General features: G+C 69.9%; 93 protein-coding genes (2 of these 93 running past the window's edge). 55 read left to right on the plus strand and 38 right to left on the minus strand.

Annotation, left to right across the window (positions count from 1 at the left end; genetic code table 11):
• On the minus strand, nt 1–84 hold the 5' end (the start) of the coding sequence (locus BM175_RS09680) for a sulfite exporter TauE/SafE family protein (RefSeq protein ID WP_090962474.1). The gene continues 687 nt to the left of window position 1, outside the view; only the first 84 of its 771 coding nucleotides appear in the window; the start codon lies at nt 82–84; the stop codon falls past the left edge of the window.
• A gap of 128 nt (nt 85–212) precedes the next feature.
• On the opposite strand from BM175_RS09680, the gene BM175_RS09685 reads away from it, so the two are divergent.
• Nucleotides 213–677: a DUF29 domain-containing protein gene (locus BM175_RS09685; RefSeq protein ID WP_090962477.1), complete on the plus strand. Its 465-nt coding sequence runs from the start codon at nt 213–215 to the stop codon at nt 675–677.
• A 201-nt stretch (nt 678–878) separates the two neighbouring features.
• Here the strand turns inward: BM175_RS09685 and groL are convergent, their stop codons facing one another.
• Both groL and groES read right to left on the minus strand, forming a co-directional pair.
• Nucleotides 879–2,531: a chaperonin GroEL gene (gene groL / locus BM175_RS09690; RefSeq protein ID WP_090962480.1), complete on the minus strand. Its 1,653-nt coding sequence runs from the start codon at nt 2,529–2,531 to the stop codon at nt 879–881.
• A 73-nt stretch (nt 2,532–2,604) separates the two neighbouring features.
• Nucleotides 2,605–2,901 (minus strand): co-chaperone GroES, encoded by a 297-nt coding sequence (groES, locus tag BM175_RS09695; RefSeq protein WP_019996686.1) that lies wholly within the window; start codon nt 2,899–2,901, stop codon nt 2,605–2,607.
• 241 nt (nt 2,902–3,142) lie between these two features.
• Between groES and BM175_RS09700 the strand changes: the two genes are divergently transcribed.
• The 4 genes from BM175_RS09700 (at nt 3,143) to BM175_RS09715 (ending at nt 9,140) form a co-directional block, all read left to right on the plus strand.
• Nucleotides 3,143–3,982, plus strand: coding sequence for a TIGR01459 family HAD-type hydrolase (locus BM175_RS09700; RefSeq protein WP_090962482.1), 840 nt, complete (start codon nt 3,143–3,145; stop codon nt 3,980–3,982).
• The gene (locus BM175_RS09705; protein ID WP_090962485.1) at nt 3,979–4,959 is read left to right on the plus strand and encodes a bifunctional riboflavin kinase/FAD synthetase; all 981 of its coding nucleotides are present in this window, start codon (nt 3,979–3,981) and stop codon (nt 4,957–4,959) included. The genes BM175_RS09700 and BM175_RS09705 overlap by 4 nt, the downstream gene beginning before the upstream one ends.
• 290 nt (nt 4,960–5,249) lie before the next feature.
• Nucleotides 5,250–8,288 carry an isoleucine--tRNA ligase gene (ileS, locus tag BM175_RS09710; RefSeq protein ID WP_090962487.1) on the plus strand — a complete coding sequence of 1,013 codons (3,039 nt, stop codon included), beginning with the start codon at nt 5,250–5,252 and terminating at the stop codon, nt 8,286–8,288.
• Between the two features lie 180 nt (nt 8,289–8,468).
• A complete protein-coding gene (locus BM175_RS09715; RefSeq protein WP_090962491.1) occupies nt 8,469–9,140 on the plus strand; it encodes a hypothetical protein in 672 nt (223 codons plus the stop codon).
• A gap of 7 nt (nt 9,141–9,147) precedes the next feature.
• Here the strand turns inward: BM175_RS09715 and BM175_RS09720 are convergent, their stop codons facing one another.
• Nucleotides 9,148–9,597: a nucleoside deaminase gene (locus tag BM175_RS09720; protein ID WP_244545948.1), complete on the minus strand. Its 450-nt coding sequence runs from the start codon at nt 9,595–9,597 to the stop codon at nt 9,148–9,150.
• A 68-nt stretch (nt 9,598–9,665) separates the two neighbouring features.
• Between BM175_RS09720 and BM175_RS09725 the strand changes: the two genes are divergently transcribed.
• From BM175_RS09725 to BM175_RS09745, 5 genes are all read left to right on the plus strand, one after another.
• The gene (locus BM175_RS09725; RefSeq protein ID WP_090962493.1) at nt 9,666–12,026 is read left to right on the plus strand and encodes a pseudouridine synthase; all 2,361 of its coding nucleotides are present in this window, start codon (nt 9,666–9,668) and stop codon (nt 12,024–12,026) included.
• Between the two features lie 12 nt (nt 12,027–12,038).
• On the plus strand, nt 12,039–12,596 hold the full coding sequence (locus BM175_RS09730) for an RsmD family RNA methyltransferase (protein WP_090962496.1): 558 nt from the start codon (nt 12,039–12,041) through the stop codon (nt 12,594–12,596).
• A 143-nt stretch (nt 12,597–12,739) separates the two neighbouring features.
• Nucleotides 12,740–14,266: a M16 family metallopeptidase gene (locus BM175_RS09735; protein ID WP_090962498.1), complete on the plus strand. Its 1,527-nt coding sequence runs from the start codon at nt 12,740–12,742 to the stop codon at nt 14,264–14,266.
• Nucleotides 14,267–14,292: 26 nt separating this feature from the next.
• Nucleotides 14,293–15,624, plus strand: coding sequence for a M16 family metallopeptidase (locus tag BM175_RS09740; RefSeq protein WP_090962500.1), 1,332 nt, complete (start codon nt 14,293–14,295; stop codon nt 15,622–15,624).
• An 8-nt stretch (nt 15,625–15,632) separates the two neighbouring features.
• The gene (locus BM175_RS09745) at nt 15,633–16,550 is read left to right on the plus strand and encodes a patatin-like phospholipase family protein (protein ID WP_244545949.1); all 918 of its coding nucleotides are present in this window, start codon (nt 15,633–15,635) and stop codon (nt 16,548–16,550) included.
• On the opposite strand, the gene BM175_RS09750 is transcribed toward BM175_RS09745, so the two are convergent.
• Nucleotides 16,516–17,559, minus strand: a complete 1,044-nt coding sequence (locus BM175_RS09750) for a DNA topoisomerase IB (protein WP_090962503.1) — start codon at nt 17,557–17,559, stop codon at nt 16,516–16,518. The genes BM175_RS09745 and BM175_RS09750 overlap by 35 nt on opposite strands.
• A gap of 170 nt (nt 17,560–17,729) precedes the next feature.
• Between BM175_RS09750 and BM175_RS09755 the strand changes: the two genes are divergently transcribed.
• Nucleotides 17,730–17,954: a hypervirulence associated TUDOR domain-containing protein gene (locus BM175_RS09755; protein ID WP_090962506.1), complete on the plus strand. Its 225-nt coding sequence runs from the start codon at nt 17,730–17,732 to the stop codon at nt 17,952–17,954.
• A 41-nt stretch (nt 17,955–17,995) separates the two neighbouring features.
• On the opposite strand, the gene BM175_RS09760 is transcribed toward BM175_RS09755, so the two are convergent.
• Nucleotides 17,996–19,834 (minus strand): monovalent cation:proton antiporter-2 (CPA2) family protein, encoded by a 1,839-nt coding sequence (locus BM175_RS09760; RefSeq protein ID WP_090962509.1) that lies wholly within the window; start codon nt 19,832–19,834, stop codon nt 17,996–17,998.
• Nucleotides 19,835–19,951: 117 nt separating this feature from the next.
• On the opposite strand from BM175_RS09760, the gene BM175_RS09765 reads away from it, so the two are divergent.
• Genes BM175_RS09765 through lpxK form a run of 6 tightly spaced genes read left to right on the plus strand, consistent with a single transcriptional unit; the run spans nt 19,952 to nt 25,556 of the window.
• Complete coding sequence (locus BM175_RS09765) at nt 19,952–21,289, plus strand: TldD/PmbA family protein (RefSeq protein WP_090962511.1); 1,338 nt, start codon at nt 19,952–19,954, stop codon at nt 21,287–21,289.
• Between the two features lie 2 nt (nt 21,290–21,291).
• Nucleotides 21,292–22,077 carry a 3'(2'),5'-bisphosphate nucleotidase CysQ gene (locus tag BM175_RS09770; protein ID WP_090962514.1) on the plus strand — a complete coding sequence of 262 codons (786 nt, stop codon included), beginning with the start codon at nt 21,292–21,294 and terminating at the stop codon, nt 22,075–22,077.
• 50 nt (nt 22,078–22,127) lie between these two features.
• Complete coding sequence (locus BM175_RS09775; RefSeq protein WP_055890567.1) at nt 22,128–22,364, plus strand: DUF4170 domain-containing protein; 237 nt, start codon at nt 22,128–22,130, stop codon at nt 22,362–22,364.
• 20 nt (nt 22,365–22,384) lie between these two features.
• Nucleotides 22,385–23,155: a lysophospholipid acyltransferase family protein gene (locus BM175_RS09780; RefSeq protein WP_090962517.1), complete on the plus strand. Its 771-nt coding sequence runs from the start codon at nt 22,385–22,387 to the stop codon at nt 23,153–23,155.
• Nucleotides 23,152–24,474 carry a 3-deoxy-D-manno-octulosonic acid transferase gene (locus BM175_RS09785; RefSeq protein WP_090962520.1) on the plus strand — a complete coding sequence of 441 codons (1,323 nt, stop codon included), beginning with the start codon at nt 23,152–23,154 and terminating at the stop codon, nt 24,472–24,474. The genes BM175_RS09780 and BM175_RS09785 overlap by 4 nt, the downstream gene beginning before the upstream one ends.
• Nucleotides 24,471–25,556, plus strand: coding sequence for a tetraacyldisaccharide 4'-kinase (gene lpxK, locus BM175_RS09790; protein WP_210284078.1), 1,086 nt, complete (start codon nt 24,471–24,473; stop codon nt 25,554–25,556). The genes BM175_RS09785 and lpxK overlap by 4 nt, the downstream gene beginning before the upstream one ends.
• Here lpxK and BM175_RS09795 read toward each other — a convergent pair.
• From BM175_RS09795 to BM175_RS09850, 12 genes are all read right to left on the minus strand, one after another.
• Nucleotides 25,499–25,714 (minus strand): DUF2093 domain-containing protein, encoded by a 216-nt coding sequence (locus BM175_RS09795; RefSeq protein ID WP_090962524.1) that lies wholly within the window; start codon nt 25,712–25,714, stop codon nt 25,499–25,501. The genes lpxK and BM175_RS09795 overlap by 58 nt on opposite strands.
• Nucleotides 25,715–25,774: 60 nt before the next feature.
• Nucleotides 25,775–27,604 (minus strand): DNA mismatch repair endonuclease MutL, encoded by a 1,830-nt coding sequence (gene mutL / locus BM175_RS09800; protein ID WP_090962527.1) that lies wholly within the window; start codon nt 27,602–27,604, stop codon nt 25,775–25,777.
• Between the two features lie 72 nt (nt 27,605–27,676).
• Complete coding sequence (gene glgX, locus BM175_RS09805; RefSeq protein ID WP_090962530.1) at nt 27,677–29,695, minus strand: glycogen debranching protein GlgX; 2,019 nt, start codon at nt 29,693–29,695, stop codon at nt 27,677–27,679.
• 15 nt (nt 29,696–29,710) lie between these two features.
• Nucleotides 29,711–30,301 (minus strand): DUF2585 domain-containing protein, encoded by a 591-nt coding sequence (locus BM175_RS09810; protein ID WP_175526822.1) that lies wholly within the window; start codon nt 30,299–30,301, stop codon nt 29,711–29,713.
• Nucleotides 30,298–31,926 (minus strand): alpha-D-glucose phosphate-specific phosphoglucomutase, encoded by a 1,629-nt coding sequence (locus BM175_RS09815; RefSeq protein ID WP_090962532.1) that lies wholly within the window; start codon nt 31,924–31,926, stop codon nt 30,298–30,300. Before BM175_RS09815 ends, BM175_RS09810 begins: the two co-directional genes overlap by 4 nt.
• Nucleotides 31,926–33,371, minus strand: a complete 1,446-nt coding sequence (glgA, locus tag BM175_RS09820; RefSeq protein ID WP_090962534.1) for a glycogen synthase GlgA — start codon at nt 33,369–33,371, stop codon at nt 31,926–31,928. The genes BM175_RS09815 and glgA overlap by 1 nt, the downstream gene beginning before the upstream one ends.
• Nucleotides 33,368–34,636 carry a glucose-1-phosphate adenylyltransferase gene (gene glgC, locus BM175_RS09825; protein ID WP_090962537.1) on the minus strand — a complete coding sequence of 423 codons (1,269 nt, stop codon included), beginning with the start codon at nt 34,634–34,636 and terminating at the stop codon, nt 33,368–33,370. Before glgC ends, glgA begins: the two co-directional genes overlap by 4 nt.
• Before the next feature lie 232 nt (nt 34,637–34,868).
• The gene (locus BM175_RS09830; RefSeq protein WP_090962539.1) at nt 34,869–37,361 is read right to left on the minus strand and encodes a glycogen/starch/alpha-glucan phosphorylase; all 2,493 of its coding nucleotides are present in this window, start codon (nt 37,359–37,361) and stop codon (nt 34,869–34,871) included.
• 8 nt (nt 37,362–37,369) lie between these two features.
• Nucleotides 37,370–39,019 (minus strand): glucose-6-phosphate isomerase, encoded by a 1,650-nt coding sequence (pgi, locus tag BM175_RS09835; RefSeq protein ID WP_090962541.1) that lies wholly within the window; start codon nt 39,017–39,019, stop codon nt 37,370–37,372.
• A 199-nt stretch (nt 39,020–39,218) separates the two neighbouring features.
• Nucleotides 39,219–39,446: a hypothetical protein gene (locus tag BM175_RS09840; protein ID WP_090962544.1), complete on the minus strand. Its 228-nt coding sequence runs from the start codon at nt 39,444–39,446 to the stop codon at nt 39,219–39,221.
• A gap of 75 nt (nt 39,447–39,521) precedes the next feature.
• Nucleotides 39,522–44,894: a translocation/assembly module TamB domain-containing protein gene (locus BM175_RS09845; RefSeq protein ID WP_090962545.1), complete on the minus strand. Its 5,373-nt coding sequence runs from the start codon at nt 44,892–44,894 to the stop codon at nt 39,522–39,524.
• Nucleotides 44,895–46,856, minus strand: coding sequence for an autotransporter assembly complex protein TamA (locus BM175_RS09850; protein ID WP_244545950.1), 1,962 nt, complete (start codon nt 46,854–46,856; stop codon nt 44,895–44,897).
• A 489-nt stretch (nt 46,857–47,345) separates the two neighbouring features.
• Between BM175_RS09850 and BM175_RS09855 the strand changes: the two genes are divergently transcribed.
• From BM175_RS09855 to BM175_RS09865, 3 genes are all read left to right on the plus strand, one after another.
• Complete coding sequence (locus BM175_RS09855) at nt 47,346–47,846, plus strand: (2Fe-2S)-binding protein (RefSeq protein WP_090962552.1); 501 nt, start codon at nt 47,346–47,348, stop codon at nt 47,844–47,846.
• 75 nt (nt 47,847–47,921) lie between these two features.
• The gene (locus BM175_RS09860) at nt 47,922–50,276 is read left to right on the plus strand and encodes a xanthine dehydrogenase family protein molybdopterin-binding subunit (RefSeq protein ID WP_090962556.1); all 2,355 of its coding nucleotides are present in this window, start codon (nt 47,922–47,924) and stop codon (nt 50,274–50,276) included.
• 10 nt (nt 50,277–50,286) lie between these two features.
• Entirely contained in the window at nt 50,287–51,090 is an 804-nt protein-coding gene (locus BM175_RS09865) for an FAD binding domain-containing protein (RefSeq protein WP_090962559.1), read from the plus strand.
• Between the two features lie 72 nt (nt 51,091–51,162).
• Here BM175_RS09865 and BM175_RS09870 read toward each other — a convergent pair whose 3' ends face one another.
• A complete protein-coding gene (locus tag BM175_RS09870) occupies nt 51,163–51,606 on the minus strand; it encodes a BA14K family protein (RefSeq protein WP_090962562.1) in 444 nt (147 codons plus the stop codon).
• Nucleotides 51,607–51,810: 204 nt separating this feature from the next.
• Complete coding sequence (locus BM175_RS09875) at nt 51,811–52,260, minus strand: BA14K family protein (RefSeq protein WP_090962564.1); 450 nt, start codon at nt 52,258–52,260, stop codon at nt 51,811–51,813.
• Between the two features lie 223 nt (nt 52,261–52,483).
• Here BM175_RS09875 and BM175_RS09880 point away from each other — a divergent pair, with 223 nt between their 5' ends.
• The 5 genes from BM175_RS09880 (at nt 52,484) to BM175_RS09900 (ending at nt 58,409) form a co-directional block, all read left to right on the plus strand.
• The gene (locus BM175_RS09880) at nt 52,484–53,722 is read left to right on the plus strand and encodes a putative DNA modification/repair radical SAM protein (RefSeq protein WP_090962567.1); all 1,239 of its coding nucleotides are present in this window, start codon (nt 52,484–52,486) and stop codon (nt 53,720–53,722) included.
• A complete protein-coding gene (locus BM175_RS09885; RefSeq protein ID WP_090962570.1) occupies nt 53,722–55,200 on the plus strand; it encodes a UdgX family uracil-DNA binding protein in 1,479 nt (492 codons plus the stop codon). Before BM175_RS09880 ends, BM175_RS09885 begins: the two co-directional genes overlap by 1 nt.
• A 277-nt stretch (nt 55,201–55,477) precedes the next feature.
• On the plus strand, nt 55,478–56,176 hold the full coding sequence (locus BM175_RS09890; RefSeq protein ID WP_090962572.1) for a D-lyxose/D-mannose family sugar isomerase: 699 nt from the start codon (nt 55,478–55,480) through the stop codon (nt 56,174–56,176).
• 133 nt (nt 56,177–56,309) lie between these two features.
• Nucleotides 56,310–57,830 (plus strand): helicase HerA domain-containing protein, encoded by a 1,521-nt coding sequence (locus BM175_RS09895; RefSeq protein WP_090962577.1) that lies wholly within the window; start codon nt 56,310–56,312, stop codon nt 57,828–57,830.
• A 54-nt stretch (nt 57,831–57,884) separates the two neighbouring features.
• Complete coding sequence (locus BM175_RS09900; protein WP_090962580.1) at nt 57,885–58,409, plus strand: GNAT family N-acetyltransferase; 525 nt, start codon at nt 57,885–57,887, stop codon at nt 58,407–58,409.
• A 3-nt stretch (nt 58,410–58,412) separates the two neighbouring features.
• Here the strand turns inward: BM175_RS09900 and BM175_RS09905 are convergent, their stop codons facing one another.
• Entirely contained in the window at nt 58,413–58,994 is a 582-nt protein-coding gene (locus tag BM175_RS09905; RefSeq protein ID WP_175526816.1) for a DUF2585 family protein, read from the minus strand.
• Nucleotides 58,995–59,133: 139 nt separating this feature from the next.
• On the opposite strand from BM175_RS09905, the gene BM175_RS09910 reads away from it, so the two are divergent.
• Genes BM175_RS09910 through BM175_RS09925 form a run of 4 tightly spaced genes read left to right on the plus strand, consistent with a single transcriptional unit; the run spans nt 59,134 to nt 63,971 of the window.
• Nucleotides 59,134–60,399, plus strand: a complete 1,266-nt coding sequence (locus BM175_RS09910) for a nucleotide disphospho-sugar-binding domain-containing protein (protein WP_090962585.1) — start codon at nt 59,134–59,136, stop codon at nt 60,397–60,399.
• Nucleotides 60,396–61,559, plus strand: coding sequence for a lycopene beta-cyclase CrtY (gene crtY / locus BM175_RS09915; RefSeq protein WP_090962588.1), 1,164 nt, complete (start codon nt 60,396–60,398; stop codon nt 61,557–61,559). The genes BM175_RS09910 and crtY overlap by 4 nt, the downstream gene beginning before the upstream one ends.
• Nucleotides 61,556–63,058: a phytoene desaturase gene (locus tag BM175_RS09920; protein ID WP_090962591.1), complete on the plus strand. Its 1,503-nt coding sequence runs from the start codon at nt 61,556–61,558 to the stop codon at nt 63,056–63,058. The genes crtY and BM175_RS09920 overlap by 4 nt, the downstream gene beginning before the upstream one ends.
• Complete coding sequence (locus BM175_RS09925) at nt 63,045–63,971, plus strand: phytoene/squalene synthase family protein (protein WP_090962593.1); 927 nt, start codon at nt 63,045–63,047, stop codon at nt 63,969–63,971. Before BM175_RS09920 ends, BM175_RS09925 begins: the two co-directional genes overlap by 14 nt.
• 10 nt (nt 63,972–63,981) lie before the next feature.
• Here the strand turns inward: BM175_RS09925 and BM175_RS09930 are convergent, their stop codons facing one another.
• Nucleotides 63,982–65,985 carry a putative bifunctional diguanylate cyclase/phosphodiesterase gene (locus tag BM175_RS09930; RefSeq protein WP_090962595.1) on the minus strand — a complete coding sequence of 668 codons (2,004 nt, stop codon included), beginning with the start codon at nt 65,983–65,985 and terminating at the stop codon, nt 63,982–63,984.
• Between the two features lie 120 nt (nt 65,986–66,105).
• Nucleotides 66,106–67,041 carry a polyprenyl synthetase family protein gene (locus tag BM175_RS09935; RefSeq protein ID WP_090962598.1) on the minus strand — a complete coding sequence of 312 codons (936 nt, stop codon included), beginning with the start codon at nt 67,039–67,041 and terminating at the stop codon, nt 66,106–66,108.
• Nucleotides 67,042–67,245: 204 nt separating this feature from the next.
• On the opposite strand from BM175_RS09935, the gene fni reads away from it, so the two are divergent.
• The 9 genes from fni to BM175_RS09980 all read left to right on the plus strand — a co-directional run bounded on the left by fni (nt 67,246) and on the right by BM175_RS09980 (nt 77,295).
• A complete protein-coding gene (gene fni, locus BM175_RS09940; RefSeq protein WP_090962599.1) occupies nt 67,246–68,289 on the plus strand; it encodes a type 2 isopentenyl-diphosphate Delta-isomerase in 1,044 nt (347 codons plus the stop codon).
• A gap of 73 nt (nt 68,290–68,362) precedes the next feature.
• Nucleotides 68,363–69,406 carry a class 1 fructose-bisphosphatase gene (locus BM175_RS09945; protein WP_090962602.1) on the plus strand — a complete coding sequence of 348 codons (1,044 nt, stop codon included), beginning with the start codon at nt 68,363–68,365 and terminating at the stop codon, nt 69,404–69,406.
• A 1-nt stretch (nt 69,407) separates the two neighbouring features.
• Complete coding sequence (gene rpe, locus BM175_RS09950) at nt 69,408–70,079, plus strand: ribulose-phosphate 3-epimerase (protein ID WP_090962605.1); 672 nt, start codon at nt 69,408–69,410, stop codon at nt 70,077–70,079.
• A gap of 281 nt (nt 70,080–70,360) precedes the next feature.
• Nucleotides 70,361–71,419 carry a TerC family protein gene (locus BM175_RS09955; protein WP_210284080.1) on the plus strand — a complete coding sequence of 353 codons (1,059 nt, stop codon included), beginning with the start codon at nt 70,361–70,363 and terminating at the stop codon, nt 71,417–71,419.
• A gap of 363 nt (nt 71,420–71,782) precedes the next feature.
• On the plus strand, nt 71,783–72,808 hold the full coding sequence (locus BM175_RS09960; RefSeq protein WP_416358536.1) for an ABC transporter substrate-binding protein: 1,026 nt from the start codon (nt 71,783–71,785) through the stop codon (nt 72,806–72,808).
• A 123-nt stretch (nt 72,809–72,931) separates the two neighbouring features.
• Nucleotides 72,932–73,822: an ABC transporter permease gene (locus BM175_RS09965; protein ID WP_090962765.1), complete on the plus strand. Its 891-nt coding sequence runs from the start codon at nt 72,932–72,934 to the stop codon at nt 73,820–73,822.
• Nucleotides 73,819–74,634 (plus strand): ABC transporter permease, encoded by an 816-nt coding sequence (locus BM175_RS09970; RefSeq protein ID WP_090962613.1) that lies wholly within the window; start codon nt 73,819–73,821, stop codon nt 74,632–74,634. The genes BM175_RS09965 and BM175_RS09970 overlap by 4 nt, the downstream gene beginning before the upstream one ends.
• A complete protein-coding gene (locus tag BM175_RS09975; RefSeq protein WP_090962615.1) occupies nt 74,631–75,752 on the plus strand; it encodes an ABC transporter ATP-binding protein in 1,122 nt (373 codons plus the stop codon). Before BM175_RS09970 ends, BM175_RS09975 begins: the two co-directional genes overlap by 4 nt.
• A gap of 88 nt (nt 75,753–75,840) precedes the next feature.
• Nucleotides 75,841–77,295 carry an alkaline phosphatase D family protein gene (locus tag BM175_RS09980; RefSeq protein WP_244545951.1) on the plus strand — a complete coding sequence of 485 codons (1,455 nt, stop codon included), beginning with the start codon at nt 75,841–75,843 and terminating at the stop codon, nt 77,293–77,295.
• A gap of 4 nt (nt 77,296–77,299) precedes the next feature.
• Here the strand turns inward: BM175_RS09980 and BM175_RS09985 are convergent, their stop codons facing one another.
• Nucleotides 77,300–79,069 (minus strand): SLC13 family permease, encoded by a 1,770-nt coding sequence (locus tag BM175_RS09985; protein ID WP_090962621.1) that lies wholly within the window; start codon nt 79,067–79,069, stop codon nt 77,300–77,302.
• Nucleotides 79,070–79,209: 140 nt separating this feature from the next.
• Here BM175_RS09985 and BM175_RS09990 point away from each other — a divergent pair, with 140 nt between their 5' ends.
• From BM175_RS09990 to BM175_RS10000, 3 genes are read left to right on the plus strand one after another with little or no spacing between them, the layout of a single operon-like run.
• Nucleotides 79,210–82,590: a response regulator gene (locus tag BM175_RS09990; protein ID WP_090962624.1), complete on the plus strand. Its 3,381-nt coding sequence runs from the start codon at nt 79,210–79,212 to the stop codon at nt 82,588–82,590.
• Entirely contained in the window at nt 82,587–82,970 is a 384-nt protein-coding gene (locus BM175_RS09995) for a response regulator (RefSeq protein WP_090962627.1), read from the plus strand. Before BM175_RS09990 ends, BM175_RS09995 begins: the two co-directional genes overlap by 4 nt.
• Nucleotides 82,967–83,554, plus strand: a complete 588-nt coding sequence (locus tag BM175_RS10000; protein WP_090962630.1) for a DUF533 domain-containing protein — start codon at nt 82,967–82,969, stop codon at nt 83,552–83,554. Before BM175_RS09995 ends, BM175_RS10000 begins: the two co-directional genes overlap by 4 nt.
• Here BM175_RS10000 and BM175_RS10005 read toward each other — a convergent pair.
• The gene (locus BM175_RS10005; protein ID WP_090962633.1) at nt 83,532–83,960 is read right to left on the minus strand and encodes a CBS domain-containing protein; all 429 of its coding nucleotides are present in this window, start codon (nt 83,958–83,960) and stop codon (nt 83,532–83,534) included. The genes BM175_RS10000 and BM175_RS10005 overlap by 23 nt on opposite strands.
• Before the next feature lie 144 nt (nt 83,961–84,104).
• Here BM175_RS10005 and glgX (BM175_RS10010) point away from each other — a divergent pair, with 144 nt between their 5' ends.
• Nucleotides 84,105–86,375 carry a glycogen debranching protein GlgX gene (gene glgX / locus BM175_RS10010; protein WP_090962767.1) on the plus strand — a complete coding sequence of 757 codons (2,271 nt, stop codon included), beginning with the start codon at nt 84,105–84,107 and terminating at the stop codon, nt 86,373–86,375.
• Between the two features lie 254 nt (nt 86,376–86,629).
• On the opposite strand, the gene BM175_RS10015 is transcribed toward glgX (BM175_RS10010), so the two are convergent.
• A complete protein-coding gene (locus BM175_RS10015; RefSeq protein WP_244545952.1) occupies nt 86,630–88,630 on the minus strand; it encodes an AI-2E family transporter in 2,001 nt (666 codons plus the stop codon).
• A gap of 227 nt (nt 88,631–88,857) precedes the next feature.
• Here BM175_RS10015 and BM175_RS10020 point away from each other — a divergent pair, with 227 nt between their 5' ends.
• Entirely contained in the window at nt 88,858–89,037 is a 180-nt protein-coding gene (locus BM175_RS10020) for a hypothetical protein (protein ID WP_055890487.1), read from the plus strand.
• Nucleotides 89,038–89,123: 86 nt separating this feature from the next.
• Here the strand turns inward: BM175_RS10020 and BM175_RS10025 are convergent, their stop codons facing one another.
• The 5 genes from BM175_RS10025 to BM175_RS10045 form a co-directional block, all read right to left on the minus strand.
• Nucleotides 89,124–90,734, minus strand: coding sequence for a tripartite tricarboxylate transporter permease (locus tag BM175_RS10025; RefSeq protein ID WP_090962635.1), 1,611 nt, complete (start codon nt 90,732–90,734; stop codon nt 89,124–89,126).
• A gap of 98 nt (nt 90,735–90,832) precedes the next feature.
• Nucleotides 90,833–91,321 (minus strand): tripartite tricarboxylate transporter TctB family protein, encoded by a 489-nt coding sequence (locus tag BM175_RS10030; protein ID WP_090962638.1) that lies wholly within the window; start codon nt 91,319–91,321, stop codon nt 90,833–90,835.
• A complete protein-coding gene (locus BM175_RS10035; protein WP_090962641.1) occupies nt 91,321–92,271 on the minus strand; it encodes a Bug family tripartite tricarboxylate transporter substrate binding protein in 951 nt (316 codons plus the stop codon). The genes BM175_RS10030 and BM175_RS10035 overlap by 1 nt, the downstream gene beginning before the upstream one ends.
• Nucleotides 92,272–92,515: 244 nt before the next feature.
• Nucleotides 92,516–94,969, minus strand: a complete 2,454-nt coding sequence (locus tag BM175_RS10040; protein ID WP_090962771.1) for a sensor histidine kinase — start codon at nt 94,967–94,969, stop codon at nt 92,516–92,518.
• Nucleotides 94,959–95,633, minus strand: a complete 675-nt coding sequence (locus BM175_RS10045; RefSeq protein ID WP_090962644.1) for a response regulator transcription factor — start codon at nt 95,631–95,633, stop codon at nt 94,959–94,961. The genes BM175_RS10040 and BM175_RS10045 overlap by 11 nt, the downstream gene beginning before the upstream one ends.
• 180 nt (nt 95,634–95,813) lie before the next feature.
• Between BM175_RS10045 and BM175_RS10050 the strand changes: the two genes are divergently transcribed.
• Together BM175_RS10050 and BM175_RS10055 are read left to right on the plus strand one after the other, a co-directional pair.
• On the plus strand, nt 95,814–97,145 hold the full coding sequence (locus BM175_RS10050; protein ID WP_090962647.1) for an NAD(P)H-dependent oxidoreductase: 1,332 nt from the start codon (nt 95,814–95,816) through the stop codon (nt 97,143–97,145).
• A gap of 22 nt (nt 97,146–97,167) precedes the next feature.
• Nucleotides 97,168–97,668, plus strand: a complete 501-nt coding sequence (locus BM175_RS10055; RefSeq protein ID WP_090962650.1) for a lysozyme inhibitor LprI family protein — start codon at nt 97,168–97,170, stop codon at nt 97,666–97,668.
• A 60-nt stretch (nt 97,669–97,728) separates the two neighbouring features.
• Here the strand turns inward: BM175_RS10055 and BM175_RS22380 are convergent, their stop codons facing one another.
• The 3 genes from BM175_RS22380 to exbB are packed head-to-tail and all read right to left on the minus strand — an operon-like array spanning nt 97,729 to nt 100,164.
• Nucleotides 97,729–98,676, minus strand: a complete 948-nt coding sequence (locus BM175_RS22380; protein ID WP_139224602.1) for an energy transducer TonB family protein — start codon at nt 98,674–98,676, stop codon at nt 97,729–97,731.
• Nucleotides 98,673–99,128 carry a TonB system transport protein ExbD gene (gene exbD, locus BM175_RS10065; protein WP_090962654.1) on the minus strand — a complete coding sequence of 152 codons (456 nt, stop codon included), beginning with the start codon at nt 99,126–99,128 and terminating at the stop codon, nt 98,673–98,675. The genes BM175_RS22380 and exbD overlap by 4 nt, the downstream gene beginning before the upstream one ends.
• A 4-nt stretch (nt 99,129–99,132) precedes the next feature.
• On the minus strand, nt 99,133–100,164 hold the full coding sequence (exbB, locus tag BM175_RS10070) for a tonB-system energizer ExbB (protein WP_175526817.1): 1,032 nt from the start codon (nt 100,162–100,164) through the stop codon (nt 99,133–99,135).
• A gap of 352 nt (nt 100,165–100,516) precedes the next feature.
• Between exbB and tkt the strand changes: the two genes are divergently transcribed.
• The 3 genes from tkt to BM175_RS10085 are packed head-to-tail and all read left to right on the plus strand — an operon-like array spanning nt 100,517 to nt 104,478.
• Nucleotides 100,517–102,613 (plus strand): transketolase, encoded by a 2,097-nt coding sequence (tkt, locus tag BM175_RS10075; RefSeq protein ID WP_090962657.1) that lies wholly within the window; start codon nt 100,517–100,519, stop codon nt 102,611–102,613.
• A gap of 49 nt (nt 102,614–102,662) precedes the next feature.
• On the plus strand, nt 102,663–103,640 hold the full coding sequence (gene gnd, locus BM175_RS10080; RefSeq protein ID WP_090962659.1) for a phosphogluconate dehydrogenase (NAD(+)-dependent, decarboxylating): 978 nt from the start codon (nt 102,663–102,665) through the stop codon (nt 103,638–103,640).
• A 1-nt stretch (nt 103,641) separates the two neighbouring features.
• Nucleotides 103,642–104,478: a Cof-type HAD-IIB family hydrolase gene (locus BM175_RS10085; protein WP_090962662.1), complete on the plus strand. Its 837-nt coding sequence runs from the start codon at nt 103,642–103,644 to the stop codon at nt 104,476–104,478.
• Here the strand turns inward: BM175_RS10085 and BM175_RS10090 are convergent.
• On the minus strand, nt 104,475–105,371 hold the full coding sequence (locus BM175_RS10090) for a LysR family transcriptional regulator (protein ID WP_090962663.1): 897 nt from the start codon (nt 105,369–105,371) through the stop codon (nt 104,475–104,477). The two genes, BM175_RS10085 and BM175_RS10090, sit on opposite strands and share 4 nt — an antisense overlap.
• Nucleotides 105,372–105,510: 139 nt before the next feature.
• On the opposite strand from BM175_RS10090, the gene BM175_RS10095 reads away from it, so the two are divergent.
• From BM175_RS10095 to BM175_RS10125, 7 genes are read left to right on the plus strand one after another with little or no spacing between them, the layout of a single operon-like run.
• Nucleotides 105,511–106,347: an ABC transporter ATP-binding protein gene (locus tag BM175_RS10095; RefSeq protein WP_090962665.1), complete on the plus strand. Its 837-nt coding sequence runs from the start codon at nt 105,511–105,513 to the stop codon at nt 106,345–106,347.
• Nucleotides 106,337–108,304 (plus strand): AMP-dependent synthetase/ligase, encoded by a 1,968-nt coding sequence (locus tag BM175_RS10100; protein WP_090962667.1) that lies wholly within the window; start codon nt 106,337–106,339, stop codon nt 108,302–108,304. Before BM175_RS10095 ends, BM175_RS10100 begins: the two co-directional genes overlap by 11 nt.
• Nucleotides 108,301–109,179, plus strand: a complete 879-nt coding sequence (locus BM175_RS10105; RefSeq protein ID WP_090962669.1) for a branched-chain amino acid ABC transporter permease — start codon at nt 108,301–108,303, stop codon at nt 109,177–109,179. Before BM175_RS10100 ends, BM175_RS10105 begins: the two co-directional genes overlap by 4 nt.
• Before the next feature lie 3 nt (nt 109,180–109,182).
• Nucleotides 109,183–110,256 carry a branched-chain amino acid ABC transporter permease gene (locus tag BM175_RS10110; protein ID WP_090962670.1) on the plus strand — a complete coding sequence of 358 codons (1,074 nt, stop codon included), beginning with the start codon at nt 109,183–109,185 and terminating at the stop codon, nt 110,254–110,256.
• Nucleotides 110,257–110,293: 37 nt separating this feature from the next.
• Entirely contained in the window at nt 110,294–111,538 is a 1,245-nt protein-coding gene (locus tag BM175_RS10115) for an ABC transporter substrate-binding protein (protein WP_090962672.1), read from the plus strand.
• A 4-nt stretch (nt 111,539–111,542) separates the two neighbouring features.
• Nucleotides 111,543–112,334: an ABC transporter ATP-binding protein gene (locus BM175_RS10120; RefSeq protein ID WP_090962674.1), complete on the plus strand. Its 792-nt coding sequence runs from the start codon at nt 111,543–111,545 to the stop codon at nt 112,332–112,334.
• A gap of 23 nt (nt 112,335–112,357) precedes the next feature.
• Nucleotides 112,358–113,590 carry a phenylacetate--CoA ligase family protein gene (locus tag BM175_RS10125; protein WP_090962676.1) on the plus strand — a complete coding sequence of 411 codons (1,233 nt, stop codon included), beginning with the start codon at nt 112,358–112,360 and terminating at the stop codon, nt 113,588–113,590.
• An 8-nt stretch (nt 113,591–113,598) separates the two neighbouring features.
• Here BM175_RS10125 and BM175_RS10130 read toward each other — a convergent pair whose 3' ends face one another.
• The 3 genes in view from BM175_RS10130 to BM175_RS10140 are tightly spaced (each overlapping or abutting the next) and all read right to left on the minus strand, a layout consistent with a single transcriptional unit that may run on beyond the window.
• Nucleotides 113,599–114,390: a thioesterase family protein gene (locus BM175_RS10130; RefSeq protein WP_090962677.1), complete on the minus strand. Its 792-nt coding sequence runs from the start codon at nt 114,388–114,390 to the stop codon at nt 113,599–113,601.
• Nucleotides 114,387–115,238 (minus strand): HpcH/HpaI aldolase/citrate lyase family protein, encoded by an 852-nt coding sequence (locus tag BM175_RS10135; protein ID WP_090962678.1) that lies wholly within the window; start codon nt 115,236–115,238, stop codon nt 114,387–114,389. Before BM175_RS10135 ends, BM175_RS10130 begins: the two co-directional genes overlap by 4 nt.
• Nucleotides 115,235–115,343: the final stretch of a MaoC family dehydratase gene (locus tag BM175_RS10140; RefSeq protein WP_090962680.1), read on the minus strand. 347 nt of this gene lie beyond the right edge of the window; 109 of the gene's 456 nt are visible here — the last part of the coding sequence; its start codon lies beyond the right edge, outside the window; it ends in the stop codon at nt 115,235–115,237. The genes BM175_RS10135 and BM175_RS10140 overlap by 4 nt, the downstream gene beginning before the upstream one ends.

A 115,343-nucleotide genomic window follows, 5' to 3' on the forward strand; every position in this document is an offset into this window, starting at 1 on the left:
GATGACGCCGTAGGCCATGCCGAGGGCGCCGTCGACGAGCTGCGCCAGCGCGCCGACGAAGAAGAAGATGAAGAACTCGCTCAAATGCCCGCCCCCGCGATCCGATCCGAGGGCTTATGGGAGCGGAGGAAGGCGGTGACAATGCACGCCCGCGTGCAAATCCGTCGTCGGAACGCTAGTTTCCTTTTCGACGGTCACCGGAAAGGCCTGCGATGAGCCTCGCCAAAGAGAAGCCCTACTTCGCCTCGCCCACCGACTACGAGGACGACTTCCACGCCTGGGCCTTCGAACAGGCCGAGCTCCTGCGCCTCAAGCGCTTCGGGGAACTTGATCTGGCGAATCTGGTGGAGGAGGTGGAGAGCATGGGAAGCGAGCAGAGGCACGCGCTGGAATCCAGCTACCGCCTCCTGATCTTCCATCTTCTCAAATGGCAGTTCCAGGCGGAGCGGCGCTCTCGATCCTGGCAGCTGACCATCCTCAGGGAGCGGGGCAACATCGCGCGTCGTGAGAAGCGCAATCCAAGTCTTGCGGCGAAGGTCAGCGAGATCGTCGCCGACATCTATCGTGACGCGCGTAAGGAAGCATCCGTGGAGACGGGTCTCGACCGGAACATGTTCCCGCACGTCTGCCCTTATTCGCTCGATCAGCTTCGCGACCAGGACTTCCTGCCGGAGTGAATTTCCCCGGTGGAACGGGTCGGTGCCTTCCCTCTCACAAACCGAAAAGGCCCGGCGGATCGCTCCGCCGGGCCTTTCCTTTGTTCAGCTTGGCCGAAGCGTCGGACTTGGAAGTCCATGCCGCCACCCGAAACCGGGCCTGCCCGGTTTCGGTACTTTTCGGGATGGGCGGCTTTACGGGCCTTCCGAGTCCTGCCGGACTTAGAAGTCCATGCCGCCCATGCCGCCCATGCCGCCGCCCATGCCGCCCGGCATGCCGCCGGCGCCCGAGTCCTTCTTGGGGGCCTCGGAGATCATGGCTTCGGTGGTGACGAGGAGACCGGCGACCGAGGCCGCGTCCTGCAGCGCCGAACGCACGACCTTGACCGGGTCGACGATGCCGGCCTGGATCATGTCGCCGTACTCGCTGGTCTGGGCGTTGTAGCCGTAGGTCAGCGACGAGTTGTCGAGGATCTTGCCGACCACGATCGAGCCCTCGCCACCGGCGTTCTGGACGATCTGACGGATCGGGGCCTGGAGCGCCTTGCGGACGATGGCGATGCCGGCGTCCTGGTCGGCGTTCTCGCCCTTGAGGTCCACGGCGTTCGAAGCGCGCAGGAGCGCCACGCCGCCGCCCGGAACGATGCCCTCTTCCACGGCCGCGCGGGTCGCGTTGAGCGCGTCGTCGACGCGGTCCTTCTTCTCCTTGACCTCGACCTCGGTCGAGCCGCCGACGCGGATCACCGCAACGCCGCCCGCGAGCTTGGCCAGGCGCTCCTGGAGCTTCTCGCGGTCGTAGTCCGACGTGGTCTCCTCGATCTGCTGCTTGATCTGCGAGACGCGGGCCTTGATGCCGTCGGCTTCACCGTTGCCGTCGACGATCGTGGTGTTCTCCTTGGTGATGGAGACCTTCTTGGCGCGGCCGAGCATGTCGAGCGTGACGTTCTCGAGCTTGATGCCGAGGTCTTCGGAGATGACCTGACCGCCGGTGAGGATCGCGATGTCCTCGAGCATCGCCTTGCGGCGATCGCCGAAGCCCGGCGCCTTGACGGCGGCGATCTTCAGGCCGCCACGCAGCTTGTTGACGACGAGCGTGGCCAGAGCCTCGCCCTCGACGTCCTCGGCGATGATGACGAGCGGACGCGACGACTGCACCACGGCCTCGAGGACCGGGAGCATCGCCTGGAGGTTGGAGAGCTTCTTCTCGTGTAGGAGGATGTAGGCGTCCTCGAGGTCGGCCACCATCTTCTCGGCGTTGGTCACGAAGTACGGCGAAAGGTAGCCGCGGTCGAACTGCATGCCCTCGACGACCTCGAGCTCGGTCTCGGCGGTCTTGGCTTCCTCGACGGTGATGACACCCTCGTTGCCGACCTTCTGCATCGCCGAGGCGATCATCTGGCCGATTTCCTTCTCGCCGTTGGCCGAGATGGTGCCGACCTGGGCGACCTCGTCGGAGGTCTCGATCTTGCGGGCCGAGGAGACGAGCGTCTCGACGACCTTGGCGACGGCCTGGTCGATGCCGCGCTTGACGTCCATCGGGTTCATGCCGGCGGCCACCGCCTTGGCGCCCTCGCGAACGATCGCCTGGGCGAGAACCGTCGCGGTGGTGGTGCCGTCACCAGCCTTGTCGTTGGTCTTCGAGGCCACTTCGCGCACCATCTGGGCGCCCATGTTCTCGAACTTGTCCTCCAGCTCGATCTCCTTGGCGACGGACACGCCGTCCTTGGTGATCCGCGGAGCGCCGAACGACTTGTCGATCACGACGTTGCGGCCCTTGGGGCCGAGCGTGACCTTCACCGCATCGGCGAGAATGTCGACGCCGCGCAGCATGCGCTCGCGGGCATCACGACCGAACTTTACGTCCTTGGCTGCCATGGTCTTGTCTCCTCGGCGCGGCTCATGAAGCCTCGCGCCGTTTCAAAAGAAAGGATGTGTTGGGGCGACGAGGTCAGCCGACGATCCCGAGGATGTCGGATTCCTTCATGATCAGGAGGTCCTCGCCGCCGAGCTTGATCTCGGTGCCCGACCACTTGCCGAACAGGATGCGGTCGCCGGCCTTGACCTCGAGCGGGTTGACCTTGCCGGTCTCGTCGCGTGCGCCGGCGCCGACCGCCACGATCTCGCCTTCCTGCGGCTTCTCCTTGGCGGTGTCCGGAATGATGATCCCGCCGGCGGTCTTCGATTCGGACTCGACGCGCCGCACGACGACGCGGTCATGCAAGGGGCGGAAGTTCACATTGGCCATCTCAGTCGAACCTTCTCAAAAGGCTTGATACAAGAAACGGGCCGCCGGGGCGCACCCGTTCCGATCTCTGGCACTCGACGTGGGTGAGTGCTAACGAGCGGGGAGATAGGAGATCGGCCCCGTCCATGTCAAGGGTGCCGCCAGCCTGGCGCAAGGTCGAAGCGACCGGCCGCTTGCTTGACCCCGCCCCCCGCGCTCCGATATCGCGGGGCCTTCGATGGACATGAGCCGGAGCCACCCGATGACCGAGGGCGCGATGCGCGCGATCGAAAGCCTCGACGAGGTGCTGGCGGGCTACGACGCCCTGTTCTGCGACGTCTGGGGCGTCGTCCACGACGGGGTGGCGAGCCACGCGGCGGCGGTCTCGGCGCTGACAGGCGCGCGCCGCGCCGGAAAGAGGGTCGTGCTCCTCACCAACTCGCCGCGTCTTGCCGGCGGCGTCGAGCGCCAGATCGCGGCGCTCGGCGTCACGCGCGACAGCTTCGATGCGATCGTCACCTCGGGCGATGCGACGCGGGCGCTGATCGAGGCGGGTTCGCGCCGCGTGCTCCATATCGGCCCCGAGCGCGATCTCGACATCTTCGATGGGCTGGGGCTGCAACTGGAGGACGAGACGGGCGCCGAGGCGATCGTCTGCACCGGCCTCTTCGACGACCGCACGGAAGACCCCGAGACCTATCGCCCGCTCCTGGAGCGCTGCGCCGGCCGCGGCCTGCCGATGATCTGCGCCAACCCGGACCTCGTGGTCCATATCGGCGACCAGCTGATCCCCTGCGCCGGGGCCGTCGCGGCCGTCTACGCCTCGATCGGCGGCACGGTGCACCTCGCCGGCAAGCCGCATGCCCCGATCTATGACGTCGCCCGCCGCGTCGTGGGGGAGGGGGCCCGCGTCCTGTGCATCGGCGACGGGCTGATGACCGATGTCCTCGGCGCGGTGAACCACGGCGCCGACTGCCTCTTCATCTCGCACGGCATCCACCGCGACGAGCTGGTCGAGGTGATCGGCGATCCCATTCTCCTGTCGGCCGAGCTTCTGGCGCGGGGCGTCCATGCCCGCTACGTGATGCCCGCGCTCCGATGACGGGGCCGGCCCAGCGCATTCCGGGTGCGGCGGCACTGCCGCGCGAGCTTCGCGGCGGGGTCGTCGCGATCGGCAACTTCGACGGCGTCCATCGCGGACACCAGGCGGTGGTCGAGACGCTCGCGGCCCTCGCCGCCGAGACCGGCGCGCCGCGCCTCGCGCTCACCTTCGAGCCGCATCCGCGCACCGTGTTCCGGCCGCAGCATCCGGTGCAGCGCCTGACCCCCGCGCCCTTGAAGGCTCGGCTCTTCGGCCTCCTCGGCGTCGAGGCGGTGGTCGAGCAGCCCTTCGATCTCGACTATGCCGCCCATCCCGCCGAAGCCTTCGTCGCCGAGACGCTGCATCGCGATCTCGGCGCGCGCCACGTCGTCGTCGGCTATGATTTCCGTTTCGGCGCACGCCGGCAGGGCGACCTCGATTTCCTGCGCGCGCGCGGGGCCGAACTCGGCATCGGCGTCACCTCGATCGCGCCCTTCGTCGACGAGGGCGCCAACACGGTCTCCTCGAGCCGCATCCGCGAAGACCTGATGAACGGCGATGCGGCCGCCGCCGCCGGGCTCCTCGGCTATCGCTGGACGATCGAGGGCACGGTCAGCCACGGGGCGAAGCTCGGGCGCACGCTCGGCTATCCCACCGCCAACATGGTTCTGCCGGACGACGGACTGCTCGCCCACGGCATCTATGCCGTGCGCCTGCGCCGCGCCGACGGCTCGCTCCACGACGGGGTGGCGAGCTACGGCCGCCGCCCGACCTTTGACAACGGCGCGGCGCTGTTCGAGACCTTTCTGTTCGACTTTTCCGGCGATCTCTACGGCGAGGCGGTCTCGGTCTCGCTGTTCGGCTTCATCCGCGGCGAGGAACGCTTCGACTCGGCCGAGGCGCTGATCGCGCGCATGGACATCGATGCGGCGGAAGCGCGCGCGCTTCTCGCCGGCGCCCGCCCCCTGTCGCCGCTGGACGCCGCGCTCACCTTCTGATCCGAGAAAAGTCCTTGGAACCGGGCCACTCCCTTTGATAGGAAGCGGCAATGGACAGAACGGCCGCCCTGCCGCCCGGCGCCCCCGCGCATGCCGGATCGCGAATTAGCCGCCCGGTTCCGCGCCGGCGCTGACAGGTGCCGCCGGAGCCGGGACGACGTGCCGCGCCCGGACCGCAAGTCTTCCGGGCCTTCCCCATGCCCCATCCCATGCCCTGATGCGTCGCCGCCCCGAAGCCATGAGGCTTCCCGTGTCCGCGCCGCGATGCAGCCCTGAACGAGTTTGCCGCCATGACCGAGCGTCCCGAGACCGACTATTCCAAGACCCTGTTCCTGCCGGAGACCGAGTTTCCGATGCGGGCGGGCCTGCCCCAGGCCGAGCCGCAGTGGATCGCCAAGTGGGACGAGATGGACCTCTACGGCACGCTGCGCCGCGAATCCGCCGGTCGTCCGAAATACGTCCTCCACGACGGCCCCCCTTACGCCAATGGCCATCTCCACATCGGGCATGCGCTGAACAAGGTGCTGAAGGACGTCATCACCCGCTCCTTCCAGATGCGGGGCTATGACTCCAACTACGTGCCCGGCTGGGACTGCCACGGCCTGCCGATCGAGTGGAAGATCGAGGAGGAGAACTACCGCGCCAAGGGTCGGCAGAAGCCGGACCTGACCGACTCGTCCGCCATGATCGCCTTCCGCCGCGAGTGCCGCGCCTATGCCGAACACTGGGTCGGCGTGCAATCGGACGAGTTCCGCCGCCTCGGCGTCGAGGGCGATTTCAAGAACCCCTACCTCACCATGAACTACGGGGCCGAGGCGGTGATCGCCGGCGAGCTCCTGAAGTTCGCCATGTCGGGCCAGCTCTACCGCGGCTCGAAGCCGGTGATGTGGTCGGTGGTCGAGAAGACCGCGCTCGCCGAGGCCGAGGTCGAGTACCAGGACTACGAGTCCGACACGATCTGGGTGAAGTTCGCTGTCCGCCCCGCCTCGAACGGCTTCACGCCGGCCTTCAACGGCGGCGTGTCGAGCTTCCCGAAGGCGGGCTCGCCCGATGTCGGCCCGCTCGACGGCGCGAGCGTCGTGATCTGGACGACGACTCCCTGGACCATCCCCGGCAACCGCGCCATCGCCTATTCGCCCCGCATCGCCTACGGCCTCTACGAAGTCACCGCACCGGACGATGCGGACAATCCGCGCTGGGCCGCGCACGGCGAGCGTCTCGTGCTCGCCGACGCGCTGGCCGCCGACGTCTTCGCCAAGGCCCGGCTGCCGGACGGCGGCGTCCGGCGTCTGCGCGACGTGTCCGCTGCCGACCTCGCCGCCCTTCTGTGCTACCATCCGCTGAAAGGCCTTGGCGGCGGCTACGGGTTCGCCGTGCCGCTGCTGGCTGGCGACCACGTGACCGACGACGCCGGCACGGGCTTCGTGCACACGGCGCCGAGCCACGGCCGCGAGGACTTCGAGGCCTGGACCTCGGCACGCCGCGAGATCGAGGCGCGCGGCATCGACGCATCGATCCCCTTCCCGGTGGACGACGACGGCTTCTACACCAAGGACGCACCGGGCTTCGGGCCGGATGCCGAGGGCGGAGCCGGCCGCGTCATCGACGACAAGGGCAAGAAGGGCGACGCCAACAAGCGGGTAATCGACGCGCTGGTGGCGGCCGGCCGGCTGCTCGCGCGCGGACGCCTCAAGCATTCCTATCCGCATTCCTGGCGCTCCAAGAAGCCGGTGATCTTCCGCAACACGCCGCAATGGTTCGTCCACATGGACAAGGACCTCGCCGGCTACGGGCTCGACGGAGCCAAGCCGTCGGGCGGGGACACGCTGCGCGGACGCGCCCTCAGCGCCATCGACGACACGCGCTTCGTGCCCGCCAGCGGGCAGAACCGTCTGCGCGGCATGATCGCCGACCGGCCGGACTGGGTCCTGTCGCGCCAGCGCGCCTGGGGCGTGCCGATCTGCGTCTTCGTCGACGAGGACGGGGAGGTCCTGAAGGACGAGGCGGTCAACGCACGCATCCGTGACGCCTTCGAGAAGGAGGGCGCCGACGCCTGGTTCGCCGAGGGCGCCAAAGAGCGCTTCCTCGGCAACGAGCACGACGCTGCCCGTTGGTCGATGGTCCGAGACATCCTCGACGTCTGGTTCGATTCCGGCTCGACCCACGCCTTCTGCCTGGAAAAGCGCGCCGACCTGAAGTGGCCGGCCGACCTCTATCTCGAAGGCTCCGACCAGCACCGCGGCTGGTTCCATTCCTCGCTGCTCGAAGCCTGCGGCACGCGCGGCCGCGCGCCCTACGACGCGGTGCTGACGCACGGCTTCGTGATGGACGAGGACGGGCGCAAGATGTCGAAGTCGCTCGGCAACGTCGTGACGCCGCAGGAGGTCATCTCGCAGTCCGGCGCCGACATCCTGCGCCTCTGGGTGGTCTCGTCCGACTATTCGGAGGACCTGCGCCTCGGCAAGACGATCCTCCAGACCAATGTCGACGCCTATCGCAAGCTGCGCAACACGGTGCGCTGGATGCTCGGCACGCTGGCGCACGACCGGGGCGACGACGTGCCGCTTGCCGAGATGCCCGAGCTCGAGCGCCTGATGCTCCACCGCCTCGCCGAGATCGAGGGCGTGGTCCTGAAGAGCTACGACGCCTTCGACTTCAAGCGCATTGCCCGCACGCTTCTCGACTTCATGGTGGTGGAGCTTTCGGCCTTCTACTTCGACATCCGCAAGGACGCGCTCTACTGCGACGCGCCGTCCTCGGTGCGCCGCCGGGCGGCGCTCCAGGTCGTGCGCATCCTCTTCGACCGCTTGGTAACGTGGCTGGCGCCGCTCCTGCCGTTCACGATGGAGGAGGCGTGGCTGAGCCGCTATCCGGAAGCACGCTCGGTGCATCTGGAAGCGTTCCGCGGCTGTGATCCCGTCTGGGTCGACGAGGCGCTGGCGGAGCGCTGGCGGCAGATCCGGCGCGTGCGCCGCGTCGTCACCGGCGCCCTGGAGGAAGAGCGCCGCGCCAAGCGCATCGGCTCCTCGCTGGAGGCGGCCCCCGTGGTGCATGTCGCGGACGCGGACCTGCGCACGCTTCTCGGCGAGATCGATCTCGCCGAGATCGCGATCACCAGCGACATCGCCCTCACCGGCCAGCCTGCGCCGGAGGGTGCCTTCACGCTGTCCGACACGCCGGGCATCGCGGTGGTGCCGACACGGGCGGAAGGGCAGAAATGCGCGCGCTCATGGAAGGTCTCGCCGCTCGTCGGCACGGACCCCGAGTATCCCGACGTCACGCCGCGCGACGCCGAGGCGCTGCGCGAACTCAAAGCAACGGCCGCCTGAGGTGCGGCCGTTGCCTCGTGGTAACGGAATCTTTGCCGTTTCTGGACTCGGACCGTGCTCTCGCCTAGAAGCTCTTCGTAAAATCGCCGGATTGTCCTGAGCAAAGGCGCGGGGGGAGGGGTCCCCGCGCGACCTCGATGGGGCCCGAGCGGTCACGAGACACAAGGGGAAACGCCCGGCATGACACACACCACCGTTCGCGTCGGCTCGCGCATGCTGGCTCTCGGCGCTGCCGCGCTGGCGCTCAGCGGCTGCATGGGTCCGACCTACGGCACGGGCACCAGCCAGGGCCAGCAGCTGTTCAACGACCTCGACGGCATGCTGACGCTGGGCTCCTCCAACCGGACGCGCGTCGACTACTCGCCCCGCCCCGAACTCGTGAAGTCGCAGAAGCGCGACGTGCTGCCACCGCCGCGCGTCGCGGCAAGCGCGAGCACGGATGCGAACTGGCCGGAATCGCCCGAGCAGCGCCGCGCCCGGCTGCGCGCCGCAGCGCCCGACGGCAGCGACGGCGCCCTTCCGGTCGCCTTCATGACCGCCGACAAGGAGGGCATGACGCGCGAGGAGGCGACCGTCAGCTCGACCGTCGGCAAGCGCGCCGAGATGGAAGGCAGCTGGATCTCGTCCAAGCAGATGGCCGGCCAGCGCGTCGCCGCCAACGAGCGCGCCCGCGTCGGACGCCAGGGCGATCCGACCCAGCGCCGCTACCTGTCGGAGCCGCCGCTGACCTACCGCCAGCCCGCCGCGACGGCGCCCGCCGGCGATCCCGGCGTCGACGAGGATGCCAAGGCTCGCAACGCCAACGGCACGAAGACCCTTGGCTCGAAGCTGAAGAGCCTCTGGCCCTTCTGACGCGGCGCTAGTCGCGCCGCGCGCGGAAGAAGTCGCGCAGGAGCGCGGCGGACTCCGTTTCACCGATGCCGGAATAGACCTCCGGCGCGTGGTGGCAGGTCGGCTGGGCGTAGAAGCGGGGACCGTGTTCCACCGCGCCGCCCTTCGCGTCGCCCGCGCCGAAGTAGAGCCGCCGGATGCGCGCGAACGAGATCGCCGCCGCACACATGGCGCAGGGCTCCAGCGTCACGTAGAGGTCGGCGCCGATCAGCCGCTCCGAGCCGATCGCCTCGCAGGCTCGGCGGATCGCCAAGATCTCGGCATGGGCCGTGGGGTCGAAGAGGGCGCGGGTCTCGTTGCCCCCGCGGCCGATGACCTGCCCGTCCAGCACCACCACGGCCCCCACCGGCGTCTCGCCGCGGGCCTCGGCGGACCGGGCCTCGACGAGCGCCTCATCCATGGAATTCAAGCGCGACATGCAAGGTCTCTCGTTTGATCGGCGGGAGTTTGCTATGCGTGCCGGAGAACACAAGGCATAGCGAAAAGATGAGCGACGAGAACCAGGGCGGCCGTTCGGGCCGCGGCGGTGCGGGCCGCGGCCCAGGCGGATCCAAGGGCGGGTCCGTGGGCGGTTCGGGTCCGCGCGGCGGCAAGCCCGGCGGATTCAAGGGCAAGCCGGGCGGCGCGGGCGGCGATCGGCCGGCCCGTCCCTTCCGGCCGCGCCCCGAGGGCGCCGAAGGCGAGGCGCGCGGCGAGCGCTCCGGCCCGAAGCGGTTCGGCGCCAAGCCGTTCCGCCCGCGCGAGGGCGAGGGCGGCGGAGGCGAGCGTCCGGCCCGCGCCTTCAAGCCGCGCGGCGAGCGCGCCGAGGGCGGCGATCGGCCGCCGCGCGGTGACCGCCCGTTCCGCCCGCGCGAGGAGGCCGGTGGAGAGCGCCCCGCCCGGTCCTTCAAGCCGCGTGGTGACCGCGCGGAGGGTGGCGAGCGCCCGTCCCGCGACCGGAGCGAGGGTGGTGATCGTCCCGCCCGCAACTTCAAGCCGCGCACCGAGGGCGGCGATCGGCCGTTCCGCCCTCGCGAGGAGAGCGGTGGAGAGCGTCCCGCCCGGTCGTTCAAGCCACGCGGTGACCGCGCGGAGGGTGGCGAGCGTCCGTTCCGCGACCGGAGCGAGGGCGGTGATCGTCCTGCCCGCAGCTTCAAGCCCCGCACCGAGGGCGGCGAGCGGCCGCCTCGCGGCGACCGTCCGTTCCGCCCGCGCGAGGAGGCCGGGGGCGAGCGTCCGGCCCGTGCCGTCCGCCCGCGCGAGGAGCGTTCCGAGGGCGGCGAGCGCGCGCCCCGCCGCGACGGCGTCAAGCCCTTCACGCCCCGCTCGCGCGGCATGTTCTCGCATGCCGGCGCCAAGCGCGAGGGCGAGGGCGGCGAGCGTCCGCGCTCCTACGGCCGCCTCAGCCACGACGGCGCCGAGACCCAGCGCCGTGCGCGCCCGATGGGCGAGCGGCCCCGCAGCGGGGCGACGGACGGCGAGGACGGCGCACCCGGCACGATGCGCATCGCCAAGCGGCTGGCACGTGCCGGCATCGCCTCGCGCCGCGACGCGGAAGGGATGATCGCCGACGGGCGCGTGACCTTGAACGGCAAGCGTCTCGACAGCCCGGCGCAGGACGTCACGAATTCGGATCGCATCGAGATCGACGGCAAGCCCCTGCCGCCGATCGAGCGCACGCGCCTCTGGCTCTTCCACAAGCCGGCCGGCAGCGTCACCACCAACCGCGACCCGGAAGGGCGCCCGACCGTGTTCGACCGCCTGCCGGCGGACATGCCGCGCGTCCTGACCGTCGGGCGGCTCGACATCAACACCGAGGGGCTCCTCCTTCTCACCAACGACGGCGGCCTTGCCCGCATCCTGGAGCTTCCCTCCACCGGCTGGCTGCGGCGCTACCGGGTGCGCGCGCATGGCGAGATCACGCAGGAGAAGCTCGACGAGCTGCGCCAGGGCATCGCGGTCGACGGCGTCTTCTATGGCGCGATCGAGGCGACGCTCGACCGCACGCAAGGATCGAACGTCTGGATGACGATCGGCCTGCGCGAGGGCAAGAACCGCGAGGTCAAGCGCGTGCTGGGCCATCTCGGCCTCGACGTGAACCGCCTGATCCGCCTGTCCTTTGGACCGTTCCAGCTCGGCGAGCTCGAAGAAGGCGCGGTGCAGGAGATCAAGGGGCGCATGCTGAAGGATCAGCTCGGGCCGACCCTGATCGAGGAAGCGGGCGCCGACTTCGACGCGCCGATCGTCAACCCGTTCTCCAACAAGCCGGTGGCCGCCGAGCGCCGCCGGCCAGAGGAGGGCGAGGAGACGCCGAAGCGCGCGGCCGGGGCGAAGAGCGAATGGGTGAGCAACTCGCCCGACAGCCCGCGCCCGAACCGGAAGAAGTTCGGCAACGCCAAGCGCGAGGAGGCCCTTGGCCGCCTCGACACGCAGGCGCCGCGCGCGCGCCGCGACGACGGCGAGAAGCGGTCGTTCGAGAAGCGCGAGACCAAGCCGTTTGGCGAGCGCAAGCCGCGCGCCTTCGGCGACAAGCCCGCCGGCGGGCGGGACCGCGACGGCGCGGACGCGGGCGATCGGCCGGCGCGCCGTCCGCCCTCGGCGCCCAAGCGCACCGCCAACGTCTGGATGGCGCCGGGCGCGCGCGCGGTCGGCGAGAAGACGAAAGCCGCCCGCGAGGAGCGCGCCGCCCGGCGCGCGGCCGAGGACGAGAGCCGCGGCAGCCGTCCGCCAAGAGGCAAGGGACGCTCCGGTGAAGGGCGCGGCGGCGATCGCCCGCGCACGGGCGGCGACAAGCCGTTCCCCCCGAAGGGCGACGGCCCGCGTTCGGGTCCGCGCTCCGGACCCCGGTCCAGCCCGCGCAAGGACTGACGGCGCGTGGCTATGCGCATCGTGGCGGGCGTCCTGAAGGGGCGTCCGCTCGCCACCCCCTCGACCGATGCGATCCGGCCCACCTCGGAGCGCCATCGCGGGGCGCTGTTCGACATTCTCGCCCATGGGCTCGGGGTGCGCTTCGAGGACGGGCGCGTCCTCGACCTTTTCGCCGGCACCGGGGCGCTCGGGCTGGAGGCGATGTCGCGCGGCTGCCGCTACGGCGTCTTCGTCGAGGAAAGCGCCGAGGGGCGCGGGCTGATCCGCACCAATATCGAGGCCTTCGGCCTTGGCGGCCGCACCAAGATCCTGCGGCGCGATGCCACGCGGCTCGGGGATGCCGGCACGATCGATCCGTTCGACCTCGTGCTTGCGGACCCGCCCTATGGCCGGCGTCTCGGCGAAGCGGCGCTGGCGGGCGCCCTCGCCGGTGGCTGGCTGGCCTCCCAAGCGGTCGTCGTCCTTGAGGAGGCGCTCGACGCGCCGTTCGAGCCGGTGCCCGGCCTCGATCTCCTCGACGAGCGGGCGATGGGCGAGACGCGCCTTCGCTTCCTGCGGCCCGCGGGCTGACGCCGGGACCAAGGCACGCCCTTACAAAATCGTAATTGGTGCCTTTTCTCGCGCTCCTCCATATCCCCGGAGGAACCGGGCATTCCGAGCCCCCGGAATTCCCGAGCCCCCCGGATTTCCCGAGCCCAAGGACACCCGCCTCGATGAGCTTCCCGATCCGACGTGCCGGCGTATCCGCGATCGCACTGGCGATCGCGCTGTCGACCCCGGTCTTCGCGCAAGGCACGCAGCCGGCGCCCGCCCCCGCGCCCGCGACAGCGGCGAGCCCCGCCGGCGAGGCGGCCGCCGCCAAGGCCGAGGCGATGCGCCCGGCGATCGAGAGCTTCACGCTCGACAACGGGCTGCAGGTCGTGGTGCTGCCCGACCACCGCGCGCCGATCGCCACCCAGATGATCTGGTACAAGGTCGGCTCCGCCGACGAGCCGAAAGGCGTGTCGGGCATCGCCCACTTCCTCGAGCACCTGATGTTCAAGGGCACGAAGACCCACAAGCAGGGCGAGTTCTCGGCTGCGGTTGCCGCGATCGGCGGCGAGGAGAACGCCTTCACCTCCTACGACTACACCGCCTACTACCAGCAGGTGCCGGTCGAGGCCCTGAAGGAGATGATGGGCTTCGAAGCCGACCGGATGGAGAACCTCGTCCTCACCGACGAGGTGGTGCTGCCCGAGCGCGACGTGATCCTCGAAGAGCGCCGCATGCGGATCGACAACGAGCCGGGCGCCCAGCTTTCGGAGGCCGTCGACGCCGCGCTCTTCCAGAACCACCCCTACGGCACGCCGGTGATCGGCTGGCGCAACGAGATGGAGAAGCTGTCGAGGCAGGACGCCATCGCCTTCTACGACCGCTTCTATACGCCGAACAACGCGACCCTCCTGATCGCCGGCGACGTGACGCTCGATCAGGTGAAGGCCTATGCCGAGGAGACCTTCGGCAAGGTGCCGCGCCGCGCCGATCCCGGCGTGCGCCAGCGCCCGCAGGAGCCCGAGCCGCTGGCCGCGCGCAGCGTCACCTTGCGCGACGCGCGCGTCACCCAGCCGAGCGTTCAGACGACCTACCTCGTGCCATCCGACAACAACGCCAAGCCCGGCGAGTCCGAAGCGCTCGATCTCCTCGCCGACATTCTCGGCGGCGGCACGACGAGCCGCCTCTACCGCGCGCTGGTGGTCGACCAGGGAATCGCGGCCGGCACGGGTTCCTACTACCAGGGCACCGCGCTCGACGACGGCCAGTTCATGACCTACGGCACGCCGCGAGGGGACGCCACGCTCGATCAGGTCGAGAAGGCGGTGAATGCGGAAGTCGAGAAGATCGCCCGCGACGGCGTGACGGCGGCCGAGCTCGAGGCTGCCAAGAACCGCGTGCGCAAGGCGCTGATCTACCAGCGCGACAACCAGACCTCGATGGCGCGGCGCTATGGCGCAGCGCTCTCCACCGGCGGCACGATCGAGAAGGTCGAGAGCTGGCCGGACCGCATCGAGGCGGTGACGGTCGATCAGGTGAACGCGGCCGCCAAGGCCTATCTCCAGCCGAAGCGCTCGGTCACCGGCTACCTTCTGCCGGCGGATGCCGAGACCAGCGCCGAGGCGAAGGCCCCTGCCGGATCGCCCGAGGCGGCCGGCGCGGTGGCCCCCACCGACGGCGCGCCGGTCCCCGGCGACACCCGCTCCTGACCCTTCGCGACGACGGATCCCCAGCCATGAACGCGCTTTTCAAGCCTTTCCGCCGCGCCACCGCCGTGTTCGGCCTGGTCGCCGGCCTGTCCTGCAGCCTCGTCTCGCTGGCCCAGGCCGTCGAGATCAAGGAGGTGACGAGCCCCGGCGGCATCCACGCCCTCCTCGTTGAGGACTATACCAACCCGTTGATCGCCATGCGCTTCGCCTTCAAGGGCGCGGGCTCGACGCAGGACGCGCCCGGCAAGGAGGGCACGGCGAACCTCCTGTCCGGTCTCCTCGACGAGGGCGCGGGCGACATCGACAGCGCGGCGTTCCAGGCCAAGCTCGATGAACTCGGCGTCTCGCTTTCGTTCGATTCGAGCTACGACAACTTCTCCGGCAACTTCCGCACCATCGTCGAGAACGAGGACGCGGCCTTCGACCTTCTGCGCCTTGCGGTCAACGAGCCGCGCTTCGATCAGGAGCCCGTCGAGCGCATCCGCGGCCAGCTTCTCGCCGGCATCGTGGCCAACGAGCAGGATCCCGGCACGCTGGCGGCCAAGGCCTTCCGCTCGACCGTCTTCCCCGGCCATCCCTATGCGCGCCCCTCGGAAGGCACGGTGGACACGCTGAAGACCGTGACCGCCGACGACCTGCGGGCCTTCCGCCAGAAGACGTTCGGCCGCGACAACCTCGTCGTCGGCGTCGTCGGGGCGATCGACGAGGCGACGCTGAAGAGGCGCCTCGACGAAATCTTCCTGCCGCTGCGCGAGAAGGCAGACCTCGTCCCGGTCGCCGACATCCAGCCGGTGACCGGCAAGCAGGACAACGTCGCGCTCAACCTGCCGCAGACGCAGATCCAGTTCGCGCTGCCGGGTGTGAAGCGCGATGCGCCGGAGTTCTTCGCCGCCTATCTCGCCAACCACATCCTCGGGGGCGGCACGTTCGATTCGCGCCTCTACAAGGAGATCCGCGAGAAGCGCGGCCTTGCCTACGGCGCGGGCTCGTATCTCACCAACTACGACCATGCCGCGATGCTGGCGGGCTCCACCGCCACCCGCGCCGACAAGGCGCAGGAGAGCATCGCGATCATCCGGGCCGAGCTGAAGCGCCTCGCCGACGAGGGCCCGAGCCAGGAAGAGCTCGACCGCGCCAAGGCTTTCGTGAAGGGCTCCTACGCCGTCCAGAACCTGTCGTCGTCGCTCTCGATCGCCTCGACGCTGGTCGGCATCCAGCTCGACGATCTCGGCACCGACTATATCGAGCGGCGCCAGGGCCTGATCGACGCGGTGACGCTGGACCAGGTGAAGGCCGAGGCCAAGCGGCTCCTGTCGGTCGATCCGACGATCATCACGGTCGGCCCGGCCGACGCCTGAGCCGCGGCGTGACCGTCTCCGATACCGAGCGGCCGTCCCTCGTGGGCGGCCGATCCGCGTCCGAGACCCGGATCGGTCTGGCGCTCGGCGGGGGCGGGGCGCGCGGGCTCGCCCATCTCCATGTGCTCGCCGCCTTCGAGGACCTCGGCCTTTCCCCGAGCCGTATCGCCGGCGCCTCGATCGGCGCGATCGTCGGGGCGGCGGCTGCGAGCGGCTTCTCGGCCGCCGCGATCGAGGACCACGTCCTTGCGGTGCTCGCCACGCGCCGGCACGTCTTCGGCACGCTCTGGCGCACCCGGCCGCCGACGCTCGCCGAATTCCGGGCCGAGGGGGGCTTTCGTCTCGGCCAGCTCAATGCCGAGCGGGTCGTCGGCGCCTTCCTGCCGCTCGGGCTGCCCATTGGCTTCGACGGGCTCGCCATCCCGCTGACCGTGATGGCGACGGATTTCTACGGCGGGCTCGAATGCGCCATCGAGGCGGGCGACCTCGTCAGCGCGCTCGCCGCCTCGGCGGCGCTCCCGGCGCTGTTCCGGCCGGTGCGGCGCGACGACTTGGTGCTGGTCGACGGCGGCATCACCAATCCCCTGCCGTTCGACGTCTTCGGTGGTTCGGTGACCCATGTCGTTGCCTGCGACGTCACCGGCGCGCCGGAGCGCGGGGTGCTGCCGCTGCCGACGCCGGTCGAGGCGATGTTCGGGGCCTCGCAGCTGATGATGTCGGCGGTGATCCGGGCAAAGCTCGCCTGCACCGCGCCCGACATCCTCGTGCAGCCGCCGGTCTCGCCGTACCGGGTGCTCGATTTCCTGCGCGCGCGCACGATCCTTCACGAGACGCGCGGCGTGCGCGAGGAGGTGAAGCGCCGGCTCGGCGACCTCCTCGACGTCCGGGGCGCTACTGCGTCGCCGCCTCTTCCAGAAAGCGCATGAGGCCGGTCTCGACCCGCGTCAGCCCCTCGCGCACCCGCCCCTTCATCAGGTCCGCCGGCAGGCGCTCCTCCTCGAAGGCCGCGACGATCTCGGGGTGAACGTAGGAGGCGCGCGCCACGGTCGGCGTGTTGCGCAGGAGTTCCGACACCGACTTCATGGCTTTGGCCACCGCCCGCTTGCGCTTGGGCGCCGTGTCCGCCTTCTCCGGCGTCACCTCCTCCAGAAGGAAGCGCAGCGCCTCGGCCGAGCCGTGGAAGGTGCGGAAGTCCTTGGCCGAGACTTTCTTGCCCGACGAGTCGCGCAGGTATTCGTTGAGGAGGGTGGCCGTCAGGTCCTTGGCCGCCGTCGCGCCCTTCTCGCGGAAGCGGAAGAGGCGCTTGGCGCCGCGCTCGCGGCGCATCCGGTCGAGCGAGCGCACCAGCGCCGGTTCGGCGATCTCGATGACATGCGCCTTGTTGGATTTGCCGACGAAGCGCAGTACGGCACGCTTCTTGGCGATCTTCAGGTTCTCGCGGCGCAGCGAGGCGACGCCGCGACCGCCGTCCTTGGCGTATTTCTCGTGGCCGGGGCGCATGGCGGCGACATCGATGAGGCGCGCGGCCACCGCCGCCGTGCCGCGCCGGTCGGTGCCCTGGCGTTTCAGGTCGCGGGCGATGCGCTTTCGCAGCTTCGGCAGCGCCCGGCCGAAGCGCAGGAGCCGCTCGGTCTTGACCGCGTTGCGCACGTTCACCCAGTCGTCGTGGTAGCGGTACTGCAGGCGCCCCTTCTCGTCGCGCCCGGTCGCCTGGATATGGCCGTTCTCCTCGACGCAGATCTTCACGTCGCGCCAGGCCGGCGGCAGCACCAGCTTCTTGATCCGCGCCTTCAGCGTCTTGTCGGTGATCGTCTCGCCATTGGTGAAGCAGATGCGCTGCCCGCGCCCGTGCGGATGGATCTCGACGCCGAAGTCGGCGGGATCGACGATGGTGAGGCCGAACCGTTCGGCGTGGAAGTCGAGGCGCTTGTTCATGGGGGCGGGGTTCACGTGGCGGATCAGCCGTCGGGAACGCGGCGTGGCGAAGCGCGGTTCCTGCCTCGTTGGGTGCGACCGAATGTCGGTGGACGACCGCTCGCAGGAGGGAACGCGACGGCCGGCTCGCGACTTGCCCACCCATCGAAACGGATCAGCGAGAGCTTGCGATGAGCACGGTTTCCAAGGGTGACACGGTCGAGTGGTCCTACGGCAAGGGCAAGGCCGAGGGGAAGGTCGAGGCGCGCTTCACCAAGAAGGTGACGAAGACGATCAAGGGCAAGGAGATCACGCGCAACGCGTCGAAGGACGAGCCCGCCGTCCTGGTGAAGGCCAAGACCGGCTCGAAGGCGCTGAAGAGCGAGAGCGAGGTTCACAAGAAGAAGGCGCACTGAGCCGCGCCTGACGGCTTGACGAAGACCGAGCCGGCCGGCCTTCAGGTTGGTCGGCTCTCGCTCGAGTTGGCGAGATGGGCGGGCGCCGCGCCCCGCGGCTGGCGCACCCGCGCGCCGTCACCCTTCGGCTTGGTGAGGGGCTCGGGCGACACGCGGCCGCGGCCGAGCACCGTCAAGCCGGTTCCGGCGGTGCGGGCCTGCTGGAGCGCCAGGCGCTCGGCGTCGCGCCGGCGCACGTCCTCGACGATGCGGCCGGCCTCCTCGCGATCGAGCCCCAGCGCTTCAAGCGTCTTGCCGCCGAAGCGCAGCGCTGATTCCAATGTTTCGCGCAGCTCGAACGTCACCCCCCGCTCGCGAAGCGAGAGCGAGTGGTTGCGGTCGTAGGAGCGCGCGAAGATCGCGACGTTCGGGAATTCCGAATGGATGAGGTCGACGATCGCGTTGGTGGTCTCCGGCTTGTTGGTGCAGACGGCGACGATCTTGACCTGCCGGATGCCCGCTGCCTCCAGCACCGAGCGCCGGAGCCCCGAGCCGAAATAGATCCGGAAGCCGAAGCGGCCGGCGGCGCGGATGCGCTCGGCCGAGGAATCGATGATCGTCATCTCCAGCCCGCTCGATAGCATGACCTGCGCGGCCATCTGGCCGAAGCGCGAGAAGCCGATCATCAGGACATCGGACTGCTCGGCGCCGGAGAAGTCCTCCACCATCTCGTCGGCCCGCTCCTCGTCCGGCACGAGGCGGCGCGCCAGCCGGTCGGCGAGCGGCGTCAGCGCCATGGAGAGCGTCACGATGGAGACGAGGATCGATCCGGTCGCCCCGTCGAGGATCGCCGAGGCGGTTGCCGCCGAGAACAGGACGAAGGCGAACTCGCCGCCCTGCGGCAGCACCAGCGACGTGCGCAGCGCCACGGCGTGGCTTTCGCCGAACAGGCGGCAGAGCGGGTAGAGGATCGCGGCCTTGGCCGCCATCAGCGCAGGAGCACCCAGAAGCACGATCCAGGCGTAGTCGGCGATGACAGTGAGATCGAGCGTCAGGCCGACGGCGATGAAGAACAGGCCGAGCAGCAGGCCGCGGAATGGGTCGATATTGGCTTCGAGCTCGTGGCGATAGGAGGACTCGGCCAGAAGGACGCCTGCGATGAAGGCGCCCATCGCCATCGAAAAGCCCGCAAGGCCCATCAGGAGCGCCGAAGCCAGCACCACGAAGAGTGCGGCCGCGATCATCACCTCGCGCGCGCCGGAATTCGCCAGCACCCGGAACAGGGGGTTGATCAGGTAGCGGCCGACCACGACGAGCGCCACTAGTGCGCCCACCGAGCGCGCCATCGCCCACGGGTCGAAGGCGGCGGTGCTGTCGGTGCCGGGCGCCAGCACCGGCAGGATGGCGAGCAGCGGCACGATCGCGAGATCCTGGAACAGGAGGATCGAGAACGAGGTCTGGCCGAAACGCAGGTTAATCTCGCCCGATTCCTCTAGAAGCTGCAGCGCGAAGGCGGTGGACGAGAGGGCGAGGCCGAAACCGATCACGACCGCCGCGTTCCAGCCGGGCAGGATCAGCGACAGACCGGCCGTCAGGATGCCGCCCGTCACCACGACCTGCGCGAGGCCGAGGCCGAAGATCTGCCGCCGCAGCGCCCAGAGGCGCGAGAGCTTCAGCTCCAGCCCGATGATGAAGAGGAGGAACACGACGCCGAGCTCGCCGATATGCAGAATCTCGTCCTGCCCGTGCTGCACGAGGCGAAGGATCGGCCCCATGACGATGCCGGCGAAGAGATAGCCGAGGATGGTGCCGAGCCCGATCCGCTTGAACAGCGTGCCGGCCACGATGCCGCCGCCGAGGATCAGGAGGATCTCGAGAAACAGCGGTGCGGTCTCTGCCATGGCCGGCTCCGGAGGATGACCGGCGCGGGCGCGCCGGGCGCGGCGGCTTGACGACGGCTTGAAGGCAGCCAATGGCATAATAGATGGTGCGGATGCAAAAGGTTCGGCGGTTTCCCCATGAATGACGACATCGGACGGCTCGAAGACCTCGGGGTACGCCTGATCGGGGCCGCGAGGCGGGCCGGTGCGGATGCGGCGGATGCCGCCGTGGTGCGCTCGCGCTCGCAGGGCGCGCAGGTGCGCATGGGCAAGCTGGAGGAGCTGGAATCCTCGGAGAGCGACGACCTGTCGCTGCGCGTCTTCGTCGGCGGGCGGGTCGCGACCGTCTCGGCCGACCTTCGCGCCGACATGGATCGCCTGGCTGAGCGCGCCGTCGCCATGGCGCGCGTCTCGCCAGAAGACCCCTATGCCGGCCTTGCCGACCCGGCGCTGCTTGCCCCCGACCGGCCCGACCTCGACCTCTTCGACCCGACCGAGATCTCGAGCGAGGCGCTGATCGATACGGCGCGCGAGATGGAGGACGCCGCGCTCGGCGTGCCGGGCGTCACGAAATCGGGCAGCGCCTCGGCGAGCTACGGCGTCACCGGGCTCGTGCTCGTCACCTCGACCGGCTTTTCCGGCTCGCGCCAGCGCTCCGGCTTCTCGCGCTCAGTCAGCGCGGTGGCGGGCGAGGGTACCGGCATGGAGCGGGACTACGACTTCGATTCACGCATCCATGCGGCCGATCTCGAGGACGCGACGGCCATCGGCCGGCGCGCCGGCGAGCGGGCGGTGCGCCGGGTCAACCCGCAGAAGGTGGCGACCGGCCGCTATCCGATCGTGCTCGATCCGCGCGTCTCGCGCGGGCTGATCGGTAGCCTTCTCGGCGCGATCAACGGCGCGGCGATCGCGCGCGGCACGAGCTTCCTGAAGAACCGCATGGGCGAGCGCGTGCTGCCGCCCGGCCTCGACCTCGTGGACGAGCCGCGCCTTCAGCGCCGCGCCGGCTCGCGTCCGTTCGACGGCGAGGGTGTCGGGGGCGAACGCCTCGCCCTCGTCGAGGACGGCGTGCTGCGCCACTGGATCCTCGACAGCGCCACGGCGCGCGAATTGAAGCTTCAGACCAACGGCCGCGCCTCGCGCTCGTCGTCCGGCGTCTCGCCCTCCTCGACCAACGTCACGCTGACGCCGGGCGCCCGGTCGCCGGAGGCGCTCGTCGCCGACACGCATTCGGGCATCTACGTCACCGAGATGATCGGCTCCGGCGCCAATCTCGTGACCGGCGACTATTCGCGCGGCGCGTCCGGCTTCCTGATCGAGAACGGCCGTCTGGCCGGTCCCGTGTCGGAGTTCACCGTCGCCGGCAACCTCCTCGACATGCTTGCCGCCATCGAGCCGGCCGACGATCGCGACGAGCGCTTCTCGGTCGTGGTGCCGACGCTGCGGATCGGCGAGATGACGGTGGCGGGACGCTGAGCGTGACCGACGCCCTCGCCGATCTCGACCTCCTGCGCGAGGTCGCGGCGGAAGCCGGGCGGATCGCCGCGCGCTTCTGGCGCCGCGACCCCCGCGTCTGGTGGAAGGGGCAATCCCCGGTCTCCGAGGCCGACCTCGCGGTCGACGCCTATCTCAGTTCCGCCCTCCTTTCGGCCCGGCCCGGCTACGGCTGGATCTCGGAGGAAACCGCCGCGCGCCCCTCGGACGGCGGCGAGGAGCGCTTCTTCGTGGTGGACCCGATCGACGGCACGCGGGCTTTCCTGCGCGGCGAGCCGACTTGGTGCGTGTCGATCGCCGTGGTGTCCGGCGGCCGGCCGGTGGCGGGTGTCCTCGACGCGCCCTCGCTCGGCGAGGTCTTCGCCGCGTCCGCGGACGGCGCGGCCGAGCTGAACGGCACGGCGATCGCGGTGCGCTCAAGCGGCGGGCCTGGGGAGACGCTGCACCTGTCGATGCCCGAGCCGATGCGCCGGCAGATCGCGGGCCGAACCGCAGGGCCTGTCGACTACGCACCCAACATCCCCTCCCTGGCGCTGCGGCTCGCCATGGTCGCCTGCGGCCGGCTCGACGGGACGCTGGTCGGCGCGCGCGCCAACGACTGGGACATCGCCGCCGCCGACCTGATCCTGGAGCGGGCCGGCGGGGTCCTCGCGGGGCTGGACACCGGGCCCCACCTTTACAATCCCGTCCCCAGAAGGCATGGCGTTCTGGTCGCCGGCGCGCCGGATATCGTGGAGCGCCTTCGCGCCTACGCCGCTCTCGCGGCCTGACGAAACTCCCGGCGGCGCCCAGGCCCGCCCGCAACATCGGATCCCGTTTCATGGTCAGCGAAGCCGAGCCCCGCCAGCGCCTCCATCTCGTGTTTGGCGGCGAGCTTTCCTCCCTCCAGGGCGTCGATTTCCGCGACCTGTCGGCGCTCGACGTCGTCGGCATCTTCCCCGACTACGCCTCGGCGCTCGCCGCCTGGCGCGGCAAGGCGCAGGCCACCGTGGACAACGCCTCGATGCGCTATTTCATCGTCCACCTTCACCGCCTGCTCGACCCCGAGACGGTCTGACGGACCGGGCGCCGTCGCGCGTGGACGAGATCGCGGGTTCGGGCGGGAGCAAGGCGCCGCGCAAGCGCTGGCGCGTGCGCCTGCAGCGGCGCTCGAAGGCCTGGCTGCGCTCGCGCACGGCCGTCGGCCTCGGCGCCGGCGTCATCCACGGCGCGCTGCGCTTCATCCGCCTCGCCCAGCGCACCGCGCCCGGCTCCAGCGACTTCCGCGCCATCCTCACCCGCCATCATCCCGCCATCGTCGGCCTGTGGCATGGGCAGCATCTCCTGGCTCCCTTCTTCCGGCCGATCGAACTCCCCTATGTCGCCCTCCTGTCGCGCAGCGCCGACGCCGAGATGAACGCCGCCGTGGTGGAGCGCTTCGGCATCGGGACGGTGCGCGGGTCTGGTGGCCGCGTGCGCGAGGCGGTGCGCGAAAAGGGTGGGGCGAGGGCGCTGATCCAGCTGCGTCGCAGCTTGGGCGAGGGCTTCGGCGTCTGCATGATCGCCGACGTGCCGAAGGGCACGCCGCGCGAAGCGGGGCTCGGCATCGTCACGCTCGCCAAGCTGTCGGGGCGCCCGATCATCCCGAGCGCGGCGGTCACCAGCCGGCGTCATGTCGTGAAACGCAGCTGGGACAAGACGACGCTGCCCCTGCCGTTCGGGCGCATCGCCGTCGTCATGGGCGATCCAATCACCGTGCCGCCCGACGCGGGGCCGGAGGAGATGGAGCGCCTGCGCGCCGCCATCACGCGCGCCATCGAGGCCGCCAACGAGAAGGCCCTCGCCCTGGCCGACGGAGACCGGCCATGAGCGACTTCTGGGCCCGACGGGCGCTCGGCGCCTACCGCGTCGCCGGCTCGCTCGCCTATCCGGTGATCGGCCCCTACGTCGCTTGGCGGGCGTCCAAGGGCAAGGAGGAGCGTCCGCGCCGGCGCGAACGCTACGGCTTCCCGTCCGAGATCCGCCCGCACGACCGGCCGCTGGTCTGGGTGCACGCGGCGAGCGTCGGCGAGAGCTTGGCCATCATGCCGCTGGCCCAGACGCTGGCCGGTGAGGGCATCGGCGTCCTCGTCACCACCGGCACCGTGACCTCGGCCAACATGATCGCCGAGCGGCTGGTGCCCGGCATGATCCACCAATACGTGCCGCTCGACCTTCGCCCCTGCGTCGCGCGCTTCCTCGACCACTGGCAGCCCGATCTCGCGCTGGTCGCCGAAAGCGAGATCTGGCCGGTGACGCTCGGCGAGCTCGCGCGCCGGCGCGTGCCGCAGGTTCTCGTCAATGCCCGCCTGTCGGACCGCTCGTTCCAGCGCTGGCGCGCCGCGCCGCGGCTCGCCGAATCCATCATGGAAAGCTTCGCGCTGGTGGCCGCGCAGTCCGAGGTCGATGCCGAGCGCTATCATCTCCTCGGCGCGCGCGCGGTGACGACGGTCGGCAACCTCAAGGCCGACATCGCCGCCCCGCCGGTGAACCGCGAGGATCTCGACGAGGCACGCCGGATGATCGGCCTGCGGCCCGTCTGGGCCGCCGTGTCGACCCACGAAGGCGAGGAGGCGATGGCCGCCGACATCCATCTGCGCCTTCGCGAGGACCGGCCGCGACTTCTCACCGTGATCGTGCCGCGCCATGTCGAGCGTGCCGACGCCGTGTTCCGGATGCTGACGGGGCGGGGCCTCAGCGTCGCGCGCTGGAGCCGCGGCGAACTGCCCGATCCGACCGCCGACGTGCTGCTCGGCGACACGATCGGCGACATGGGCTTCTATCTCCGCCTCACCGACATCGCCTTCATCGGCAAGTCGATCCATTCCGAGGGTGGCCAGAACCCGCTCGAGGCCGCCCGCCTCAACACCGCGATCCTGTCGGGACGGCTCGTGCAGAACTTCCGCGATATCTACGGCCGGCTGATCGAGCGCGGCGGCGCGCGCATCGTGCCGGACGCGCCGGCGCTCGAAGCGGCGGTCGCCGAGCTCTTCGCCCATCCCGAGACGCGGCGCGCCATGGCGAGCGCCGCGCGCGAGAGCGTCGAGGAGATGGGCGGCGCGCTGCGCCGGACGCTGGGCGCGCTCGACCCCTATCTCCTGCCGCTGCGCCTCGCCGTCTCGATGGACCGCGGGGGAGACCGGCGTTGATCCCCTTGCGCGCGCCCCGCTTCTGGTTCGAGCCGTTCGGCTGGCAGGCGGCGCTCCTCGAGCCCGCAGCCTTCGTCTACGGGCGCGTCGCCGCGCGCCGAATGGCGGAGGCGCCGCGCCGACAGGCTGCGGCACCAGTCATCTGCATCGGCAACTTCACGCTGGGCGGCGGCGGCAAGACGCCGACGGCGATGGCGCTCGCGGAGGCCGCGCGGGCGCTCGGGCGGACGCCCGGCTTCCTGACGCGCGGCCATGGCGGCGCATCGCGTCTGCCGCTTTTGGTCGAGCCCGACCGCCACGGCGCGGCACTCGTCGGCGACGAGGCCCTGCTTCTGGCGGAGCGCGCGCCGACCGCCGCCTCGCCCGACCGCGCGGCCGGCGCGCTTCTCCTGCGCCATGCCGGCTGCGACCTCTTCCTGATGGACGACGGCTTCCAGAGCGCCCAGCTTCAGCCGGACCTAGCGCTTCTCGTGGTCGACGGGGCGACCGGCCTCGGCAACGGGCGCACCTTTCCCGCCGGCCCCTTGCGTGCGCCGCTGGGCGCCCAATGGCCGCACGCCGACGCGCTTCTCGTGATCGGGGCGGGCGAGCCCGGCGACGCCGTGGCGCGCCGTGCGGCCGCCGACGGCAAGCCGGTCCATCGTGCGCGCCTTGCGACGGTCGACGCGGCAGGGCTCCGCGGCGTGCGCTGCCTCGCCTTTGCCGGCATCGCCAACCCCGGAAAGTTCCATGCCTCGCTGGAGGAGGTGGGGGCCAAGGTCGAGACGCGGCGCGATTTTCCTGACCACCACCCCTTCACGGAAGCCGAGGCGCACGCGATCCTGTCGGACGCCGAGGCCAAGGGCCTGGTGCCGGTGACGACGGCCAAGGACCATGTCCGGCTCCTGGCCGGCGGCCCGCAGGCGCGCTTGCTCGGCGAGGCCGCGCGGGTTCTGCGTGTCGCGCTGCGTTTCGAGGATCCGGCCGCGCCCGAGGCGATCCTTCTGGCGGCCGAGGCGGCGTTCCGCGCGCGTCCGCCCGCCGTTCAGCCCTTGGCCGCCGCGCCCGTCTCGGCCTTGAGGGAGGCCGCGGCGTCGGCATAGGGCTCCTGGCGCTCGACGCTCCAGTATTTCAGGAGATCCAGCGCGATCGCCTCGCCGGTCACCGCGCAGCGCACGAAGGCGCCGGGGCGGATCACCTCGAAGTCGCCGTCTCCGTAGCGCAGCTTCGCTTCGCCGCCGCCGTCCATTCGGTTCATCATGGGATAGGTCTTCTTCCGGAAAGCTGTTGTGGCGTTGTTCGGGCCAAACGGGCGTCCGTGTCAACGCCGCCCGAACAGGCGTTCGATGTCGGCAAGCTTCAGTTCGATGAAGGTCGGGCGCCCGTGGTTGCAGGTCGCCGACGCCGGCACCGCCTCCATGCGGCGCAGGAGCGCGTTCATCTCCGAGGCCTGCAGGCGGCGCCCGGCGCGCACCGACCCGTGGCAGGCCATGGTGGCGGCGACATGGTCGACGCGCGAGCCGAGCCCGGAGCCCGAGCCCGTCTCCGTCAGTTCGTCGGCGATCTCGCGCACCAGTGCCGGCGCATCCACTTCGCCGAGGATCGCCGGCGTCTCGCGCACCATCACGGCGCCCGGCCCGAAGCGCTCGAGATGGAGGCCGAAGCGCTGCAGCACCGCCTCCTCCGCCACGAGGCGCTCGACCTCCGCCTCGGTGAGATCGACCACTTCCGGGATCAGGAGCATCTGCGAGGGCAGGGCCTTGGCGTGCATCGCCTCCTTCAGTGCCTCGTAGACGAGGCGCTCGTGGGCGGCGTGCTGATCGATGAGGACGAGGCTGTCCTCGGTTTCGGCGACGATGAAGGCGCGCCCGATCTGGGCGCGCGCGGCGCCGAGCGGGAACTCGGCCCGGATCGGGGCGGGTGCCGCCTCCTCGAAGCGGTCGGTGCGGGCCGAGGGCTGGAAGCCGCCGAAATCGGCTGGGCGGTCGTCCAGCGGGCGCGAGGGGGAACGGGCGGGATCATAGGGCGCGGCAGGCCGTTCGGAAAAGCTGAAAGCCGGTCGCGGTGCATGGGCGGCATCCGTGGGGGCGGTCGCCGGCTCGTCCCTGCCGCCGGCGCGAAAGCGCGCCATCAGCCCGTCCGTGCCCTCCGTCGAGCCGCGAAGCGACAGGCGCGCGAGCTCCGCCCGAATCGCGCCAACGACGAGCCCGCGTACGAGGCCGGGGTCGCGGAAGCGCACGTCGGCCTTAGCCGGATGAACGTTGACGTCGACGTCGCGCGGATCGACCTGCAGAAAGAGGACGCAGACCGGATGCCGGTCGCGCGGCATGACGTCGGCATAGGCGCCGCGGATCGCCGACAGGATCAGCCGGTCGCGCACCGGACGCCCGTTGACGTAGACATACTGGTGCTGCGCCGTGCCGCGATGAAAGCTCGGCAGGCCCGCATGACCGGCGAGAAAGACGCCCTCGCGCCCCGCGTCGAGCGAGAAGGCGTTGTCGGAGAAGTTCTCGCCAACGATCTCGCCGATGCGCTGGAGCGCCGCCGCCTCGTCGACAGCCGGAAGGACCAGAGGGCTGCGGTCCTCGCCGGTCAGCTCGAAGCGCACGGCGGGAAAGGCGATGGCGATGCGCCGGACGACCTCGGTGATCGCCGCCGACTCCGCCCGGTCGCTTTTCAGGAACTTGAGGCGTGCGGGCACGGCGTGGAAGAGGTCGCGCACCTCGATCACCGTGCCGGCCGACAGCGCGGCGGGGCGCGGCCCCTCCTGCCGTCCCCCATGGACGAGGATCTCGTGCGCACCGTCCGAGCCGCGCGCCCGCGAGCGGAGGGACAGCCGCGCCACCGAGCCGATCGAGGGCAGCGCCTCGCCGCGAAAGCCGAGCGTCTCGATCCCCTGAAGGCCGCCCTCCATCTTGGAGGTGCAGTGGCGCCGGACGGCGAGCGGCAGCTCGGCCTCCGGAATGCCGCAGCCGTCGTCGGTGATGCGGATGAGGCTCTTGCCGCCGCCGGCCGTCGCGATCTCGATGCGGCGCGCCCCGGCGTCGAGAGCGTTCTCGACGAGCTCCTTCACGACGCTCGCCGGCCGCTCCACTACCTCGCCGGCGGCGATCTGGTCGATCAGGGTCTCGGTGAGCTGGCGGATCGGCATGCGGCGGCCTTCGGGATGCGGGGCGTCTGCGTCACATAGGCTCCGCGCCGCGCCGGAGCAAACCGCCTTGCGTCAGGCTTCCACGACGATCACGACGGAGCGGGAGGCGACGACGAGATCGCACCCCTCTTCCAGCGCACGCTCCGGCTCGTCCGGCCGGTCGGAGGCGAGCGCGAGGCGGTGGGTGCGGCCGGGCGGGGGAGGGGGCAGGCGCAGGCGAAGCACATCGCGGCCGGCATGGAGATAGACCAGCGCCGCCGAGCCCTCGACCGCCAGCCGGGCGCCGAGCCAGGGCCGCTCGCCGTCCTGCCACTCGACGGGCGCCATCGCCGTGCCGTCCGCGCCGAGCCAGGTGACGTCGGGAGCGCCATCCACTTCGGCTCCGGTCAGGAAGGCCGGGGAGCGGAGCGCCGGCGTGTCCGCCCGCAGCCGGGCGAGGCGCGCGGTGAAGGCGACGAGCCCCTCGTCCGCCGCCGTCCAGTCGACCCAGACCGTCTCGTTGTCCTGCGCATAGGCGTTGTTATTGCCGCGCTGGCTTCGTCCCATCTCGTCGCCTGCGACGATCATCGGGTTGCCGCGCGAGACGAAGAGCGTGGCGAGAAGCGCGCGGATGTCGCGCTGCCGCGCCGCGAGGATCGCGGGATCGGCGCCCGCCCCTTCCGCGCCGTTGTTCCAGGAGTGGTTCTCGTTGTGGCCGTCGCGGTTCCCCTCGCCGTTGGCCTCGTTGTGCTTGTCCTCGTAGGCGACGACGTCGGCGAGCGTGAATCCGTCATGGGCGGCGACGAAATTGACGCCGGATGCCGCATCGCGGCCGGGCCCGGCGAAGAGGTCAGGCGAGCCCGACAAGCGCGTGGCGAGCGCCGACAGGAGCCCGTTCTCGCCGCGCCAGAAGCGCCTGACATCGTCGCGGAACCGGTCCTGCCATTCGAGGAAGGGCGCCGGGAACCGGCCGACCTGATAGCCGCCGGGGCCGATGTCCCACGGCTCCATCACGTGGAGGCGGTCCTTCAGCACCGGATCGCCGGCGAGCCTCCGGAGGAACGGCGCGTCGGGCGAGAAGCCCTCGGGGCCGCGCCCGAGGATGGTGCCGAGATCGTAGCGGAACCCGTCGATGCCGCCGAGCTCGACCCAGGCCCGCAGCGCGTCGATCCCAAGCTGCATCACCGGCTCGCGCCAGAAGGCGAAGGTGTTGCCGGTGCCCGTGTCGTTGACGAGCCGGTCGGGCTCGGCGGGATCGGCGGCGTAGTAGGTGGCGTTGTCGAGGCCGCGATAGCTGAGCGTCGGCCCGCCGTGGTCGCTTTCGCCGGAATGGTTCAGCACCATGTCGAGAAGGACGCGGATGCCGCGCGCGTGCAGCGCCTCCGTCACCCGCCGCACCTCCGCCCAGCCGCCCGGCACGAGGCGCGGGTCGGGCGCCATCTGGCAGACGGGGTTGTAGCCCCAGGCGTTGGACAGGCCGAGCCGGACGAGATGCCGCTCGTCGATCGCGGCCGTGAGCGGCATCAGTTCCACCGTCTCGACGCCGAGGCGCTCGAGATGGTCGAGGACGGCGGGCTCGGCGAGGGCACCGAGCGTGCCGCGCAAGGGAGCCGGCACGCCCTCGTGGCGCTGGGTATAGGCGCGCACCAGAAGCTCGTAGGTGAAGCCGGGCGCCCGGGACGGCAGCACCAAAGCACCGGCGTCGGGGCGACAGACCACGGCGCGCGGCACGAGGGCGGCGGTGTCGAGCTGCCGCGCCACCGGCGCGCCGAGTGCCGCGTGGTAGACGAAGGGCCGGTCGAGCCGGAGGGCGTAGGGGTCGACGAGGAGCTTGGCCGGATCGAAGCGATGCCCCTTTGCGAGATCGAAGGGCCCGTGGGCGCGAAGGCCGTAGAGCGCGCCCTCCGCCAGCCCCGGCAGGAAGCCGAAATGGACGTCGCCCGCGCGGCCCGGTAGCGCGAGGCGCTCGCGCTCGTTGATGCCGGCCGGATCGAAGAGGCAGAGCTCGATGCGGCTTGCATGGGCGGAGAAGACCGCGACATGGACGCCGTCCGCCGCAACGCTCGCGCCGAGCCGCTGGGGAGCGCCCCGTTCCGCCGTGATCATCGTCATATCGTCCGCCCGTCCCTACACGGCGCCCTGCCAGTCGCGCACCGCCTCGAGAGGATAGAGAAGCATCAGGACGTTCAAGGTGAGGTTATCGCGGATCAGCCAGGCGGTGAGAAGCTCGAAGCCGACCGCGATGGCGACCGTGACCCGGAGCGGCAGGCGCGAGGCCAGGAGGAAGCCCGCGATCATGAAGCCGATGTCGGCGAGCGAGTTCACCACGCTGTCGCCGAAATAGTCGAGCGCGATCGTCGCCTCGCGGTAGCGGTTGATCACGGCGTCGGTATTCTCGGCAATCTCCCACGCCGCCTCGATCGCCGTCGCCACCACAAGGCGCGGGCCGAGCGACCAGCGCCGCATCAGGAGATGCGTCAGCCCGTAGAACAGGAAGCCGTGGATGAGGTGGGACGGCGAATACCAGTCCGAGAGGTGCTGCGAGTTTTCCGAACTCGCCACCGCGCCGTGCCAGAGCTTGACGGTGCCGCATTGGCAGATCGGCACGCGGCCCATGGCCAGGAGGATCGCGGCCGTCACGGCCACGATCAGAGCGACGAGGCAGACGGCACGCGGCGGGATCCGCCGCGTGCCGGCCGGAGATGCGGCTGCGCTCAGGTGCGAACGTCCGGCTCGGCGCGGCCGGTGCGCGCCTTGATCTCGCCGATCGCGTCCGCCGTCTCGACGAGCTCCTTCAAGGCATCCTCGACGGGCAGGTCGTGGCGCGAGGCGTCGGGCTCGAAGCGCTCGAGATAGACGCGCAGCGTCGCCCCCACCGTGCCGGTGCCCGACAGGCGGAAGACGATGCGCGAGCCGCCCGAGAAGACGATGCGCACGCCCTGGCCGGTGGAGACCGAGCCGTCGATCGGGTCCTTGTAGGAGAAGTCGTCGGCCTCGGAGACGACGAGCGTGCCGAAGCGCTGGCCGGCCATGGAGGCGAGGCGACCGCGAAGCGAGTTCATCAGCTCCTCGGCGGCCGCCTTGTCGACCTCCTCGTAGTCGTGGCGCTGGTAGTAGTTGCGCCCGAACTCGGCCCAGTGCGCCTTGACGATCTCGGCGACCGACTGGCCCCGCTCGGCGAGGATGTTGAGCCACAGGAGCACCGCCCAGAGCCCGTCCTTCTCGCGCACGTGGTCGGAGCCGGTGCCCGCGCTCTCCTCGCCGCAGATCGTCACCTTGCCGGCGTCGAGGAGGTTGCCGAAGAACTTCCAGCCGGTCGGCGTCTCGTAGATGCCGATGCCGCGTTTCTGTGCCACGCGGTCGGCCGCGCCGCTGGTCGGCATAGAGCGGGCGATGCCGGCGATGCCCTTGGCGTAGCCGGGCGCCAGATGCGCGTTGGCGGCCAGAACCGCGAGCGAATCGGAGGGCGTGACGACGATGCCGCGCCCGAGGATCATGTTGCGGTCGCCGTCGCCGTCGGAGGCCGCGCCGAAGTCGGGCGCCGTCGGGCCCATCATCAGATCGACCAGCGGGGCGGCCCAGACGACGTTAGGATCGGGGTGGCCGCCGCCGAAGTCCTCGGAGGGCACGCCGTTGAGGACGGTGCCGTCCGGCGCACCGAGGCGCTTCTCCAGGATCTCCTTGGCATAGGGACCTGTGACGGCGTGCATGGCGTCGAAGCGCAGCGTCAGGCCGCCCTCGATCGCCCGCCGGATCTTGCCGAAGTCGAAGAGGGTCTCCATCAGGCTGGCATAGTCGGCGACGGGATCGACGATCTCGACATCCATGTCGCCCAGTCGGCTCGTGCCGATCACCGAAAGGTCCGGCGCCTCGCCGTCCCAGATCCGGTAGTCCTGGATCTCCTTGGTGCGGCGGTAGATCGCGTCGGTGACGCCTTCGGGCGCCGGGCCACCGTTGGCGATGTTGTACTTGATGCCGAAGTCGCCGTCCGAGCCGCCGGGATTGTGCGAGGCCGAGAGGACGATGCCGCCGGCCGCCTTGCGCTGGCGGATGAGGTTGGAGGCGGCGGGCGTCGACAGGAGCCCGTTCTGCCCGACGATCACCTTGGCGACGCCGTTGGCGGCCGCCATGCGGATCGCCTTGCGGATCACGGTGGCGTTGAGATAGCGCCCGTCGCCGCCGATCACGACCGCCGAACCCGCCGGGCGCTCCGTCGCGTCGAAGATCGCCTGCAGGAAGTTCTCGGCGTAGTTACCTTGCGCGAAATGCGGGACCTTCTTGCGCAGGCCCGACGTGCCGGGCTTCTGGTCGTCGAAGGGCTTGGTCGCGACGGTTCGGATCATCAGGCTCGTTCCTGGAGAAGGCCGTTGTAGAGGTCGGCGTAGCGGCGGGCACTGGCGGTCCAGGACACGTCGCTCGCCATGGCTGTGCGCTGCATGTCGCGCCACAGCGGCGCGTCGGCGTAGAGAGCGAGAAGACGCTGGACGCCCTCCATCAGCGCCTCGCGCGTGACGGGCGCGAAGATGATGCCGGTGGCGACGCCCGCCGTCTGCGCGGCGAAGTTGGCGTCGATCACCGTATCAGCAAGCCCGCCGACGCGGCTGACCACCGGCAGGCAGCCATAGCGCAGCGCATAGAGCTGGGTGAGCCCGCAGGGCTCGAAACGCGACGGCACGAGCAGCGCGTCGGCGCCCGCCTGCACCCTGTGCGACAGGACCTCGTCGTAGCCAATGCGAACGCCCATGCGCCCGGCGTGACGCGCGGCAGCCGACAGGAACGCGCCTTCCAGCATCCGGTCGCCCGAGCCGACGACCGCAAGGCGACAGCCCGCCGCGATGATGTCGTCGCAGCTCTCGGCGAGGATATCGAGGCCCTTCTGCCAGGTCAGGCGGCTGACGACGGCAAGAAGCGGCGTGTCGTCCTCCTCCAGCGCGAACTCGGCTTCGAGCGCCCGCTTGTTGATGACGCGACGGAACAGCGCGTCGCGGTCGAAGGTCGCCGCGACATGCGGGTCGGCGTTCGGGTCCCAGGTCTCGACGTCGATCCCGTTGACGATGCCCGACAGGCGGTCCTCGCGGCCGCGCAGCAACCCGTCGAGACCCATGCCGCCCTCGGCGGTTAGGATCTCGCGCGCGTAGTTCGGGCTGACCGTGGTGATCCGGTCGCTGGCCCTGAGGCCACCTTTCAGGAAGCCGACCGAGCCGTAGTACTCGACGCCGTCGACGCCCCAGGCGGTCGAGGGCAGGCCGAGCTCGGGAAAGATCGTCTGCGGGAAGGCGCCCTGGAAGGCGAGGTTGTGGATGGTGATGACCGTGCGGGGACGATCGGCCCCCGCCGCCTCGAGATAGACGGGCGCCAGCGCCGCCTGCCAGTCGTGCGCGTGGACGATGTCGGGCCGGTAGCCCGGCACGAGGCCGGTGCCGATCAGCGCTGCCGCGCGGCCGAGCGCGGCAAAGCGCGCCCAGTTGTCGGGATGGTCGTAACCCGTCGCCCCGACATAGGGACCGCCCGGCCGGTCGAAGAGATGCGGCGCGTCGAGCACGAGCATCGAGAGCCCTGCAACGTCGGCGGCGAGGATGCGCGCCGGCCCGCCGAAGAGATCGTCGATCGCGGCGACCGTTTCGGCACTCTCGATCTGGGCGAGCACCGACGGATAGGCGGGCATCAGCGTCGTCACGTCGACGCCGATCGCGCCGAGCGCCAGGGGCAGCGCCCCTGCCACGTCGGCGAGCCCGCCCGTCTTGATCAGCGGAAAGACCTCCGACGCGACGGAGAGAACCGTGGTCATCCCTGGCTGAGCCGGTCAATCATCGACTGCGTGACGAGGCAGACGCCACCGGCCGAGCGCCGGAAGCGGCTGGCGTCGAGCTCGGGATCCTCGCCGATCACCAGTCCGTCCGGAATGTGGACGCCCCGGTCGAGGATGGCGCGCGTGACGCGCGCGCCCCGCCCGATGTGGCAGTGCGGCAGCACCACGGCCTCGTTGAGCACGGAATAGGAGTTCTGGCGCACGCCCGTGAACAGGAGCGAGCGGTGCAGCGAGCCGCCGGAGATGATGCAGTCGCCCGAGACGAGCGAGGAGATCGCCATGCCGCGGCGCCCGTCCTCGTCATGGACGAACTTGGCCGGCGGCGTCACGTCGGCATAGGTCCAGATCGGCCAGTCGCGGTCGTAGATGTCGAGCTGCGGCACGACGTCGGTGAGATCGATATTGGCCTGCCAGTAGGCGTCGACCGTGCCGACGTCCCGCCAGTAGGAGCCGTACTCGGCCTCCGAGCGCACCACCGAGGAGGAGAAGGTGTGGGCGTAGGCGGTGCCGTGCTTGACGACGTAGGGCACGATGTCGTGGCCGAAGTCGCGGCTGGAACTGGGGTCGGCCGCATCGCGCCGCAGCTGCTCGGCGAGGAACTTGGTGTTGAAGACGTAGATGCCCATCGAGGCGAGCGCCGTGTCGGGGCGACCCGGGATCGACGGGGGATCGGCCGGCTTCTCGACGAAGGCGGTGATCTGGTTCTTCTCGTCGACATGCATGACGCCGAAGGCGACGGCCTCCATGCGCGGCACCTCGAGACAGCCGATCGTCACGTCGGCGCCGGTGTCGACATGCTGCTGCAGCATGATCTCGTAGTCCATCTTGTAGACGTGGTCGCCTGCAAGGATCACGATGTATTCGGGCGCGTAGGCCTCGATGATGTCGATGTTCTGGTACACCGCGTCGGCGGTGCCGGCGTACCACTGGTCCTCCGACACGCGCTGCGAGGCGGGCAGGACGTCGAAGCTCTCGTTGCGGCCCGGACGCAGGAAGTTCCAGCCCCGGTTGAGGTGGCGGATCAGCGAGTGCGCCTTGTACTGCGTGGCGACGCCGATGCGGCGGATGCCCGAGTTGATGGCGTTGGAGAGGGCGAAATCGATGATGCGCGACTTGCCGCCGAAGTAGACGGCCGGCTTGGCGCGGTCGTCGGTCAGCTCCATCAGGCGCGATCCGCGCCCGCCGGCCAGCACATAGGCCATCGTGTCACGCGAGATCGGCCCCGCGCGCCGGTGATCTGCCATCCTCGTCTCCTCCTGCGCAGTTCCCCTCGCTCCCGCGCAAAGGGCATGCCGACTGCCAGTCTTCTTCGTTTCCAGCGTGGAAAGATAGAGCCGATGATCGCGCGGCAACTATCGGTCTTCGCCCTTTGCACAGAGATTTTGCACGGGCTGGGCGCCTTGCGCACGAAAAAAGGAGGGCCGATGCGCGGCATCGGCCCTCCGGGTCAGACGGGACGGCGGATGGGCCGTCGTATCAGCGGGCGCCGGGACCCGCCTTCCAGATGTCGCGCGCGTATTCGCGGATCGACCGGTCGGAGGAGAACCAGGACATGCGCGCCGTGTTGCGGGCGGCGACCCGGTTCCAGGCGCCCCGGTCCTTCCACAGGACATCGAGCTGACGCTGCTTGTCCCAGTAGGCGCGGAAGTCGGCGGCGATCATCCACCAGTCGCGGTCGCGGATCGAGTTCATCAGGTTGGCGTAGCGGCCGGGATCGCCCTGGCTGAAGACGCCGGCGGAGATGGAATCGATCGCCGAGCGCAGGAGCGGCTGGCTGTTGATCACTGCCTGGCCGCCATGCCCTTCGGCACGCATCCTCGCCACCTCGTCGGCCTTGAGGCCGAAGATGAAGATGTTGTCCTCGCCGATATGCTCCAGCATCTCGACGTTCGCGCCGTCGAGCGTGCCGATGGTGAGCGCGCCGTTGAGGGCGAACTTCATGTTGCCGGTGCCCGACGCCTCGAGGCCCGCGGTCGAGATCTGCTCCGAGAGGTCCGCCGCCGGCATGATGATCTCGGCGAGCGAGACGTTGTAGTTCGGGATGAAGACGACCTTCAGGAGCCCGCGCACCGTCGGGTCGGAGTTGACGACGCGCGCGACGTCGCCGGCCAGATGAATGATCTCCTTGGCCTGCACGTAGGAGGGTGCCGCCTTGCCGGCGAAGATCTTGACCCGCGGCGTCCAGTCGAGATGAGGCAGCGAGCGGATCTGCTCGTAGAGCGCCACCGTCTCGAGGATGTTGAGGAGCTGACGCTTGTACTCGTGGATGCGCTTGACCTGAATGTCGAACATCGCGCCCGGATCGAGCGTGATCGCAAGGCGCTCCTGCACCAGCGTCGCGAGGCGCTCCTTGTTCTCACGCTTCACCGCGGCGAAGCGCTCCTGGAACGCGGCGTCGTCCGCATGCGCGTCGAGCTTGGCGATCTCCTCGATATTGTCGCGGAAGCCCGGCCCGATGGTCTCGTCGAGCAGCTTCGACAGGCCGGGATTGGCCTGATGCAGCCAGCGGCGCGGCGTCACGCCGTTGGTCTTGTTCTCGATGCGCGAGGGATAGAGGCGATGCAGGTCGTGGAACACGGTCTGCTTCATCAGTTCGGTATGCAGCGCCGACACGCCGTTGACGGCATGGCTGCCGACGAAGGCGAGCTGGCCCATGCGCACGCGCCGTCCGTTGCCCTCGTCGATGAGCGAGATCGCCGAGATCGTGCGGTCGTCGAAGCCCTGGCCCTGCGTCGCCTCGCGAAGCACCCCCGCGTTGATCTGATAGATGATCTGCATCTGGCGCGGCAGCAGCCGCTCGAAGAGGTGGATCGGCCACGTCTCCAGCGCTTCCGGCAGGAGCGTGTGGTTGGTGTAGGAGAAGGTCGCCCGCGTGATCGTCCACGCCGCGTCCCATTCCATGCCGTGCACATCGACGAGGAGACGCATCAGCTCGGCGACCGACACCGCAGGGTGGGTGTCGTTCAGCTGGATCGCCACCTTGTCGGCAAGGTTCGTCAGGTCGTCGTACTGGGCGAGGTGGTGGCGGATGATGTCCTGCAGCGAGGCCGAGGAGAAGAAGAACTCCTGGCGCAGGCGCAGTTCCTGGCCGGCCTGATGGGAATCGGCGGGGTAGAGGACGCGGGTGATCGCCTCCGCCTTGTTGGATTCCAGAAGCGCGCCGATGTGGTCGCCGGCGTTGAAGGCGTCGAGAAGGATCGGGTCGAGCGACTGAGCCGACCAGAGGCGCAGCGTGTTGACGTGGTTGCCGCGCCAGCCGACCGCGGGCGTGTCGTAGGCGACCGCGAGCACGCGCTCGGCCGGACGCCAGACGAAACGGGTGCGCCCGTTCTCCTCGATCGAGGTGACCTTGCCGCCGAAGCCGATCTCGTAGGAGCTTTCGCGGCGCTCGAACTCCCACGGGTTGCCGTGCTTCAGCCAGGTCTCGGGCAGCTCGACCTGCGCGCTGTCGACGATCTCCTGACGGAAGAAGCCGTGGACGTAGCGGATGCCGTAGCCGTAGCCGGGCACGCCGGTGGAGGCCATGGATTCCATGAAGCAGGCGGCAAGGCGTCCGAGGCCGCCGTTGCCGAGCGCGGCGTCCGGCTCCAGGAGTTCGACGAGGTCGAGCTCGACGTCGTAGCGCGCCAGCGCCTCGCGGATCGGGTCGGTGAGGCCGAGGTTCGAGATCGCGTCGCGCAGGAGGCGGCCGATCAGGAACTCCATCGACAGGTAGCAGACGCGCTTGGCCTGACTGCGGCGCGTCTCGATCGTCGAGTTGAACCAGTTGTCGATGATGCGGTCGCGCACCACCAGCGTCGTGGCTTCGAGCCAGTCGTGCAGGCGCGCGGCGCCGGTGGTCTTGCCGATCGAATAGGTGAGCTTCTCCACGATCTCCTTGGCGATCGTGTCGGCATCGTTGAGCCGGGGCTGCGACTTGTCACCGGGCTCGAGACGATCCTGGCGAACGGCGAGGCTGGATGGCGTCATGGCGGGTCTCAGGTTCTCAAGGTGGCGATCGCGGACACGAGGCCCGCGGTGGAGGAATCGCGGCCGTCGGTCGAGGCCTCGCCGCGAACGACCGGGAGGAGGCCCGTCGCCAGCTCCTTGCCGAGTTCGACGCCCCACTGGTCGAAGGCGTTGATCCCGAAGAGCTGGGCCTCGACGAAGACGCGGTGCTCGTAGAGCGCGACGAGGCGGCCGAAGGCGAAGGGGGTGAGCTTGTCGTAGAGGATCGTCAGCGACGGACGGTCGCCGGAGAACTCGCGGTGCGGGGCGATGCGCTCGGCCTCGTCGGCCGGGCGGCCGGCGTCCAGAAGCTGCTGCCGGGCCTCCTCCAGCGTGCGGCCCTTCATCAGGGCCTCCGACTGGGCGAGGCAGTTGGCCAGAAGCAGGTCCTGGTGGACGCGCATTTCCGGGCTCGTCTCGTGCGCGTTGGCGCCCACGATGAACTCGACCGGGATGATGTCGGTGCCCTGATGGAGGAGCTGGAAGAAGGCGTGCTGGCCGTTGGTGCCGGGCTCGCCCCAGACCACCGGGCCGGTCGCGGTCTCGACGCGGCGCCCGTCGAGGCCGACATGCTTGCCGTTGGATTCCATGTCGAGCTGCTGGAGATAGGCCGGCAGGCGGGCGAGGCGCTGGTCGTAGGGGATCACGGCGCGGGTGCGGTGCTTCTGCGGCACGCGGTGCCACCAGCCGACGAGGCCGAGGATGAGGGGCAGGTTCTGCGCCGCCGGCGCCTCGCGGAAGTGGCGGTCCATGTCGCGCGCGCCGGCCAGGAACTCGCGGAAGCGCTCGGGCCCGATCGCGATCATCAGCGGCAGTCCGATCGCCGACCAGACGGAGTAGCGCCCGCCCACCCAGTCCCAGAAGCCGAAGGTGCGGTCCTCGCCGATGCCGAAGGCGCCGACCTTGTCGAGCGCCGTCGAGACCGCGCAGAAATGGGCGCCGACCGCGGCCTCGCCGAGCTTGGCCGAAACCCAGGCGCGCGCGGTCTGCGCGTTTGTCATGGTCTCGATGGTCGTGAAGGTCTTGGAGGCGACGATGAAGAGCGTCGTCGCCGGGTCGAGCCCTTGCAGCGTGTCCGCCATGTGGGCGCCGTCGATGTTCGACACGAAATGGGCGCGCGGGCCGTCGTGGTAGGGCGAGAGGGCGATCGCGGCCATGACGGGCCCGAGATCCGAGCCGCCGATGCCGATATTGACGATGTCGGTGATCCGTTCGCCGGTCGCGCCCCGGATCGAGCCGTCGCGGACGCCACCCGCAAAGCGCGCCATCGCGGCGAGCACCGCCTCGACCTCGGCGCCGACCGCCTGACCCTCGACCGCGAACCCGTCCTCGGGGCGGGCGCGCAGGGCGACATGGAGAACAGCGCGGTTCTCGGTCGTGTTGATCCGGGCGCCCGAGAACATCGCGTCGCGGCGCTCGAGGACGCCGACCGTCTCGGCATAGGCATGGAGAGCCGAAAGATCGTCGGCCGACAGCGCGGTCTTCGAGACGTCGAGGAGAAGGTCGTCGTGGCGGAACGAGAAATGGCGGAAGCGATCGGCGTCGGCCGCAAAGAGGGACCGGATCCCCTTGGCCGCGGCGGCTTCGCCGCGGGCCTTCAGCTGGTCAAGGGATGCGTCGTTCGAAGACTGGTCGGTCACGCGCTCGGTCCATGGCTTCTGGGGGCGAGCCGGTGGGCTCACGCTTGGGCGCCGAAGGATAGTGCGTTTTGCCGCAGTGCCCAACAGTTTCCCGAAAAGCCTGCTTGGCGACCGTCTACCGCCTCGTGCCCGAAGCGGGGAGACGATAGCGCAAAGCCGTTACGCAATCGCCAATTGCGTCACGGCCGCGTGATGGAGCTCAGGTCTTCAGGCCGGCGAGCTTCTCGATCGCATGGTCGAGCGTCTGCGACATCGGGTCGATGCCGTCGGCGCGGTTCTCCGCGTCGACGCGGCGCTTCCATTCGCCGAGGATCGAGCGCTTCTCGTGACCGTCCAGGAACCCGTCCTCGACCACGGCCATCGGCGAATCGAACGACGTGCCGTCGTCGCGGTCGAACTTGGCGTGCTTCAGAGACTCGGTGCTCATGGGTCCACTCCTGCTGACAAACCCCTTTCGGGAAGACAACGGGAAACGTGGAACGCCCGGTCCCGGTTGCGCGCCTCAGTATTCCTTTTCGTAGAAGACGCCGACCTCGCCGCCCCCGTTCGCCGTCACCGCACCGCGGGCCTTGATGTCGGCCCCGAGTTCGAGGTCGATCGAGACGCGGCCGGTGGAATCGACGCCGACATAGGTGTTCTCGTTGATGTAGCGTCCGACGCCGACCGAGGTCTTGCCGTCCGCCGTGGTCCGGATGTCGAGGTCGTCGACGCCGAGCTGCGAGCGCAGGTTGTCGAGGAGGCCGGTCGAGCCACCGACGCCTGACAGCTGGGCCGCGGCGGAGGCGAGCTGGGCGATCTGCAGCGGCGAGAGGTCGGCCGTGCCCTGGCCGAAGATCAGCCGCGCCAGCACCTCGTCCTGCGGTAGGGCGGGGGAGGAGGTGAAGTTGAAGGCGGGATCGTTCGCCGGCCCGGTGATCGCGATATAGACCGTCACCTCGCCGGTGTCGGACGCGGCCAGGAAGTCCAGCGTCGGCACGAGGCCGTCGTCGAAGGTCAGCGTCGCGCGCTGGAAGTCGAGGCGGCGCGACAGGAGCTGGAAGCGCCCGCGCTGCAGCTCGAACCCGCCGCTCACCGCGATGTCGGAGATCGGGCCGGTGACGCGGATCGTGCCGCCGAGTTCGAGATCGAGACCGCGGCCGCGCACGAAGACGCGGTTCGGCGCGTTCAGCGTCACGTCGAGACGGATGCCGCCGCTCGCACCGCCGCCCCCCCTGCTCGGCGGGTTGATCTCGCGGATCTGCTGCTGCACGGCGGGCGGCGTGTTGCGACGCTTCAGGTCGATCTCGGCGACCGAGCTCGGCAGGTTGTCCGGCACGAGGATCGCGATCTCCTGCGCGTTCACCGTGCCGGCGAGAAGCGCGTTGCCGGTGAGCGGGCCGGTCAGGGTCAGCCCCGCGTCGAGGCGCACGGTGAAGAGTTCGCCGTCGCCGTAGCGGCCGTCCGCGACCTGGATGCGTAGGTCTGCCGGGAAGCCGGCGCCGATGCCGATCGTGCCCGCCACGCTGACGGTGCCGCCGGCGCCGAGCTGGGCCGTGACGCTGGTCAGGGTCGCGGTTTGCCCGTTGAGGGAGACCTGCGCGTTGATATTGTTCAAGGACAGGTTGGCGCCGGTATCGACGAAGGACGCGCCGGCGGTGGAGATCGTGCCGGTGACATTGGGCGCTGCCGCCGTGCCCTGCACGCGGGCATCCACGCGCACCGTGCCCTGCACCGAGCGGCCGCCCTCGGCGAGGATCCGGTTGGCGATCGAGAGAGGAGCGGTGCCGTTCAGGGCAAGGTCGAAGGTCGGCGTGCCGGACAGGCCGACCGAGCCGTTGGCGGTGAAGGCGAGGCCGGAGCCGGACAGCGAACTGTTCACCGTCACGCGGTTGTCGGCGTAGGTGCCGCGCGCGGCGATGTCGAGCGGGCCGACGCCGGCGTCGCGCGTCTGCGTCACCGAGAAGCCGGTGAGGCGGAGGTCGTAGTCGGCGCGCGGCGCGGACAAGGTGCCGGTCGCGCGCGCCGTCCCGTTCAGCGTGCCCTGCGGGCCGATGCCGCTCGCCGCAGCGGCGGCGAGCGATGCCGGCACGTTGTCGAAGGCGACGTTGAGGTCGAGACGCTGACCGACCGTGCCCGACGCCGTCACCGAGCCGGTGCCGAGGTCGACGCGGGCGGTCTGCAACTGGACGCTGCCGTCGGCGTAAGTGCCGGCGGCCGTGGCGTTGATGGCCGGGGCGCCTGCGGCGCGCGTCTGCGCCACCGAGACGTCGGCGGATCGAAGGTCGAAGGTCGCGTGGGGCGCCGCGATCGATCCCGTAGCCGCTAGGTTGCCCGACAAGGTGCCGCGGGCGTCGAGGCTCGGCTGCACGGCATTGGCGAGCGCCACCGGAAGCCGGTCGAGCGCGACGCGCAGGTCAAGCGCGCGCCCGACCGTGCCGTTGGCGTCCAGCGATCCGGTGCCCGTGTCCACCCGCGCCCGGTTGAAACGGGCCGTGCCGTCGGCAAACGTGCCGGCGATGTCGAGCGTGACCGTCTCGACCCCGCCCTGGCGCAGCGGCGCGGCGGAGAGACCGTTGCCGGTGAGGGTGAAGGTCGCGTTCGGGGCGGCGAGCGTCCCGGTCGCGGTGGCCTGCCCGTTCAACGTGCCGCGCGCGTCGAGGCCGGGGCGCAGGCCGTTGGCGAGCGCCGCCGGCAGGTCGACGATCTGGAGGCGGAGGTCGAGCGCCCTGCCGACCGTGCCCGTCGCCTCGATCCGTCCGGTGCCCGCGGTCAGGAGGGCTCGGTCGAGCCGTGCGGTGCCGCCGCGATAGAGACCCGCAAGGTCGAGCGAGACCGGCTCGACGCCGGCGCGCCGGATTTCGGCCGCGGTGATGCCGCGACCCGCGAGATCGAAGGTGACGGCCGGGTTTTCCAGGGATCCCGTGGCCGAGGCCGTGCCGTTGATCGTGCCTTCCGCGCCCAGCCCGTCGACGAAGCCATTGGCAAGGGCGACCGGCAGGTTCGAGATGTTGAGGTCGAGGTCCAGCGCCTCGCCGACCGTGCCGGTGGCTTCGATGAAGCCGGAACCGAGATCGACGCGCGCGGCCGACAGGGTCGCCGTTCCGTCGCGGTATTGGCCGGCGAAGGCAGCGTTCACGCCTTGCAGATTGGCGGCGCGCGTCTGCGCGGTGGCCACGCCCTCGGCGCGAAGATCGAAGTCGAGGTCGGGCGCCGACGACAGGCCGCCCACCGCCACCGTGCCGCTGGCCGTACCGGCGGCATCGAGGCCTGCCACGAACGGATTGGCGATGGCGAGCGGGAAACGGTCGAGCGCGAGATCGAGGTCGAGCTGGTCGCCGGCCGAGCCGGATAGGGTGAGCGAGCCGGAACCGGCGTTGAGGCGGATTTCGCTTAAGGTCGTGCGCAGGCTTCCGAGCGTCACCGCCGCGGGAGCGGCGAGTTCGACCGGGGCATTGGGGATCGCGGCCGTCAGCCGTCGAAGCTCGATCACCGTGCCGGCGTCGGTGAAGGCGAGATCGCCGGACAGCTCGGTCGGCACGTCGTTGATCCGGGCCGAGGCGTTCAGGGCCGTCGCGTTGTTGATCTCCTCCAATGCGGCGTTCAGCCGCTCGACCGTCAAGCCGCCGGCCGTGATCGATGTGGCGGCCACGGTGCCGGTGGCGCGCGGCGCGGTAAGGTAGTCCGTCGCGCGCAGCTGGATGCGGGCGTCGCGCAGCGCCGTCTCGGCATTGTTGCGCGTCAGCGTCAGCGCGTTGCTGGCGAGGTCGAGATCGGCGACCGGCGTACCGCCGTTGCCGACCGCGAGCGACACGGTGCCGTTGAGATCGCCCGAGCCGTCCTGGCCCGCGAGCGCGAGAAGCGTCGTCGCATCCTGGATCGCCAGGCGGATCGCACCGGTCGCCCGGTTCTCGCCATCGAGCGCGACCTCGCCCTCCACGCGGTTCTGGCCCTGTCGCAGGAGAAGGTTCCGCAGGCGACGCACGTCGCCCTCGGTCGCGAGATCGGCCGAGAGCGAGAGCGGCGCGCCGTCGAACGTGCCGTCGATGGCGACGGTCCCGGCGGGCGCCTCGGGCGCGAAGGTGCCCCGGATGCGGGCCTGGAGGTCGGTCAGCTGCCGGCCGACAACCTCGAGGTTGGAGGCGCTGGCGGTGAGGTCGATCGCGGGCGCGCTGGTGGTGCCGGAGGCCTTGAGGTCGAACTGCGCCTGACCGTTGAGGGCGGCGTCGGCGATCGCGGCCTGGTTGATCTGGCCGGTGATCGCGGCGGCGATCTCCTCGCCGGTGAGGTTGACCGACCCCGACAGGTCGAGCGCGTCGCCGTCGACGCGCAAGGCTTCGACGCCGAACGAGCCGTCCGCCGCGCGCCGGGTAAAGCCCGCGATCGCGACGCGCGGGCCGACATAAGGCACGGCGTCGCTCGACAGGGCGGCGGTCTCGATGTCGCTGTCGACGCGCAGCTGGAAGGTCGAGAAGTTGGAGGCGGCGTTGCCCGAAAGGGCAAGGTTCGCGGTCTCGGTGGTGAGCTTCGCCGTGTTGAACGTGTAGCCGTCCGCCGTCAGCGCGCCGTCGACATTGACGGCGATCGGCCCTTCGAGGACGCGCGCGGCGATGCCGTCCGGCACCGAGGCGGACTGGGCGCCAAGGTCGATGACGACCTGCCCGATCAGGTTGTTGAGATCAAAGCCCGGGCTCGTCGCCTTCAGCGTCACCGCGTTGGCGACATAGTCCTCGAAGCCGGCGGTGCGCGCGCTGGCCGCAACATCGAGCGTGGCCACCGACAGGCTGCCGCGCAGCGTCGCGTCGATCGAGGAGATCTCGAGAGCGGTGCGCGCGCCTTGGCTGCCGAAGGCGAGCGGCACCGGGTTGGCGGCATCCGTGCGCAGGGCGAGCGTCAGGTCGTTGCCGGCGCCCGTCCGGTCGAACGTGCCGGATGCCGTCAGGTCGAGCGGGCCGGACTGGAGACGGCCGCTGTCGATCGCGATCACCCCGTCGGTCCGCAGGAGGACATTGGCTGCGAGCTGGAGGTTGTCGCCGACGACGCCCTGGTAGGCGAGCGGCACGAAGGGCGCGGAGAGTGCGGTGAGGTCGACGCCGATGCGCCGGCCGTCCGCGCCGTTCTGGACGGTGGCGCGCAGGGTCGCGGCCCGCTCGGAGCCGAGGTCCAGCGTGCCGTCGGCGGCGAAGTTGTCGAACGGGCCGGTGCCGTTGATCGACAGGCTGACGGGTGGCGCGCCGGGCAGCTTCAGGAGCCCGGCGACGAGGCCGCCGGCCGGCTCGCTGGCATTGACCGCGATCTCCAGACGATTGGCGTCCGGCTGGAAGCCGATCTTCAGCGCGATGTCGCCGCCCTGATCGAGGCGGCGGATCGTGGCGGAGGCGTCGAGCTGCGTCGGATCGGGCGAGAGGTTGAGCGCGGCCTCGGCGGCCAGGCGCGCCGGGATGCCGGCAACCGCCTCGTTCAGGACGAACTCGTTGATCGCGATGCGGTTGATGCGGGCGGTGATCGAGGGGAGGGAGAAGGGCTCGGAGCTTTCCTCGGTGGTCGGCGGGGCCGCGCGCGGCAGGCGGTCCATCACCACCTGCCCGGCCGACAGGTTCTGCACCTCGACGGTCTTGCGCACCAGGGCCAGCGGCGACCAGTCGAGCGCGAGATTGCGAAGGGTGAGCCAGACGCCGTCGCGGTCGGCGACGGTCACCTCGTCGATCCGCACCTCGCCGCTGAAGGCGCCGGACAGGCCCTGGATCTTTACCTGCCGGTCTTCGGTCGACAGGAGGTTCTCGAGCTGGCCGGCGAGGAACTGCGCGTGCGCGGGCTGCGCTGCAAGAAGCGCGGCCGCCACCAGCGCGAGGAGGCGCAGCTTCAGGAGAAGGGCGGAGAGGAGGCGCATCGCGATCATTCAGAAGGCCTGTCCGATGCCGGCGTAGATCTGGAACGAACCGTCGCGGGGGCCGGGGTCGAGCGGAATGCCGACATCGACGCGGATCGGGCCGAAGCCGGTGAGGTAGCGGGCGCCGACGCCCGCGCCGATCTTCAGGTTGCCGAAGTCGGGCGCGAAGTCGTCGCCGACCGTGCCGGCGTCGACGAAGGGCACGACCTGGATCTTGTCGGTGACGTTGAAGCGCAGCTCGGCCGAGGCCTCGAACACCGACAGGCCGCCGGTCGGGGTGTTGACGAAGTCGGGATCGGTGCCGGGCAGCGGGAAGGGCGGATAGTAGGGGCCGATCGACTGGAACACGTAGCCGCGCACCGAGCCGCCGCCGCCGGCGAAGAAGCGCCGGTCGGTCGGCACGTCGGCGAGATCGGCGCCCGCGATCACGCCGTAGCCGACGCGCCCCGCGACGACGAAGCGGTCGCGCTCGTCGAGCGACAGGTAGGCCGACACGTCGCCGCGTGCCTTGATGAAGGGCGTGCCGTCCTCGATCTCGTAGGTCGGCTCGGCATAGAGCTTGGCGAGGAACCCCTTGGTCGGGTTCAGCTCGTTGTCGCGCCCGTCATAGGTGTAGGTGAAGGGCACGGAGGCGAGCAGGAACTCGTTCTCGCCGAGATAGGTGCCGACGGTCTCGTATTCGGCAAGGAGGCTTACGGCGACCGTCTGCTGGTCGTCGATCATGTACTCGACGCCGTTGCTCACCGCGATCGACTGGCGGTCGTAGGCGAGCGGCTGCTCGCGAAGGCCGGTGATGGAGCCGACATAGACCGAGTCCGGGCCGAGGACGCCGGGTTTGCGGAACACGGCCGAGGCCTTGTAGTCGAAGCCGTCGGTCTCGCGGCCGGTGTCGGACAGGGTGTTGGCGCCGATGCGCGAGACCGAGCCCTCGATGCGAAGGCTCTCGGCCCGGCCGAAGAGGTTGCGATGCTCCCAGTAGGCGTTGGCGCCCGCGCCTTCGGTGTTGGAGAAGGTGGCGCCCGCGCCGATGACGCGGCGCGGCCGCTCGGCGACGGTCACCTGGATCGGCAGCGTTCCGTCGGGCGCCTGCGCGTCCGCCTCGCGGATCGTGGCGGTGGAGAAGACGTTGAGCTTGCGCAGCCGCTCGCGCGCCTTTTCCAGCGCCTGCGGCGAGTAGGTCTCGCCGGGGCGGATGCCGGTCATGTAGGCGACGAAGCCGGGCTCCATACGCTCGGTTCCGGTCACGAAGGTCTGGCCGAACGGGATCGCCTCGCCGGGCGAGAGGGTGATCGCGATGTCGAGGCGCTGCGTCGCGGAATCGGCGACGATGTCGCGGCGGGTCACGGCGACGAAGGGGCGCCCCTCGTTGCGCAGGTCCTGTACGATACGGTTCTCGATCTGCAGGATGCGCACCGAATCGGCCGAGGAGCCCGGCGTCAGATCGTAGGTCGCCGGGTCGAGCGGCACGCCGTTGGCGTCGAGGCGAACGGTGCCGACCTGGAAGAGCGGGCCGGGATTGACGTCGATCGTCACCGGCACGGGGCGCGAGGTGTCGAAGGTCGCGTCGGGAGCCAGCGTCGCGATGTCCTGGCCTTCGATGCGGATGGTCACGAGCCCGTCGTAGCGCGCGTTCTCGTACAGCGTGCCGACGAGGCGACGCCGGTCGCCCTTGGCTTTCGCGAGGAGGCCGAGCGAGCCCGACACCGGCTCGTCCTCGTCGGCCTTCAGCGTCGAGGCGGCCTCCAGCGTGTCCTGGAGATCGTCCTCGTTGGGCGAGACGTTGATCGTCACATCGTAGCGGACGGGATCCGGCAGTTCGGCCGCGGCCTTCTCCTCTTCCGACGGGCCGAAGAGGTTGAACGGGTCGAGGAAGCCGAGATCGAGGGCGCGGGCGGCGGGCGCGCCGAGGCCGAGGCCGAGCGCCACGGTCAGGGACGCGATCACCGCCATGGGGCGGGCAAGACGGGTCAATCCAGAAATCAACGCGGATGCTCTCTTCGCCCAGGCGGTCTCTTCGGGTTCGGGGCGAAGGCCGGTCCCGCAGCGGTTTCAGGCCGCTGCGCCCCGCCTTTCGAGGCGGGAAAACCCTGGCCGCCGTCCCCGAGCGACACCGGTTCAAAATGCCGGACCGGGCTCAAATAACAACCGCTTGGTGAGCCTCGCGCAAGATTCACGAGAGGTTTTGTGGGAGTTGCGCCACACTCCCGGTCCCGGCACCGGGCCCTCCCGGCAGGGCATCCGCGACCTTGCGTCGCGTGGGCCGTGGGTGGCCCGTGCCCCGGGCATTCCGCCGCCCGCGCTGGAATGTTTCCAGAATTCGCTTGCGGCCCGGCAGCCCGCCGTTGCAGTCTCGGCCTGCCCGACAAGAGAACGCGGCGGCGCCCCATGCGCCCTCGAGCCGTGCGGCGGGCAGGGCCCGGTTTTCGGGCGCTTTGGCAAGGTCGTCTCGGGAGGACGCGTATGACCGAAGTCTCCATGGTGGTGAACGGGCGCAGGATGACGGGGGCGGTCGAGGACCGCACGCTGCTCGTCCAGTTCCTGCGCGAGGGCCTCGGGCTCACCGGCACCCATGTCGGCTGCGACACGTCGCAGTGCGGCGCCTGCGTGGTGCATCTCGACGGCCGGGCGGTGAAGTCCTGCTCGGTGCTCGCGGTGCAGGCGTCGGGGTCCGAGGTGACCACGATCGAGGGCATCGCCAAGGGTCAGGACCTCCATCCGGTGCAGGCGGCGTTCCGCGAGCATCACGGACTGCAGTGCGGCTACTGCACGCCGGGCATGATCATGACGGCGGTCGACATGATCGCGCGGCACGGCGCCTCGCTCGACGAGAAGACGGTGCGCGACGAGCTCGACGGCAACATCTGCCGCTGCACCGGCTACCACAACATCGTCAAGGCGATCCTCGCCGCCGCCGAAAGCTCGGGCGCATCCGCCGAGCCGCAGCGCGTCGCGGCCGAATAGGGCCGGCGTCAGGGCCGACCGTTCCGGCACGCCGCACGCGTGCCGGCCTACCAGTTTCGATCTCGGGAGGATCTCATGGGTATCGAGGGCATCGGCGCGCGCGTCCTGCGCAAGGAAGACCGGCGCTTCATCACCGGTCGCGGCCGCTACACGGACGACATGGTCGTCCCCGGCATGAAATACGCCGCCTTCGTCCGCTCGCCGCATGCGCATGCGACGATCCGGGGCATCGACGCCTCGGCGGCGCGCGAGATGCCGGGCGTGATCGACGTGCTCGACGGCGAGCAGCTGACGGGCGACGGCATCGGCAACCTGATCTGCGGCTGGGCGGTGACGTCGAAGGACGGCACGGGCATGAAGATGGGCGCCTGGCCGGCGCTCGCCGTCGGCACCGTGCGCCATGTCGGCCAGGCCGTCGCCGTGGTGGTGGCCGAGACGCGGGCACAGGCGCGCGACGCGGCCGAAGCCGTCGAGGTCGACTACGCGGTGCTCGACGCCGTGGTGGATGGCGCGAAGGCGCTGGAAGCCGGCGCGCCGCAGCTCCACCCGGAAGCCGAAGGCAACCTCTGCTTCGACTGGGAACTCGGTGACAAGGCCGCGACCGAGGCCGCCTTCGCGAAGGCCGCGCACGTGACGCGCCTCGACATCGTCAACAACCGCCTCGTGCCCAATGCGATGGAGCCGCGCGCGGCGCTTGGGCAGTACGACCCCGCCGACGACCACTACACGGTCTGGACGACCTCGCAGAACCCGCATGTGGCGCGGCTCGTGATGAGCGCCTTCTACAACGTCGCGCCCGAGCACAAGCTGCGCGTCATCGCGCCCGATGTCGGCGGTGGCTTCGGCTCCAAGATCTACATCTACCCGGAAGAGATCGTCTGCCTCTGGGCGTCCAAGCGCACCGGCGTTCCGGTGAAATGGACGTCCGACCGCTCCGAAGCCTTCCTGACGGACGCGCACGGGCGCGATCACCAGACGAAGGCGGAGCTCGCCACCGACGAGAACGGCAAGATCACGGCGCTTCGCGTCGACACGATCGCCAATCTCGGCGCCTACATGTCGCTTTTCTCCTCGGCGACGCCGACCTACCTCTACGCGACGCTCCTGTCCGGCCAGTACGACATCCCGGCGATCTACGCCAACGTGAAGGCCGTCTACACCAACACCGTGCCGGTGGACGCCTATCGCGGAGCGGGGCGCCCGGAGGCGACCTATGTCGTCGAACGCCTCGTCGAGACGGCGGCGCGCGAATTGAAGCAGTCGCCGGCCGAATTCCGCCGGAAGAACTTCATCACCGCTTTCCCGCACCAGACCCCCGTGATCATGAATTACGACACGGGCGACTTCAACGCCTCGCTCGAGGCCGGCATGAAGGCGGCCGACGTCGCGGGCTTCGAGGGCCGGCGCGCGGAGGCCAAGGCCAAGGGCAAGCTGCGGGGATTGGGCATGAGCTGCTATATCGAGGCTTGCGGCATCGCGCCCTCGAAAGCGGTCGGCTCGCTCGGCGCGGGTGTGGGCTTGTGGGAATCGGCCGAGGTGCGGGTCAATCCCGTCGGCACGATCGAGATCCTCACCGGCTCGCACAGCCACGGCCAAGGCCATGAGACCACCTTCGCCCAGCTCGTCTCGCAGCGGCTCGGGCTGCCGGTCGACAACGTCCAGGTGATCCACGGCGACACCGACAAGGTGCAGTTCGGCATGGGCACCTACGGCTCGCGCTCGGGCGCGGTCGGCATGTCGGCGATCGCCAAGGCGCTCGACAAGGTGGAGGCCAAGGCCAAGAAGATCGCGGCGCACCTCCTCGAGGCCGCCGACGAGGACATCGTGATCGAGGGCGGCGAGGTGAAGGTCGCGGGCACCGACCGCAAGCTCGCCTGGCACGAGGTCGCGCTCGGCGCCTATACCGGCCACAACCTGCCGGACGGCATGGAGCCGGGCCTGAAGGAAGGCGCCTTCTACGACCCGCAGAACTTCACCTTCCCGGCCGGCTGCTACATCTGCGAGGTCGAGGTCGACCCCGAGACCGGCAAGACCGAGATCGTCCAGTTCGTGGCCGCCGACGACTTCGGCACCGTGGTCAATCCGATGATCGTCGAGGGCCAGGTCCACGGCGGCCTGGCCCAGGGGATCGGGCAGGCGCTGCTCGAAGGCGTCCACTACGACGACTCGGGACAGCTCGTGACCGCCTCCTACAACGACTACGCTATGCCCCGCGCCTGGGACCTGCCGATGTTCCAGGTGCTGACCACCGAGACGCCGTGCACCACCAATCCGCTCGGCATCAAAGGCTGCGGCGAGGCGGGGGCGATCGGCTCGCCGCCGGCCGTCATCAACGCGATCACCGACGCCATCGGCAACAACGCGCTGTCGATGCCCGCGACGCCGGAAAAGGTCTGGCGCGCCCTGAACGCCGTCGCGGCCAAGGCCTGAGGAGGGACGCATGTACCAGACGCAATACAAGCGTGCCGGATCGCTCGACGAGGCCAAGGCGCTGGTCGGCGCCTCGGGCGGCGAGGGCAAGTACCTGTCGGGCGGCATGACGCTGATCCCGACGATGAAGGCGCGGCTCGCCAGCCCCTCGGCACTGATCGACCTGCGCCACATCGCCGATCTCAAGGGCATCTCCGTCGAGGGACGGCGCGTGCGCATCGGCGGCGGCGTCACCCATGCCGAGGTCGCGGCGTCCAAGGAGATCGAGGCGGTCTGCCCGACCTTCTGCGAACTCGCCAACCTCATCGGCGATCCCGCCGTGCGCCACATGGGCACGATTGGCGGCGTCGTCGCCAATTTCGACCCGGCGGCCGACTATCCGGCGGCGCTTCTCGCGCTCGGCGGTACGATCCACACCGACCGGCGCGAGATCGGCGCGGACGACTTCTTTCTCGGCCTGTTCGAGACGGCGCTGGAGGAGGACGAGATCGTGACGGGCGTCTCGTTCGAGGCGCCGGATGCGGCGGGCTGGGAGAAATTCCGCAACCCCGCCTCTCGCTATGCCATGTGCGGTGTCTTCGTCGCCTGGCGCGGTGGCGAGGCCCGCGTTGCCGTCACGGGCGCGGGTTCGAACGGCGCCTTCCGCTGGCAGGAGGGCGAGGCCGCCCTGTCCGCGCGCTTCGAGCCTGAGGCGCTCGACGGCGTCTCTGTCGACGAGGGCGAGATGATCGGCGATCTCCACGGCTCGTCGGCCTATCGCGCCAACCTCGTGCCGGTCGTTACCAAGCGGGCGGTGCGCTCGGCGCGCGGCTGACGGATCTCTCGACCAACGAAAAGGGGCGGCCCGACGGGGCCGCCCCTTTTTCATGCCCGCCGGGCAGGCCCGTCAGAGATTGCAGCGCCGCTCGTAGCCGTCATAGCCGACATAGGTGTCGGTCCGCGGGTCATAGGAGCGATAGCGCGCGATGCAGCGGTCCACGTGGCTTGAACGTGTGTAGGTGCCGTAGTCGTCGTAGTAACGGGCCTGGCGCGGCGCCTGATAGTAGCGCGGCGGCGCGGGGATCGTGTCCCCGTAGGAGGGCGGCGCGACATAGACCGGGCGCGGCGGCGGCTCGTAGTAGCGCGGCGCGGGCTTGTAGTAGCGGGGCTGCTGCGGCTGCGACAGGGCCGAGCCGAGCAACGCACCGGCGGCGAGGCCCACCGCGCCGCCAAGCAGCACGTCGCCCGCATTGCCCCGGTCGCGATGGCGCCAGGGATCGGCTTGCGCCGCCGGCACGGCGGCGGTCAGGGCCAGGGCAGAGGTTACGAGAGCAAGAAACGTCTTGCGCATGGAAAGCTCCCATCCGGCACCGCCGGTTCGTTCAATGCCGGGCGCTCGCCCGGCTGTCGACGGTGATGAAGCACGATCGCACATGAACGATAGCTGAACGCGGAAGTTTCCGCCGCGAGCCCTTAAAAGACGGAAAGGTACCGCCACGCGAAAAAGGCGCCGGGCAGGTGCCCGACGCCTTTTCTGCAAGGGTATCGCTGCGACTTAGAGGTTGCAGTAGCGACGTTCGCCCGCGCTGTTGGCGACATAGGTGTTGGTGCGCGGATCGTAGGTGCGGTAGCGCGCGGCGCAACGGGCGGCCTGCGAGCGGCTCACCACGACGCCCTCGCGATAGGCGGGCCCGCGGTTCGCGTTGGCGGCGGCACCCACGGCAGCGCCGGCGGCGAAGCCGAAGATCGCGGCGGCGGCGGCATCGCCGCGGTTCCGGTCGCGATAGCTCTCGCGGTACCAGCGATTGTAGCGGCGGTCGTCCCAGCGACGGCCGTCGCGGCGGAAGTCGCGGCAGTCGCGCGCACCGGGGTTGCGGGCGCAGAAGCGCTCGACGAAACGCTGACGCTCGCGGAAGCTCTGGGCCTCGGCCTGCGGAGCCGAGAAGGTGACGACGCCAGTGGCCAGCACCGCGGCGGCCATGAAGGACTGGAACAGCTTGCGCATGAAGGGCTTTCTCCCAAAGGTTGGCGGTAGCGTCGCGGCTACAGACCGGAGTGACGGACCGCAGGAACCGGGGATCTGTCATCCGGTTCCATCCATGATCCAAAATGAGCGTCGCAACCTGAACGCGACCTGAACGCGTCAGGTTCGAACGCTCCGGTCGCAGGCGGTGGAAAAGCCGTCGGCGCGCATGGCCTGAACGAAGCGGGAACACTATATAGAGAGAATGAGCAAGCCGACCCTGATGCAGAAGCTGGCGATCCTCTCGGACGCCGCCAAGTACGACGCGTCCTGCGCTTCCAGCGGGACGTCGAAACGGGACTCGACGAAGTCCAAGGGCATCGGCTCGACCGAAGGATCGGGGATCTGCCACGCCTATGCGCCGGACGGGCGGTGCATCTCGCTGCTCAAGATCTTGATGACCAACTTCTGCATCTACGACTGCGTCTACTGCGTGAACCGCTCGTCCTCCAACGTCGCGCGGGCGCGCTTCTCGGTGGAGGAGGTCGTGAAGCTGACGATGGAGTTCTACAAGCGGAACTATATCGAGGGCCTGTTCCTCTCCTCCGGCATCATCCGCAACTCCGACTATACGATGGAGGAGATGGTCCGTATCGCGCGAAAGCTGCGGATGGAGGAGAACTTCGCGGGCTACATCCACCTGAAAACCATCCCCGACGCGTCGCCGAAGCTGATCGAGGAGGCCGGCCTCTTCGCCGACCGCCTGTCGATCAACATCGAACTGCCGACCGACATCGCGCTGGAGGCGCTGGCGCCCGAGAAGAAGCCGCGCGACATCAAGCGCTCGATGGGGCACCTGCGGCTCAAGATCGACGAGCACAAGGGCGAGGCAAGGGACCGCGCCAAGCCGCCCAAGTTCGCGCCGGGCGGCCAGTCGACGCAGATGATCATCGGCGCCGACGGGGCGAACGACGACCTGATCCTCGGCCGGTCCGAGAACCTCTACGGCAACTACCGGCTGCGTCGCGTCTATTATTCCGCCTTCTCGCCGATCCCGGATGCCTCCTCGCGGCTGCCGCTCGCCAAGCCGCCCCTGATGCGCGAGCACCGCCTCTACCAGGCGGACTGGCTGATGCGCTTCTACGGGTTCGGGCGCGACGAGATCGTGTCGGGCGGCTCGGCCGACGGGATGCTGGACCTTGCCATCGACCCGAAGCTCGCCTGGGCGCTGAAGAACCGCGGGCGTTTCCCGGTCGACGTCAACAAGGCGGATCGCGAAATGCTCCTGCGCGTGCCGGGCTTCGGCACAAAGGCGGTCGACCGCATCCTCTCGACGCGCCGCCACCGGTCGCTGCGCCTCGACGACGTCGCCCGGCTCTGCCACTCGGTGGAAAAGGTACGCCCCTTCGTGCAGGCGCTGGACTGGACGCCGGGGGGTCTCACCGACCGGGAGAACCTGCGCGGGCTGGTGGCGCCCAAGGCCGAGCAGCTGAGCCTCTTCTGATGTTTCTGGCACGCCTCGACCACCCGGCGGATTTCGACGCCTGGCGCGAGGCGGCCCGCACGGCGCTGGCGCTGCACGTCCCGCCGGAGGAGATGGCCTTCGCCGTCAGTGAGGATCCGGCGCCCCTCTTTGCCGAGCCCCTGCCGGACCGCCCTGCCGACGCCGCGCCCTTCAACGTCCCGAAGGCGTTTCCGGACGTCGCGCGCAAGCTCATCTGCCACGCCGACCCTGAGCGCTTCGTCTTCGCCTATCGCCTCCTCTGGCGCCTGCAGGACGAGAAGAAGCTCCTCGAGATTGTCTCCGACCCCGACACGCGCCGCGCCGTCGAGATGCAGAAGGCGGTCTATCGCGACAGTCACAAGATGAAGGCCTTCGTGCGCTTTCGCGAGATCGAGGACGCCGAGGGCCAGCGCCAGTACATCGCCTGGTTCGAGCCCTTCCACCACGTCGTCGAGCTCACCGCCCCCTTCTTCATGCGCCGCTTCCCCGGCATGGTCTGGAGCATCCTGACGCCCAAGCGCTCCGTCCACTGGGACGGCGTCGAGATGGTCTTCGCGCCGGGCGCCGACCCCTCGCAGAAGCCGGCCGACGACGACATGGAGGCGCTCTGGCTCACCTACTACGCCTCGATCTTCAACCCGGCGCGGCTGAAGGTGAAGGCGATGCAGGCCGAGATGCCGAAGAAGTACTGGCACAACCTGCCCGAAGCGACCCTGATCGAGCCGCTGATCCGGGGCGCCGAGGCGGCGCAGCGCCGCATGATCGAAACCCAGCCGACGCTCCCGAGTTTCCGCCACGAGAAACAGGCGGAGCGAAACGACATGGCACGCGCGGCATCACAGGTTCCGGCCTTCAACGGCTTCAACAAGCCGCCGGAAGACATCGAGGAGGCGCGCGAGCAGGCTCGGCACTGCAAGGCGTGCCCGCTCTGGGAGCCCGCGACCCAGACCGTCTTCGGCAAGGGCCCGGCCGACGCGCCGGTCATCTTCGTCGGCGAGCAGCCGGGCGACCAGGAGGATCTGGCCGGCGAGCCCTTCATCGGCCCCGCCGGCAAGGTCTTCGACGAGGCGCTCGCCGCCGCCGGCATCGACCGCTCCCAGGCCTATGTCACGAATGCCGTGAAGCACTTCAAATTCGAGCCGCGCGGCAAGCGGCGTATCCACGCCAAGCCCAACATGGGCGAGGTCAAGGTCTGCCGCTGGTGGCTCGAACAGGAGCGCGAGCTCATCAAGCCGAAGCTCATCGTGGCGCTGGGCGCCACGGCCGCGGCATCGGTGCTGGGCAAGACCGTGACGATCCGCGACACGCGTTCCAAGCTCATCGACCTGCCCGACGGCACCACCAAGCTCCTCGTCACCGTCCACCCCGCTTACATCCTGCGCCTGCCGGACCCGGAGGCCCAGGCGCGCGAGCGCGAAGCCTTCCACGCCGACATGGACCGCGCCAAGGCCTACGTGCCGGAGATCGCGCTGGGGTGAGGGCGCGCGCGTGGGTTGGCGGGGCTGCCGCCCCGAGCCCCGCTCGGGAAAGAATTCCCGAACCCTTCTTTTCGTTTATGACCTCTTCCGAGATCGGGACGGGCCGTTGGCCCGTTCCGATCTCGGACAAGCCTCGAATGAGGAGGGGTTCAGGGGAAATCATTTCCCTTGACGGGGTGCAGGGGCAGCGCCCCTGCTATCGACGCCACGCCCCTCTCGCCCCGGCCCCGTCTCGTGCTAGGGCATCGGCGACGAGAGCGTGCCGGAGGAGGGCAGCATGAAGAGATCGCGGGTCAACGAGATCATCCGGCAGAGCGACGAGTTCATCCGCTCGTTCGGATACGTGATGCCGCCGTTCGCCTATCTCTCGCCGGCCGAAATGCAGGCGCGGCAGGCGGACCTCCAGGCGGTCGTCGATCGGCGGCTCGGCTGGGACATCACGGACTACGGACGCGGCGACTTCGACAATCTCGGCCTGTTCCTGTTCACGACGCGCAACGGCGACAATACCGACCTGAAGGCGGGGCGCGGGATGCTCTACGCCGAGAAGATCATGATCTCGCGGCAAGATCAGCTGTCGCCGATGCATCGGCACGATCTCAAGGCCGAGGACATCATCAACCGGGGCGGGGCGACGCTGGCGCTGAAGCTCTACACGGCGGGGCCGGACGGCGAGATCGACAAGTCGCTGCCGGTCAACGTCGTGACCGACGGCATGCGGCGCCAGATGAAGGGCGGCGACATCCTGCGTCTGTCGCCGGGCGAGAGCGTGACCTTGATGCCGCGCACCGACTGGCACGCCTTCTGGGGCGAGGGCGGGGACGTCCTCATCGGCGAGGTCTCGACCGTCAACGACGACCTGACCGACAACGTCTTCGCCGAGCCGATCGGGCGCTTCGCCGAGATCGAGGAGGACGAGGCACCGCTGCACCTCCTTGTGTCCGACTACGACAAGTGGCTGGGCAACCAGCGATAACTGTGGACGCCGGGCGGCGCGGGACTCCTGATCGGGGACCCGCTCCGCTAGATTAGGGCTTCCTCGACCATGAACATCGCGGGCCCGTGCGCTGAGCCGTGCGGGGCCGTTCGCATTCTCGGAGTGAAGCCGTTTGACCAAGGTCGCCGTCGATCTCGGAACGACCGCCACGGGCGAGCCGGCGGAGATGGACCTGGAGGAGCTCCTGTCCACGCGCCTTCTGGTGCAGGGCAATTCCGGCTCGGGGAAGTCGCACCTCTTCCGCCGCATCCTGGAGCAGAGCGCCGGCTGGGTGCAGCAGGCAATCATCGATCCGGAAGGCGACTTCGTGTCCTTCTCCGACCGGTTCGGCCATGTCGTGGTGGATGCCGACCGGACGCCGGCCGAGCTCGCCCGCATCGCGACGCGCATCCGCCAGCACCGCGCCTCCGTCGTCCTTAACCTCGAAGGGCTCGACGCCGAGGTGCAGATGAATTGCGCCGCCGCCTTCCTGAACGGCCTGTTCGACGCCGACCGGCACCACTGGTTCCCGATGCTGATCGCGGTGGACGAGGCGCAGATCTTCGCGCCGGCGATCGCCGGCGAGGTGGGGGACGAGGCGCGTCGCATCTCGCTCGGCGCGATGACCAACCTCATGTGCCGCGGCCGCAAGCGCGGGCTCGCCGGCATGATCGCGACGCAGCGCCTCGCCAAGCTCGCCAAGAACGTGGCGGCGGAAGCCTCGAACTTCCTGATGGGCCGCACCTTTCTCGACATCGACATGGCGCGCGCCGCCGATCTTCTCGGCATGGACCGGCGGCAGGCCGAGCGCTTCCGCGATCTCGAGCCCGGCCATTTCGTGGCGCTAGGGCCGGCGCTGTCGCGCAAACCCATTCCGCTGCGCATCGGCCCGGTCGAGACGGCCGGGCGCTCGGGCCGCCCGGTGCTAATGGCGCTGCCCGAGGCGAGCCCGGCCGAGATGGCCGACCTCATCTTCACCGCTGGCGCGGACGAGCCGGTCGCCCTGCCGGCGCCGGTTCGGCGCGAGCCGGCGGTGGCGACGCGCGAGCTTCTGGAGCGCGTCTCGGCGCCGCGCCTTGCCGCGCCCGCGCCGCCGGACGAGGAGCCGGGGGAGGACGAGGAGACGCTGGCCGAGCGCCAGGAGCGGATCGATTCGATCTTCACCGAGCTGATGGCCGATCCGGAGGCGGCGTTCCGCCCCGTCCAGACGCTTTATCAGGACTTCCTCACCCATTGCCGGCTGAAGCGCCTGTCACCGGGTGCGCTGGATCTTGCCGGCTTCCGGCGCAAGCTCGCGCTGGCGCGCGCCGGGGTCGGAGCCGACGGCGAGGACGAGGCCTGGACCGAGGTCGTGGCACGCTCGGAGGAGCTGCCGGAGGACATGCAGGGGGTCTATCTCCTGCTCGCCAAGGCGGCGCGCGATGCCGAGCCCTGTCCGGGCGACGAGGTGCTGGCGCGCGCCTACGGCAGCCATTCGCCCTCGCGCGGGCGCTTCCTTCTGACTTGGATGGCCGAACGCGGCTATATCGCGGCCGAGACCGACTTCCGGGGCAACCGCGTCGTAACGATCGCCGGCAACAACTGGCGCACGGGCGCGGGCAGCGCCAAGCCGCGCGGGGCCAGCGCAGCGCCGCGCCTGCGCCGGGTGAAATAAGGCGCGGGTCCGCAAGGGCTCGTCCCCGCCCGCGATCCGTGCCAGAAGGGCCCCATGTTTCCCGAGACGCTCTGGACCGAAGACCTGATCCTCCGCCCCATCGCCCTTGGCGACACGGGCGCGATCTTCGACGAGTACGCGCAGGACCCGGAGGTCACGCGCTACCTGACCTGGGCGCCGCACACCTCGGTGCGCGAGACCGAAGAGTTCATCACCGGCTGCATCGCCAGCGAGACGTCGCGCACCTTCACGCTTCTCGGGCGGCGCGACCGGCAGCTGCGCGGGGCGCTGACGATCCGGCGCGACGTGCCGGGGCGCATCGGCTTCGGCTACGTCCTGTCGCGCCGCTCGTGGAACCAGGGCCTGATGACCGAGGCGCTGACCGAGGTCGTCGCCTGGGCGATGAAGCAGCGCGACGTCTGGCGCATCGGCGCTACCTGCGACGTCGACAACGTGGCGTCCGCGCGCGTCATGGAGAAGGCAGGGCTCGAGCGCGAGGGGCTTCTCAAGCGCTGGATGGTGCACCCGAACATCGAGGATACGCCGCGCGACTGCTGGATGTTCGCCAAGGCCCGCTGAGCTTCAGACCGGCGGTACGGAGACCCCGAGAAGCCGCAGCGTGCCGAGCACGAAGCCGTCGCGGATGGCGAGTGCGATGGCGAGTTCGAAGAGGAGCACCAGCCCGATCGTTCCCTTCAGGGGAAGCGCCCGCGCGGCGAGGAAGCCGAGCGCCACGAACACGGTGTCGCCGAGCGCGTTGAAGACGCTGTCGCCATGATATTCCGGCGCGCCGACTGCCTGGCCGAACATCGCGATGATCCAGGGCGAGTTCTCCATCACCTCCCAGACGCCGCTGGAGGCGAGAGCGGTGAGGAGAAGCCAGCTCGTCGGCCAGTGTGGCCGCGCGCGATGGAGCGCCAGATAGAGACCGATGCCGAAGACGACGTGGAGCGCGGAATACCAGTCCGCGAACTGCTGCGAGGATCCCGGCGAATGCGGGTCGCCGTCCCAGAGCCGGATCGTGCCGCAGTCGCAGACGAGCGGCCGACCCATCAGATCGAGAATGGCGGCCATCACGAGGACGATGGCAGCCCCCACGACGATCTGACCCGCCGGCGTGGACAGAAACACGTTGGAGGCGCGGTCGGCGGGGCGTGGGGCCATGTCTGTCATGCCGGCTGAACGCGCGGCCATCGCCACAGGTTGCGACGGCTCGCGTGCCGTCCACAGTCTTGTGCGTCGCCCTTCGGGCGTTTCACGCTATCTGTGATGTCGTCGCCCGCACCAACCTCGGCATATCGCTTTGCATTTCGGCCTCGTCTGCCCCCCGTTTCCGAGCCATGCGCGCGCGTTCGAGGCTCTTGCGCTGGCGCTCGCCCAGCGTGGCCATCGCTCGACCTTCCTGATGAACGCGGGCTGCGGCGAGATGGTGCGCGCCGGCCCGTGGGACGTCCGAGAGGCGGGGCTGGGCGCGGCGCCGCGTCCGACGGCGAGGGCCGGCTCCACCGGCCTCTTCGGCATCCTGCGCACGGTGGCCGAGAGCGCGGAGCGCACGCAAGGACTGGTATCGGGCGGCGTGGCGGTTCTGCGCGAGGCCGGCGTCGAAGCCCTCGTCGGCGACCAGATGGAGCCGGCGACCGGTCTTCTCGCCACGCATCTCGGCTTGCCCTTCGTGTCGCTCGCCTCGGCGCTGCCGATCGATCCCGACGCGGCCCTGCCGCCGCCCTATCTCGACTGGCCGTTCGACGACAGTGTCGACGGGCTGAAGCGCAACCGTGGCGGGCGCTACGTCGCGGGCCTCCTGATGCGCCGACAGGCCGAGACGATTCGTCGCTGCGCGCTCTCGCTCGGCCTCCAGCCGCTCGGGGGCCTGGAGGACTGGCTGTCGCCGCTCGGCACGATCTCGCAGACGCTGCCCGCCTTCGACTTTCCCTATGGCGGCGCGCGCCGGATCCTCGGCGTCGGGCCGCTGCGCTCGCCCGGCGAGGGGCAGGCGCCGCTGCCCTTCGCGCCCGATCCCGCGCGGCCGCTCGTCTTCGCCTCGCTCGGCACGCTGCAGGGGCACCGCGTCGGTCTCTTCCGGGTGATCGCCGAGGCCTGCCGCCGGCTTGACCTCGGTCTGGTCGTGGCTCATTGCGGACGTCTGACAGCACGGGAGGCGGCCACCATCGATGCGGATCTCGTGACCGACTTCCTGCCCCAGCGCACCATGCTGCGCGCGGCAAGCGTCTGTGTGACGCATGGCGGGCTGAACACCGCGCTCGACGCGATGGAAGCCGGCGTGCCGGCGCTCGCCATCCCGATCGCCTACGACCAGCCGGGCGTCGCCGCCCGTCTCGTCCATCACGGCGCAGGGCTGAAGCTCTCGCGTCGCCGCCTGACGCCGGACGCGGTGGAGGGCGCGCTCGTGCGTCTCCTGGGCGAGGCGGAATTCTGTTCGGAGGCCGCCGCCATCGGCGCGGCGATCGGCGAGGCGGGGGGCGCGACGCGTGCGGCCGAGACGGTCGAGGCCTGGGTGACGCATGCCCTCGCAACCACCTGGCCGCCTCTCGCGCGGGAGGTGGCATGAGTCTCGACGCCGACGTCATCCTGCTCGGCGGCGGTCTCGCCAACGGGCTGATCGCCTATCGCCTCGCGATGCGGCGGCCGGACCTCAAGGTGCTCGTCGTCGAGGGCGGCGAGGCGCTCGGCGGCAACCACACCTGGAGCTTCCACGACGGCGACCTGTCGACCGCCGAACAGGACTGGGTCGCCCCGCTCGTATCCGCGCGCTGGGCCGACTACGACGTGCGCTTCCCAGGCCGGCGCCGCCGCTTTGCTACCGGCTACGCCTCGGTCTCGTCGGAGCGCTTCCGCGAGGTGATCGCCGCGCGGCTCGGCGAGCGCATCCTGACCGGCGTTCCGGCGGTCGCGGTCACGCCGACCGGCGTGACGCTCGCCGACCAGCGCACGCTGACCGCGCGCGCGGTGATCGACGGGCGGGGGGCGCGAAAGAGCCCGCATCTCGACCTCGGGTTCCAGAAGTTCCTCGGCCAGGAATGGGAGTTCGACCGCCCGCACGGCGTCGAGCGTCCGGTGATCATGGATGCCACCGTACCCCAGCGCGACGGCTATCGCTTCGTCTACCTCCTGCCCTTCTCGCCGACGCGCCTCCTCGTCGAGGACACCTACTATGCCGACCGCGGCGATCTCGACGTCGAGACCCTGCGCGGGCATCTCGCCGACTATGCCGCGGCGGCGAACTGGGGCGAGGGGCGCCTCGTGCGCGAGGAGCACGGCATCCTGCCGATCGCGCTGGGCGGCGACATCGACGCCCTGATCGCGGCGGCCGGCGGCATGCCGACGGTGGGGCTGGCCCATGCGCTGTTCCATCCGACCACCGGCTACTCGCTGCCCGACGCCGTCCATGTCGCCGATCTCGTCTCGCGCGCGCCGGACATCTCGCCCGAAGGGTTGTCGCGTCTTCTCGACGCGCATGCGCGCAACATCTGGTCCGACCGCAGCTATTTCCGCATGCTGAACCGCCTTCTCTTCCAGGCCGGACGGCCGGAGGAGCGCTACCGGATCCTCGAGCATTTCCATCGTCTGCCGGACGATCTGGTGGCGCGGTTCTATGCCGCACGGCTGGACTTTGGCGACAAGGTGCGCATTCTCGCCGGCAAGCCTCCCGTTCCGGTCCTGAGCGCCCTCCGGGTCCTCGCCGCCCGTCGTCCCAAGGAATCCGCATGAAGCACGTTCCCCCGCCCGCCCGGTCCGCCGTCGTCATCGGTTCGGGCTTCGGCGGACTGGCGCTGGCGATCCGGCTTCAGGCCGCCGGCATCCAGACGGTGCTTCTGGAAAAGCGCGACAAGCCGGGCGGCCGCGCCTACGTCTACGAGGACCAGGGCTTCGTGTTCGATGCCGGGCCGACCGTGATTACCGATCCCTCGGCGCTGGAGGAGTTGTACGAGGCCGCCGGCAAGAAGCTGTCCGACTACGTGACGCTCCTGCCGGTCAGCCCGTTCTACCGGCTCTGCTGGGAGGACGGCTACGCGTTCGACTATGCCAACGACCAGGCCGAGCTCGACCGGCAGATCGGCGCGAAGAGCCCCGAGGATGTCGAGGGCTACCGCCGCTTCCTCGCCTATTCCAAAGCCGTCTTCGAGGAGGGCTACCTCAAGCTCGGCACCGTGCCGTTCCTGCAGTTCCGCGACATGGTGCGCGCCGGGCCGCAACTCGCCAAGCTCCAGGCCTGGCGCTCGGTCTATGCCAAGGTGTCGGAATTCATCAAGGACGACCAGCTCCGGCAGGCCTTCTCGTTCCACTCGCTGCTGGTCGGCGGCAACCCCTTCGCCACCTCCTCGATCTACGCCCTGATCCACGCGCTGGAGCGCGAATGGGGCGTCTGGTTCCCGAAGGGCGGCACCGGCGCGCTGATCCAGGGCATGGTGAAGCTCTTCACCGACATCGGCGGGCGGATCGAACTGAACGCCGAGGTCTCGCGCATCGCGGTCGACGGGCGGCGCGCGACCGGCGTCGTGCTGCACGACGGGCGCAGCTTCGACGCCGATATCGTGGCCTCCAACGCCGACGTCGTCCACACCTACGACAAGCTCCTGCGCGGCACGACGCGCGGCGCGGCTCAGGCCGCCAAGCTGAAGCGCAAACGCTTCTCGATGTCGCTCTTCGTCCTCTATTTCGGCCTGAAGCGGCACCAGACGCAACTGCAGCACCACACGGTCCTCTTCGGGGCGCGCTACCGGGCGCTGATCGACGAGATCTTCAAGGGCAAGGAACTGGCGGGCGACTTTTCGCTCTACCTTCACAGCCCCTGCGCCACCGACCCGTCGCTCGCCCCGCCGGGCATGGGCAGCTACTACGTGCTGTCGCCGGTGCCGCACCTCGGCAACGCCTCGATCGACTGGTCGGTCGAAGGGCCGCGCTATGCCGACCGCATCCTCGACTATCTCGAGGCCCGCTACATGCCGGGCCTGCGCGCCGACCTCGTCACCCAGCGCATCTTCACGCCGAACGACTTCGTGTCGGAACTCAACGCCCATCACGGGTCGGCCTTCTCGCTCGACCCGGTGCTGACGCAGTCCGCCTGGTTCCGCGCGCACAATCGCGACGACTGGATCCCGAACCTCTACTTCGTCGGCGCAGGGACCCATCCGGGCGCCGGCGTGCCGGGCGTCGTCGGCTCGGCCAAGGCGACGGCGGGTCTGATCCTCGGGCATGAGCCAGCCTGACCTCGCGGCCATCTCGGCCGCGTCGATCGCCAAGGGGTCGAAGAGTTTCGCCGCCGCCTCGCGCCTCTTCGACCGGGAGACGCGCCTGAGCGTCGTGATGCTTTACGCCTGGTGCCGACACTGCGACGACGTGGTGGACGGGCAGGAGGCGGGATCGGCGGCCCGCCATCTCGACGAGCGCCCGGCGCATGAGCGCATCGCCGCGCTCCGGGCCGATACGGAAGCCGCCTTCGAAGGGCGCACGCAAGGGCTCCATCCCGCCTTCGCGGCGCTCGCCGAGGTCGTGCGGCGCCACGGCATTCCTCGCACGGACGCCGCCGAGCATCTCGCGGGCTTTGCCATGGATGTCGACGAGGAGCGCTACCGGACCCTCGACGATCTCCTCGTCTACTGCTGGCGCGTGGCCGGCGTCGTCGGCGTGATGATGGCGCGGATCATGGGCGTCCGGGACGAGGCCGTGCTCGACCGGGCGAGCGATCTCGGCCTTGCCTTCCAACTGACCAACATCGCGCGCGACGTCGTCGACGACGCGGTGGCCGGCCGGGTCTACCTGCCGCTGGACTGGCTGATCCAGGAGGGGCTCGACGTCGCCGATCTCACCGATCCGCGGCGCGCCGAGGCGGTGTTCCGGCTGCGGCGTCGTCTGGTCGAGGCGGCGGAGCCCTTTTACGCTTCCGCGCGAATTGGAATCGACGCCCTGCCGCGCCGCTCCGCCTGGGCGGTCGGCACCGCGCACGGGGTCTATCGGCGGATCGGGTTGAAGCTCGTCGCCATCGGGCCGCAGCCGCGCCCTGAGCGCGTGTCGACGACGACCGGCGAGAAGATCGCCGAGATCGGCCGCGGCGCGGCGATGGTGCTGCGCGCGGGCGGGACCGCGCCGCGCTCGCCGCTCCTGTGGACGCGGCCGCGCTGACGCCTCGCGGTCAGACGGCGCGGGCCAGCATCGGCGTCGTCGGCAGAACGAAGGGCGTCGGCTTGCCGAACAGGTAGCCCTGCGCCCCGTCGCAGCCGATGCGGCGCAGGATGTCGCGCTGGGCGGGCGTCTCGACGCCTTCGCCGACGATCGCGATCTCCATGTCGCGGCCCATCTGCGCGATGCCTTTCAGGACCGCCATGGAGTTGCGGTCGATTTCCGCCGACGTGACGAAGCTGCGGTCGATCTTGATCACGTCGACCGGCAGGCGCCGGAGGTGGGACAGGGACGAGAAGCCGGTGCCGAAGTCGTCCATGGCGACCCTGACCCCGAGGGCACGCACCGCGTTCAGGATGGCGGCGACCTCGTCGTGGTTGGCCACGATTGCGGTTTCCGTCAGTTCGATCGTCAGGCGCTGCGGCGGCAGGCCGGTTTCAGCCAGGATCCGCGCGACCAGCGCCGGAAACCGCGCCGAGCGCAGCTGCAGTGCCGAGACGTTCACCGCGACATAGAGATCCGAGGGCCAGGCGGACGCCTTCAGGCAGGCGTCCTTCAGGACCCACTCCCCGATGGGACCGATCGCGCCGGAGGCCTCGGCCAGGGGAATGAACTCGGCCGGCGACACCGGCCCGCGCATCGGATGCGTCCAGCGCAGGAGCGCCTCGTATCCGAAGATGGAAAGCGTCTCGGGGTTGACGATCGGCTGGAAGTGCAGGCGGAACTCGTCGCGCTCGACCGCGGACTGGAGATCGCTCTCCAACTGGGCCCGTTGGCGGTCGGCCTCGCGCATGCCGGGCGTGAAGCGCACCACCTGCCCGCGGCCGCGACGTTTGGCCTCGTAGAGGGCCGCATCGGCCCGGCGCGTGATCGTCTCGGCATCCTCGGCATTCTCGATGCTGCAGATGCCGATCGAGCAGCCCGACAGGATCTGGCGTCCGTCGATGTCCATCGGCTCGCGCAGCGCCGCGCCGAACTCGTGCGCCATCTGCGCCGCCGATTCCGGGTTGTCGAAGACGAGCGCCGCCAGTTCGTCACCGCCGATGCGGTAGCCGTAGGTGCCCGGACCCATCGAGGCCTGGAAGCGCCGCGACACTTCGCACAGGAGCTTGTCGCCCGTCGCGTGGCCGTAGGTGTCGTTGATCGACTTGAAGTGATCGAGGTCGATCATCATCAGCTTGAACCAGCGGCCTTCGGCCAGCGCCTGGTCCATCTTGAGCTGGAGCGCGCGCCGGTTGGGAAGGCCGGTCAGGGGATCGCGGTAGGCCATGTCGAGAAGCGACCGGTCCGCCCGCGTCCGCTCGTCCATGTCGATGATCGAGGTCGACAGGCCGGTGCCCACGATGAGCAGCGCCACGATCGCGATCGCGAGCGCCATGCCGGTCGATCCGACGCCGGCCGCCGTCGTCTCGCTCGCGATGGGCGTCAGCGTCAGCGCCTGCATGCCGAAGAGGTGGAGGGTGATGATGCCGAGCGCCAGAAGCCCGGCCGCGAGCGCTTCGCGGCGCAGGCCGGCCGAGCCGCGGAGCGTCCACAGGGCGCCGGTGCTGAAGGCGATGGATGCGGCGAGCGACAAGGCCGCCGCGAAGCCGTCCCAGTGCAGGACGCCCGGGACCTGATACCCGAACATGCCGAGATAGTGCATGCCGGTGATCGACACGCCGAGCATGGCACCACCTGCGAGCGTGCGCATCCGCGTCGGCACGCGGCCCGCCAGCGCCAGCGCGATGCCGGAGCCCGCGATCGCGACCAGCGTGGACAGGACGGTGAGCAGCGGGTCGAACGTCGCGGGAACATCGGGGCGGTAGCCGAGCATCGCGACGAAATGCGTCGTCCAGGTCGAGATGCCCGTGCTGATCGCCGCAAGGAACAGCCAGCCGATCCGCGCCCGCCCGTCGAACGAGCGGCTGCGCACGAATAGCGTCATGGTGACGAAGGCGCCACTGGCGCACACGATGGCCGCAAGGAGCAGCAGCGTCAGCTGATGTTCCAGGACGAGGCATGTGGACAGGACCATGAACGGCTCTCCGTTGACAGCCAATCATTGTCATGCCGATCTGAAAGAAACCGTAGCGTGTGTCGGAAAATCCGAACGGTCAGTCGCAGGTACGATCCGGCGTGTCGCGACCCCGGCCGGTCAGCGGCGACCGCCTTCCTGCTCGATCGCCGGCGGAAGCGCGGCCGGCTGCGGCGGGCGGCCGAGGCCCGCCAGCCGCACCACCAGGGCATCGAGGCGCGAGCTGGCGCCGAAGACGGTCTCGAGATGGGCGCGTGCGGTGCCGATGTGACGCTCCACCAGCCGCTGCGTGCGCTCGACGCCGACCAGCGCCACCACCGTCGACTTGCCGGCATCGCGCCCGACATCCTTGCCGATCGCGGCCGGGTCCGACGTCAGGTCGAGGAGGTCGTCCATCAACTGGAAGGCGAGGCCGAGCTCGCCCGCGAAGGCGGAGAGATTCGCGCGTTGGCCCGGCGTCGCGCCGGCCACGATCGCGCCGAGCTCGACGGCCGACAGGAACAAGGCGCCGGTCTTGCGTCCGTTGGCGTCGCCGATGTCCTGCGCCGACCGGGGACCCCGGCCGCCGCGAAGGTCCTGGTACTGGCCGCCGACGAGGCCTAGCGAGCCGACCGCCGAGGCAAGGACGCCGACGGCGGCGTTGCGCCGTTCGGGCGCCAGCCCCTCGATCCGCGACAGGACGGCGAAGGCTTCCGTCAGCATGGCGATCGAGGCGAGCACCGCGACGTCCTCGCCATGGCCGCGGTGGATCGCCGGGCGGCCACGCCGCAGCGCCGCGTCGTCCATGCAGGGCAGGTCGTCGAGAATCAGCGAGGCGGCGTGCACCATTTCCACCGCGCAGCCGGCGTCGAGAGCGGCGTCGAGGGGGCCGCCGAGATCCTGCGCCACGATCGCCGCGATCAGCGGACGCAGGCGCTTCCCGGGCGCGAGCAAGCTGTCGCGCATCGCCGCCTCCAGCCCCTGCTGGCCCGCCAGGACCACGGGCACGAGCTCAGCCAGCCGCGCTTCGATCCGGGCAAGAAGGAGGGTGTTCGGGCCGTCGGTGGAAAGGGTCATCGCGTCTTCGTCACTTTCGGCGCGGGACATCCCTGATGTCACCGTGGGCGGAGTTCTGTACGAAGTTGTAGCACGGGGCCGCGCCACTGGAACCCGCCGGGCCGGGAGCGGGACGGAATGCGACGAATCGACGTAGAGCGCGCCGGTGCCGTCGGTGGCATGCGGGAGGCTCGATTGGACGGTGGGACGAGGAACGGGACGGGCATGGGCGAGGAGACCGGCGGCATCGCCGCGCGCAAGGGCGATCATCTCGACATCGTCCTGTCGCCGCGCCTCAAGGGACGCCAGGCGGAGACCGGCTTCGACGCCGTGCGCTTCGAGCATGTCGCGTTGCCCGAGGTGGACCTCGACGCGATCGATCTCGGAACGCGGTTTCTCGGCCGGACATTGCGCGCGCCGATCCTGATCTCCTCGATGACCGGCGGGCCGGAGCGCGCCGGCGCGATCAATGCGCGCCTTGCCGAGGCCGCCGATCACCTCGGCCTTGCGCTTGCTGTCGGCTCGCAACGCATCGCGCTGGAAGGGCGGGGCGCGGGCGGGCTCGACGCGGGCCTTCGTCGCCGCGCGCCGAACGCGCCGATCCTCGCCAATATCGGCGCGGCGCAGCTCGTCGCGGGCTGGGGGCCGGACGAGGCGCGGCGCGCGGTCGCGATGATCGAGGCCGACGCCCTGATCGTCCACCTCAATCCCCTGCAGGAAGCCCTGCAGCCGGGCGGCGACCGGCGCTGGAGCGGGATCTTGGCCGCGATCGAGGCGCTGGTCGAGGCGGTCGAGTTCCCGGTCGTGGTGAAGGAGGTCGGCGCCGGCATCTCCGGCCGGCTCGCGCGGCAGCTGGTCGATGCGGGCGTCGCGGCGATCGACGTCGCGGGCGCCGGAGGCACCAGCTGGGCGGCGATCGAGGCCGAGCGGACGAGCGACCCGCGCGCGCGCGCCGCCGCGCTCCTGTTCTCCGACTGGGGCATTCCGACCGCCCGCGCCATCCGGGACGTCCGAGTTGCCTGTCCCGAGGCCGTGGTGATCGGCTCAGGGGGCGTGCGCAACGGTCTCGATGCCGCGCGCGCGATTCGCCTCGGCGCCGACCTTGTCGGCCAGGCGGCGGCCGGACTGCCCGCGGCGGACCGCTCGAGCGAGGCGGTGGTTGATCATTTCACGCAGGTGATCGAGGAGTTGCGGATCGCCTGCTTCTGCACCGGTTCGGCCGATCTCGCAGCGCTACGCCGCGCGCCCCTTTTGCCCTCGGGCGGCTGAGGGCCGCTTTCCGTTTGCCGCGGGCGTGTCCCATCCGCTAATCCGGGCCGATCACGGTTTCGATGGAGGACGCATGAGCACGCTGACCCAGTATCTCGAGGCCCATGCGGCGGCCGATCCCCGGCAGCGCGACGTCGCCGCGCTGATCGAGCGGCTGGCCGAGGCCGCCGGATCGTTGCAGCGGCTCATCTCGACCGGCGCGACCGGGGATGCCGGCGCGGCCACGGGCCCAGCGGGCGATCCCAACGGCGGCGGCGACATCCAGAAGGTGCTCGACCGCGAGGCGGACCGCCTGTTCCTCGAGGCTGCGCGCGCCGCGCCCGTCGCCTTCTACGGCTCGGAGGAGCAGGACGAGGCGGTGGTGCTGAACGAGGGCGCGAGCCTTGCCATGGCGATCGACCCGCTCGACGGCTCGTCCAACATCGAGACGAACGTGTCGATCGGCACGATCTTCTCGATCCTGCCGGTCACCGACGCGCACCGCGCCGATGCCTCGGGCGTCTTCCGCCAGCCGGGCCGTGCGCAGCTGGCCGCGGGCTTCTTCGTCTACGGCCCGCGCCTCATGCTGGTGGTGACGCTGGGAGCGGGCACCCACGCCTTCGGCTGGTCGCCCGAGACCGGCGTCTTCACGCGCATGGGACCGCTCAACATTCCGGCCGTCGCCAAGGAATATTCGATCAACGCCTCGAACGCGCGCCACTGGGACGAGCCGGTGCGCCTCTATATCGAGCGCTGCCAGGAGGGGGTGGAGGGCCCACGCGGGCGCGACTTCAACATGCGCTGGGTCGCCTCGATGGTGGCCGACGCCTATCGAATCTTCGTGCGCGGCGGCATCTACATCTACACCGGCGACCGGCGGAAGGGCTACGATCGCGGCCGCATCCGCCTCGTCTACGAGGCGAACCCGGTCGGCTTCTGCGCCGAGCAGGCGGGCGGTGCGGCGAGCGACGGCCTCCAGCCGATCCTCGACATCGTGCCGGACGGCCTGCACCAGCGCACGCCCGTCGTCTTCGGCTCGCGCGAGGAGGTCGTCGAGTTCGCACGGGTGATGGCCGATCCCTCCAGCCTCACCGAGACCTCGTCGCTGTTCGGCCAGCGCCCGATCGGGGGCATCTGAGGTGGGCGGCGACATTCTCATCGCGCCGTCGATCTTGTCGTCGGACTTCTCGCGGCTCGGCGAGGAGATCGCCGCCGTCGACCGGGCGGGCGCGGACTGGATCCATCTCGACGTGATGGACGGGCACTTCGTGCCCAACATCACCTTCGGACCGCCGGTCGTGGCGGCCGTGCGCGGCGCATCGCGCAAATTCTTCGACGCGCACCTGATGATCGAGCCGGCCGATCCGTATCTCGAGGCCTTCGCCAAGGCGGGCTGCGACGGGATCACCGTGCATGCCGAGGCCTCGACCCATCTCGACCGGACGCTGCAGGCGATCCGCGGGCTGGGGTGCAAGCCCGGCGTCGCGATCAATCCGGCGACGCCCGAGACCGCGATCGAATACGTTCTCGACCGGGTCGACCTCGTTCTGGTGATGACGGTGAACCCCGGCTTCGGCGGGCAGAGCTTCATTCCGGCGACGCTGGAGAAGATCCGGCGCCTGCGCACGCTGATCGGCGACCGGCCGATCCGGCTGCAGGTGGACGGCGGCGTCGCGCCCGACACGATCGGCGCGATCCGGGCGGCCGGTGCCGACACGTTCGTCGCGGGCTCGGCGGTCTACCGCGGCGGCACGGAAGTAAGCTACCGTGACAATATCGCCAAGCTTCGCGAACACGCCGGTCTCAACTAAGCGTGATGGCGCCGAAGTAACGAGGCGCAATCCCTTGGATTCAACCGGTTAGTCGCAGACTTTCGGCGCGGGCGTTTCTCCGGCGCTCTTCCGTCGCCAAGATTTGTGGCGCCGGGATGTTGCATTGCGGCAGCGATTGCACACCTAAGCGGCCGCATGCATGGGTTCGGGGAGTTGCGAGGTCTCGCGATCGTCCCAGCTATGCAGGCGATAGCACGGCCCTCGCGGCCTTTGTCAGTTTCGAAGCCGCATCCAGGACGGGCGGCGCTCAGGAGGGATCGTTGGAGCAAACACTTTCGGATGCGGCGGCACAAACGGCCGTGACGGGCGTCTCGCCCGACGTCGTGCCGACCTGGGTGTGGCTGGCCACCATCGCCGCCATCGGCGCCCTCTTCGTCTTCGACTTCCTCACCCACGTCCGAAAGCCCCATGAGCCGACCTTCAAGGAATCGGCCCTGTGGTCCACCTTCTACGTCGGCCTGGCGCTTCTGTTCGGCTGGGGCGTCTGGCACTTCTGGGACCGCCAGCACGGCATCGAGTATTTCGCCGGCTTCGTCACCGAGAAGTCGCTCTCGGTCGACAACCTCTTCGTGTTCGTCATCATCATGAAGAGCTTCCTGGTGCCGCGCGCCTACCAGCAGAAGGCGCTCCTCATCGGCATCGTGATCGCGCTCGTCATGCGCGGCATCTTCATCGCGCTGGGCGCGGCGGCCATCGAGCGCTTCTCCTGGGTGTTCTATCTCTTCGGCCTGTTCCTCCTGTGGACGGCGTGGAAGCTCATCGTCGAGAGCCTGAAGCATCAGAAGTCGACCGACGAGGAGTACGAGCCGAACTCGATCGTGAAGTACTTCCAGCGTCACCTGCCGACCACGGACGACTTCCGCGGCAACCAGCTGTGGGTGATCGAGAACGGCAAGCGCCTGTTCACGCCGATGTTCATCGTGATCCTCGCGCTCGGCATGACCGATCTCCTGTTCGCGCTGGATTCGATCCCGGCGATCTACGGTCTGACGGACGCGCCCTACATCGTCTTCACGGCGAACGCCTTCGCGCTGCTCGGCCTCCTGCAGCTCTACTTCCTGATCGGCGGCCTTCTCGATCGCCTCGTCTATCTCGGCATCGGCCTGTCGCTGATTCTCGCCTTCATCGGCCTGAAGCTCATCGTCCACGCCGTCGAGGCCAACACGCTGCCCTTCCTGAACGGCGGCCAGCCGATCGAGGTGCCGTCCTGGATGCACATCGAGATCGAGCAGTCGCTGATGGTCATCATCGGCATCCTCGTGGTGACCACGGTGGCGAGCCTCATCAAGAGCCGGGCGGACGGGCGCAAGATCCAGTAGCGCCCGGACAGCCGAACCGCTCCGAACGAAGCCGGCCCTCGTGGCCGGCTTTTTCGTGTCACGCACGCGGGGGTGCCAAAGCCGGGGACGGCACACCTTGAGCCTCTTGCTCCGCCAGCGTTTTCCCGTTCACATAGCCGTCGGACGCAACGGCATCTCCGCCCGGTGCGAGCGACACGGAACTGTCACGCGTCGGTGATAGTCCCCGCTCGGCCGATGGCTGAGCGCCGGTTGCGCGGCACGCCCACTGCAGGACAACGTCAGGAGAGCTGGATGATCGGGATTATGAAACAGGGCGTGTCGCTTGCGGTGCTCGCGAGCTTTGCGTTGGGCGCGGCCGCGACCGGCGCGAGTGCGCAGGGCATGGACGCGCTGGTCGAGGCCGCCAAGAAGGAAGGCTCGCTCACCACGATCGCCCTGCCGCACGACTGGTGCAACTACGGCGAGATGATCTCCGGCTTCAAGGCGAAGTACGGCCTCCAGGTCAACGAGCTCAATCCCGACGCGGGCTCCGCCGACGAGATCGAGGCCATCAAGGCCAACCAGGGCAACACCGGCCCGCAGGCCCCCGACGTGATCGACGTCGGCCTGTCCTTCGGCCCGCAGGCCAAGACCGACAAGCTGATCCAGCCCTACAAGGTCGCGACCTGGGACGAGATCCCGGCCGACGCCAAGGACGCCGACGGCTACTGGTACGGCGACTATTACGGCGTGCTCACCTTCGAGGTGAACAAGGACATCGTGTCCGAGGTGCCGCAGGACTGGGCCGACCTCCTGAAGTCCGACTACGCCAACTCGGTCGCGCTCGCCGGTGATCCGCGCGCCTCGGCGCAGGCCATCCAGGCCGTCTACGCCGCGGGTCTCTCGAAGTCGCCGAACGGCTCGGCCACCGAGATCGCCGATGCCGGCCTCGACTTCTTCAAGCAGCTGAACGCGGCCGGCAACTTCGTGCCCGTGATCGGCAAGCCGGCATCGCTTGCGCAGGGCACGACGCCGATCATGATCCGCTGGGACTACAATGCCCTGTCGAGCCGCGACACGCTGAACGGTAACCCGGCCGTCGAGGTCGTGGTGCCGAAGACGGGCGTGCTGGCCGGCGTCTACGTCCAGGCGATCAGCGCCTACGCGCCGCACCCGAACGCCGCCAAGCTCTGGATGGAGTACATCTACTCCGACGAGGGCCAGCTGACCTACCTCAAGGGCTACTGCCACCCGATCCGCTTCAACGAGATGGCCAAGGCCGGCAAGATCCCGAAGGATCTCCTCGACCGCCTGCCGCCGGCCGCCTCCTACGAGGCTGCGAAGTTCCCGACGCTCGACGACCAGAACGCCGCCAAGGCCGAGATCACGACCAAGTGGGATCAGGTCGTGGGCGCCAACGTCCAGTAAGCGCCGATCGGCCACGCGTGCGGACCGTCGCCTCGCGGCGGCGGTCCATCGTCCTCCCAACACGCCGCCCGCGGCGTCCTGCGCGAAGGGGTCCCCGCGTTGAGTGTCCAGGTCCTCGAGCCCATGACGGGTGTCGCCGCCGCAGCCGGGCCGCCGGCCGAGCGCGCCAGGAAAGGCTCGCTGGCCTGGCTCGGCGTCGTCCCGTTCTTCGCCTTCGCGATCCTGTTCCTGATCGCCCCGACCTTCTACCTCGTGGTCGGCGCCTTCCAGGACCCTACGGGCAGCTTCACGCTCGCCAACATCGCCGGGCTGTTCCAGTCGCAGATCGTGGCGGCCTACTGGATCTCGATCCGCATCAGCCTCGCCTCGGCGGGTCTCGGCGCGCTGCTCGGCTTCTTCCTCGCCTATGCGATCGTGCACGGCGGCCTGCCGTCCTGGATCCGCTCGTCCGTCGTCACCTTCTCGGGCGTCGCCTCGAACTTCGCCGGCATCCCGCTCGCCTTCGCCTTCCTCGCGACGCTCGGGCGCATCGGCCTCGTCACCTGGTTCCTAAACGAGGCCTTCGGCCTCAACATCTACCGGCTCGGCTTCAATCTCCTGAGCTTCTGGGGCCTGACGATCACCTATCTCTACTTCCAGATCCCGCTGATGGTGCTGATCATCACGCCGGCGCTGGATGGGCTGAAGCGGGAATGGCGCGAGGCCTCCTCGATCCTCGGCGCCTCCAACTGGCAGTACTGGCGCATGGTGGCGCTCCCCGTTCTGTTCCCGAGCCTCATGGGCTGCTTCCTGCTCCTCTTCGCCAACGCCTTCGGCGCCATCGCCACGGCCTACGCGCTGACCGGCTCCTCGCTCAACATCGTGCCGATCCTCCTCTACGCGCAGATCCGCGGCGACGTCCTCTACAACCCCAATCTCGGCTACGCGCTCGCCTTCGGCATGATCGTGATCACCGGCTGCTCCAACCTCCTCTACATCTGGCTGCGCTCGCGCGCCGAGCGGTGGCTGCGATGAAGGCGCCGCGGGTTCTGGCCTGGATCGCGGTGGTTCTGGCCGCGCTCTACTTCCTTCTGCCGCTCTGGGCGACGTTCCAGTTCTCGCTCTCCATGCTGCGCGGCCAGTGGAGCTTCGAGGCCTACCGGGTCGTCTTCGCCGACAACCGCTTCCAGGAGACCTTCCTCTTCTCCGGCATCTGCGCCGTGACGACCATCGTGCTCGGCACGCTCCTCGTCGTGCCGACGGCCTACTGGGTGCGCCTGCGCCTGCCGCGGCTGCGCCCGGTGGTCGAGTTCATCACCCTCCTGCCGCTGGTGATCCCGCCGATCGTCCTCGTGTTCGGGTATCTCCGGCTCTACAACTCCTCGTCCTGGCTGCCCTTCACGGGCACGGTCGCGGGCACCAACGTCATCCTCGTCTTCGGCTACACGGTGCTGGCGCTGCCCTACATGTACCGCGCCGTCGACACCGGCCTGCAGGCGATCGACATCCGCACCCTGACGGAGGCCGCCGAAAGCCTCGGGGCGAAACGCTCCACCATCATGAGCCAAGTGATCCTGCCGAACGTGCGCGCGGCGGTCCTGTCCGGTGCCTTCCTTACCTTCGCCATCGTGATCGGCGAGTTCGTGCTGGCGAGCCTCCTCAACCGCCCGGCCTTCGGCCCCTATCTCCAGAATGTCGGCGCCAACCGGGCCTACGAGCCCGCCGCGCTCGCGATGATCGCCTTCGCGGTCACCTGGGGTTGCATGGTGCTTCTGCACGTGGCGGGCGGCGCGGGGCCGGGTCGCGCGCGCTCCTTCCTCAAACCCAAGGCGAAGGCGGTTCCATGAGCTTTCTCGAGATCGCGGGCGTCGCCAAGAGCTTCGGCGCCAACACCGTGCTGCACGGCTTCGACCTCGCGGTGGAGAAGGGCGAGTTCGTCACCTTCCTCGGGCCGTCGGGCTGCGGCAAGACCACGATGCTGCGCATCGTCGCCGGTTTCGAGACGGCGAGCCGCGGCACCGTGCGCATCGACGGCCAGGACGTCACCGACCTGGCGCCCAACGCCCGGCGCATCGGCATGGTGTTCCAGGCCTACGCCCTGTTCCCCAACATGAGCGTCGCCGACAACGTCGCCTTCGGCCTCAAGGTCGCCGGCGTTCCGAAGGCGGAGCGCCGCTCGCGCGTCGAGGACATGCTGCGCCTCATCGGCCTGCCTCACATCGCCGACCGCTATCCCTACCAGCTGTCGGGCGGCCAGCAGCAGCGCGTGGCGCTGGCGCGCGCCATCGCGCCGCGCCCGCGCGTCCTCCTCCTCGACGAGCCCCTGTCGGCGCTCGACGCCAAGATCCGCGTGTCGCTGCGCACCGAGATCCGCGACCTCCAGCGCGAGCTCGGCATCACCACGATCTTCGTGACGCACGACCAGGAGGAGGCGCTCTCCATGTCGGACCGCATCGTCGTCATGTCGGAAGGGCGCATCGAGCAGGTCGGCACGCCGTTCGAGATCTACAACCGCCCCCGCACGCGCTTCGTCGCCTCCTTCGTCGGCACGCTCGGCCTCCTCAAGGGCGAGGTCGCGCACGGGGACCGCGTCGTCGTCGATGGGCAGGAGATCGAGGCCCATGCCGGCGAGGCGCGGGTCGGCGACACCGTGACGTTGGCGCTGCGCCCCGAGGCCCTGTCGCTCCATCCCAGCCGCGAGCGCTCCAACGAGCTGCGCGGCGAGATCACGTCCGTCGCCTTCCTCGGCTCGGTGGTGCGCCTGCGCGCCCGCTTCGGCCGGGACGAGCTGATGATCGACACGTTCAACGATCCGGCCCTGCCGCCCCCGAACCTCGGCTCGACCGTGAAGGTGCATTTCGCGCCGGTCGATGTCCTGTGCCTCGGCGCCGGGGCCGGCGCGCCCGGCGCCGGTGCGCGCCCATCGACGCCGGTCACAGGCCTCCGGATGCCGCTCGCCGTCTGAGCTTGCCGCGCGCCCAAGCCTTGTCGCGGCCCGCTCGCGCACGACATGTCGGGCGTCGAGAAGCGGCCGGACGAGGAACCCGAGGACGTTGAGCACCACACCCTTGCACGCGTCGGCGCTGGTCGCCGGCCCCATCCTCTATGCGCGTGGTGCGGACGCGGCCGCGGTCCGGCTCGGCGTCGTCGCGGTCACGCGGCAGGGCGCCGAGGCGCCCCGGCTGGAAGCGGACGGGGCGGACGCGGTGCCGCTCGCGCTTCGCGCCGAGCTCTTCGGCCACGCCGTGTGGGGCGCCGAGTTCGTGCTGCCGGTCGGGCCGGAGACGGGATACTGGCTGGACGGGCGGCGCTTTCCCGTCGTGACCGACCTCTCCGGGGATCTCGCGGTCGGCTTCGTCTCCTGCAACGGGCAGGAGAACGGTGACGAGGCGCGCAGCCACGAGGATCGCGACGTCATGTGGCGGCGGCTGGCCGCCGAGCACCGGACGCGGCCCTTCGCGCTGCTCCTCCACGGCGGCGACCAGCTCTATGCCGACGAGGCGGTGGACGCCCATGCCGAGACGCGGCGCTGGGCGGATCTTCCCATCGACGGGAAACCGGCCGTCGCGTGGACGACCGACATGGAGGAGGCCATTCGCGGCTACTTCTTCCGCCGCTATCTCGCGCTGATCCGCCAGCCGGCCTTTGCCGAACTCGGCGCGCGCGTGCCCTCGCTGATGATCTGGGACGACCACGACATCTTCGACGGCTGGGGCAGCCATCCCGTCGGCCTGCAGGAGAGCCCCGTCGCGCTCGGCCTCTTCCGGGCGGCGCGCGAGATGTTCGTGCTGTTCCAGATCGGCGCCGATCCGGCCGCGCTGCCGGCCACCTGCCGCGACCGGACCGGCACGAGCTTCTCGCAGGACGCCCTCTTTCCCGGCTTCTCGGTCCTCCTGCCCGACCTGCGCTCGGAGCGAACGCCGGGGCGCGTCATGGGAGACGAGGGCTGGACGGCGTTCGAGGCGGGGCTTGCGGCGGCGCCCGGCGGCGACCGGCGGATCGTCGTCTCCAGCGTGCCGGCGCTGGGCCCGCGCCTGTCGCTGGTGGAGGCGCTGCTCGACCTCTATCCCGGCCAGCAGCAATACGAGGACGACCTGCGCGACCAGTGGCAGAGCCGCGGCCACCGGGCGGAATGGGTGCGCCTTCTCTCGAGCCTCGAGCGCGAGGCGGTGGAACGCGGCGGCCCGGTCACCGTCGTGTCGGGCGAGATCCATCTGGCGACGCGCGGCGAGATGCGCCTGCGCGACGGCTCGTCGCTGCACCAGCTGGTCGCCTCGGGCATCACCCACCCCAAGCCCCCGGCGGCCCTCGGTCTCGGCCTCGGGCTCCTGTCGCGACTCGGCCACTCGCCGCTGCCGGGGCGGCCGATCCGGCTGAAGCGCCTGCCGGGCCAGCGCACGGTCTACACCGCCGAGCGCAACTATCTCGTGCTGCGCCGGCGCGCCGGACACTGGACCGCGTCCTGGGAACTGGAGGACAGCGGGCGCACCGCCGAGCTCGGGCTTTGAGAGATCAGCCCCCGACCGGCCAGAACAGTGCGATCAGCGGCACGCCGACGAAGAGCACGATAGCCGAGAGCGGCAAGCCGAGGCGCCAGTAGTCGCCGAACCGGTAGCCGCCCGGCGCCATGACGATCGTGTTGCACTGGTGGCCGATCGGCGTGAGGAAGTCGCAGGCCGCCCCCAGCGCCACCGCCATCAGGAACGGGTCGGGGTTCAGCCCCAGCCGCACCGCGAGGCTGCCGGCGATGGGCCCGAGCATCAGGACGGTCGCCGCGTTGTTGAGGAACGGGGTGACCGCCATGGCGAGCAGCGTCACCATGAAGAGCGAGGTGAGCGGCGACAGCCCGTGCAGGGCGGTCGACAGCCAGCCCGCGATGAGGTCGGTGCCGCCGGTGGTCTGGATCGCCTCCGACAGCGGGATCAGCGCGGCGAGGAGCACGATCACCGACGCTTCCACCGTGCCGTAGGCCTCGTGCATGCTCATGACGCGCAGGAGAAGGAGGATCACGGCCGCGCCAAAGAAGGCGGCGACCGCGCTGACGATACCCGCGGCGGTCAGGATCATCGCGGCCATCAGCACCCCGAGCGGGATGAACGAGCGGCGCGAGCGGCCGAGCACGATCGAACGCTCGGCGAGCGGCAGGATGCGCAGCTCGGCGAGCGCCGCCGGCACGCTTTCGCTGGTTCCCTTCAGGACGAGGACGTCGCCCTCGCGGAGGCGGAGCGTTGCGAGCCGCTGCTCGATCGGCCGCCCGGAGCGGCTGACGGCGAGCACCGCCACCCCGTGCGCCGTCTCCAGCGCCAGCTTGCCGAGACGCGAGCCGATCGCCGGCGACTGCGGCGTCACGACGCCCTCGACGACGCTCTCGGTCTCGATGTCGGCGCGCGTCGACAGGTCGCCCGTGAGGCTGAGGCCGGCGCGCGCCACGGCCCGCTCGATGCCCTCCGGCTCGCCGCCGAGGAGCAGGAGGTCGCCCGCCTTCAGCACCATGCCGGGCGTCGGCTCATGGCGTCGGAACCGCTCGCGGATCACGAGGCGCACGGCGATGTCGTTGTCGGCGGCCGCCTCCAGCTCGGCGACGCTGCGCCCGGCGATGGTCGAGCCTTCCGGGATCTCGGCCTCGGCCGTGTAGGCGTCGAGCGCGAAGGCCTCGCCCATGCCGCCGGCCGGCTTCCGCTTCGGGATGAGGCCGGAGGCGAGCGACAGGAACAGGAAGCCGCAGACCACGACCCCGATGCCGACCGGCGCGTAGTCGAACATGGCGAAGGGCTGGCCCGTCATGTCTTGGCGGATCTTCGAGACGATGATGTTGGGCGAGGTGCCGACGAGGGTGACGAGACCGCCGATCAGCGAGCCGAAGGCCATCGGCATCAGGAGCTGCGAGACGGACGTGCCGTTCTTGCGCGAGACCTGCGCGGCGATCGGCATGAACATGGCGAGCGCGCCGACGTTCTTCGTCACCATCGAGAGCAGCGTGACGGCGCCGACCAAGACGAAGACCTGCCGGCGCGCCGTGCGCATGTGCGGCATCAGCGGGCGCATGATGTCCTCCACGACGCCCGAGCGCGCGATCGCGGCGCTGACGAGGAGTGCGGCGACGACGATCACCACCACGTCGTCGGCAAACCCGGAAAAGGCGCTCTTGACCGGCACGATGCCGGTGACGACGCCGGCGAGCAGCCCGAGGAGCGCGATGAGATCGTAGGGCAGGCGCCCCCAGACGAAGCCGGCGACGGTGAGGCCGACGAGGCCGAAGGCGAGGGCTTGGTCGAGGGTCATGGGGGGCTCGCGGAGGGAACGGCGTAAGGCGGAAGGCGACAAAAAGCGGCACGGCGGCCCGTGCCCGTCGAACGAAATCCGGCGCGCGCCGTTACGCGAGGGATGCGGCGCCTCCGTCCGCATTCGGGGGACTTCCAAGCATGACACAAGGTGGCGCCGGGATCGCATCCGGCAATAAGGGCGTGGCGACGGTCCAAGCGGCCCTCGGACGCACGGCGGTTCTGGCCGGACTGCTGCTGGCGCTGGCGACCGCGGCCTTCGTCTGGACCATCTGGCAGGACACGCGCCGCGAGGAAGCGGCGAGCGGCAATGCCGCCATCATCGCCGAGGCTGAGCGCTACCTGTCGATGATGACCAGCATCGAGACCTCGACGCGCGGCTTCGTCATCGCCGGCACGGAGGAGTTCCTGTCCCCGTTCCGCCAGAACGTCGCCGATCTGCCGGCGCAGCTCGTACGGATGGAGAATGTCTGGGCGGAGGGCGGCGGCGATCCCGCCCGGCTGGCGCGCCTGCGCGAGCTGGCCGAACAGGAGATCGCGATCGAGACCGAGACGGTGCGCCTGCGCAACGAGGAGGGGATCGAGGCCGCGTCCGACCTCGTGCGCTCGGGCATCGGCAAGCGGCTGATGGACGATATCCGCATGGAGGTCGGGCTCGCGCAGACGAACGCGCAGAAGCGCGTCGATCTCGCCGAGGCGACGGCGCATCGCGACGCGCTGGTCTCCAACATCGCCTTTCTCGCCGCCATCCTGTCGGCCGCCTCGCTCGCCGTCATCGCCTTCCGCCGCCATGTCGAGAGCCGGCGGGCGAGCGGCATGCTGTCGGCGGTTCTTGAAAACTCGCCGGTGGCGATCGGCTTTGTCGGCCGCGACGGCCGGCTCGGGCGCCTCAATCCCGCCTTCGCGCAGGCCGGCGCCAGCCTGAAGCGCGAGGTCGCGGTCTCGGATTCGCTGCTGGACCTCTTCCCGCACGACCGCGTGATGCTGGAGCGCATGCTGGACGAGACGCTGCGCTGGGGCCGCACGCACAACGGCGTCGAGCTGCGGGCGGGCGAGGGCGCGGACGAGCAGATCTATCTCGCGAGCATCTATCCGCTGCGCGCCGAGGGGCGTATTGCGCACGAGACGGTGGGCGCGGGCATCGTCCTCACCAACGCCACCAAGCGCCTGCGCGCCGAGCGGCAGCTCGCCTATTCGGAGACGCGCTTCCGCTCGCTGATCGAGGCGACCTCGGCAATCGTCTGGTCCGCGCCGAGTTCCGGCCGCTTCTCCGGCGCCCAGCCGGGCTGGGCCGCGTTCACCGGCCAGTCGGAGGCGCAGTATTCGGGTTTCGGCTGGACCGAGGCCCTCCATCCCGAGGACCGCGAGCGCAGCGCCAAGGCCTGGAAGGAGGCGGTGGAGCGCGAGGGGACGTACAAGATCGAGCACCGCGTGCGCCGCCACGACGGCGAGTGGCGCGACATGCTGGCCCGCTCCGTGCCGATCCGCGGACCGGACGGGAGCCTCACCGAATGGGTGGGCACCCACACCGACATCACCGACCAGAAGCGGATCGCCGCCGAGCTCGGTCATTCCAACGAGCAGTTCCGCATCATCGCCGACAACATCCCGCAGTTCGCTTGGATCGCCGATCCCAGTGGCGACATCGACTGGTACAACCAGCGCTGGTTCGACTACACCGGCACGACACTCGAGGAGATGCGCGGGCACGGCTGGACCAAGGTCCACCACCCCGACCATATCGAACGGGTGCGCCAGGAACTGGCACGGCGCTTTGCGGAAGGCGTGAAATGGGAGGACAGTTTTCCGCTGCGCGGCGCCGACGGGCAGTATCGCTGGTTCCTCTCCCAGGCGATCCCGATCCGCGACGAAACGGGCACGATTACGCGCTGGTTCGGCACCAACACCGACATCACCTCGCAGCGCGCCGCCGAGCAGGAGCTTGCCGCGGCCAAGGAGGCGGCCGAGAACGCCAACCGCGCCAAGTCGCAGTTCATCGCCAACATGAGCCATGAGTTGCGCACGCCGCTCTCGGCCGTGATCGGCTATGCCGAGATGCTGGAGGAGGAGGTCGAGGATCTCGGCGAGGCCCACCTTCTCACCGACCTGAAGAAGATCGAGCAGAACGCCCGGCATCTTCTCAGCCTGATCAATGACGTCCTCGACCTGTCGAAGATCGAGGCCGAGCGGATGGATGTGTATGCCGAGAGCTTCCGGCTCTCCGACGTGCTGGACGAGGTGGCCTCGACGGTCGGCTCGCTGATCACCAAGAAGAACAACCGTCTGGCGGTGGAGAAGGACGGCGATCTCGGCGAGATGCACACCGATCAGGTGAAGCTGCGCCAGTGCCTGATCAACCTCCTGTCGAATGCCGCCAAATTCACCGAGGAGGGCACGATCACCCTGTCGGCCAGCCGCGAACCGCAGGACGGCGGCGACTGGATCCGGCTCGAAGTGACCGATACCGGCATCGGCATGACGCCCGAGCAGGTCGAGCGCCTGTTCGAGCGCTTCGCGCAAGCCGACGAATCGACGACGCGCAAGTTCGGCGGTACCGGCCTCGGGCTCGCCATCACCCGCGCCTTCTGCCGCCTGCTCGGCGGCGACATCGGCGTCACCAGCGCCGAGGGGCAGGGGACGACCTTCACCATCCGCATTCCCGCCGAGGTCGAGAAGCCTGCCGAGGAGGTCCTGCCGGACACGACCGACGTCAAGCCGCCCGCGGAGGCGGGCGCGGGGCTCGTGCTGGCGATCGACGACGACCCGCATGCGCGCGAGCTTGTCACCCGCTTCCTGATGCGCGAGGGCTTTTCGGTGCGCACCGCCGCCGACGGCCTCAGCGGCCTCGAGATGGCGCGGCTCCTCAAGCCCGACGTGATCCTTCTCGACGTGACGATGCCCAAGATGGACGGCTGGGCCGTCCTGACCGAGCTGAAGGGCGATCCCGAGGTATCGGCGATCCCGGTCGTGATGATCACCATCATCGACGAGCATAGCCTCGGCTATGCCTTGGGCGCGGCGGACTATCTTCTGAAACCGGTCGAATGGAACCGCCTGAAGGCGGTGCTCGATCGCTTCCGCACCAGCGACAACGGGTTGATCCTTGCGGTCGACGACGACGAGGACGGCCTGCACCGCACCGCCACCATGCTGGAGCGCGAGGGACTGAAGGTGATCACGGCGCTGAACGGGCGCGAGGCGCTGGCGCGCATGGAGACCGAGCGCCTGAGCCTCATCCTCCTCGACCTGGTCATGCCCGAGATGGACGGTTTCGCCTTCATCAAGGCCATGCGCGAACGGGCGGACTGGCGCGATATCCCCGTCGTCGTCCTCACCTCCAAGGATCTCAACGCCGACGAGAAGCGCTTCCTGCAGGGTCAGGCCGAGGACGTCTTCTCGAAAGGCGATGTCGACCTTAGGGACCTTGCGGCCCAGATCCGCGTTATGGTCGGTCAGGGGGCGCACGCCGAGGCAACGCAGCCTGCACAGACGGGACAGTCCGCATCGGAGCCGACATCATGACACGCATCCTGCTGGTCGAGGACCACGAGGAAATCTGGGACTTCCTGTCCCGCCGCCTGCAGCGGCGCGGCTACGAGGTGGTGCTGGCCCATGACGGGCAGGACGGCATCGAGAAGGCCCGCGGCACGGCGCCCGACATCATCCTCCTCGACATGAACCTGCCGGTTCTTGACGGCTGGACCGCCGCGCGCACCATGCGGGCCGACGCCTCGATGCCCCGGATTCCGATCATCGCGCTGACCGCCCACGCCATGTCGGGCGACAAGGAGAAGACGCTGGCGGCCGGCTGCGACGACTACCACGCCAAGCCCGTCGACTTCTCCAAGCTCCTCGGCCAGATCGAGGCGCTGCTGCAGCAGCCCGCGGCGGCGCAGGCTTGAGCGTCGAATGGCTCTGGCGCCTGGCCGGGCGCCAGGCGGGACCACGCGACGGGCAGGGCCTGAACCTCGAGGCCCTCGACCTGCCCGCGATGGACGGTGCCGCAGCGCCGACGCCGACCTCGACGCGCCGCGACGGCGTGGAAGCGACGCTGGCGTTGAAAGTGCTGTCGGCGCATCTGGCGAACTTTCGGCAGGTCTCGTTTCCGCTGACCCTCGACTTCCGCTCCTTCTCGGCCGAGGAGGCCGCGCTCGCCGTCGATGCGGCGGCGTTGGCGCTCGAAGCCGACGAGGGCGGTTGGGCGGACGCCACGCGGCGCGAGCGCGCGCGGGAGACGCTGACGCGGCTCGGCGCTTCGCCGTCGCATCTCGCGCCGCTGGAGCACGACACGGCAGCGCCAGTCTCGATCGGCGCCCTGGCGGATACGGCACGCCGGCTCGACAAGGCGGCGCATGCCTATGCCGTGTCGCTTCTCGTGATCGGCCAGCGCTCAGCGGTCGCGCAGGCCTACCTCACCTATCTCGCCGCCCGCCTCGGGCTGACGGCCAATGTCGTCGGCAGCCTCAACCGGCGCTTTCGCGCGTGATCTCGCGCAGCGCCGACTGAACCGTGCCCGACTCCAGAAGAAGCACGCGCGACAGGTCGGCGAGCGTCACCCAGCCGACCACGGCCCCGTCGCCTTGCGTGACGGCGAGGCGCCGGATGCGGTGCGCGGTCATCAGGTCCATCGCGGCCTGCAGGCTGTCGGACGGACGGCAGGCAAGGATCGGCGACGACATGACGTCGCGCGCCCGCGTCTGCGCCGGATCGAGCCCGCGCGCCACGACGCGGTAGAGGATGTCGCGATCGGTGACGACGCCCCGGGCGTCGTCCGCCGTACCGATGGGCAGCGATCCGACGTCGAGATCCCCCATCATGACGGCAAGCTCCGACACGGGGTCGTCGAGCCCGGCAAACTCCACGTGCCGGTTCATTACGTCCTGGATCTTCAAGATATCGCTTCCTCGTCGCGCATTGATCGCCGGGACATAACGGGGACGCCGCCAAACGGTTCGCAGGTGCGGGAACCAAATGCGCTTCCATCCCCTTTCCCGATCCGGCGTGTCTCAATTCATGACGGGATCCATCCCTTGAACATTCAACCGAATGCCTCCGACTTCGCGTCCACTCTCGCGAAGCCCGGCCTCCACAAATCACGTGTTGAGGCTGGCCGGCCGTTCCCGCGCGGCGCCACATGGGACGGACTGGGCGTCAACTTCGCCCTGTTCTCCGCCAATGCCACGAAGGTCGAGCTCTGCATCTTCGACCAGACCGGCACCACCGAGCTCGAGCGCATCGTGCTGCCGGAATACACCAACGAGGTGTTCCACGGCTATCTGCCGGATGCGCGCCCCGGCCTCGTCTACGGCTATCGCGTCCATGGCCCCTACGAGCCCGACGCCGGCCATCGCTTCAACCCGAACAAGCTTCTCCTCGACCCTTACGCAAAGCAGCATGTCGGCGAACTGAAGTGGGATCACGCCCTCTTCGGCTACACGATCGGCCACGCTGACGGCGACCTGTCGTTCGACGAGCGCGACTCGGCGGCCTTCGTACCGAAGTCGCAGATCGTCGACCCCGCCTTCACCTGGGGCAACGATCGTCGGCCGAACGTGCCCTGGGAGCGGACCGTCTTCTACGAGACCCACGTCAAGGGCTTCACCCAGCGCCATCCCAGCGTGCCGGAGCGTGACCGCGGCAAGTTCTCGGGTCTCGCGCACCACGACGTCGTCCAGTACATCAAGAGCCTCGGCATCACGTCGGTCGAGCTCCTGCCGATCCATGCCTTCGTGGACGACAGCTACCTCGTCGAGAAGGGCCTGCGGAACTTCTGGGGCTACAACACCCTCGGCTTCTTCGCGCCCGATCCGCGCTACATGGGCTCGCCCTTCGTCAATGAGTTCAAGGAACTCGTCTCGACCTTCCACCACAACGGGCTCGAGGTGATCCTCGACGTCGTCTACAACCACACGGCCGAGGGCAACGAGAACGGGCCGACCCTCTCGTTCAAGGGCATCGACAACGCGACCTACTACCGGCTCCTGCCGGACAACAAGCGCTACTACATCAACGACACCGGCACCGGGAACACCGTCAACACCTCGCATCCGCGCGTGATGCAGCTGGTGATGGACAGCCTCCGCTACTGGGCCGGCGAGATGCGCGTCGACGGGTTCCGCTTCGACCTTGCGACCATTTTGGCGCGCGAGCCGACGGGCTTCTCGGAGGAGTCCTCCTTCCTCCACGCCACGATGCAGGATCCGCTCTTGTCCCAGGTCAAGCTGATCGCCGAGCCTTGGGACTGTGGTCCGGGCGGCTATCAGGTCGGCCGCTTCCCGCCGGGCTGGGCCGAGTGGAACGACGGCTACCGCGACACGGTGCGCGCCTACTGGCGCGGCGACGAGGGCAAGGTTCCGGCGGTCGCCGGCAAGATCTCGGCTTCCGCCGACCTCTTTAACAATCGCGGTCGCCAGCCCTGGGCGAGCGTCAACTTCATCACCGCCCACGACGGTTTCACGCTGCACGACCTCGTCTGTTACAACGACAAGCACAACGAGGCGAACGGCGAGGACAATCGCGACGGCCATTCGCACAACCTCTCGAACAACTACGGCGTCGAGGGGCCGACCGAGGATGCGGAGATCAACAACGTCCGCTTCCGCCAGCTGCGCAACTTCTTCGCGACGCTCCTCCTCTCGCGCGGCACGCCGATGATCCTAGCGGGCGACGAGTTCGCCCGCACGCAAGGGGGCAACAATAACGCCTACGCGCAGGACAACGAGATCGGCTGGGTCGACTGGAACGTCACGCAGGACGGCGAGGATCTGGCGGAATTCGTCCAGAAGCTCATCATGCTGCGTCAGGCGCTTCCGATGTTGCGTCGCGGCCGCTTCCTCCAGGGGCGGTTCGACGAGGAGATCGGCGCCAAGGACGTGACGTGGATGTCGCCGTCGGGCGGCGAGATGCAGCAGGCGGAATGGGACGATGCCGGCGCACGCTGCTTCGGCGTCCTTCTCGACGGCCGGGCGCAGGCCGAGGGCATCAAGCGCATCGGTTCGGACGCGACGATGCTCCTCGTCCTCAACGCGCACCATGACGTCGTGAACTTCAAGCTGCCGCAGGCCCCCGGCGGTCGCCGCTGGCACTGCATCATCGACACCAACATGCCGAACCGCGACGAGCTCGTGCCCTTCGAGTTCGACACCGACTACATGGCGACCGGCCGCTCGCTGCTCGCCTTCATCCTCGAGCCCGAGGATGGCTACTCCCTGTCGGACGAGGCGCACCAAGCCTTCCAGCACGTGTCGGAAGCCTTCCGCCGCGCCGCCGCCGAACGCGTGCATATCGTCCGGCCCGACAAGGGCTGATCGACCACTCCGGCGCCTTGCCGGCGCCGGCCGGCAACGAAAAGGGCCGCTTCCGAAAGGAGGCGGCCCTTTTTCATGTCGGGTCGAGGCGTCTTTCAGGCGAGCGCGAAGCGGGCAGGATCGACTGGACGCTCACGAAGATTCAAGGCGCTCCTAAAGCGCGGCAGTTACCCGGACGGCAAGAACCCAAGTCACCGATGGCTCTCCGCCAAACGGCCGCAAACCGTGCCGGCTTGTGCTGTGGGCGGCCTCAGTCATACTGCTTCGACGGCGGCCTCGACCTTGGTCTCGTCGGTCACGTTGGGGGCGGCGTGCGTCTCCGGCGCCGGCACGTGCATCGCCTGACCGGACATGTCGAGCGCGGCGGCGAGCGCTCCGTTCAGCGTCGTCACCAGAGCGTCGGCATGGACGCGGCGCTTCAGTTCCTGCAGCATCGCCGGGTCGCGCTGACGCCAGATGCCGATCAGAATGCGCGCGCGCGGTGCGAAACGGTGAACGCGCCGAACGGCCTGCCTCAGGTGCACCGTGGACAGGGGCTCCACGAAGGACAGGCAGACCAGCGCGACGCCCTTGGCATCCTCGCGGCTCGGCGGGTTCTGGATCAGCGAGGCGAGGCTGACCGCCTCCGCCCGAAGACCGTGGCGGGTGAGGACCTGCGCGAGCATGGCGGTGACGGCGCCGTCGAGCGCGTTCGAGCCGGACAGGCAGACGACGGGCCGGTCGCCGCGCCAGGCCGGCGCCAGATCCTGCTGGCGCTGGACGATGCGCGTGACCTCCTGATCGGGACCCGCCGCATCGACGGCCGCGGCGGCTTCCGCCGACATCGCCTTCTTGCCGCGCCGGCCGCCGAGGGCCGAGGTTCGCACGGACTTCAAGCCTTCGACGAGTTCGAGCGTCGAGCGCTGGAGCGTTTCCAGCCGCTCGCCTTCGACCGCAAAGCGCGCGACGTCCTCATGGGCTATGCGCAGCCCCTCGAGCGCCACCTCGTCGTAATAGGTCGCAAGCTCGCGCTGGCGCAGGAAGTCGTGCGCCTGGTCGATCGCCTCGTCGGGCGCGCCGGCCAGCATGCGTTGGTAGAAGATCTGCGGCGGCGACAGCGCTGGCCGGTCGCCGAACATGACGTCGATGAAGGCAAGGCGCGGCACGTGCCGGCCCATGACCACGAGACAGATGGTCAGGGGGGTGGCGAGGATCAGGCCGACCGGTCCCCAGAGGAAGGCCCAGATCGTCGCGGCGAGCAGGATGGCGACCGGCGACAGGCCGGTCGAATGCCCGTAGAGCACCGGCTCCACGACGTTGGAAAGGATCGTTTCGGCGCCGAGATAGAGGACGGCGGTCCAGATCACCATCGACCAGCCGGGATCGACCGCGAAGGCGAGCAGCATCGGCAGGCCCGCGCCGACGAAGCCGCCGACATATGGGATGAAGCGCAGGATGCCGCCGAGAATGCCCCAGAGCGCCGGGCTCGGCACGCCGAGGAGCCAGAGGCCGAGCGCCGTCACGACGCCGAAGGCGGCGTTCACGCCGAGCTGGAACAGGAGGAGCTTCGACAGGCGGCGCGCGGCGTCGTCGATCGCGGCCGTGGTCTGCTGGAGATCGTCGGTGCCGGCGAGGCGGATGAAACGGTTCCGGAGATCCTCGCGCTGCAGGAGAATGAAGATCGCGAAGATGATCACGACGCCGAAGGTCGCAAGCGGCTGGAGGAGCGGCAGGGCGATGGCACCGATCGTGTCGAAGAGGGAGGTCTCGTTCTCGACCGTCACCGGGATCGGGCGCGGCGCGGGGGGGCCGTCGGCGCCGTTGCCCCGCGTCGTCTCGGCGGGCGCCGCGAGGTGCTGGATGTCGGCCGCCATCTCCTCGAGCGCGACGGCGGCCCGGCTGAACGGGCCGTTGCCGCTGGCCTGCGCGGAGGCCGACAGCGATTGCAGTTTCTCCTGGACCGTCAGGCGGTAGGATGGGATCTCGCCGACCAGCGAGGTGATCTGCAGCGCGATGATGAAGCCGAGGGCCACGATGGCGACGGTGGCGGCGAGGATCGCGCCCGAGATCGCCAGCATGCGTGGCACGCGGCGGCGCTGCAGCCCGATCACGATCGGGGCGAGGATGAAGGCGAGGAGAATGCCGAGGGCGAAGGGCACGAAGATCTCGCGCCCGAGCGTCAGAATCGCGGCGATCGACAGCGTCAGGACGCCGATCGCCAGCGCCGTGAACAAGGGCAAGGCGCGACGCAGCATCTGCGAAGTGACGATATCCAACGCTTCACGCTCCCCAGCCGCGCCGGACCCGTGCGACGCGAACCGTGAGGAATGCCGCGTCTCTCGATAGGTTCCCGCCTCCCACTCTAATCGGTTTAGAATGGCTGACGGCCCCGATATGCGAAAATCGCATGGCTGACGCGCCGAATCGACGCTTCAAGTCCGGAGGGCGAAGGCCCATCTTCTGGTCATCGAAACGAGACAGACACCTTGAAAGGACGACCTCGATGACCCCCCGCAACAACCGCACGCGCTCCTTCGGCCAGCGGATCCGCAGCATGACCGAAGCTTTCGGTGGCATCGCTGCATGCGCGGCGGCGGCCGAGGCCGGCAAGCGTCCCTCGCGCGCGGCCCTCAAGGCTGCCGGCATCGAGCCGAACGCCTTCGACGAGATCAAGCTCGGCTGACGGCCGAAACCTTAACGACCCATGCATGAAAAGGGCGGCTTCCTCGCGGAAGCCGCCCTTTTTCGTTCGCTCCGTGCGAGGCCCGGTCAGTCCTCGTCGGCCGCCATCTGCGACAGGATCTGGCCGCGACCGCGAGCGCGCAGGATCATCGGCACCACGAGGGCGAGCACCGCGAGCGTCAGGAGCGCGACGGCGAGCCAGGAGTGGACGAGGATCGTCGGATCGCCCTGGCTGATGGCGAGCGCGCGGCGCAGTTGCTGCTCGGCCATCGGCCCGAGGATCAGGCCGACCACGACGGGAGCGATCGGATAGCCGAAGCGGCGCAGCATGTAGCCCATCAGGCCGAAGAGCAGCAGCATGCCGAGCTCGACCGGCGAGGGGTTGGCGCCGATGCAGCCGAGCGTCGCGAAGACGAGGATGCCGGCATAGAGCCAGGGGCGGGGGATCGTGAGGAGCCGCACCCAGAGGCCGATCAGCGGCAGGTTCAGCACCACCAGCATCAGGTTGGCGATGAGGAGGCTGGCGACGAGGCCCCAGACGATCTGCGGCGAGGTGATGAAGAGGAGCGGGCCCGGCTGGAGGCCGAACTGCTGGAAGGCGGCCAGCATGATCGCGGCGGTCGCCGAGGTCGGCAGGCCGAGCGTCAGGAGCGGCACGAGCGTCCCGGCGGCCGAGGCATTGTTGGCGGCCTCGGGACCCGCGACGCCCTCGATCGCGCCGTTGCCGAACTCTTCCGGGTATTTCGTGAGGTTCTTCTCCATCGAATAGGAGAGGAAGGTGCCGATCTCGGCGCCGCCGGCCGGCATCGCGCCGATCGGGAAGCCGACCGCGGTGCCGCGCAGCCACGGCTTCCACGAGCGCTTCCAGTCCTCCTTGGTCATCCAGAGCGAACCCTTCACCGCCTCGATCGTGTCGGGCGTGCGGGTCGCGGCGGCCGCCACCACGAGGCACTCGCCGATGGCGAACAGCGCGACGGCGAGCGTCGTCACCTCGATGCCGTCGAGGAGGTTGGCCGAGATGCCGCCGAAGAAGCTGGCGAGCGCGGCCCAGAGCCCGTGCATGGAGGCGGCGGGGTCGGCGGCCATGCCCTGGAAAACTTGAGCGATCGGGGTCAGCGTCAGGCGCGCCTGGCCGGTCTGGAGGTCGATGCCGACAAGGCCGAGCGTCAGGCCGACGACGAGCGCCGTCAGGCCGCGCAGCGCCGAATCGCCGAAGGCCGCCGAGACGGTGACGAAGGCGAGCAGCATCAGCGCGAAGTATTCGGCGGGGCCGAACGAGAGCGCAAAGGAGACGATGACGGGCGCGAGGAAGGCGAGGCCGAGCGTCGCGATCAGGCCGGCCACGAAGGAGCCGATCGCGGCCGTCGCGAGAGCCGGTCCGCCGCGGCCCTTGCGGGCCATCTTGTTGCCCTCGAGCGCCGTGATGATCGAGGCGCTTTCGCCCGGCGTGTTGAGGAGGATCGAGGTCGTCGACCCGCCGTACATGCCGCCGTAGTAGATGCCCGCGAACATGATGAGCGAGCCCGCGGCATCGAGCTGGTAGGTGACCGGCAGGAGCAGCGCGACGGTGAGCGCCGGCCCGATGCCCGGCAGGACGCCGACCGCGGTGCCGAGCGTCACGCCGATCAGCGCGTAGAGGAGGTTCATCGGCTGGGCGGCGGTCGCCAGGCCCTGACCGAGAAGCGCGAAGGTATCCATCGCTGGCAACCCATGGTTCGAGCGGGCGCGGGCCGATCCGTCGGGAGGCGCGCGCTGGAGGGGAGAAGCCTTCGGCGCCGGGCCGGAGGCGAAGAGGCTCAGCCGAACAGGCGTTCCAGCGGGCCGGCCGGCAGTGCGAGGTTCAGGACCTTCGTGAACATCAGCCAGATCGCGAGGCTCAGGAGGATGCCGACCGGGATCGACACGTAGAGCTTGCGCTTGCCGAAGGCCCGCGCGGTCGCCGCGAAGAGGAGGCCCGTGGCGATCGAGAAGCCGGCGGTGGTCAGGAGCAGGAGCTGGGCCGCCAGCCCGCCGACGATCCAGACGATCGGGGCGAACTCGTCATGGTCGCGCTCGGGAAAGTCGCCGCGCCACGCCTCGACCATGGTCCAGCCGGACAGGCCGAGGAGCGCGAACCCGATCAGGGTCGGAAAGGTCGCCGGCCCGATGCGGGCATAGGCGCCGCCGCCGATCTGGCTGGCGTCGAGCAGCACGAGGAGGCCGATGATCCCCAGCCCCAAGCCGATGGCAAACGCCGCCCGGTCGGGGCGGCGTTCGGTCGGCACGTGGTCCGACGGGGCGCTCATTACTGGACGAGGCCGATCGCGGTGAGGACTTCCTTGGTGTCCTCAATGTTCTTGGCGAGCTCGGTCTTGAAGGCGTCGCCGGCGAGGAACGTGTTCTGCCAGTTGTTGCGCTCGAGGACCGCCTTCCATTCGGGGCTGTCGACCATCTTCTGCATGTTGGCGATGGTGGCGGCCTGCTCGTCGGCCGTGAGGCCCGGCGCGCCGGCGACCATACGCCAGTTCTGCAGCTCCATGTCGATGCCGGCTTCCTTCAGCGTCGGCGCCTCGGAGCCCGGCACCCGCTGGCCGCCCGTCGTGGCGAGAAGACGGAGCGTGCCGGCCTTCACTTGGCTCTCGAACTCGCCGTAGCCGGAGATGCCGGCCGCGACCTGCTGGCCGAGGATGGCCGCGAGGGCCTCGCCGCCGCCGGAGAACGCGATGTAGTTGATCGCCTTCGGGTCGGCGCCGACGGCCTGCGCGAGGAGGCCGGCCGCGATGTGGTCGGTGCCGCCGGCCGAGCCGCCGGCGATCGCCACGGCGCCTGGGTTCTCCTTCATCGCCTTCGCGAGGTCGGCGATGGTCTGGTAGGGCGAGGACGCCGGGACCACGATGGCCTCGTCCTCGCCGGTGAGGCGGGCAAGCGGCGTCACCTGGTCGAGCGTGACCGGCGACTTGTTGGTGAGGATCGCGCCGACCATCACGTAGCCGCCGACGAGCAGCGCGTTCGGGTTGCCGGACTTCGTCGAGACGAACTGCGCGAGACCGATCGTGCCGCCGGCGCCCGGAACGTTGACGACCTGCACGTTGCTGGCGAGCTTGGTCTCCTGCAGGACGTTCTGCATGGCGCGGGCGGTCTGGTCCCAGCCGCCGCCGGGCGAGGCCGGGGCCATGATCTCGTAGGCGGGCGCCTGGGCGAAGGCGCTGGTGGAGACGAGAAGCGCGGCGAGCGCGCCGAAGATGATCGACTTCATGGCTGGATCCTCCCTGGTGGCGACGCTTCCATCGCGTCGTCCTGCAAAACCTTCACGATGGTCGCGGGGAGAGTGGCGGCGCGCGTCGGCTGCCCAGAAAGACCGTCTTGCCCCTCCAGGCCGTCCGGTCGATGGGCGAGAGCTTCTTGAAAGCCCGCCCACGGTCGCATCCAGCCTCCCCGGCCGTCTGGAAACATCCTAACAAAGGGTTCCTGTCAAAAACCTGTCACGAAGCCAGCCTGCCTTATTGCGGTGCAACGATCTCCATCCAGGTGTCCAGAAACCGGGCACGGCGCTGGCGGTCGAGCCCGACGAGGAGGGAGGGGCCGAGCGGCACCGGTTGCACGGCACCGCGACCGCGCGCCGCGATGCGCTCGGCCGTCCAGCTTCCTTGCGTCCCCGGCACCACGGCGCCGAGTGCGGCGGGACCGGCAAGGATCGACTGGCCTTCGTCGGACAGCGCGAACTCGAGGAAGGCTTCGCCGAGATCGGCGCGCTGCGCCCCGACCGGCACGAACATCGAGCGGGTCACGACGAGCACGTAGTCGTCGGGCACCACGATGCCGATGCGCGCGCCCGCCGCCTGGCGCGCAAAGGCGTAGGAGCCGAGGACGTTGTAGCCGAGCGCGAGATCGCCGCGCTCGATGCCATCGAGGATCGCAGGGCTCGCCCCGGACAGGCGCACACCCGCTCGGCCGAAGGCGCTGGCGAGGCGCCAGAAATAGGACGATACCGACTGGTCCTGCGCTGCCAGCATGTAGCCGACGCCCGAGCGCGCGACGTCGTAGGTGGCGATCTTGCCGGCGAGCCGCACGGCCTGCTTTTCGAGAAGCTCGGCGAGTTCCAGATGGCTGCGCGGCACCTCGTTCTCGGCGAGGATGTCGGGATTGTAGACGATCACCGCCGGCTCGAAGGAGAAGCCGAACAGCTCGGAGCGCCACTGCGCCCAGCCGGGGAGATTGGCAGCGCCCGCAAGGTTCAAGGGCTGCGCGAAGCCGTCGTTGACGAGCTTGACCTGAAGGTCGGAGGCCGAGCTGATCATCACGTCCGGCGGCGGGCGGGATCCGGAGGCGAAGGCTTCGAAGATGGCGAGCGTCTCGCCCTCCTCGTAGGTGACGGTGACGTCGGGCCGGAGCGCCTGGAAGCCGCGCACGAGATGGGCGAAAAGGCCCGTGTCGGTGGCGCCGAGGATCTGGAGGCGCGTCTCGCCGGAGCCGTCCGGCGCGGGGTAGACGACTTCGGTGGCGCCCGCGCCGCCCGCCGGCAGCAGGAGAAGCGCCAGAAGCGCCAGCGAGGCGAGCGCCTTGACGCCCTGCGAAGGCGAGCGGACCGGAACGCGCGGCAGCACGAGCCGGACGAGCAGCCCGCCGCCCGGCCGGTCCTGGAGGTCGATGCGTCCGCGCTGGGCCTCGACCGCGCGGCGCACGATCGCAAGGCCAAGCCCCGAGCCGTTGGTGCCGCTCGATGCCGCGCCGCGCCGGAAGCGCTGGAACACCGCCTCGCGCTCTTCGATCGCGATCCCCGGACCCCGGTCAGCGACGTCGATCCCGACCGATCCGTCGGCGCGCGCCGCGACCGCGATCTCCACCGGGCCGCGGCTGTAGGTGAGGGCGTTGTCGACGAGGTTGCGGAGCATCTCGCGCAGGACCACGCGGTCGGCCCCGAGCGTGGCCTCGGCCATGCCGGGCGCGATCGAGACGCGCACGCGGTCGGCGGTGTCGGGGTCGAGCCGGCGCACGACCTCGTTCACCACGGCGCCGACCGGCGTCGCGCCCGCCGGCGTGGTGTCGAGCCGGTGCGAGATCGTCGCGTCCATCAGGAGCTGGGAGACGAGCTGGCTCGCCTGCACCGCCTCGTCGTGGATGCGCGCGACTTGGGTGCGCAGCGCCTCGGGGTCGCTCTCGCCGCGCGCCACCTCGGCCTGGAGGCGCAGCGAGGCGAGCGGCGTGCGCACCTCGTGTGCGGCTTCGGCGACGAGGGCCTCCAGGCGCTCGCGCGCCAGCGCCAGCCGGCCCATGAAATCGTTCAGCGCCCCGACCAACTGCACGGCCTCCTGCGGCACCGGCAGGTCGACGGGCGACAGGTTTTCCGGGGCGCGGGCGCGCAGGTGCCGCTCCAGCGACAGGAGCGGGCGGAAGGCGCGGCCGATGCCGAACCACAGGATCACCAGCGCCAGGAGGAGGAGCGCCACCACCGGCAGGAGCGCGTTCTGGAAGATCTCGCGGGCGAGCGCGCGCCGCTCACCGAGCGTTTCGGCGACGCGCACCGTCGCCCAGCCCGTGCCGGACGCGGTCGAGACGAGCCGCCCGGCGCTCGCCACGCGCACCGGCTCGCCGCGGTAGACGGCGTCGGCGAAGGTCGGCTCGCTGTCGTCCTCGGGGACGAGGCCCTCCGACAGGTCGGGATAGCCGGTGACGTTGGTGCCGTCCGGCGCTTCCACCGCGTAGAAGATGCGGTCGCGGCCGGAGAACATCGAGAAGGAGGCGAGCGGCAGTTCCACCGTCACCTCGCCCTCCTCGAGCTGGACGGCGCCCGCGATGATGAGAGCCGAGGCGCCGAGCAGGCTGTCGAAGGCGCGCTCGGACGCCCGCTCGGCATAGTCGCGGATGAAGGCGACGAGGACGAAGGCGGCGAGCAGCAGAAGAAGTGTCGCGGCGACCAGCACGCGACGCCGGATCGAGACCGTCCTATCCGCCATCGCGCACCCGCGCGACATAGCCGGACCCGCGCACCGTCGCGATCTCCAGGGCCGAGCCCTCCAGCTTGCGGCGCAGGCGCGAGACGTAGAGTTCGAGCGCGTTGATCGAGACCGCCTCGTCGAAGGAGAAGAGCTGCGCCATCAGCTGCTCCTTGCCGACGACGACCCCGGGCCGCGACAGGAGGATCTCGAGCAGGCGGAACTCGCGCCGGCCGATGTCGAGCCGTTCGCCGCCCCGGCTCACCGCGTGGCCGGCGAGATCCACCGTCACGTCGCCGAAGGCCGAGACGCTGGTGGTCTGCCCGGCCGGGCGGCGCAGGAGCGCGCGCAGCCGGGCGTCGAGCTCGCGCAGGTCGAAGGGTTTGGTCAGGTAGTCGTCGGCGCCCTGGTCGAGGAGGCTGACCTTGTCGTCGATTTCGGAGCGCGCCGTCATCACGAGGACGGGGACGCTGGAGCGCGCGCGGCGCAGCTGCGAGATTACCCAGAGCCCGTCGCGGCCGGGCAGCGTGAGGTCGAGGATCACCGCGTCGAACGTGTCGAGCCCGAAGGCCTCCACCGCGTCCTCGGCGCTCTTCACCCACTCCACCGCGTGGCCGGCCCCGCGCAGGTGGCGATTGACGGCATCGCCCAGTCCCTCGTTGTCCTCCACCAGGAGCATGCGCATGAAAGGCCGGTTCCGCCGCTCTAGAAGGTCGCAGAGGTCCGACCATAGGGCCTCGGGCCCTCCTTGGAAACACAAGCGAAGACGTGACGTCGCGGCCGGTTGATTCCCCCGCCGCCCTGCCGCTATCGGTCGGAACCTCCAGCGCCCTCCATGCGGCGCGAATCGCAAAGGCGGGCTTTCATGCACTCCATCGCACGCGTCGGCCTTGCCGCCGATCTCCACGCCTATGCGGACAAGCATGGAGCGGTGACGGTCGGTGTCGCCGGGGCGGGACAGATGGGCATCGACCTCCTCGTCCAGCTGAGGCTGATGCCGGGTGTCCGGCTCGGCGCCGTGTCGACCTCCCGCGCCGCCGAGACGGAGGCCGCGCTCGCCTATGCCGGCTATGCGCCGGAGGAAAGCGCACGGGCCGAGCGCGCCGCCGACGTCGACGCCGCGATCGAGGCGGGCCGCGCGGCGATCGTGCCGGACGCCTCGCTCCTGTGCGAGGCCGGCCGCATCGACGTCGTGGTGGATGCGACGGGCAGCCCGAGCTTCGGCACGACGCTGGCGCTGAAGGCCTTTGCGGCCGGCAAGCACGTCGTGATGCTGAACGTCGAGGCCGATATCGCCGTGGGCCGGCATTTCAACGCCGCGGCGAAGCGGGCGGGCGTCGTCTATACGGGCGCGGCGGGCGACGAGCCGCACGCGACGATCGAGCTGATCGGCCTCGCCCAGTCGCTCGGCCTCGATATCGTGTGCGCTGGCAAGGGCAAGAACAACCCGCTCGACTTCAACGCCGTGCCCGCCGACTACGAGGCCGAAGCGGCCCGGCGCAACATGAACGCACGCATGCTGGTCGAGTTCGTGGACGGATCGAAGACCATGGTCGAGATGGTGGCGATCGCCAACGCCACCGGACTCGTGCCGGACGTTCCGGGCATGCACGGCCCGAACGCCACCGCCGACGACCTCGCGCAGGTGCTCTGCCCGAAGGAGGATGGGGGCATCCTGTCGCGCATGGGCTGCGTCGACTACACGATCGGGCGCGGCGTCGCGCCGGGCGTCTTCTGCGTCGTCAAGGGCCGGCATCCGCGCGTCACCGAGCGCATCGCCGACCTGAAGGTCGGCCCCGGCCCCTGCTTCTCGCTCCTTCGCCCCTTCCACCTCACCTCGATCGAGGTGCCGCTGTCGGCGATCCATGCGGCCGTCCACCGCCGCCCGCACATGGAGCCCCTGGATCGGCCGGTCGCCGAGTGCATCGCCGTCGCCAAGCGCGACCTCGCCCCCGGCGAGCGGCTCGGGCGCATCGGCGAGACGCAGTATCGCGGCTTCGCGATGACTTGGGGGGAAGCGCGCGCGGCCGGCGGCCTGCCGCTCGGCCTCGCCGAGGGCGCCCGCGTGACCGCTCCGATCAGGGCGGGCGAGAAGATCACCTACGCCAACGCCGCCCCCGACGAGAGCCTCGAGATCACCCGCGTGCGCCGCGAGTTGGACGCGGCGGACGAGCGGTTCGTCGGCCGGGTCGCCTGATGTTAAACTCCGAGGTTTCCTCATGACCGTCGTAATGGGCGGTATCGGCCTCCTTCCCACCTTGCGGCAGGCCTCGTTCATGCAAGCCGGGTCCGAACCATCGACCGATGCTACGACGATCGGGACGTGCCTTGCGGGTCACTGGAACAGGCGCGAGCAAGCGACCTGCATCGGCGAGATCGCAACGTCATTCCGGCGCAAAAACTCCAAAGAACCAGTGTCTGTACAAACCTACTTCTGCACGGCGCGGGAGTTGGCGGCGTGGGACGTGGTTCTCAACGAGAACTACGCCGCGCAGCTGCGGAGCATCGAACGCGCCGATGAGCCGGACGGCTCCGTCCGGCGCGATCAGATGGAAGCCCTGCGCACCGCCCAACGTTTGTGGATCCAGTTCCGGGATGCGGAGATGGAGCGGGAGCGCGCCAATTCGCACGGAGCAAACTCGGTGTGGATGACCGCCAACGTCGAGACGGTCGGGCTGGAGATGACGGCGCGCCGCGCCATCGACCTCAGCCTCGACTGACAGGCTTCTGGGCTGGAATCGATGGGCGCCTTTGTGAACTGGGCCGTCCATACGTCGTCATTATCGATAATCGAACGGCAAGGTGATGTCCTTGCTTCTCCCTTCCGGTGGAGGCGGGAAGGGGCTCGCCCGCCGGACGATCGATCGAGCGGCCTCGTCCAGAATCGGGTTGCCGGATGATCGGCTTACCCGGATGCCAGATGCGCTGCCGCTTGCGGTGATTGTAAAGGAGACGACGACCCGTCCGCTCCCGCCACCGCGTGGGGTGCGCTTGAAGCGAACGACACGAGCTTGGACCTGTGCCTCCCAGCGCTTTTCCGCCGAAGCACTCGGCCGCGCGCGCTGACCCTGCGAGGTCTCCGGCGCGGCGCGCGAGGCGCTGGAGGCCGGGGCGGCGGCCTGTCGGCGTTCGGTGCGGGGCCGCTCGCGTTCGCGCGGCCGCTCCACCTCGCGCGGGCGTTCCGGCCTGCGCTCGGCGACCTCTCGCCGCGGCTCGGGCGGGCGAGGTCGGGCGCGCGGGACCGGCGCGTTGATCACGGCTTCCGCCGGCGTCTCGACGGCGGGCGGCGGCTCGGGCTGGGGTTCCGGCGGCGGCTCGGGCAGGGGCTCGGGGTCCACGACCGGGGGTGGCTCCTCCACCGCCGGGGGCGCCTCCTCGACGGGCGGCGGGGGATCGGGTTCGGGGGGCGGCGCAATGGCCTCGGGCGGCGGTGGCTCGGGTTCCGGCTCCGGCGGCAGCGGTTCGGGCGGCGTTTCCTGCGGCTGCTCAGTGGGCTCCGGCGCTTCCACGGCAGGCGCGGCCGGCGGCGCGGCCTCCGGCGGCGCGAGTTCCATCAGGATCGGCGCCTCGGGCGCGCCGGCCGGCGGGGTGGCGATCGGGGGCATCTGCACGAAGAACCAGGCAGCCGCGGCATGGGCGGTGGCGATGCAAAGCATCGCCGTGCCCCAGCGCGCGACGCTCATCGTGGTGGAGCCGCGTTCGAGATCGTCGGGACGGGCGAGCGTCATGGTTGCGGGGCGGCCCCGGCGGCGGGCGCGGCGCCCGTGTTCTCGAGCCCGACCAGCGCGATCTTGAGATAGCCCGCGTCCCGCAGCGCGTTCATCACCTCCATGAGGTCGCCGTAGTCGACGGCGGCATCGGCGCGCAGGAAGATGCGCTCGTCCCGGTTGCCCCCGGTGCGCGCGTCGATCGCCGACCGCAAGGCCTCGCGGGCGATCGCCTCCTCCCCGAGCACGAGGTTCAGGTCGTCCTGCACGGTGAGATAGAGCGGCTCGTCGGTGCGCGGCTGGGGCAGCGCGTTGGAGACGGGAAGGTCCACCGGCACGTCGACCGTGGAAAGCGGCGCGGCCACCATGAAGATGATGAGAAGCACGAGGACGACGTCGATGAAGGGCGTGACGTTGATCTCGGAGACTTCGCCAGAATCGTCGTCGTCGGAGCTTTTCAGGCTGACACCCATCGCGCTACTCCGCCGCTGCGCGGGCGTAAGGGGCCCGCTGCGGGCCGGCGCCGGCCGCGACCTTGGCACGGTCGAGATCGCGCGAGAGATGCTGGAGGACGGCGGCGGAGGCGTCCGACAGGACGGCGCGGTAGCCCGCGATGGCGCGCGCGAAGACGTTGTAGATGATCACCGCGGGGATCGCCGCGACGAGGCCGATCGCGGTGGCGAGCAGCGCCTCGGCGATGCCCGGCGCGACCACGGCGAGGTTGGTGGTGTTGGCCTGGCTGATGCCGATGAACGAGTTCATGATGCCCCAGACCGTGCCGAAGAGGCCGACGAAGGGGGCGGTCGATCCGATCGTGGCGAGGAGCCCCGTGCCGCGCGCCATGCGCCGGCCGGCGCGCGCCTCGATGCGCTGAAGCGCGATCGCGACGCGCTCCTTGACGCCGTCGGCCGGCAGGCCCGCGGAGCGGGCGCGCTCAGTCGCGGCCGTCTGCACCATCGCGGCGACGGGTCCGCGCCGCCAGCCTTCGGCATCCACCGCGTCGGCGGAGGGCAGGCCTTCCGCATCGCCGAGGCGCCGGACGCCCCGGCCCGCGCGCGTCTTGGCGGCGGTGAGCTCCAGCGCCTTGGCGAGCCAGATGGTCCAGGTGACGACGGAGGCGAAGGCCAGGCCGATCATCACCGCCTTAACCACGTAGTCCGCCGCCATGAACATGCCCCAGGGGGACAGGTCGTGGGGGAGCGTGGCGGCGCCGGTGGCGGATGGGGCCTCGCCGGGCGCGATCGAGACGTCGGTGGCCTCGGCCGGCGCTGCCGGGGTCGGCGCGCTCGCCGGCTCTGCGCCGGGTGCGGGGCTGCCGAGCGGCGCGATCGTGCTCGGCTGGCCGGACGGGAAGACGGTGCCGGGCACCTGGTCGGCCGGTGCGGCGGGAACGAGGCTCTGCGCCGGTTCGACCGGTGCGGCCTGCGGTGCCGTAGGCTCGCCTGTCGCCGTCTGCGCCTGCGCATCGCCGGCGAGGAAGGGCAGGGCGAGGAGGGTCGCCAGGATCATGCATCTGCCGGTCCGGCGCTGTGCTGCCGGAGGGACGGTATCGTGTGCCATCGTCGACCTTTTTCGCCGATCGGGCGGGGAGCGCCCGTGCCTCGATGACAGCCGGAGGGAGGGCCAGCTGCCGATCGGCAATACATGAACATCTAAGTCATGTTTTCCATACGCATCGGGTCCCGATCGCACAAGCCCCTGTGCGAGGCCGTCTTCTCGCTTCGGGGCGACGGCGCGTCGCGCGCCCCCATCGACACCGGCGCCGCGCGCTCCACCATAAGGCCGGAGATGAGCGGGACGCCGCGTCGCTCGGGGTCGAACCCTCGCGACGCGCCCGGCCTCGAACCACAAGGAACGCCCCATGAGCGCGAACCCCACAGCCGCCAACGCCGGATCCAGCGAGAGCGGCTCGCCCGAGCAGCTGGCGATCGACACGATCCGCACCCTGTCGATGGACGCCGTCCTGAAGGCGCATTCCGGCCATGTCGGCGCGCCGCTGGGCCTTGCGCCGGTCGCCTACACGCTGTGGACCGAGTTCATGCGCTACGATCCCGGCCAGCCGGACTGGCCGAACCGGGACCGCTTCGTGCTATCGGTCGGCCACGGCTCGATGCTGCTTTACTCGGTGCTGCATCTCGCGGGCGTCGAGGAGATCGACGCGCACGGCAAGAAGACCGGCAAGCCGGCCGTCTCGCTCGACGACGTCAAGGCGTTCCGCCAGCTCTCGTCGAAGACGCCGGGCCACCCGGAATATCGGATGACCACAGGCGTCGAGACGACGACCGGCCCGCTCGGTCAGGGCTGCGGCAACTCGGTCGGCATGGCGATCGCCGAACGCTGGCTCGCCGCGCGCTACAACAAGCCGGAGGCCAAGGTCTTCGATCACGACGTGATCGTGCTCTGCGGCGACGGCGACATGATGGAGGGCGTGTCCTCCGAGGCCGCCTCGCTCGCCGGCCACCTGAAGCTCTCGAACCTTCTCTGGATCTACGACAACAACAAGGTCTCGATCGAGGGCTTCACCAGCCTCGCCTTCTCCGAAGACGTCGCGAAGCGCTTCCGCGGCTACGGCTGGAAGACCCTGCACGTGTCCGACGCCAACGACCGGTCGGCGATCCGCCGCGCCATGGAGGAGTTCCGCGCGACCGACGACCGGCCGACGCTCGTCGTCGTCGACAGCGTGATCGGCTACGGCCTCGCGAAGCAGCAGGGCACGGCCGCCGCCCATGGCGAGGCCTTCGACGCCGAGGATGTGAAGGGCGCCAAGCGCTCCTACGGCTGGCCGGAGGACAAGGACTTCTACGTGCCGGACGGCGTCGCCGCCGATTTCCGCGGTCGCGTCGAGACGCGCGGCAAGGCCGCGCGCGAGGCCTGGGAGGCCGACTTCGCCCGCTACCGACAGGCCCATCCCGAGCTTGCCGCCGAGATCGACGCCATGCGCGAAGGCCGGCTGCCGGACGGCTGGGATGCCTCCATCCCGAGCTTCGAGCCGGACGCCAAAGGCATCGCCTCGCGCGATGCGTCCGGCAAGGTGCTGAACGCGATCGCCGAACGCGTACCCTTCCTCGTCGGCGGCTCGGCGGACCTTGCGCCGTCCAACAAGTCCAAGCTCGGCTTCGAGGGAGCGGGTAGCTTCTCGGCGGACGACTATGCCGGGCGGAACCTCCATTTCGGCATCCGCGAACACGGCATGGGCGCCGTCGTCAACGGCATGGCGCTCTCCTACGTGCGCCCCTACGGCGCGACGTTCCTCGTCTTCTCCGACTACATGCGCGCGCCCGTGCGCCTGTCGGCGATCATGGAGATCCCCGCGGTCTGGGTCTTCACGCACGATTCGATCGGCGTCGGCGAGGATGGGCCGACCCACCAGCCCGTGGAGCACCTCGCCTCGCTTCGCGCGATCCCGGGCCTCAACACGATCCGCCCCTGCGACGCCAACGAGACGGCGGAAGCTTGGCGCGTCGCGATGGAGCAGACCCACGAGCCGACCGCGCTTGTCCTGTCGCGCCAGCCGCTGCCGACGCTCGACCGCTCGAAATTCGCGCCCGCTTCGAACCTTCGCCGCGGCGCCTACATCCTCGCCGAGGCCGAGGGCGGCAAGCCGGACGTGATCCTCCTGGCCACCGGGTCCGAGGTCTCGCTCTGCGTTGCCGCGCGCGAGACGCTCGCGGGGGAGGGCATCAAGGCGCGGGTCGTCTCGATGCCGTCGTGGCACCTCTTCGAGCGACAGGACGAGAGCTACCGCGACGAAGTGCTGCCGCCGGACGTCATGGCCCGTGTCGCGGTGGAGCAGGGCGGGTCGCTCGGCTGGGACCAGTATGCCGGCTCCAAGGGCGCCAAGATCGTCATGAAGACCTTCGGCGCCTCCGCCCCGATCGCCAAGCTCCAGGAGAAGTTCGGCTTCACGGTCGACAACGTCGTCAAGCTCGCGCGCGAACAGGTGGCGGCCGGCCGCTGAGCCGCCCGCTGCCCTCACCAACCGACGCAACGAACATCGCAGGACCCACATGCAGATCGCGATCATCGGCCTCGGCCGCATGGGCGGCAACATCGCCCGCCGCCTCCTGGCGCACGGCCACGAATGCCTCGTCTTCGACCGCAACGCGGAGGCCGTGTCGGGCCTTCAGGGCGAGGGCGCCAAGGGCGCGTCGTCGCTCGCGGACCTTGCCGGCCAGTTTGCTGGGCGCCGCGTCTTCTGGGTCATGCTGCCGGCCGGCGAGCCGACGGAGGCCACGATCCGCGAACTCAGCGATCTCGCCGCGCCCGGCGACGTCGTGATCGACGGCGGCAACTCCTTCTATAAGGACGACATCCGCCGCGCCAAGGAACTGGAGCCGAAGGGCATCCGATACGTCGACGTCGGCACCTCGGGCGGCGTCTGGGGGCTGGAGCGCGGCTACTGCATGATGATCGGCGGACCGGAGGACACGGTGCGCGAACTCGATCCCGTCTTCGACGCGCTGGCGCCGGGATACGGCGACATCGAGCGCACACGCGGCCGGCACGCGGCCGACGACCGGGCCGAGCGCGGCTATATCCATGCCGGGCCTGCGGGCGCGGGCCACTTCGTCAAGATGGTACACAACGGCATCGAGTACGGGCTGATGCAGGCCTATGCGGAAGGCTTCGACATCCTGAAGACCAAGAACTCCGAGCATCTTCCGCCGGACGAGCGCTTCGACCTCAACCTCCCCGACATCGCCGAGGTCTGGCGCCGCGGTTCGGTGATCTCGTCCTGGCTTCTCGACCTCACCGCGATCGCGCTGGCCGGCGACCGAAACCTCGACCACTTCTCCGGCAACGTCGCCGATAGTGGCGAGGGGCGCTGGACGCTGGAGGCGGCGATGGAGGAGGCGGTGCCGGTCAACGTCCTGTCGGCCGCGCTCTACGCGCGCTACCGCTCGCGCCAGATGGCGACCTTCGGCGACAAGATGCTGTCGGCCATGCGCTACGGCTTCGGCGGCCACGTCGAGATCCCGCAATAGCATGGCGGACGCGCTCGATCCGGCCAAGGCGAGGGCGATCCGCCTCGTGATCTGCGACATCGACGGCACGATCGTGCGCGACGACAAGACCCTGTCGGACGCGACGGTCGCGGCCGTCGCGCGGGCGCGCGAGGCCGGCATCGCGGTGACCCTCATCAGCGCGCGGCCCGCGAGCGGGCTCGGGCGCATCGTCGGAGACCTCGGGATCGAGGGCGCGGTCGGTGCCTTCAACGGCGGCACGCTGTTCGAGGCCGGCGGCGACGTGATCGAGGCGCATCGCCTCGCGCCGGGCGACGCCAGGCGTGCGGTCGAGGCGCTGGACGGGGCCGGGGTGCCCGTCTGGGTGTTCGCGGACGGGCTCTGGCTCGCCCGCAGCGAGGACGCGCTGCACGGCGACCGCGAGCGCAAGGCGGCCCAGCTCGACCCGACGATCGTCCAGGACTTCTCGCCTTGGTTCGATCGCACCGACAAGGTCGTCGGCGTGTCGGACGATCATCCGCTGGTCGAGCGCATGGAACGCGAGATCGGCGATCTTCTCGGCGAGACCGCCAACGTCGTGCGCTCGCAGCTCTATTTCCTCGACGTGACCGCCAAAGTCGCCAACAAGGGCGACGGCGCGGCCTTCCTCGCCAAGGCCCACGGCGTGCCGTTGGAGGAGACCGCGGCGGTCGGCGACATGCCCAACGACATTCCGATGCTCCGGCGCGCCGGCCTCGGCGTCGCGATGGGGCAGGGAAGCGAAGCGGTCCGCCGCGCCGCCGGCTACGTCACCGCCTCCAACGAGGAGGACGGGGTGGCGAAGTTCCTCGACCGGCTCGTGGAGGCGCGGCGGAGCTAGTCCGCCTCGCCGAGGGCGCCGGCCAGAAAGTCGACGATCTGGCCGCCGAGCGGGCCCGGCGCGCGGTCGATCGACCAGGCGGCGCCGAGCGCACGCACAGGATGCAGCCGGTTGTCCGCGCTGCGCAGGCGCTTCACCGCGCCCGATGCCTCCTCGCGCGCGAAGAACGCCTCGTTGGTGAAGCACCAGCCAAAGCCGCCCGTCACCAGCATCCGGATGTGTTCGAGGTCGTTGGAGGTCCAGACGTCCGGGCCGAACACGCGGCCCAGGCGCTCCACGTCGACGCCGGGATCGCCGATGAAGTAGATCTGCCGCTCCGACTGGAAGGCCTCGATCGGGATCGGCTGCGCCATCCGCGCGAGCGGATGGGTCGCAGCCGCCACCGGCCACATCGTCACGTTGCGGAACGAGCGGGCCGTCATGTCGGCCGGAACGTTGGCGAGGAAGGTCAGCGCGAAGTCGACATCGCCGCTGCGCAGGGTTTCCCAGAGCGTGTTGAGCGAGCTCGTGAAGAGCTGGACACGGGCGCGCGGGCGCGCCGCGTCGAAGCGCTGGAGCGCGGCGTGAAGATGGTCGAGCGGGAAGAGGACGTCGACCGCGATGCGGATGCGCGTTTCCTCGCCCTTCTCCAGCGCCTTCATGTGGGCCGTCAGGCGGCGCGCGCTTTCCACGAGGAAGCTGGCTTCCGCAAACACCGCCCGGCCGCGGCGCGTGAGCTCGGGCTGGCGCGTGACGCGCTCCAGAAGTGGGAAGCCGCAGTGCCGCTCGATCTGGGCGACCGCATAGGACACCGAGGAGACCGCCCGGTTGAGGCGGCGCGCCGCGCCCGTGAAGCTGCCCTCCTCCACCACCGTCACAAAGGTGCGGAGCTGGTCGATCAGATTGGGGTTCATTCGAAGGATCCGAACGATCTATGCGATCGATTACGTATTCCTGAAAGCGCTTCGCTTTGCTAGCCTCCTTCTGGTTGTGCCGATTGGGAGATCGGACCAACCCGTATCGGCACTGACAGGCTCTGGGAGGAGGCGGGTCATGCAACATCCAACGGCGCTCGTCGCCGCAAGCGCTCGCGCGTCCGACAGCGCGGCAGTCCGGCCGGAAGCGCTGGCCTGCGAGAATGTCAGCCGCTGGTTCGGCGGGCTTCAGGCACTGAAATCCGTGTCGATCCGTGTCGGCCAGGGCGAGATCTTCGGCCTCGTCGGGCCAAACGGCTCCGGCAAGACGACGCTCGTCAACGCCATCACCGGCTTCTATCCGCCGCAGGAAGGCTCGATCCGCCTCCACGGGGACCGGATCGAAGGCACGCGGCCGCACAAGGTCGCCCGGATGGGCGTCGCCCGCACCTTCCAGAACGTCGCCCTTTTCCGCGGCATGAGCGTTCTCGACAACATCCTGATGGGCCGGCACATCTTCATGCGCCCGTCGGCGCTGGCCGCCTTCTTCTATCCCGTCTGGGCCGAGCGCGCCGAGATCGAGAACCGCCGCAAGGTGGAGGACGTGATCGACCTCCTGCAGCTCCAGAGCGTGCGCGACGAGCATGTCGACACCATTCCGCTGGGGCTGCAGAAGCGCGTCGAACTCGCCCGCGCGCTCGCCGCCGAGCCGCGCCTCCTGGTGCTGGACGAGCCGATGGCCGGCATGAACCAGGAGGAGAAGGAATACATGGTCCGCTTCATCCTCGACGCACGCGAGGAACTCGGCCTGACCGTGCTCCTGATCGAGCATCACCTCGATGTGGTGACGGCGATCTGCGACCGGGTCGTCGTCCTCAACAATGGCAAGGCGATCGCCGAGGGGCCGGCGCGCGAGGCGATGAGCGACCCGGCCGTGGTCGCCGCCTATATCGGAGGGGCCGCCCATGCTGCATGACGGGGCGACGATCGAGGCCGGCGCGCGGGCCCTCCATCCGGACTGGCGGGACGGCGACACGCTGATCGCCGCGCTCGACGAGAATGCGCGCACGCACGGGACCACCGTCGCCATCCGCGAGCGCGACCGCGGCATCTGGCAGGAATGGACGTGGGGGCAGTATCGCGACCTCGTCCTCGAGCAGGCCGCCGGCTTCGAGGCGGCGGGCCTCAAGGCCGGCGACATCGTGCTGGTGATCGGCGACAACCGCGCGAACCTCTATGTCGCGATGCTCGCGGTGATCGCGCTGCGCGCCGTGCCCTCGCCCGCCTATTCCGAGGTCGCACCGGAGGAACTTGCCGGCCAGATCCGCCGCGAAGGCATCCGCTTCGCCATCGCCGAGGACCAGGAACAGGTCGACAAGCTCCTGGTCGTCCGCGAAGGCGTGCCGGAGCTTGCCACGATCGCCTACGACGACCCGCGCGGCCTGAAGGGCCGCGAGCCGCCGGGCGTCGTCGCGCTGGAGGCGCTGCTGGCGAAAGGACGCGAGCGGCTGACGCGCGAGCCAGCCCTTCGCGACGATCTCCTGAAGCGCGCCGGCGTCCACGATGTCGCCGTGCTCCTCCATTCGTCCGGCACGACCGGCGCGCCGAAGGGCATTCCGTTGAAGCACGGCCATGTCCTGTCGGGCGTGCGCAACGCGGCCGCGGCCGGCTACTTCCGCGAGGGCGAGGTCCATATGGCCTATCTGCCCATGGCCTGGGTCGGCGACTTCCTGTTCTCGCTCGCCGCCGCCATCACGCTGCGCTTCGTGGTCGCCATTCCCGAGCGGCAGGAGACCGCCCAGCACGACCTGCGCGAGATCGCGCCGACCATCTACTTCTCCTCGCCCCGCGCCTGGTCGAACATGCTGACGCGCGTCCAAGTCGGCATGGAAGAGTCGACGTGGCTGAAGCGCGGCCTCTTCGAGCATTTCGTGCCCTTCGCGGTGGAGCTTGAACGCCGTCGGCTGGAGGGTCGCGAGCCTTCCGCGCTGAAGCGCCTGCGCTGGCAGATCGGCCGGCTCCTCGTCTTCGGGCCGCTTCTCGACCAGCTCGGACTGTCGCGCGTCGAGCGGCCCTATACGGCGGGCGAGGCGATCGGCGAGGACGTGTTCCTGTTCTTCCGCGCGCTCGGCCTCAACCTTCGCCAGTTCTACGGCCAGACCGAGAACTGCGCGCTCGCCGTCGCGCAAGGGGCGGGCGATCTCCAGCTCCACACGGTGGGCCGTCCCTTTCCCGGCATCGAGGTCCGGATCGACGAGACCGGCGAGATCCTGATGCGCGGCGACAACGTCTTCGACGGCTACCACGGCGACGAGGCGGCAAGCGCCAAGGCGCTCGACCGCGGCTGGCTGCGCACTGGCGATGCCGGCCAGGTCGAGCCCGACGGGCAGATCGTGGTGCTCGGCCGCGTGTCCGAGGTCGTTCACACGGCGTCCGGCACCCGCTACATCCCGACCTATATCGAGAACCGGCTGAAGTTCTCGCCCTATATCCGCGACGTGTGCGTCGTCGGGCGCGGGCGGCCGTCGCTCGCCGCGATCGTGTGCATCGACTTCGAGGCGGTCGGCCACTTCGCGCAGGAAAACGCGGTCTCCTACACGTCCTACGCCGACCTGTCGCAGAAGCCCGAAGTCTACGATCTCGTCGAGCGCACGATCGCGACCCTCAACAAGCGCCTGCCCGACGGGCTGGCGATCACCCGCTTCGTCAACCTCCACAAGGAGTTCGATCCCGACGACGGCGAGGTGACGCGCACCCGCAAGCTGAAGCGCGACGTGATCGACGCCCACTACGCCCCGATCGTCGAGGCGCTCTATGCCGGCGCCGGCGAGATCGCCTTCGAGGCGCGCGTCGCCTACGAGACCGGCGCGGAAGGCGTCCTGAAGCGCGATCTTGCCCTCCGAACCGTGGGCGTGGGGAGGGCCGCGGCATGAGCTACTTCGCGGAGCTTTTGGTCAACGGCGCGCTGACCGGCCTGATGTACTCGCTCGTCGCGCTCGGCATCGTCCTCATCTACAAGTCATCGGGCGTGCCGAACCTTGCGCAAGGCGCGGTGGTGCTGATCGGCGCCTACGTGGTCTGGCTGCTGGTGGCCGCCGGCCTGCCGCTTCTCGCCGCCGTGCCGATCGCCTGCGTGGTCATGTTCGGCTTCGGCCTTGCCGTGGAACGCCTGCTCCTCCGGCGCATGGTCGGCCAGCCGATCATCATGGTGGTGATGCTCACCCTCGGCCTCGAGATCTTCCTGCGCGGCCTCGGGCCGGGGCTTCTCGGCGCCGCGCCGAAATCCCTCGATCTCGGCATCGACCTCTCGCCGATCATCGTCGGCGACGTCTTCATCAACCGCGACTATCTCTACGGCGGCGTGATCGCGCTTCTCCTGATCGGCGCCTCGCTCCTCTTCTTCCGCACGCGCCTCGGCACCAAGCTGCGCGCGGTCTCGGACGACCACGTCTCGTCCTGGGCGGTCGGCATCTCGGTGGAGCGGGCGATCGGCATCTCCTGGGGGCTCGCCGCGGTCGCCGCGGTCGCGGCCGGCACGCTCTGGGGCTCGGTGCAGGGCGTCGACTGGACGCTCTCGGCGCTGCTCTTCCCGGCGGTCGCGGTCGTCATCCTCGGCGGGGTGGATTCCATCGTCGGCGTCCTCGTCGGCGGGCTTCTCGTCGGCATCCTCGGCTCGGTCGTGCCGGGCTATCTCGACAGTCTCGTCGGCGGCGGCACGCGCGACGTCGTGACCTCGCTGATCATCCTCTTCACCATCATGGTCCGGCCCTACGGCATCTTCGGCCGCGAGGACATCGAAAGGATCTGACCGATGTTCTACCGTCTCGCCGGCGTCCACCACACGTCCTACCGCTCCGACGCCCGGCTCTGGCGCGTGCCGGCCGACCGCTATGCCCTCGCCCTCGTCCTGGCGCTCGGCGTCGCCGCGCCCCTCCTCGTGTCGCCGCTCTATCTCGGCTCCTACCTCCTGCCCTGGCTGGTCTGGAGCGCGGCGACCCTGTCGCTGACGCTTCTGATGGGCCTTGCCGGCCAGCTCCATTTCGGCTTCGCGGCCGTCATGGCGATCGGCGCCTACACCTCGATCCACCTGACGCGCGCCGGCCTGCCGTTCGAGCTCGCGCTGATCGGTGCCGGGCTCGTCTCGGCGGTGGTTGGCTGCGTCTTCGGCGCGGCGGCGCTCCGGGTGAAGGGGCTCTACCTCGTGATGGCGACGCTCGCCATGCAGTATCTCGTGGACTGGGTGATCATCAACGTGCCGGCGATCTCCGGCGGCGCGCAGGCGACGCTCCAGACCCCGCGCGTCTCGCTTCTCTTCCTGCCGCTCGACGGGCCGTGGGCGCGCTACTGGGCGGCGCTCGCCTGGGCGGTGGTGGCCGCGCTCTTCCTCCTCAACGTCAAGCGCACGGCCTTCGGGCGCGCGCTCATTGCCATCCGCGAGAAGGACTTCGCGGCGGCCGTGATCGGCGTTGATCCGTTCCGCACCAAGCTCGTCGCCTTCTTCACCTCGTCCTTCATGGGCGGCGTGTCGGGCGCGGTGCTCGCCTTCTGCTACTACCGGGCGGTCACGCCCGAGCAGTTCACCTTCAACGTCTCGATCCAGCTCGTCGCCATGGTGCTGGTCGGCGGCCTCGGCTCGGTGATCGGCGCGTTCCTCGGCGCGGGCTTCGTGCTTCTCGCCCCGATCGTCCTCACCAATCTCGTGATCGCCCTGTCGTCGGCCGGCTGGCTGTCGGTCTCGACCAATCTTCTCTCGCACATCCCGATGATGGCCTACGGCGCGCTGATCGTCGCCTTCCTGCTCCTGGAGCCGCTCGGGATGGCTAAGATTTACGACAACATCCGCAACACCTTCCTCGTCTGGCCCTTCCGCCACGCGAGGCGCTGACCGCCGAAAACCCAAGAAACAACCGGAGGAGACCCACATGAAACGCAGTCTCGCATCGATCCTGGGAGGGCTCGCCCTCGCGGCCGGTCTCTCCGGCGCGGCGCTCGCGCAGGAGACGATCAAGTTCGCGATGCCCCAGGATTTCACGGCGGTCTACACGTTCGTGACCGGCGAATACAATCAGGGCCAGCGCGACTATCTCAGCCTCGTCAACGCCGAGGGCGGCATCGACGGCCGCAAGTTCGAGGCGCTGGTTTCCGACACCGGCAACCAGCCGCAGCGCGGTATCGAGGCCTACAACCGGGCCCGCGACCAGGGCGCGATCCTCTTCGACTTCCTGTCGACGCCCGTCTCGCGCGCCCTCGTGCCGCAGGCGCTGCAGGACAAGGTGGTGATGATCACGCCGGTGCACGGGCGCGGCGACGCCTCGGACGGCGAGACCTTCCCCTACATCTTCCCGATGATGGCGACCTACTGGAGCCAGGCGACCGTTCTTGCCGACTGGATCGAGACGAAGGGCGGCGGGCTCGCCGGCAAGAAGATCGCCCTCGTTCACATCGACAGCCCGTTCGGGCGCGAGCCGATCAACGTCCTGAAGGACCTCGCCGCCGAGAAGGGCTTCGAGGTCTCGACCTTCGCCTATGCGAGCCCCGGCAACGAGCAGGGCTCGACCTGGACCGAGGTGCGCCGCTACCGACCCGACTACGCGCTGATCTGGGGCGCGGGCGGCGGTCAGGCCGTGTCGGTGCGCGAGGCCATCCGCAACGGCATCGCAGCCGACAAGATCCTGTCCGTCGTCTGGCTGACCGAGACCGACGCGCGCACCGTCGGGCCCGACGTCATGAAGGGCGTCAAGCGCTTCGAGGCGGTGGCGCCGGGCCGCGACCATCCGATCATCCAGCGCATCGAGGAGAAGGTCGTCAAACCCGGCCAGGGCGCCGGCGATGCTGGGCTCGTCGGCTCGTCGCTCTACAATCTCGGCGTCGCGACCATGGCGGTCGCGGTGGAAGCCGCGCGCCTTGGTCTTGCCGACGGCGCGGGCGGCGAGCTGACCGGCGAGCGCCTCAAGGCGGGCTTCGAGAAGATCGCCAACTTCAACGCCGAAGGGCTGATGCCGCCGATCACCATCACCGCCAAGGACCACCAGGGCGGTGGCTTCGGCCGCGTGTCGGAATGGAACGGCGAGGCCTGGGTGCCGGTCACCGACTGGGGCGCGCATTACGGCGAGGTCGTCCAGAAGGAGATCGACGCCGGCGCCAAGGGCTTCCGCGAGGGACGCTGACGCCATGAGCCTCCTGTCGTTGTCCAATGTCGAGGTGATCTACGACCGCGTGTTCCTCGCGATCAAGGGCGTGTCGCTCCGGCTGGAGGAGGGCGGCATGGTGGCGCTGCTCGGCGCCAACGGAGCGGGCAAGTCGACGACGCTGAAAGCCATCTCGGGGCTTCTCGGCCCCGAGCGCGGACAGGTGACGCGCGGCGAGATCACCTTCGACGGGCGCGACGTGCGCGCCATGGGCCCGCCCGACCGGGTGGGCGCCGGCATCGTCCATGTGCTTGAGGGGCGGCGCATCTTCGGGCACCTGACGCCGGACGAGAACCTCGTCGCCGCCTTTCCGCTGAAAGGCTCGCGCGGCGAGCTCGATGCCCTGCGCGACCGCGTCTACACCTACTTCCCGCGCCTCAAGGAACGGGCGCGGCACAAGGCGGGATATCTGTCGGGCGGCGAGCAGCAGATGCTGGCGATCGGGCGCGCCATGATGACGAGCCCCCGCCTCATCATGCTGGACGAGCCGAGCCTCGGCCTGTCGCCGCTTCTCGTCTCGGAGATCTTCGCCATGATCGGCGAGATCAACCGCGCGGAGAAGCTGACCGTGCTTCTCGTCGAGCAGAACGCGGCCGCTGCGCTCGCCATCGTCGACCACGCCTATCTCATCGAGAACGGCCATGTCGTGATGGACGGCTCGGCCGAGACGCTGCGCACCAACCCGGACGTGCAGGAGTTCTACCTCGGGGGCGGCGGCAAGGTCGACTACCACAACGTCAAGCACTACCGCCGGCGCAAGCGCTGGCTGGCCTGACGCGGGATCGGAAGGACACTCCCATGACGGTCTATGACAGGACCCTCGCCCGGCGCGAGCCGGCGGCGCGCGCGGCTGCGCAGTTCGCGACCCTGCGCACGCTCCTCGGCCAGGCGCTCGACACGGCGCCCGGCTGGCAGGCGCATCTCGGCGCCCTCGACCCCGCGACCGTCACCTCGCGCGAGGCGCTCGCCCGCCTACCGGTGCTGCGCAAGTCCGACCTGCCGCGTCTCCAGGACGAGCGGCCGCCCTTCGGCGGGCTGGCGCTCAAGGCACCCGGCGCACTCGCGCGTCTCTTCGTCTCGCCGGGGCCGATCCTCGACCCGGAGGGCTTCGGCGCGGACTGGTGGGGCGCGGCGCGCGCGCTCGACGCCCTCGGCCTCGAGCCGGGCGACGTCCTGCACAACAGCTTTTCCTATCACCTGACCCCGGCCGGCGCGATGTTCGAGAGCGGCGCCCATGCGCTCGGCTGCGCCGTGATCCCGGCCGGCACCGCGGGCTCGGAGGCGCAGGTCGACGCCCTCGCGCGATACGGGGCACGGGCCTATGTCGGCACGCCGGACTTCCTGAAGGTCCTCCTCGACAAGGCGACTGAGCTCGGGCGCGACGTGTCCTCGCTCCGGCTGGCGCTCGTCTCCGGCGCGGCGCTGCCGGCGTCCCTGAAGCGCGAGCTGGAGGGGCGCGGGCTCCGGCTCGCCCAAGCCTACGGCACCGCCGATCTCGGCATCATCGCCTTCGAGACGGGCGCGGCCGATGACGGCATGGCGGTCAGCGAAGAGGCGATCGTCGAGATCGTCGCGCCCGGCACGGGCGACCCGGTGCCGGACGGCGAGATCGGCGAGCTCGTCGTCACCCGCCTCAACGCCGACTATCCGCTCTTCCGCTTCGCGACCGGCGACCTCTCGGCGATCCACACCGGCACCCCGGCCGGCGACGACACCGCGCCGCGGATCCGCGGCTGGATGGGCCGCGCCGACCAGACCACCAAGGTGCGCGGCATGTTCGTGCGGCCTGAGCAGGTGGCGACGGTCGGCAAGCGCCACCCCGAGGTCGGGCATCTCCGGCTCGTGGTCACGCGCGAGGGCGAGCGCGACGTGATGACCCTCCACGCGGAAGGGCGGGACGAGGCGGTGGCCGCGGCCCTCGCCGAAACGCTCGCGAGCGTCACCAAGCTGCGCGGCACCGCGCGGGTCGTGGCGCCCGGCTCCCTGCCGCGCGACGGCAAGGTGATCGCCGACGAGCGGCGCTACGACTGAATTAAGCCTCAGCGCGGGCGCACCGTCAGGCTCTGCGACACGGAGCCGAGCGGCCCCTGCGCATCGTGCAGGATCGAGTGGGTGAGGCCGATGCCGACTGAACCGAAGCTCACCGCCGTGTCGAAGCCGAGCCATTCGCCGACGGGCTCGCGCAGGAGATGGACCGTCAGGTCGACATTGGGGAAGAGGGCGGTTTCCGGGCCGCAGCGCGGGGTGATCCCGTTCGCGAAGTCGACGAGCCCCAACGTGCGCGCCGTTGGGCCGACAACCTCGCCGCCGATCAGCGCGACGTCGGTGTTGAGCCACCCCCGGGCGCGACCCTGGCCCAACTGCTCTCGCCGCCCGTCCAGCGTGCGCACGCAGGCCCCCGCCCAGACGCCGTCGAACGTGTGTTCGCTCAACGTCTCGCGCGCAGGGATCGGGTCGAGCGCCGTACCGGCGATCGCGCTGGTGTCGTAGGCCTTCAGCGCCCAGGCCCGCGCGAGGACGCAAGCGCGCCCGTCGTAGAGGAGCTTGGCTTCCACGAGCTCGATCGTCCGGCCCGGCCGGATGACCGCGGTCTCGATGCTGACGACGCCGATCGGGATGACGCCGAGGATGTCGTAGGACAGGCGCGACAGGACCAGCGGATCGTCGCCGCGGCGCGCACGCATGTCCGCCTCGATCGCGTGGCCGATCAGCCCGAGCGCCGGTGCGATGTGCTGCTCGGCCGGGTTCCAGGCGCCCTCGGTAAGGTGGGTCGCGCGAAAGGCGTGGTCGCCCTCGCGCCGGAAGAAGCAGGCGGGCTCGTCGGGCGTCATGCGGTGTCCCCAGCGCGGTCGAGAAGCTTGCGGGCTTGGGCGAGGTGCGGCGCGTCGACCATCCGCCCGTCCACCTGGAGCGCCCCGGCGTCGGGCGCGGCGGCGAAGGCCTCGACGATGCGCCGGGCGGCGGCGACGGCATCCGCGCTCGGGGTGAAGGCGGCGTTGATCACCGGGACCTGGGCCGGATGGATCGCCATCATGCCGGTGAACCCGTCGCGCGCGGCCCGCCGCGCAAAGGCGTCAAGCCCGGCCTCGTCCTTGAAGGCCGGATAGACCGTCTCGATCGCCGCGGTGCCGGCCGCATGAGCGGCAAACAGCGTCAGCGAGCGCGCGATCTCGTAAGGGGGCGTGAAGCGGCCGTCGGCCTCGCGGGACGTGCTGGCCCCGATCGCCGCCGGCAGATCCTCCGCGCCCCAGGTGAGCCCCGCGAGGCGATCCCGCACCTCGCCGTAGCTGCCGAGGCCGAAGATCGCGGCGGGCGTTTCGGTGGCGATCGGCAGGATCGGCGCAACGATGCGGTGCTCGGCCAAGCGCTCGGCGCAGGCGAGGACGCTTCGCCCCCCTTCCGCCTTCGGCAGCACCACGGCATCGGGGGCGAGGCTTGCCAGCGCCGCGATGTCGGCGTCGAAGAGCGGCGTGCCCAGCGGATTGACGCGCACGAAAAGGCGCGGCCGCCCGCGCGGGGACCGCAGGCGTTCGGCCACCGCCCGGCGCGCGGCGTCCTTGGCGCTTTGGGCCACGGCGTCCTCGAGGTCGAGGATCAGCGCATCGGCGCCGCTCGCTTCGGCCTTGGCGAAGCGCTCCGGCCGGTCGCCCGGCACGAAGAGGAGCGAGCGCAGGCTCATGGCGCGGCCTTCCGCTTCACCAGCGCGGTGCGCAGGCATTCGCAGACGATCTCGTTCCGCTGGTTCAGCATGCGGTGCGCGAAGGTGACGATGCCGGCTTCGGGG

It is taken from the genome of Aureimonas phyllosphaerae (assembly GCF_900113065.1).
Taxonomy (GTDB): Bacteria; Pseudomonadota; Alphaproteobacteria; order Rhizobiales; family Rhizobiaceae; genus Aureimonas; species Aureimonas phyllosphaerae.

Excerpts from the sequence above, each read along its gene's own strand:
- BM175_RS09685 (WP_090962477.1), top strand. The coding sequence starts at position 213 with ATGAGCCTCGCCAAAGAGAAGCCCTACTTCGCCTCGCCCACCGACTAC.
- groL (WP_090962480.1), bottom strand. The coding sequence starts at position 2,531 with ATGGCAGCCAAGGACGTAAAGTTCGGTCGTGATGCCCGCGAGCGCATG.
- groES (WP_019996686.1), bottom strand. The coding sequence starts at position 2,901 with ATGGCCAATGTGAACTTCCGCCCCTTGCATGACCGCGTCGTCGTGCGG.
- BM175_RS09700 (WP_090962482.1), top strand. The coding sequence starts at position 3,143 with ATGACCGAGGGCGCGATGCGCGCGATCGAAAGCCTCGACGAGGTGCTG.
- BM175_RS09705 (WP_090962485.1), top strand. The coding sequence starts at position 3,979 with ATGACGGGGCCGGCCCAGCGCATTCCGGGTGCGGCGGCACTGCCGCGC.
- ileS (WP_090962487.1), top strand. The coding sequence starts at position 5,250 with ATGACCGAGCGTCCCGAGACCGACTATTCCAAGACCCTGTTCCTGCCG.
- BM175_RS09715 (WP_090962491.1), top strand. The coding sequence starts at position 8,469 with ATGACACACACCACCGTTCGCGTCGGCTCGCGCATGCTGGCTCTCGGC.
- BM175_RS09720 (WP_244545948.1), bottom strand. The coding sequence starts at position 9,597 with ATGTCGCGCTTGAATTCCATGGATGAGGCGCTCGTCGAGGCCCGGTCC.
- BM175_RS09725 (WP_090962493.1), top strand. The coding sequence starts at position 9,666 with ATGAGCGACGAGAACCAGGGCGGCCGTTCGGGCCGCGGCGGTGCGGGC.
- BM175_RS09730 (WP_090962496.1), top strand. The coding sequence starts at position 12,039 with ATGCGCATCGTGGCGGGCGTCCTGAAGGGGCGTCCGCTCGCCACCCCC.
- BM175_RS09735 (WP_090962498.1), top strand. The coding sequence starts at position 12,740 with ATGAGCTTCCCGATCCGACGTGCCGGCGTATCCGCGATCGCACTGGCG.
- BM175_RS09740 (WP_090962500.1), top strand. The coding sequence starts at position 14,293 with ATGAACGCGCTTTTCAAGCCTTTCCGCCGCGCCACCGCCGTGTTCGGC.
- BM175_RS09750 (WP_090962503.1), bottom strand. The coding sequence starts at position 17,559 with ATGAACAAGCGCCTCGACTTCCACGCCGAACGGTTCGGCCTCACCATC.
- BM175_RS09755 (WP_090962506.1), top strand. The coding sequence starts at position 17,730 with ATGAGCACGGTTTCCAAGGGTGACACGGTCGAGTGGTCCTACGGCAAG.
- BM175_RS09760 (WP_090962509.1), bottom strand. The coding sequence starts at position 19,834 with ATGGCAGAGACCGCACCGCTGTTTCTCGAGATCCTCCTGATCCTCGGC.
- BM175_RS09765 (WP_090962511.1), top strand. The coding sequence starts at position 19,952 with ATGAATGACGACATCGGACGGCTCGAAGACCTCGGGGTACGCCTGATC.
- BM175_RS09775 (WP_055890567.1), top strand. The coding sequence starts at position 22,128 with ATGGTCAGCGAAGCCGAGCCCCGCCAGCGCCTCCATCTCGTGTTTGGC.
- BM175_RS09785 (WP_090962520.1), top strand. The coding sequence starts at position 23,152 with ATGAGCGACTTCTGGGCCCGACGGGCGCTCGGCGCCTACCGCGTCGCC.
- BM175_RS09795 (WP_090962524.1), bottom strand. The coding sequence starts at position 25,714 with ATGATGAACCGAATGGACGGCGGCGGCGAAGCGAAGCTGCGCTACGGA.
- mutL (WP_090962527.1), bottom strand. The coding sequence starts at position 27,604 with ATGCCGATCCGCCAGCTCACCGAGACCCTGATCGACCAGATCGCCGCC.
- glgX (WP_090962530.1), bottom strand. The coding sequence starts at position 29,695 with ATGACGATGATCACGGCGGAACGGGGCGCTCCCCAGCGGCTCGGCGCG.
- BM175_RS09815 (WP_090962532.1), bottom strand. The coding sequence starts at position 31,926 with ATGATCCGAACCGTCGCGACCAAGCCCTTCGACGACCAGAAGCCCGGC.
- glgA (WP_090962534.1), bottom strand. The coding sequence starts at position 33,371 with ATGACCACGGTTCTCTCCGTCGCGTCGGAGGTCTTTCCGCTGATCAAG.
- glgC (WP_090962537.1), bottom strand. The coding sequence starts at position 34,636 with ATGGCAGATCACCGGCGCGCGGGGCCGATCTCGCGTGACACGATGGCC.
- BM175_RS09830 (WP_090962539.1), bottom strand. The coding sequence starts at position 37,361 with ATGACGCCATCCAGCCTCGCCGTTCGCCAGGATCGTCTCGAGCCCGGT.
- BM175_RS09840 (WP_090962544.1), bottom strand. The coding sequence starts at position 39,446 with ATGAGCACCGAGTCTCTGAAGCACGCCAAGTTCGACCGCGACGACGGC.
- BM175_RS09845 (WP_090962545.1), bottom strand. The coding sequence starts at position 44,894 with ATGATCGCGATGCGCCTCCTCTCCGCCCTTCTCCTGAAGCTGCGCCTC.
- BM175_RS09855 (WP_090962552.1), top strand. The coding sequence starts at position 47,346 with ATGACCGAAGTCTCCATGGTGGTGAACGGGCGCAGGATGACGGGGGCG.
- BM175_RS09860 (WP_090962556.1), top strand. The coding sequence starts at position 47,922 with ATGGGTATCGAGGGCATCGGCGCGCGCGTCCTGCGCAAGGAAGACCGG.
- BM175_RS09865 (WP_090962559.1), top strand. The coding sequence starts at position 50,287 with ATGTACCAGACGCAATACAAGCGTGCCGGATCGCTCGACGAGGCCAAG.
- BM175_RS09870 (WP_090962562.1), bottom strand. The coding sequence starts at position 51,606 with ATGCGCAAGACGTTTCTTGCTCTCGTAACCTCTGCCCTGGCCCTGACC.
- BM175_RS09875 (WP_090962564.1), bottom strand. The coding sequence starts at position 52,260 with ATGCGCAAGCTGTTCCAGTCCTTCATGGCCGCCGCGGTGCTGGCCACT.
- BM175_RS09880 (WP_090962567.1), top strand. The coding sequence starts at position 52,484 with ATGAGCAAGCCGACCCTGATGCAGAAGCTGGCGATCCTCTCGGACGCC.
- BM175_RS09885 (WP_090962570.1), top strand. The coding sequence starts at position 53,722 with ATGTTTCTGGCACGCCTCGACCACCCGGCGGATTTCGACGCCTGGCGC.
- BM175_RS09890 (WP_090962572.1), top strand. The coding sequence starts at position 55,478 with ATGAAGAGATCGCGGGTCAACGAGATCATCCGGCAGAGCGACGAGTTC.
- BM175_RS09900 (WP_090962580.1), top strand. The coding sequence starts at position 57,885 with ATGTTTCCCGAGACGCTCTGGACCGAAGACCTGATCCTCCGCCCCATC.
- BM175_RS09905 (WP_175526816.1), bottom strand. The coding sequence starts at position 58,994 with ATGGCCCCACGCCCCGCCGACCGCGCCTCCAACGTGTTTCTGTCCACG.
- crtY (WP_090962588.1), top strand. The coding sequence starts at position 60,396 with ATGAGTCTCGACGCCGACGTCATCCTGCTCGGCGGCGGTCTCGCCAAC.
- BM175_RS09920 (WP_090962591.1), top strand. The coding sequence starts at position 61,556 with ATGAAGCACGTTCCCCCGCCCGCCCGGTCCGCCGTCGTCATCGGTTCG.
- BM175_RS09925 (WP_090962593.1), top strand. The coding sequence starts at position 63,045 with ATGAGCCAGCCTGACCTCGCGGCCATCTCGGCCGCGTCGATCGCCAAG.
- BM175_RS09930 (WP_090962595.1), bottom strand. The coding sequence starts at position 65,985 with ATGGTCCTGTCCACATGCCTCGTCCTGGAACATCAGCTGACGCTGCTG.
- BM175_RS09935 (WP_090962598.1), bottom strand. The coding sequence starts at position 67,041 with ATGACCCTTTCCACCGACGGCCCGAACACCCTCCTTCTTGCCCGGATC.
- fni (WP_090962599.1), top strand. The coding sequence starts at position 67,246 with ATGGGCGAGGAGACCGGCGGCATCGCCGCGCGCAAGGGCGATCATCTC.
- BM175_RS09945 (WP_090962602.1), top strand. The coding sequence starts at position 68,363 with ATGAGCACGCTGACCCAGTATCTCGAGGCCCATGCGGCGGCCGATCCC.
- BM175_RS09960 (WP_416358536.1), top strand. The coding sequence starts at position 71,783 with ATGGACGCGCTGGTCGAGGCCGCCAAGAAGGAAGGCTCGCTCACCACG.
- BM175_RS09965 (WP_090962765.1), top strand. The coding sequence starts at position 72,932 with ATGACGGGTGTCGCCGCCGCAGCCGGGCCGCCGGCCGAGCGCGCCAGG.
- BM175_RS09970 (WP_090962613.1), top strand. The coding sequence starts at position 73,819 with ATGAAGGCGCCGCGGGTTCTGGCCTGGATCGCGGTGGTTCTGGCCGCG.
- BM175_RS09975 (WP_090962615.1), top strand. The coding sequence starts at position 74,631 with ATGAGCTTTCTCGAGATCGCGGGCGTCGCCAAGAGCTTCGGCGCCAAC.
- BM175_RS09985 (WP_090962621.1), bottom strand. The coding sequence starts at position 79,069 with ATGACCCTCGACCAAGCCCTCGCCTTCGGCCTCGTCGGCCTCACCGTC.
- BM175_RS09990 (WP_090962624.1), top strand. The coding sequence starts at position 79,210 with ATGACACAAGGTGGCGCCGGGATCGCATCCGGCAATAAGGGCGTGGCG.
- BM175_RS09995 (WP_090962627.1), top strand. The coding sequence starts at position 82,587 with ATGACACGCATCCTGCTGGTCGAGGACCACGAGGAAATCTGGGACTTC.
- BM175_RS10020 (WP_055890487.1), top strand. The coding sequence starts at position 88,858 with ATGACCCCCCGCAACAACCGCACGCGCTCCTTCGGCCAGCGGATCCGC.
- BM175_RS10025 (WP_090962635.1), bottom strand. The coding sequence starts at position 90,734 with ATGGATACCTTCGCGCTTCTCGGTCAGGGCCTGGCGACCGCCGCCCAG.
- BM175_RS10030 (WP_090962638.1), bottom strand. The coding sequence starts at position 91,321 with ATGAGCGCCCCGTCGGACCACGTGCCGACCGAACGCCGCCCCGACCGG.
- BM175_RS10035 (WP_090962641.1), bottom strand. The coding sequence starts at position 92,271 with ATGAAGTCGATCATCTTCGGCGCGCTCGCCGCGCTTCTCGTCTCCACC.
- BM175_RS10040 (WP_090962771.1), bottom strand. The coding sequence starts at position 94,969 with ATGGCGGATAGGACGGTCTCGATCCGGCGTCGCGTGCTGGTCGCCGCG.
- BM175_RS10045 (WP_090962644.1), bottom strand. The coding sequence starts at position 95,633 with ATGCGCATGCTCCTGGTGGAGGACAACGAGGGACTGGGCGATGCCGTC.
- BM175_RS10050 (WP_090962647.1), top strand. The coding sequence starts at position 95,814 with ATGCACTCCATCGCACGCGTCGGCCTTGCCGCCGATCTCCACGCCTAT.
- BM175_RS10055 (WP_090962650.1), top strand. The coding sequence starts at position 97,168 with ATGACCGTCGTAATGGGCGGTATCGGCCTCCTTCCCACCTTGCGGCAG.
- BM175_RS22380 (WP_139224602.1), bottom strand. The coding sequence starts at position 98,676 with ATGACGCTCGCCCGTCCCGACGATCTCGAACGCGGCTCCACCACGATG.
- exbD (WP_090962654.1), bottom strand. The coding sequence starts at position 99,128 with ATGGGTGTCAGCCTGAAAAGCTCCGACGACGACGATTCTGGCGAAGTC.
- exbB (WP_175526817.1), bottom strand. The coding sequence starts at position 100,164 with ATGATCCTGGCGACCCTCCTCGCCCTGCCCTTCCTCGCCGGCGATGCG.
- tkt (WP_090962657.1), top strand. The coding sequence starts at position 100,517 with ATGAGCGCGAACCCCACAGCCGCCAACGCCGGATCCAGCGAGAGCGGC.
- gnd (WP_090962659.1), top strand. The coding sequence starts at position 102,663 with ATGCAGATCGCGATCATCGGCCTCGGCCGCATGGGCGGCAACATCGCC.
- BM175_RS10085 (WP_090962662.1), top strand. The coding sequence starts at position 103,642 with ATGGCGGACGCGCTCGATCCGGCCAAGGCGAGGGCGATCCGCCTCGTG.
- BM175_RS10090 (WP_090962663.1), bottom strand. The coding sequence starts at position 105,371 with ATGAACCCCAATCTGATCGACCAGCTCCGCACCTTTGTGACGGTGGTG.
- BM175_RS10095 (WP_090962665.1), top strand. The coding sequence starts at position 105,511 with ATGCAACATCCAACGGCGCTCGTCGCCGCAAGCGCTCGCGCGTCCGAC.
- BM175_RS10100 (WP_090962667.1), top strand. The coding sequence starts at position 106,337 with ATGCTGCATGACGGGGCGACGATCGAGGCCGGCGCGCGGGCCCTCCAT.
- BM175_RS10105 (WP_090962669.1), top strand. The coding sequence starts at position 108,301 with ATGAGCTACTTCGCGGAGCTTTTGGTCAACGGCGCGCTGACCGGCCTG.
- BM175_RS10110 (WP_090962670.1), top strand. The coding sequence starts at position 109,183 with ATGTTCTACCGTCTCGCCGGCGTCCACCACACGTCCTACCGCTCCGAC.
- BM175_RS10115 (WP_090962672.1), top strand. The coding sequence starts at position 110,294 with ATGAAACGCAGTCTCGCATCGATCCTGGGAGGGCTCGCCCTCGCGGCC.
- BM175_RS10120 (WP_090962674.1), top strand. The coding sequence starts at position 111,543 with ATGAGCCTCCTGTCGTTGTCCAATGTCGAGGTGATCTACGACCGCGTG.
- BM175_RS10125 (WP_090962676.1), top strand. The coding sequence starts at position 112,358 with ATGACGGTCTATGACAGGACCCTCGCCCGGCGCGAGCCGGCGGCGCGC.
- BM175_RS10130 (WP_090962677.1), bottom strand. The coding sequence starts at position 114,390 with ATGACGCCCGACGAGCCCGCCTGCTTCTTCCGGCGCGAGGGCGACCAC.
- BM175_RS10135 (WP_090962678.1), bottom strand. The coding sequence starts at position 115,238 with ATGAGCCTGCGCTCGCTCCTCTTCGTGCCGGGCGACCGGCCGGAGCGC.